The organism is Selenomonas ruminantium subsp. ruminantium ATCC 12561 (assembly GCF_000424065.1).
Classification (GTDB): Bacteria; Bacillota; Negativicutes; order Selenomonadales; family Selenomonadaceae; genus Selenomonas_A; species Selenomonas_A ruminantium.
Map to the genome: position 1 here is coordinate 1 of NZ_AUJE01000004.1, position 115,343 is coordinate 115,343.

Genomic DNA, 115,343 nt, shown 5'->3' on the forward strand with positions numbered 1-115,343 from the left:
AAGTTCTTGTACGCTATGCACAAATCCTTGATAGCCTGCTTGGTGACATTGTTGGATATACCTAGAAGCCACGAGTATTCTTCAGAATTACGAAGAACGGTGAACTCCTTGCGAAGGTCATAATCACTTTGCAGTTTTCTGCCTTCCCTGAAATTATCCATCTGCTTATCTAAAGCCCAGTTATAGGCAAATCTTGAAGCACCTGCGAACTGAAACAACTTAGTCTGCTGTTTGTTGTTCGGCAGGAGTTTTATTCTGACTGCCTTTATCATCGCACTCACCTCCCTTATACGAATAATTATACCATGCCTTGATGAGCATTGTACTATTTCTGTATCGGAAAGTAAGGTTGCTTAGACTTTTTATCGGTTTTATCAACTTTTTATAAGTTATGCTTGACTGTTAAAAGCCTTCATGCGGTCAAGAATCTGCTGTAGCTGCCGCTTTTGGCGTAAATGGGTTTCATAGTCCAAATCATTGGAATCAATGACCATTCTTTTGTTAATGGCATCAATGCGCGCCTGCAAGCGGGCCATGGCCGCCTGTTTATCATCCATTTCTCTTTCTCCACCTCTTTCCTTACAATTATAGCAAAATTAGTGATAACGCTCAATATACTGTATAATGAAGGATAATAACGCATCGATTAGGGAGTGACCATATGAAACAGGATTTTTATGTGAATCTGCAAACGGAAAAACAGCACCAGTTGACAGCTGTGGAAAAACAAGCCACGCATTATACCGTATATCGCACCATTTGTTTTTTCGCCTTTGTCTTTGCCTGTGCAGGTGCCTATGACGGGCTGACTGGCGCAGATATTTTGGCTGTTTTGCTGCTTTTTCTTTTTAGCTGGCTTGTACGGCAGCACAATAAATCAAAAAGGCAGCTCCAGCTTACCCAAAACACACTCGCCGTCATTGGCGAATATCATTCCAGATTCAACGGGAAGTGGCAGGAAGCAGCCGACAAAGGCACGGACTTTCTAGCCAAAAATCGCCCCCAGGATATCGACCTGCACATCTTTGGCCCAGCCTCTCTCTACCAATATCTCTGCTGCTGCCGCACGGCTTTAGGCAGGCATAAGCTGGCCAAGGCACTGACGGTAACACCGCCGCAACCCGCAACAATCATCCAGCGGCAAAAAGCGGCAGCTGAACTGATTGAGCGGCAGCGTCTCTGCGTGGAACTTTTAGCCCTCAGCCATCGCCTGCCTGTAGGGCATGACACCACCACGCTGATTACCGAAATCAACAGTGAACACCACCAGCCTATCAATTACGCCCTGCAGCGGACAACCTGGATTCTTCCCCTCCTCACTTTTTCTGCCTTCCTATTGGCGCTGATGGAGCTGCTTGACTGGCAAATCCCTGGCTTGTTCGTGCTATTGCAGTTTGCCATCGCTATGCTTTTTCATCGGCGCAATCAGACTATACTTGCCCCTCTGATGTCCATCAATCAGGAACTTCACGCCTATCAGGATTTATTTATCCTCATGGGTGAAACAAACTTTACCAATAAATCCCTGCAAAACATTGCCGATTCGTTATCCCAGGATGCGGCCCCGGCATTACAGAAATTAGCCCGGCTGGCCGACCACGTAAATCTTTGCCGCAATCTCTTTTTCTTTGTTTTGGGCAATGCCCTGTTTCTTTGGGACTGTCATTGTGCCGCCCGCTTTGGCCGCTGGCAGGATAACGCCGCCCAGAACCTAAAAAACTGGCTGGACTGCTGGGCCGAAATGGAACTCTATATATCGCTGGCGATGGCAGGACAAACGAGAGAGAACTATACCTTCCCCAAACTCCTTGCCGGCCCCCCTGCCCTGAAGACAGAAGGCCTGACCTCTCTGTTGCTTGACGAAAAAAAAGCTATCCCTAATGACAGCACTATGCAGGCAGAAACCCGCATTATCACCGGTTCCAATATGTCCGGCAAGACCACCTACATGCGCACGTTGGCCAGCTCTCTGGTACTGGCCTATGCCGGCGCCCCGGTCTGCGCCAAGACATTTGCCTGCACCCCCATGCATATATTCACCTCCATTCAGGTGCACGATGACCAAAGTCAGGGTATTTCCACCTTTTACGCCGAACTTTTGCGCATCAAGCAGATGGTGGATTTCAGCCAAAAACAACAGCCGATGTTTATCGCGATTGACGAGATTTTCAAGGGCACCAACTCCGCCGATAGGATCATCGGTGCACAAGAGGCCATAAAACGTCTTACCCGCCCCTATGCCATCACTTTGGTTTCCACCCATGACTTCGAACTATGCGATTTGCAGTCGCCCAATGAAATCCCCGTAACCAACTATCATTTTGCGGAATATTACGAGGACAACAAGATAAAATTCGACTATAAAATAAAGAATGGCCGCTGTCAGACGACAAATGCCCAATATTTATTGAAAATGGCCGGAATTCTGTAGACAAATGTTTTTTTGTATGATATTATAGGGACTATCTTATCTGGGATGTATCTGTGTTTACTCACAGTAGACACAGCCTTGTTTATATCATGCGAGGAGGACACAATCTATGGAATCATTTATCCCTATGCTTAATGCCATCGACTCCTTTATGTGGGGGCCGCCGCTCATCACCTTGTTGGTGGGCACGGGCATTTATCTGACGCTGCGCTTAAAGCTTTTGCAGGTAGTACGTCTGCCCAAGGCGCTGTCCCTGATTTTCAAAGCCAAAAACCACGGCGAAGGCGATGTATCGAGCTTCAAAGCCCTCTGCGTGGCGCTGGCCGCTACAGTGGGTACAGGCAATATTGTCGGCGTGGCTACGGCGGTGAAAATCGGCGGCCCCGGTGCTATCTTCTGGATGTGGATGGCAGCCTTCTTCGGGATGGCCACCAAATATGCCGAAGGCCTGCTGGCGGTAAAATACCGCAGCACCGACGCCAAGGGCAATATCGCCGGCGGCCCGATGTACTATATCCGTCAGGGCATGGGTGAAAAATATAAGCCTTTGGCCACCTTCTTTGCTGCGGCAACCATTCTCGTTGCGTACTTCGGTATCGGCACCTTTCCGCAGGTCAACGCCATTGTGGATAGTGCGGAAATTTCCTTTGGCCTGTCCAAGGTGCTCACAGGTGCAGTGCTCACGATTCTCATTGCTGCCATCACCATCGGCGGGTTGCAGAGCATTGCCAAGGTCGCTTCCAAAGTCATTCCCTTTATGGCCGTTATGTACATCGCCATCAGCCTGGGGCTTATCGCCATGAATCTTGATGGGGTTCCTGCCGCTGTGGCTTTGATTTTTGAATCCGCCTTCACGGGTACAGCAGCCGCTGGCGGTTTTGCTGGTTCCACCATTATGATGGCCATGCAGAATGGTATCGCCCGTGGTGTGTTCTCCAACGAATCCGGCCTTGGCTCTGCGCCGATTGCGGCAGCCGCAGCCAAGACCAAGGAACCTGCCGAGCAGGGTCTTATCTCCATGACGGGTACCTTTATCGACACACTGATTATCTGCACCATGACGGGTCTGGCTCTCGTACTCACGGGTGTTTGGCAGGGTGATGCTGCCGGCGCAGCCATGACCAGTGCGGCGTTTGCTTCCGCTTATGGTACTTTGGGCAGCAGCCTCTTGACCATCGCTTTGGTGCTCTTTGCCTTCACCACCATCTTAGGTTGGAACTACTACGGTGAACGCGCCTGCATCTACCTCTTTGGCACCAAAGGCGTAATGCCCTATCGCATCATCTTCATCGCCCTGATTGCCAGCGGCGGGTTCCTGAAGCTCGAAGCCATCTGGATTCTGGCCGATATCGTCAACGGCTTGATGGCTATTCCAAACCTCATTGCCCTGATTGCACTCTCTGGTGTAGTTGTGGCAGAAACCGAAAGCTATCTCGCCCGCAAGGGAGAATTAGACGAGGACTCGGATTCCACCATAGTCGCTGAATAAACAAGCACAAAAAAATCCGTGCCGCTTGGCACGGATTTTTTTGTATGCGTAAATTAAAGGCTGCCGCCCAGATTACCTAGCGAATCAATAACAACAGCACAATCCGGTTTTACCTGCTGCAAAATGTAGCGCATTTTCGCTTCGGGAATAGCTACGCAGCCACCGGTTTGCGGCTTTTTATTGCCCAGGCAATGGAGGAAAATCGCAGAGCCCTTGCCCGGCGTTCCCTGTTCATTGTAGCTGATATTCAGGCAGTAAATATATTCGGGATTATAATCCATAATGTGTTCGCTGGCCGCCTTGTTGAGTGACGGATTCTGGCGGACATCCACCATTTCATTGTACTTCATTCCCGGACGGTCATCACCAGACCAGTAAATGTTTTCATCCACCTGCTTGTAGGAAATCGCGCAGCCTGGGTCAGGTGCAATGCCAAAAGCATCCGTAAAATGGAACGTTCCCACAGGGGTTTTGCCGTCCCCTTCTTTGGTCTTGCCCAAGCCATTTTTGCCGATATAGCCCGGCGTGCTCATAAGCTGCTGCCATTGGCCCTGCGCGTCTTTTTCATGCAGGGAAACCCAGGCTGTAGTCTCACCTACCGCACCAACGACCACCATCTGCTGAGCGGTCTTGGCTGCTGGCAGGTTTTTCACCCACTGCGGCGAAGCCTGCATCGTCAGATTGGACTGCGGCAGCTTTTCCACCGGGAAGTTAAAATAGGTATTGGCAAAAGGTTCGTTTCTCAGCGTAAAGTGCCACCATTCCGTATCCAGCGGCTTAAAGCCATGGCGCAGCATTGCTTCCCGCAGGATTCTGCGGTTCTTTAGCTGCTGTTCCGTCAGATTGCCCTTGTAGTCAGGATGGGAAAGTTCACCAAAATAGTCGAAGGTGCCGCCCATATCCACTTCCTTGCCTGTGGACATATCGAAAAGCGTCAGGTCAATCGTGCTGCCCCGACTGTGACCGGATTTGGCATCAATATAGCCGTCAGCAAACAGGCTGTTCTTTTCGACCTGCGGGTAGAAGTAGTCCTTCATGCGCTTGTCGCCTAAGTTCTCAGCCCAACGCACAAAATGGTCAACAGCCCTTTGCGGACGATAGGCATCATAGACTTTCAGGCGGTAACCCTTGGCCTTCACCTCATCGGAAACTTCTTTCAGTGCCAACGCCGCTTCCTTCGTCATCAGCGCACACGGCTCCTGATACCCCGTTATGCGTTCCCCCACAAAATTATAGGTGGAGAAATAACGGATTTCCTGAATGATGTCCGGCACCACATCCGAAAGCACCACAAAATCCGAAGAATCCAGCGGATTCACATTCCGTTCTTCAGCCTTGACTGTTCCGGTAAGATTCACCAGCAACAAGCCCAAGAACATAATCGGCAGGATAAGCCTGCTCCAAAAAGATTTCATCCCCATAAAAACCTCCTTGAATATCCTATCAAATTTAGCCTAATTCTATTTCGACAAAAACAACTCAAATCCTTCCTATTGCCAAGATATTTTTGTTTACAATAATTATCGGCTATTTCTTTCCCTTTATTCTTTACCTTTCCCTTAAATATCACTATAATATAAGGGAAAGAAGGAGGTGTTAAGGGAATGCGTTCATTTAATTATGCAAAAGTCAGGGACATGACCTGGGATTCCGAAATACTCGGCTACATTGCCGCAATATATAAAGCAGCAGGCAAACAGGAACTTTACTTGAAACAACGACCTGCAGAACTAGCCAAACTGGTAGAAATCGCCAAAATTCAAAGTACAGAAGCATCCAATGCCATTGAAGGTATTGTAACCACCAGTACACGCATCCGACAGCTGGTCGAAGAAAAGACCACGCCAAAAAACCGGGACGAGCAGGAAATCGCCGGGTATCGCGATGTGCTGAATATCATTCACGAAAATTTCGATGCCATTCCCATCACACAGAATTTTATCCTGCAACTCCATAAAATTCTTTACAGTCATATGAATAATCCTATGGGGGGGCGCACGAAGAATGTGCAAAATTACATCAGTGCCACTTACCCTGACGGACATACAGAAATTCTGTTCACGCCGCTTGCGCCCTTCGAAACACCCGAAGCGCTCGATAAAATCTGTGCCGAGTACAATTATGTGATTGGCAATGCCGAAGCAGAGCCATTGCTTGCTATCCCCATTTTCATTCACGACTTTCTCTGCATACATCCTTTTAATGATGGAAACGGACGCATGAGCAGACTCTTAACCACACTGCTGCTCTATCGCTGCGGCTTCTATGTGGGGAAGTACATATCCTTGGAAGCCAAAATAGCTAACCATAAAGATGCTTATTATGATGCACTCAGGCAGTCCCAACACGGCTGGCATGAAGGCAATGAAGATGTTGTCCCCTTCATCAAATACATTCTAAGCACGATTATTGCCGCCTATCGGGATTTTGAAGACCGCTTCTCCATTGTGGAAATGAAAACATCTGCGCTGGAAATGGTTCGTAAGGCGTCTCTGCAAAAACTGGGGCGTTTTTCCAAACAGGATATCCGCGAACTCTGCCCATCGCTTAGTGTAAGTTCCATAGAAGGAGCTTTGCGGAAGTTAGTGGCTGAAGGCTATCTAAAACGTGAAGGAAGTGGACGTTCAACCTGCTATATTCATTTAAAATAATCCGCTATACAAGAATGCAAAGTGCCGCTAATGGCGTTATAATGATAAGATAAGTTTCAATAACAAGAAAGTTGGTGCCCACCATGCAAATAAATGATATTCCCGTACTTATCGCCAAGGAACTTGGCGTGACACCGAAGCAGACCTCGGCCGCCATCGAGCTGTTGGACGAAGGCAATACCGTGCCGTTTATTGCCCGCTACCGCAAAGAAGCCACGGGTGCGCTGGAAGATGAGCAGCTGCGTACGCTCGAAGAACGCCTGACCTATTTGCGCAATCTCGTCAAACGGCAGGAAGAAATCCTCGGCAAAATCGAGGAACAGGGCAAGCTGACCGATGAACTCAAAGCCGCCATCGAAAAGGCACAAAAATTACAGGAACTCGAAGACCTCTATTTGCCCTATAAGCAGAAAAAGCGCACCCGCGCCCAGATTGCCCGCGAGCGCGGTTTGGAACCTTTGGCTCAGATGATGCTGGAACAGGCAAAAATCAACGGTACGCCTTTGGAAGAAGCAGGCAATTACATCAACGAAGAAAAGGAAGTTGCCACCGCCGAAGATGCCCTGCAGGGCGCTATGGATATTGCCGCCGAAGTTATCATGGAGGACGCCAAACTGCGCGCCAATATGCGTACCCGCCTTTGGAACAACGGCCATATCGAAACGGAACTCGTGGAGGATGCTGAAGAAGCCGACACCTTTGCCATGTACAAGGATTACAGCGAGCTTATTCATACGCTGCCTTCTCACCGCATTCTCGCCATTAACCGCGGCGAAGCCAAGGGCTGTCTCAAAGTCCATGTCACGATTGACGCCGAGGACTGCCAAAGCCGAATTTTCCGCCGTATCAGCAAGGCGCCCTCAAAATGGGATGAAACCTTGAAAGCCGTTATCGAGGACGGCTGGAAACGCCTACTGTTCCCGGCATTGGAGCGCGAAGTCCGCAGCCAGCTCACCGAAGATGCCGAAGCACAGGCCATCAAGATTTTTGGCGTGAACTTAAAACAGCTGCTCCTGCAGGCGCCCCTTGCCGGTCATACCGTACTGGGCCTTGACCCGGGCTATCGCACGGGCTGCAAGATGGCCGTTGTCGATGCCACCGGCCATGTGGTCGACCACGGTGTAATTCAGGTAACGCAGAGCGAAGGGGCGAAAGCCGCCGCTGCCAAAACGGTACTGGGCCTCATAAAAAAACATCATATCACGCTGATTTCCATAGGCAACGGTACGGCGTCCTACGAAACGGAGCAGTTCACGGCCCAGCTGATTGCCGACAACCACTTGACGGATGTGCATTACCTGATTACCAACGAAGCCGGCGCCTCCGTCTACTCCGCTTCGGCACTGGCCAAGGAAGAACTGCCCGAATACGACGTCACCATCCGCGGCGCGGTATCCATTGCCCGCCGCATTCAGGACCCGCTGGCCGAACTGGTCAAAATCGACCCCAAAGCCATCGGCGTAGGGCAGTATCAGCATGACGTCAACCAAAAGGAACTGGGTGCGACCCTCGATGCCACCATCGAAAGCACGGTAAACCATGTGGGCGTTGACCTCAACACCGCCAGCGGCGCACTTCTCAAACATATCGCAGGCATCAACGCCACCATTGCCAAAAACATCGTGGCTTACCGCAATGAAAACGGCATCTTCACGAGCCGCAAGCAGCTGCTGAAAGTGCCCCGTTTGGGTCCGGCCGCCTTTACCCAGTGTGCCGGCTTCCTGCGCATTGCGGGAGGCAAATCGCCCTTGGACAACACCCCGGTTCATCCGGAATCCTACGAACTGGCCGAAAAACTGTTGGCGCGCCTGGGCTTTAGCTTAAATGACCTCAACGATAAAGATGCACTGGCCATGCTGGCGGCCAAGGCCAAACTTGCTGACTGCGCTAAGTTAGCCAAGGAGTTGGACGCAGGCGAACTTACGGTCAAGGATATTCTCGATGCCCTTGTAAAACCGGGCCGCGACCCGCGCGAAGACCTGCCGGCACCGCTTACCCGTCAGGCAGTTGTGAAGCTTTCCGACATCAAGGAAGGCAGCATTATGCGGGGTACAGTGCGCAATATCACAGACTTTGGTGCCTTTGTCGATATCGGCCTCAAAACTGCCGGTCTCATCCATATTTCCGAAATGAGTCAGAAACGCATCAAGCATCCGCTCGATGTGCTGGCTGTCGGAGATATCATCAAAGTCATGGTCATCAGCGTTGACGAGAGCCGCAACCGTATCGGCCTGTCCTTAAAACAAGTACCGAAGGAGAACATCGGATGAGTTTGTTAAATAGAACACTTACCGCCATTGAGCCGGCCAATCACGAATTAGCACAGCAGGCAGCCGCCCAGCTGACCAAGGTTATGGAAGGCGACGAAGATTCACTGGGGCTGCTCAAAGACCTGCTGCTCAAATATCTGGCCATAACCGGCGAAATGCACCCTGCCGCCCCCGATAAATGCACGGTTATCTGCTGTGCCAGCCACGGGGTTGCCTCCGAAGCCGTCAGCGCCTATCCGGAGGAAACCACCCTGCAGATGACCAAGAGCTACCTGATTGGTCAGGGGGCAGCCGCCAATGCCTTTGCCAATTTTGCCGACAGCGAAATCTTTATCGCCGACTTCGGCATCAAGGCAGATAACATCGATATTCCGGGGCTATTGGACTGCCGGATTGGCAACGGCACAGATAATATCGCCCAAGGCCCGGCCATGAGCCGCGAGCAGGCCATCGCCGCCCTTGAAAAGGGCATTGAACTGGCTGAAAAGCTCATTGCCGAAGGTTTTGACTGCCTGCTGCCCGGCGAAATGGGCATTGCCAACACCACCGTCAGCGCTGCCATCTGTGCGGCTATCTGCAAAAAAACGGCGGCCGAAGTCACAGGCCGCGGTACGAATATATCCGATGAACGGCTGGCTAAAAAGACTGCCATTGTCGAAAAAGCATTAAGCCTCAATCAGCCAGATAACACGGATGCTATTGATGTACTGGCCAAAGTCGGCGGCTTTGAATTCGGCGCCATTGCAGGACTCATGCTGGGCTTTGCCGCGCATCATAAAGCGGTAATCCTGGACGGCTCCAACTGTGCCGCCGCCGCCCTGATTGCGCAGAGGCTGGCACCGGATTGCGTAGATTACTTCCTGCCTTCGCATCGCGGCGGCGAACCTGCGCAGGGCTTTGCCCTCGAAAAACTCGGCCTTACGCCGATACTGCACCTCGACCTGCGCCTCGGCGAAGCCTGCGGCAGCTCCATTCTCGCCCGCGAACTCGAAGCCATGCTGAACCTTTGGGATGTCGTTAGCCATCTGCCCCATGACCCGGTGGAAACGCCGTTCCAGCAAGCCTATATGCCCAATCTCGCCCCTAAAGTCACCAACAAAACCTTTGATTTTTACCTCTCCACCATGCAGGATTTGGATACTCAGGCGATGGAAGCCTGCAAGGAGCGCCTGGATAATCTGGTCAAGCCCTTGGAAAGTTTGGGCGCATTGGAACAGATTGTTACGGAAATCGCAGGCATCATGGGCGATGAACTGCCCAACTGCGATTTAGACCGAGCCCTGCTCTGCTTCACCAGCAAGGTGAGCAATCCCCTGCAAATGCAGCTTACTGCCGCCAGCTCGCAAAGCGCGAAAGCCGATGTCACCATCGCCCATGTGCGCGAAGGTCTGCCTCTAACGGCTGCCTTTGACTTTGGCCGGGAGCAAGGCGAATTTTTATCCCTGTCCTACCCGCTTTTAGGCCTCTCCATGACCGAAATAGACGAGCACGCGCCCTTCGGCACAACGGCAGAACTTCTGCGGCAGGAACTCTTAAACGCCGATGGCAGCCTAAAGTATCCTGCCGATGAATTCCTCGCCCATGCACCGGAAGCCGTGCAGCCCTTTATTGGGGCGATGATTGGCGCCATCATCGCTGCCGCCCATAACAGTGCCTTTATCATCTTAGATGACGAAGCCAGCGAAATCATCGCCCGCTATACAGAGCTGCTCTGTCCTGCAGTACGCCCCTATATCCTCCATGTACAGCCCCTGCTTGTGAAAGCAGACTGCGCCCTGTCCGGCGGACTTATCGCGGGCCTTGGCATGGATATTGCCGAAGCTTCCCTCTACATGCTGAACTATATGCGCACCTTCGCCGAAAGCAAGGTCGCTATCGCCAGCGACGGCCCGGGAGCAGAGCGTCAACAGAACTAAACACAAAAGCATGTCAGCGGAAATCATAATCATCCTGATGCGAATCACGCTCCAACGGATAATCCAGCCCCATCGTGTGGATAACCAGCACGATATCGGGCTGGTTTTTCTTTATATAACTGCGGATACTGCCCTTGAACCAGCGCGGGTCAAGAATATCCATCTGCTTCACGCAGAGCGCCAGAAACGGCGCCACGCTGTTGGCAAAGGAATCCTTCACCAGAAGAATTTTGACATCCGCAGCCTCCTTGGCAAAGTTCTCGATATGAATCAGGGAGCAGTCAGCATAATTATAGGCCGCATAGGGATTGGAGCCATAAAAATCCTTCCGTTCCACCTCATGCCTGTCATAGGTGACGGAAAAATCGCCATAGGTGTCAATGCCCAGCCCCGGAATTTCATAATGCAAGCTCGTAGAAAATTTGGGATAAAGAAGCATAAAATCATCAGGCTCTGCCAAAACTCTGGTCCGCCGCTTTCCCTGACTGCCTAGAAAATAGACTGGAAACTGCTCCTGCCAGTAGTTTTCCGGCTGCAAAAGTTCCTCTCGCAAGGGTACACCCGCTGCCTCTTTCAGCCAGTCCGCAACCTGCCCCGCAGCCCACAAACCTGTGGTCGGCAGCCAATGATGGTCCGTGCGGAAGAACAGCTGATGATAGGACCTATCCGAAAAAGCCGCCTGCATGCGCGGATAGAGGTCAAGGGTGTCTATGCCGCGGTTCTGCAAGCCCTGCAGCATCGCATCTTTTTTCTGCAGGCTAAAATCCACCTTCCCGATGAATTCACCATCGCTCGTTTCGTCCAAGGCCGGCGGATTGGGCACGAACAGGAACTTTGCTCCCTGCTCCTTGCAAAAATCCGCCAAACCTGCCGTTTCCTCAATGTATTCCTGAATGTCAAAGGGAAGCGTGGGGAAAAACAGCCAGCCATCCGGCAGCACCTGTACGCTGCCGGTCGTTATGGGCCGGATGTCCCAGCCAATAAGCTGGTCATAGCGCCTGCCTGTTTCGACAATACCCGTATAGCCGGGAAAATACGTTTCGCTCCAACTGGCAAACCGTGCCTGCTCCTCCCGCAGTTTATTTTCCCGATAGCGCATTTCCGCCAACAGATTCCGCTCCGGTTCCGGCTCTAAAAAGGGATAAAGGCCAGCCCAGTCAATATCCTTTTCCCGCGGATGGATGCGCTCCGGCAATCGCCAATTATCCCAAAGGACCAGCTGCGTCAGCGCGTTATCCCACTTGCAGCCTTCAATCAGCACCACCACGGTAAACCAGCGCAGGAATATCATCAATAAAGCCAGCACCAAAACGCCTGCGCAAAAACGCATCATATAGTCACGCATGCTCATAGCTGCACCTCAAAAGTTAAAATAGATAAACGGATTGTAATTTCCGGCTACGGTAGCGATAATGGAAAGCAGAAACAACGCTACCGCCAGACAAGGCTCGACCACAGGCTGCCAAAGCGCCCAATGTTTTGCCACCCACGGATAGATGGGGAGAGAAAAGATAAGCCCCAGCAGCCAAACTATCCCGCCGTCAAAGAGAAAATGCCCCGCCAACTCGTCATAGAGGGGGTTGCCAGCCAGCCCCCACATCATGCCCATATAGGCAAGACTCTGCGCTAAATCAGGGGATTGAAATACCACCCAGGCCATAATGACCGCCAACAGGGTGTAGATATGTCCGAAAACGCCCAGGCGCTCGGCAAAGCCGGTGAACTTCTCCAGAATCAGCAGGCAAAAATAAATCAGGCCCCAAAGCAGGAACGTCCAATTCGCGCCATGCCAAAAACCGGTCAACGACCAGACAACAAAGAGATTCAGTGCCAAACGGCTTCGGCTGCAGCGGCTTCCCCCCAGCGGAATATAGACATAATCCCGGAACCAGGAAGACAGCGAGATATGCCAGCGGCGCCAGAATTCCGTCACACTGCGGGAGATATAGGGGTAGTTGAAATTCTCCCGGAAGTGGAAGCCGAACATCTGCCCCAAGCCAATGGCCATATCCGAGTAACCCGAGAAGTCAAAATAAATCTGGAATGTATACGCCATAGCCCCGAGCCAGGCTGCCGCCACAGAAAGCGGTTCCTGCTCAGCCATAAACCTTGCATCCAGGGCAATGACGGCAAAATAATTGGCGAGCAGTACTTTCTTGGCAAGACCATAGATAAAACGTATCATGCCGTCCGTGAAATCCTGCCGCGTTTCCTGCCGCTGAAGGATTTCCCGCTCAATATCGGCATAGCGCACAATCGGCCCCGCAATAAGCTGCGGAAACAATGCAATATAGAGGCCTACATGCAGAACATTGTTCTGGGCCTGCGCCTTGCCATAGTAAATATCGAACAGATAGGACAGCAGCTGAAAGGTAAAGAAGGAAATGCCAATGGGCAATGCCAGCTGAATGGCGGAAAAATCCGTCTGCAGCAAAAGCCCTAATTGCGCTGCCGCAAAAGTCAGGTACTTAAAGACAAACAGCATGCCCAAATGAAAGGCCGCACCCAAGATAAGCCAGCGCTTGCGCGCTTCTGGCGATTTTGCCCTGCTCATCCTTAGCCCCACCTGCCAGCCAACGACGATGGAAACAATCATCAGCCAGACAAAGAACGGCTCGCCCCAGGCATAGAACACAAGGCTTACCAGCAACAATAAGATATTGCGAAACTTCCTGCTCCGGCAAAAGGGGTTATAGTAGAGCAGGAGAATCAGCGGCAAAAACATAAATAGAAAGATATTTGACGAAAAAACCACGGCGCCCTCTCCTTTACAATATTTTCGCTAGATTTATCCTTCCCTATTCGACATTTCACCTTCGACTTCCTGCCGCAGAAAAGCTTTGCCAGACTGCACCGTGATATACAAACGCCGGCAAAAAACAGCCCCCAAGAGCTTTTTGCTCTCAGGGGCTGTTTTCCGTAAAGTTTTCCTGCTGATTTTAATATTTTCTTTTAGGCTTCCCGTGCCAGCATTGCCTGCTGACAATGCGGACATACGCCATAGAAATAGTATTGCTGGCCGGTAAGCTGATAACCGGTCTCGGCCATTACCTGCTCCGAAAAATCCGCCGTCGGCAGGGTCCTTACATCATCGACCCGCCCGCAGTGCATACAGCGGATATGGGGATGCGGACTGATACGGGCATCATAGCGGAAAGAATCCTCTCCCACATTCAATTCCTGTACAAGCCCGACTGCGCACAAAATATTCAACGACTTGTAAACCGTAGCCAGACTCATGGTGGGATAATCAGGCAGCAGTTCCTGATACAAGGCTTCGGCACTGGGATGTTCCGTAGTATGCGCCAGCGCATTATACACCGCCAGCCGCTGCGGTGTGACCTTGAAACCACGCTCCCGCAAAAGCGCCGTAACTTCCTTCGGTTTCAATCCTACACGCATAGTTTTCCTTCCTCACTAACAAATAATTATTCTTCTTTGCGATTTATTCTAAATAAAAATGCACCTCCTGTCAAGAAGGTGCATCTATTTATTTCCTTTATTCCGCAGTCGTAACTACGCCATACATCGTCGTATCATTCTTGGTCTGAATGTAGAACTCCGTACCTGCCGGCAGGTCGATATTCTTGCCGTTGACAAAGGCACCGCCGATGATGCCGATGGGGCCGAGAAGAACCATCCCCGCTACACTGGCACCAGCCGCCATGGCCAGATTCTTCATTTCCTTTTTGGCTTCCTCTCCGACAAAGGTTGCCACATAAGTACCATCAATGGATTTAGTCTGCTTGTAGTCAATTTGCAGCTGGGCATTGCGGCCGAAGTTCCGCGCCTGTTTAACCTTCAAAACAGTACCATCCCCCGGCTCACCTTTGGCAAAAACCAGCTTGCCATTTACGATAACATCAGCAGCAACCTTATAGCGAAGCGTATCGCCCTTTTTCAAATTCTTGGTATTCACGGGGTCAACGAGAGCTACTTTAATCAGCGTATTCTTCGGTACATTGACCTGTTCCATGGGCAGATCCACAGTGCCAAAGGAAGCAGATGCCAATGCCTGAATCCGTTTTTTGTATGTTCCCTCATTGGTCTGACCGTTAATGGTCATTTCCATATCTGCTACACGCTTTTCGACGGAGTTCATGCTCACTTCATGGTCGATGTTCCATTCAATAGCATTGAGCTGTGCCAGTATGGAAGGCTTGCCTCCATTCGTATACACTTCATCATAAAGGGCATCCACCCGGGCCATCATACTGCCCGTATTATGACTGCCGTTATAATCTTTTTCCAATTTGTTTATCCGGTCTAAAAGTGCACCAGTCTGCTCTGTTCCATAAGTATCCTTCTCCACAGCAGAAAGTTTTGCCTGCACCGTTTCCGGGGTTGCTGCACTAGCCATTCCCACAGATGACACCAAAAGCATCGCGGACAGGAACAGCGCACATACTTTACGGAATTTCATAAATTCGTTCCTCCATTCGTTTCATCTTCTCCCTGATTATTCTACCATATTTTAGCTGTTATTTCTTAAAAATCAGTTAGAAACATCCTGTTTTTCCTGCATTTTTGCATGCTCATATTGCTCAGCCTTAGTTTCCGGTTCATGATTGCCTGCCGGCTCCGGGTGAATGAGAATATCGAAAGCACCAAACTCCGCATGAATTTTTTCCTCCAATTCATCGCAGATAGCATGTACATGGGCCAGATGCATATTGCCATCAAAGAGCACATGTACGTCCAATAACTTATAGGAACCAGATTTGCGGGTGCGCAGGCAGTGACAGCCCTTGACTTCTGGTATGCTGTCAATAATGGCCATAATCCGGTTTTCCTGTTCCTCCGGCAGACTCACATCAGTAAGTTCCATAGTGGAATTCACGACCATTTTCCAGCCTTCCCGAAAAATAATGAGGGCCACCACAATGGCAATCGCTCCGTCCAGCCAGGCCCAGCCGGTAAATTCCATCAGAATCAGGCCCAGCATAACGCCCACGGAAGTCCAGACATCGGCCCGCAAATGCAGACCATCGGCCTCCAACGCCTGCGATTCCGTAAGTTTTCCTACAGAAATCAATTTCTGCGATACAAGCAGGTTGATTACAATGGATACCAGCATGATGGCCACACCAAAATGCAGCATTTCCGGCACGTTATCCTGCCCCAGATGCTCAAAGGCCTCATAGACGATTCCTCCAGCAGCCGCCACAATCAAGAGGGCTTCTACTGCGGCAGACAAGTTCTCAAATTTGCCATGACCATAATCATGTTCCAAATCCGGCGGAGTTACGGATTTTTTCACCGCCCAGAAGGCAATCAGGGAGGCCAATAAATCCACACTGGAATGGAGCGCCTCCGAAATCAAACTCACTGCCCCTACCCAAATTCCCACAACCAGTTTCAACAGCACCAGCACTGTGTTGGAAATAATGGATAGATACGCTGTATCTTTTTTTAGCACATCGATTTCAGTCATAGGAGGCTCCCTTCTATATACGAAAACAAGTCTCCCCCGATTTGGAGGAGACTTTAAACATTTACTTGTTGCGCGGCTGCTCGTAGATAAAATCCACTACGGTCTGCATAGGCGAGGAGGCCACAAAAGGCAATTCCGGCGTCGCTTCTTCCGTTTGCTCGACAAACTGCTTGCTATCGTAGACCTGTACCTTGGACGACAGAATCCGATAGACCATTTTTTCCTTGTTAAACTGCATCTGGTAAATATAACGGCGGTTCGTACGAGCCTTAATCACAGCCACCTGTGCCTGCACCAAGTCATACGTCTTTTTCGCATTATTCGGCTGCATTTCCGTAGTCGTAGAATACGATATGGAATCCACATCTACATAATATCCCGTGGGCCCTACAGCATCTACAAACTGCATATTTTCTGCAAAAACCGTGGTGGCTGCCAATAACCAAACACCTAAAAACAATGGCAAAATCCGCCTTAATCTCATCTATTCCGCTTCTTTCTATAATTCATATTGAACATCATCTAAACAAAATTCATTATAACGCCTTTATGCAAATTTTGCCATAAAAAAATCAACAAATTCGCGGCACAATATTCCCCAATGGCATATCCACAACCCGGATTCCGCCAATACCTGTCCGCAAGCCAACAGTTCCCGGGGCCTCGGCCGTAACCTCACCGATGACTCTGGCCTCCTGGCCATAAGGACTTGTCCGCATCGCCTTGAGCACCTTTTCGGCACTCTCTGCGGGCACAAAGGCCACGCACTTACCCTCATTAGCTAAATAAAGCGGATCAAAACCGAGCATATCGCAGACGCCCTGCACTTCAGGATGGATAGGAATTTCATCCTCGTCAATCAAAATACCGCAATGCGAAGCTGCGGCAATCTCATTGAGCACTGCCGCCACACCACCGCGAGTCGGGTCACGCATAACCGCAATATCCGGTGCGGCTTCGAGCATGGCTTGGGTCATTTTATTGAGCGGCGCACAGTCTGTCTGCACACTGGCGGGCAGATTGATATTGTGGCGCCCTGCCATAATAGCCGCCGCATGGTCGCCGATATAGCCGGAGAGAATCACCTTCATGCCCGGCTTGACGTTTTCCGGACTGATATGCGTACCGGGAATCTTGTCGCCAATCCCGGCCGTGTTGATGAAAATGCCGTCGGCCTTGCCCTTCTCCACCACTTTGGTATCGCCGGTGGCAATGACCACGCCGGCTTCATCGGCCATCTTCTTCATCGTACTCACGATGGTCTGCAAATCCTTGATGGGAAAACCTTCCTCGATAATCATGCCTACCGACAGATAACGCGGAATGGCCCCCGTCATCGACAGGTCATTGACCGTGCCACAGACGGCCAACTTGCCAATATTGCCGCCCGCAAAAAATAAAGGCTGTACCACATAGGAATCCGTGGTGAAGGCCACTTCGCCCTTCATCTCCACCAAAGCCCCGTCATGCAGGGTATTTAAAACCGGATTGCCATAGGCCGGCAGGATAACCTGCTCCATCAGTTCCTGACTCACCTTGCCCCCGGCACCATGGGCCAGGGTCACTTTATCATTTGCCATATTCAAACCTCCCCTGACCATATTTATACCAGGCCGCGCATACACCTTCCACCGACACCATGCAAGGGCCGATAGCGTGCGTAGGCACACAGGCCTTGCCAAACAGCGGACATTCCTTGGGCGTTACAATGCCCCGCAAAACCTCGCCACAGCGGCAAGCGGTCTTTTTCACCACTGTCTCTACTTCCAGCGGCAAAACCTGCTCAATATCAAAGGCCGCATAATCAGCCTTCATCTTGAGCCCGGACAGGGGCACAATCCCCATGCCGCGCCAGCTTGTATCACAGGGCTCATAAACCTTATTGGTAATCGCCATGGATACGGGATTACCCTCGGTCTTTACCACATCGGTGTACTCATTTTCCACCCTGGCTTCGCCGTTTGCCACCTGCTGCACCAAACGGTAAAGGCCGCGCAAAATCTGCAACGGCTCAAAGCCTGTAACCACGCCCGGCACGTGATACTTGCCGATTACCGGCTCATATACACCTGTTCCCGTGACCACCGATACATGCCCCGGCAGGATAAAACCGTCCACATGGACTTCTTCATCGTTTAAGAGTGCTTCCATCACCGGTGGCACCAGTTTTTGCGCCGATAGCATGTATAGGTTCGTTATCCCCTGCTGCTCAGCCGCGAGCACCGTAGCGGCCGCCGTCGGTGCCGTGGTCTCAAAGCCCACCGCCAGAAAGATAACCTTCTTGTCCGGATTGTCCTTGGCAATCTGAATGCTGTCCAGCGGCGAATACACAATGCGGATATCCGCACCATTGGTTTTCGCTTCATTGAGACTGGACTTGGAACCGGGAACTTTAAGCATATCGCCAAAGGTCGCGATAATCACATCATCACGCTGAGCGTAGGCAATGGCCTTATCCATATAATCGTCCGGCGTCACACAGACAGGACAACCGGGGCCGGATACAAGCTCCACCGAATCCGGTAAAATCTGCCGCAGGCCTGCGCGGAAAATCGCCACCGTATGCGTGCCACAGACTTCCATAAACCGCAATTTGCGACCGGTCGATGCAGCCAGTTCACCGATTTTTTGCACAAGTTCTTTGGCAAAAGCCCGTTCTTCCGCTTTCGTCAGTTTCTCCTTAACTTCCGTCACAGCTTATCCACCGTCCTTGGCGCTCCACGCATTTCTGCCATCAGGGCATAGGTTTCCTCTGCGTCCTTCTCCTCCACCTTCTGCATGGCAAAGCCGGCATGCACCAATACATAATCCCCCAGCTTCGTCTCCGGCAGCAGCATCAGGCTCACATCACGAGTCACTCCCGCAATATCCACCGTGCCCATGGCATCCTTTATCGCAACTACTTTGGCAGGAACAGCCAAACACATAGTATTACCTCCTAACACTTCATCCATCCCTCAACGGGAAGGATTTTGCTGACTACTGTCAACGCAAATATATTTCTGCTTGAAACAGGGCGGCGGGCGTATTGTGCCGAAGCGTTTGCCTCTTAGCGTTAAGAAATTATTTTTGCCGCCTGTGAAAATGCCTACTGTTTGAGCGCAGCGAGTTTAGGCATTTTCATAGGCATCAGGCAAAAATAATTTTAGCTAAGCGGCAAAGCGCAGGAACAATACGACCGCCGTCCTGTGCCACCACGCATTATCTTATTGCTGAGAAATCCTCTGCAACTTTATTGTAATCCATATCGTCAACATGCTCACGTTTGCGCGGCTCAATCCCCCAGTTTTTGAGTTCCTTGAGCGCCTGCTCCACCATCTGCGGCAGCAGTTTCATCATACCATCCGACAACTCAACGCCGGCCTCCACATCATAGGGCTGCGCGCCAATGACCACCACATCGGGAATCTTATGCCCCGTAACGGTTAAGAGCCCCAGCACGTCCTGTATGCCGACCTCATGAGCCGATAATTTATCCTGAAAATGCTCCATCACATCATCATTATGAAAACGGAATGTCGTGCCCGGCTCCGCCCCGCCATTGATGGAATCAATGACCAAGAGTTTCTCTGTACCCGTAACATACTGCGTGAGTTCAATGCCCAGCGTACCGCCATCCACAATCTGCACGGAATCAGGAAATTCATAATGCTTGTCGAGGTATTCCGCCACCCGCACGCCAAAACCTTCGTCGCGCAGAATGACATTGCCGATGCCCAAAATCGTCACTTCGTTTTTGTAAAGCACATTATCCAGACTGGACTTCCCGCCAGCCGCAAATACATCAGCCATGCTTACTGTCCTTTCTTGGCGGCAATCTTTTTCAGCAGCCAGTCACACCATTCTTCAATGCCCTGCCCCTTGGTGCAGGAAACTTCCAGCACCTCAATGCCCGGGTGCAGGCTCGTAATATCCTTCTTGGCCGAATCCATATTAAAATTGCAATACGGTGCCAAATCCACCTTGTTCAGCAGGGCGATTTCGCTTTCCTTGAACATCAGCGGATACTTTAAGGGCTTATCATCGCCCTCAGTCACGGAGAGCACCACTGCTCTGGCATCTTCGCCAAGCGGGAATTCTGCAGGGCAGACGAGATTGCCGACATTTTCCACCACCAGCAAATCCAGCTCATCCAGATTCATTTCCTTGACGGTCTTCTGCACCATATTGGCATCGAGGTGGCAGCCGCCCGCCGTATTAATCTGAATCACCGGCACGCCGTATTTATCAATACGTTCCGCATCCTTGCTCGTAAAGAGGTCTCCCTCGATAACCGCCATCTTGATTTTATCTTTAAGGCGCTCCATGGTCTTTTCGAGCACAGAGGTCTTTCCTGCCCCCGGCGAGCCCATGAAATTCAGCACAAAGACCTTTTTATCCTGAAACATCGCCTGATTTTCGGCGGCGATACGGTCATTTTCGCCCAAAATATTTTTGATAACCTTAATTTCCATCAGTCTACCTCCAAATATTCCACCTGCATCTCCCGGCCGGAAATAGTCGTAAGCACGCCATTTTCACATTCCGGGCACCAGAAATCATAATGTTCGATATGAAACTCCTTGCCACATTTGCTGCATCTGCCGATAAGCGGGACATGTTTTATCTTCAGCTGCGCCCCTTCAGCAATCGTGCCCTGCACCAGCATATTAAAGGAGAATTCCAAGGAGTCCACCTCTACGCCGGACATTTCTCCTAGCAGCAAGCCAACTTCGTTGACCTTCTGCGCATTGTTCCGCTTGGCATAATCCAATGCAATATCCAAAATTCCCTCGGCAATGGCCATCTCATGCATAGTTTTCCACCTCGTTTGCATCTTTCGGGAGCGTTCCCCCAGCCGACACATAATGAAAACGCCTTCCCCGCCAACACTAATAAGGGCAGGGAAGGCGTAATCCTAAGCTGTGATTTACAGGATGGCATCCAATCCACGAGCATGCAAAGCCTTCAGAATATCGCCAAGCTTCGTCTTCTCCGGATTGTAATCCACCGTAGTCTCACCATCATGCGCATGGATGTGAACATACAGAACCCCGGGCATTCCCAGAAGTTCCTTTTCCACTTCCTGAGCAATCTCCTCAGTATAACCATGCACGATAAACTGCAGACGGGTGTTTGCGCCACCCTCATGCCCGCAGCCACACTCTTTACACATTGGGCAGATCCTCCTCTATTATAAAAATCATGCGTACCCGTCACCTGGCGCTCATGGATGAGCGCCTGCGGACGTAAATCGCGTGATGCGATTTCAGTCCGCTGTTTCTTTTGGTCCTTTTCTTTGCACCAAAGAAAAGGACAGAAATTACGCATTAACAATAACCACTAGCCCTACTTGCCCATTGTGGTCAAGTAACAACTAAATCACTTCAGCGTCCCATCAAGATGACCTGCATCACGCGGTTCATGCGCCAGGATCTTGCTGCCGGAGAACATGGAGGATACTTCACTTTCACCTTCCATAAATTCTGCACGGATAACCATGTAAACATGGCCGATAGCAAAGAGGATAATACCCCAAGCTACATAATGATGTACGAGATGTGCCATCATTTCACCGCCCAACAGCGGGATAATCCAACCAAAAAGTGTACCGCCGATACCAAACGGGTCCGTCATATAGTAAATGCCGAAACCGGTGATAATCTCGATAAGCACCAACACATACAGGAACGCATAAGAGCAGCGCGCCAGCGGGTTACGCAGATAGGACGCATGCTCTGCCTTCAGGAACATATAGTGCATTGCCACATCTACGGTATTACGGTAGAAATATCCCTTCCATACATGGGGGAACAACCGGTCACCACGATTGATGATGAAACCATAGATTTTAAAGATAAAGGAAGCACTGAACAGATAGGCTGCGAGAAAATGGATATTGCGGATATTATCCACGGTCATGCCGGAGAACGTCGGCTCAGACGAATAGATAATCCACGGGCTGGTAATCATCAAGCCTGTAACAAACAGCACACAGATGGCTACCACCATAATCCAATGAAAGATCCGCAGCCAAGGACTAAACAGGTAATATTCCCTGCGAACTACTTCTTTCATAGCTTTTTCCTTTCTGCAGATTACTTGTCCACCCGGGTACCGGAGTACGGGTCCGTAGTGATGACGTTAATCTTCTCCCCCTTGGCATTGAACATATGCGTTGCACAGGCCATGCAGGGGTCAAAGGAGCGGATAACCTTCACGATTTCGAGCGGCTTGTCAGGCACTTTCACCTGCGTGTCCTTCATGGCCATTTCGTATGCGCCATTGCCAGCATCATCATCACGCGGGCAGGCATTCCAAGTCGTCGGTACAATGCACTGATAGTTGTCCGTCTTGCCGTCCTTGATGGTGATGTAATGGGACAGAGCGCCACGGGGTGCTTCGTAAAGGCCAACACCTTTGCATTCTTTCGGCCAGGTGCTGATATCCCATTTATCGGAGTTAGCCACCTTGGTATCGCCACTCTTGATATTGGCAATGAGCTTGTCAAAGAAGAACTTATTGATTTCAGCAGCCAGCTGGCAGTCGAGTGCACGGGCAGCCGTACGGCCTACCATCGTGGGCAGCCATACTTCCGGAGCCAGGCCCAGAACCTTGGAAACTGCATCGAGCTGGTCAAGCATCATCTTTTCTGCCCAGGTCATATCCGGCAGCAGGCCCTTCTTCGCCTTAGTGTAGATGATGATATAACGGGCCAGCGGGCCAACTTCACAGAGTTTGCCTTTCCATTTCGGCGTCTTCAGCCAGGAATATTTGCCGCTTTCATTGAGCGCCTTCCAATCCGTTTCCGTGCCTTCTTTAGGAGCGGTGAACTTAGGTGCAGTAACACCTTCCCAAGGATGGCGGTCTTTCTTCCCGGCAGGATACTCGTACCAAGCGTGGTCAACGCTTTCCGTAATATTTTCCGTCGTAACATCTTCTGCGGTTACCTCCGTGAACTTCGCAGCTGCGAGGCCCTTGCCGAAGTCTTCAACTACACCATTGCAGCGGATTAAGAGGTTCTTGAAGAAACCGCCATCGCTGGTGCCCGTATAGCCTTCAATCGGATATGCACCATAGCCCAGCACACAGGTCTTGGCCATGCCGCCGCCATCTACGCGGCCAGCTTTCACATAAATTGCGCCAATGGCCAGCAGATCCGGCAGATAGTAGTTGTTCACGAGACTTCTGCCCATATTGATGGCTCTGTCCACGATTTCGAGGCGAGCCGTGTTCACCGGCGCATTGCCATCGTCAAGCGAGATGGAGCAGGGCATGCCGCCAACCACATAATGCGGATGCGGGTTCTTGCCACCGAATATAACGTGCGGCGTAACCAGTTCACGCTGCTTGTCCAGCATTTCGAGATAATGCGCTACAGCCAGGAGATGAACTTCTGGCGGCAGCAGCTTGTAATCGGGATGATCCCACCAGTTGGCGGAGAAAATCCCCAGCTGACCGCTTTCCACGATAGCTTTTACCTTACCCTTGATCTGTTCAAAATACTGGGGCGTAGCTGCCGGGAAATCATGCTCATAAGCTTCCGTTACAGAAGTATCCGGTGCACGGAACGGCAGTTTATAGGTATTGAGGAGCGTGTTCTGCAGATTAGCTGTAGCAATGGCATCTGCAGCCAATGCCTCTACCGGGCTGACCCAGTCCAGGGCATGGAGGTGATAGAAATGCACGATATGATCCTGCACCGTCAGCGTTGCCGCCATGATGTTACGGATATAATTGGCATTCTTCGGAATCGCAATGCCCAAAGCATCCTCTACCGCACGGACAGAACCCAAGGCATGTGCCGTGGTGCAAACACCGCAGATACGCTGGATATACGCCCATGCATCACGGGGGTCACGGTCTTTCATAACCAGTTCCAGACCACGCCAGGCAGTACCGGAGGAAAGAGCGTCAGTGACTTTCCCCGTTGCTTCATCAACCTGTACCTCAACACGAAGATGACCTTCTATGCGAGTTACCGGATCTACTACTACATGTTTCATTTATTCACCTGCTCCCTTATTCCTTCTCTGCCGCTTCACGTTTCTGCTTCTGCACAACGCTCATCGCGCCATGGGCAGCTACACCAGCTGCCGTAGCTACGGCCATAGCAGCACCGATTTTATCCACATTGCCCAACGGGCCATATTCCGGCATGCGCGTGGTCAGCGGATCTTCGTCCCAGAAATGCGCATTGGAACAGCCAATGCAGGGTGCACCGGACTGAATCGGATAGCTCATGCCCTGGAACCAGCGCAGATTGCCGCAGGAATTGTACGTCTCGGGGCCGCGGCAGCCCAGCTTGTAGAGACACCAGCCGGCTTTTGCTCCCGCATCATCAAAGCGTTCTGCAAACATACCGGCATCAAAGAAGGGACGACGATAGCAGGTATCGTGAATACGATTGCCATAGAACTGCTTGGGACGGCCTTCATTATCCAGCGGCGGCACGGTGCCAAAGAGGGCAACATGCATAACCACGCCCGTCATAACTTCCGGAATCGGCGGGCAGCCCGGCACATTTACAACCGGCGTACGGCCAGCAAAAACAGAGATACCCGAAGACCCCGTCGGATTCGGCTTTGCAGCCTGAATACCACCGGATACGGCGCAGGTACCATAAGCGATAACAGCAGCAGCATTCTGAGCAGCGTGCTGCAGGGTATGTACAAAAGGCTTGCCGCCGGACATGCAGTAAATGCCATTGTCCTTCGTGCATACAGCACCTTCTACGCACAAGATGTACTGCCCCTTGTACTTATTGATGGTTTCTTCCAAGTGCGCCTCGAACGGCTCACCGCTGGCAGCACTTAACAGATGATCATACTCCAGCGCAATCTGGCTCAATACCAAATCCGATGCAAGCGGTGCACCGGAACGGATAAATGACTCATCACACCCCGTACATTCATGTCCATGAATCCAGACTACTACCGGCAACGGCTTCTTTTCGGCAGCTTCCACCACCTTGGACACCTGGTCCGTACTGAGTCCCATCAGGGACGTCAGTGCAACACAGCTTTTCACAAAACTGCGGCGGCTCATGCCTTTTCTGAGATATACATCCCACATACTCTCCCGTTTGTCCACGTTTTTACCTCCTCTTGATTATCCTTGCATAATTACCATAGATTTAACCGCTGGCTCGAATACGGCACAATAAAAAAAATCTATTGGCGAATACTCTTATTATACGCTGAAAAAATACAAAATGCTATATATCATTACAATAATTCGCAATAAATCAAATTTATTTTATCATGGCAATGTATCAAGGATATTCTTTGATAAACAGGACTTATAATGCCCATATTCCATAGGTCTACTATATTTTCCATTTCGCCATAACCTCTCCTTTTTCCTGCTGTAAAAAAAGTTTTGTGATAAATATATAAAAATTCGACGGCCTATCTTGCAAAACAATAACAACCGCGGTATACTGAAAAAGGTTTTTGAAAATCACCATACGGGGACGTAGCTCAGCTGGGAGAGCACCAGGTTCGCAATCTGGGGGTCGAGGGTTCAATCCCCTTCGTCTCCACCAAAATTGAAGTTTAAGCCTTCCTTATATTGGGAAGGTTTTTTCTATATTCAGGAGCACTTTCTTATGGCACATCGAATTCTTTTCACCATCATGCTTACCTCCTTCCTCACGCCCTTTACCGGCAGTGCACTGAATCTGGCGCTGCCCTCTTTAGGCGCAGAATACGGTGCCAGTCCGGCGCAGTTAGGTTGGGTGTTGGGTAGTTTCCTGTTGGCCGCCATTGTAGTTCTGCTGCCTTTTGGCAAGCTGGCCGACCGCTATGGCAAGCGGCATTTTTTTATCATGGGCAACGGTATCTTTGCTGCCACTTCCCTTGCCGCCTGTTTTGCCCCGAACCTGCCCCTGCTCATTGCCGCCCGCGCGGCGCAGGGCATTGGTTCTGCCATGACCTTTGCCACCTCCATGTCCATTCTCACATTGGTTATCCCCAAGGAGCGCCGTGGCTGGGCGATGGGCTGGAATGTGGCTGTAGTCTACACCGGCCTTACACTGGGGCCGGCAGTTGGCGGTTTCCTCAACTATTATTACGGTTGGCAAAGTATCTTCATCGTACTGGCCGTTTTAGGCACCATCGCCTTTCTCACCGCCCGTCATACCATGCAGGAGGAATGGGTTGAGGACAGCCGCCCCGAATGGGACAAAAAAGGCGCCGTCCTTTACGGCGGCGCCATTCTCCTCATTATCTATGGTCTTTCCCAATTGCTCGCTGAACCACTTGCCCCCGCACTTTTATTGACCGGACTGCTCGTGTTCGCTATATTTATCCGCTATGAACTGCACACGGAAAATCCCTTGCTGCCGATAAACCTGCTGTTTACCAACCGTCCCTTTTCTCTGTCCTGTCTGGCGGCACTGCTCAACTACTGTGCCACCTTTGCCACCAGTTTATTGCTGTCGCTCTACCTGCAGTCCATTCTGGGCCTGACTTCGCGCAGTGCGGGGCTTATCCTGCTTGCCCAACCCATCATCATGGCCAGCCTTTCCCCGCTGATGGGCAAGCTGTCGGATAAATACGCCCCGACCAAGCTTGCCGCATGGGGCATGGCCGTCATCACCATCGGCTTGGGCGGTTTTGCCCTGACGGTTCACAACCTCTCCCTCTATCTGCTCATTCCCATGCTCATCATCACTGGTACTGGCTTCGCCCTGTTCGCCGCTCCGAACAACAACGCCATCATGAGTTCTGTGGAGAAAAAACACTACAGCCTCGCCGCCAGCCTGCTGAGCACCACCCGACTATTCGGTCAGGTACTCAGCGTAGCCATCATGAATTTAATCCTGTCACTCCAATGGGCAGATTGGGCCTCACGCGAAGCCCTCTTGCAAAACCTGCAAATCGCCCTGCTCTGCTTCGCCATCTTTTCCGCGGCAGGCGTAATACCCGCAAAAGCTCGAAACTAGAGAGCGAAATTGCAGTTTGCCAGTACGTGCTGAATTTTTTTGTTACAGCTCAGTTTAGGCGTAGGTGGTAATACTTTTCGCCGATCGCATACTCCGTAGCGTGGGGCGAACGGGGAGTGCTTTTTCTGTTAGGAGCGACTGCCTGAACGCAGTGAAGGCCGGCCCCTGTAGGAAGCAGCTAAGCAAATACGCTGAAAGAAGCGCCGTTGGCCTGCCCGGCGCAGGTAACTGGACAGCTATTTTTTCCGAAGGGGTCGTTTAGCGGGAAACAGAAAAAGTACTCCCCGTTCACCCCCTAACTACGTATGAACAAGATACCTTTAGCACGAACTCAACTCCCCAACAAACTGCAATTTAAGACGAACTTATTCCATGCACAAAAGCCCGCCGGCTGGCGATAGTTTATAAAAAAACTATTGCCAGCCGGCGGGCGTCTTTTTACTATGATGTAAACCAAAAGTTAAAGCAGCGATTGTCCATCCAGTACCGCTTCCACCAATTCTTCCCCCACATACCGAAGCTTCAGCGAAAAATGGGGCCGATTCTCCTCCATCAGCCGGAAGAAAATTTTATCTCCTTCCCAGAGCGGCAAATCATAGACCTTCTCCTTCGCAATCCACTCCAGCACGCCTTCATTGCACGCACCGATTTTCCCCTCATAGCCCGTAGCGGTGTAGAGGAACATATATTCCGTCTGCCATTTGTCGGACATGAAGGTGATAATGCCCCGCTGTTTGTACTCGGTAAGGGTCAGGCCGGTTTCTTCCTTAGCTTCCCGCAGCAGACATTCCTCCGGGGATTCGTCGGCTTCAAAGTGGCCGCCAATCCCCACCCATTTATCCTTGTTGATATCGTGTTCCTTTTTCACCCGATGCATCATCAGATATTTGCCATCACGCTCAATATAGCACAAGGTGGTCAGATTACTCTTTGGCATATTCCGTTTCCCTCAATACTTCATTCATACTGCCCATACGATACCCTTCTAAATCCATCGTCACATAGGCAAAACCTAATTCCTTTAATTTAGCAACGGCTTTTTGATATGTTCCATCGGCTATAAAGCGTTCAATATCCTCAGGCAACAGTTCCAGACGAGCCATATCCGCATGACTGCGCACCCGTAACTGGGAAAATCCTTTCGCATGAAGGAAATTTTCCGCCTGCTCTATCCGCTGCAGTTTTTCTATGGACAATACCTCGCCATAAGGGAGACGGGAGGCCAGACACGCCGCAGAAGGTTTCTGCGCAACGCTTAGCCCCAATTCCTTGGCATACGCCCGAATATCCGCTTTGGTAAGCCCTGCCTCCAACAACGGACTCAGAACCCCTAGCTCCCGCAGCGCCTGTCTGCCGGGGCGATAATCCTGGCCATCATCAACATTGGAACCGTCCAATAAATGAACAATATTTTTTTGACCGATAATTTCCCGCATCCTGCCAAAAATCAGCCGTTTGCAAAAATAGCAACGCTGTGGCGGATTGGTGCGCACATCGTAGTAAATCAGTGGGTCGATCGGAATCACCTCATGCCGGATTCCCTCCTCACGGCAAAACGTTACCGCTTCTTCTACATCAGCTGCTGACACCAACGAACTTTGTACGGTCAGTGCCATTACCTGTTCGGTTCCCAAAGTTTCCTTAGCCGCTTTCAACAGCACCGTCGAATCCACACCTGCCGAAAAAGCTACGGCCACACAGCCATAGCTTTTTAACAGGAAATGCAATTTTTCTACTTTACTTTGTAATTCTCTGTCCATCACTGCAACTCCCCACTGCCCTGCCAAAATTGGAAATCCCTGGACACCTCTTCCATCTCTTTTGCCATATCGCCGGTTGTCCAAAGCTGTAAGCGGCCATCAATAATAGCTCCCTTTATGCCGTGGTGCATGGTCTGCAAAAAGTGAATCCCCTGTTCCGGCCCCAGTACAAAGACCGCTGTGGTCAGTAAATCCGACAACATTCCGCCATCCGGCACGCTGCTATCCGCCACAATCGTAACGCTAATGGCGCCACTCTGTGCCGGACGTCCGGTGCGCGGGTCAAAGATATGATGATAGCGCACGTCACCGGCCTCAAAAAAGCGCTCATAATCACCAGAGGTGGACAATGCCGCATCTTTTAAAGGCAGCACCGCCATTTTTTCCTGCGCATCTTCCTTGCGCGGGTGGCGGATACCAATGCGCCAGGCGGTCTGTTCCTTGTTCACGCCCAAGGCATACAAAGAGCTGCCGCCGAGATTAATCAGGCCATTTTCAATGCCGTATTTGGCATAGATTTTTCGGACTTCATCTACGGCAAAGCCTTTGGCGATACCGCCTAAATCCACGCCCATGCCCTTGTCCTGCAGGCGGGCCGCCTGCTTTTCCTCATTGAGTTCCAGTTTTTGCCAGCCGACCAGTTTCTGTGCCGCTGCCAATTCCACAGGCGACGGCACTTTGGCATGGTCGGTGCCAATTCCCCAAAGGTCAACCAACGGTTTGGTGGTAACATCAAAGGCTCCATTGGTTTTGACCGCATAATCCTGCGCTGTCGCCAGCATTTTATAAACTTCCGGCTGCAGGCTGACCCACTTGCCTGTGCCAGCCAATTGGGCCAGCTTATTTACATCACTGTCCGGCAGGTTCGGATTGACCATGCTGTCAATCGTTTTCAACCGGGCCATACTTTCATCAATGGCGGCCTGCGCATCTGCGCCCTCTGCGGTAAGCGTTACCGCTGTATCCAAAATGAGTTCACTCTTTTTCACCTGCTGCTCGCCGCAGCCAGCACACAGGCAGACGATAAGGATTAGCAAAAAGGCCGCCATTTTTTGCCTTTTTCCCATATTTCACACCTTAATTCTGTACAGCCGGGCTGGGTTCCAGCTCACCGGCCAAATCGTGATTGGTCATTGCGCAAACGCTGGCATCTGACCAGACATTTTCCGCTGTCTCTATCATATCAATAATGGTGTAAATAGGCAAGATTACCCCCATCAAACCAATGGGTGCGCCCAAAGAACTCATCAACGACAGCGTGAGGAAATAGCAGCCCATCGGCACACCGGCATTGCCGATAGCCGCCAGCACCGCGATAAATACCCAGGCAATCATGGTGCCCAGCGTCAGTTCAAAACCGGCATTCTGCATGACAAACAGTGACGTAACCAAAATAAAGGCAGCACAGCCATTCATATTAATCGTCGTGCAAATCGGCAATACGAAACGGGATACCCGCGGATTGACCTTCAGATTCTGCTCGGCCGTAGCCAACGTGACCGGCAACGTACCAGCAGAACTTTTGGTAAAGAGCGCCACGGCAATGGCCGGAGACATCTTGCGGAACACCTCCACTGGATTAAGGCCACGCACCAACAAAAAGAGCGGCAGAACGACGAACATCTGCAAGAGATTGCCGCCCATGACCACAGCCACATACTGGCTCAGGGCGCCGACAATCACACCGGCTTCAATCTGCGCCGAGAGCTGACCGGCAAACGCCAGAATGCCCAACGGCAGCGCCCACAAAATCGCCCGAATCAACGTGAACAGAAGTTCCTGCAAGCCATGCAGCCCCTTTAACAACACTTCACGGTTTTCCGTCTTGGGCATGAACGCCAGCCCCAAACCAACGGATGCGGCAATCAGCATAACCGAGAGTACATTGCCTGCCAAAAACGGCTGCAACACGTTATTCGGAATGACCGACAGAATATGGTCATAATAAGTCAGCTTGCCCACCTTATCCATCGGTACAGCGCTTACGCCTGCGCCAACGATGTCAGCAGGCAGATTGCCCGGTGCAATCCAAAGATACAGCCCCAACCCCACGAAAGCTGCCGCCAAAGTGGTCAGGAAGGTGTAGCTTACCGCCCGGGCAAAAATCCGTCCCGTTTCCTTCTGACCGCCCAACGCCGCCAAGGTGGTAATCACCGCCAAGGCGATAGTCGGTACCGCGATAAACTGGAACAGACGGGTAAATACCGTCGCGATAAAATTAAGCAGCTCATTTAACGGCGCAATGCCCAAAAAGCCCAAAAAGCCGCCGACAATCAGCGCACCAAACCACAGGACAAGCTGTTTGCGGCTGGCTTTGGGATTATGCGCGCGCAGGGCTTCTTCCCGCGCCGCCTCCACGGTCTTGTTTTTTTCTGCCATAATGATTCCTTCTTTCTGTGTATAGATAATATATAAAACCTAGTAAAATAGTATGTTTACACTTTAGCATATATTATAAATAAGTCAAGCTAAAAATGTATCCTTTTCTACATTATATATCATTCTCGCAACAAAATAAAATTTGCAAATTATCTGCTAATTGCAGGAAAAACTTCTCCTCATCGCGAAGTAGTACCTATAATTACCCTGATTACCTGCTATAACAAGGAAGTGATGATATGAACATGAAATTACACGGAGACAAAATTGCCTACTTTTTCATTGCCTTTGCGGTATATCTTTTAATCCGGGCATTCTCTGCCCATCTGACCCTGCCCATTGTCAACGTGCTTCTTTATGTGTCCATAGCTGCATCGCTATTGGCCAGCAATGTCCCCAGGGTAATGGATATTCCCCTGCACTATGCCTATCCGGTAAAATGCGTGGAATACTTTACCTTCGGTGTGTCCGTGGTCTGCTTTATCGCCATGTGTCTGCGGCATATGTGGATTTGACTTGAATTTCCGCCCAAAATTGTATATAATAACGGTGAAAATCAAACAGGGGAGCTTGTATCAGCAGGCTGAGAGGAAGTAATCGAACTTCGACCCTTTAACCTGATGCGGGTAATGCCGCCGTAGGAAGTCATACTGAGAGTTTGTTGCAGGAGATGCTTACGGCGTCTCCTGCTTTTTGTTGTAGAAAGGTGGAATTCATTTGACAGCTTCGACAAAAGGAACCTCACTATGGGAAAATGGTCTGATTTGGTTTGGGGCGGCGCTCTCCATCGCCGAGATGCAGACCGGCACGTACTTTGCACCGCTGGGATTTCAGCAGGGCCTTATCGCCATCCTGCTGGGCCATGTCATTGGCTGTGCCCTGCTCGTTGGCGCCGGAATCATCGGCGGCAAAACCGGCAAAAGCGCTATGGAAACCGTCAAGATGAGCTTTGGCGAGCAGGGAGGGCGGCTATTCGCCCTGCTGAATATCGTGCAGCTTTTAGGCTGGACGGGCATTATGATTTACGAGGGCGGACTTGCCGCCAGTACCCTGTTCGGTACCGGACAAACGCTTTGGTGTCTGCTTTTAGGCCTTTTCATCATGCTCTGGATTGCCCTGGGCCGCAAAAATTTAGGCAGGCTAAATGTTTTCGCCATGGGTGCTTTGCTGCTGTTGACCATTCTCCTGAGCACGGGATTATATAGTGGCAGCACTGCAGCAATTCTGCCAGGAGAACCGCTCAGCTTTGCACTGGCGCTGGAATTATCCATTGCCATGCCCCTTTCCTGGTTGCCCTTAATCAGCGACTACACCCGCAAAGCCGCCGAGCCCATAAAAGCTACAGCCGTAAGCACCGTCATCTACGGTCTCGTCAGCTGTTGGATGTACATCATCGGCCTGGGCGCTGCCCTGACCTTTGGCGAAAGTGATATTGCGCAGGTAATGGCAAAATCCGGGCTGGGGATAGCCGGACTTGTGATTATCCTGCTGTCCACCGTGACCACGACCTTTTTGGATGCCTATTCAGCAGGCGTCTCCAGCAAATCCGCAGCCAGCCGCTTGAACGAAAAAAGCGTTGCCCTGCTCGTCACCATCCTCGGCACAGCAGGCGCCATCTCCCTGCCCCTGCTGGATTTTACCGAGTTTCTATACTTTATCGGCTCGGTCTTTGCCCCGATGATTGCCATTCAGCTGGCAGACTATTTCATCACAGGCAGACATTACGAGCAGACCTCCTTTTCCCGGCATAATCTCTTTCTGTGGTTAGTTGGCTTCCTGCTCTACCGCCTGCTCATGCAGGCCGACCTGGCCATCGGCAGTACCCTGCCCGCCATGCTGATGACTATGACCCTGTGCGTAGCAGTCAACGCCCTGCGCCCCCAACATAAGCCCATCGAAGCGGAGGTACACTGATATGGATACACATACAAAAAAATTGGTTATGGCCAGTGTCTTTTGTGCTGTAGCGGTAGTCGGCAGTCTGTTCTCCTTCCCTGTGCTAGGCAGTAAATGCGCGCCCATCCAGCACATGGTCAACATTCTCTGCGGCGTCCTACTTGGGCCGTGGTACGCTGTAGGCACAGCCTTTTGCGCTTCTTTGCTGCGCAATATTTTCGGACTTGGCAGTATTTTGGCCTTTCCGGGCAGTATGTGCGGAGCACTGCTCTGCGGACTGGCCTATAAATATTCCCACAGCATCATCGCTGCCCTTTGCGGCGAAGTCCTGGGAACAGGCATTTTCGGTGGTTTATGTGCCTATCCGTTAGCGATTTTGTTCTTGGGACAAAATGCCGGCAATATTGCCTTCTATGCCTATATTGTTCCCTTCCTGATTTCTACCGTTGCCGGCGCCGTTATCTCTGCGGTTCTGCTCTACAATCTGCAGAAGGTAAAAAAATATTATTTGGCACATACTTCATAAATACAATCACAATAAGGCGCACCAACTCATCTTGAGCTGGTGCGCCTTATTTCACCTGACATTTACTGCACGCTGACGATATGTCCATCGCTGGCAAGCGTAACTTTGCCCTGCTGCAGGTCATTGGTCACATAGGCCACCCGGAACTCGCTGCCCTGGTGTTCCACCTCACAGAACTGCGTGTCTGGATGAGCGGCGACCACCGCTTCTTCCGCAATCTCCTCCGTGATTGCAGGTGTTCCCTGCAAGTAGAGCAAACCGCCCCAAGCCATAAGCCCAACAAACATTCCCAAATACTTTTTCATGCAGAATCACTCCTCCTTATTCAATCCACCATAAGTATACAACTTTACACTTATGATGTGGATGCCTTTGACAGAAGTATTCTGTATTCATACTACATTTGCAAAAACTCCAGTGACAAACGGCCACTGGAGTTCATTTTTTCTTCTCTATCAGGTATTTTTTGCAATTACTGCACCAACGATAGCACCAATAGCCGCAGCCGCGATTTTTTGATTGCGTTGCACTTTTTCATCATGCTTGCGCTGTTCTTCTGCAGCTTTCTCACGCTCTCTGGCCTCGCGGTAACGGTCATAGGAAGAACGTTTGCGATGTTCCCGCTCCCATCTTTCCCGGCGTTCTCTATCATACCGTTCGCGCTCATGCTGTTCTTTTTCATGCTTCAACTGACGCACTTTTTCCTGATGGCGGGCATCTTCTCTGCGACGCTCCTCATTGATTTTATCCTGTTTCTCCTGATGGCGGCGCATTTCCTTATGCACGTCCTGACGATGTTCCCGCTCACTCCAGGATGAATCATAGCTTGCTGCATAAGCCGGCACGGCCAACGTGGTGCCCATAATGCTGAAGGTCATCACCCCAGCCATCACGCCGCCCACGAACTTCTGCCACTTCAAACCTTTCATCTCGATCCGCTCCCATCCTAAAAACTTCTTCCCTAAACGAAACAAAGGTTGACTATGCTCATAGTATACATAATCAACCTTTGAATGTCTTTAGAATCGGATTAACTTTCGATTAAAAATTGCCAATCCCGCGGGCGCCTGAGCAAACCGCTATAAAATACAAACTAAGCGCGGTGACTGGTGATGCCTTTCCGCAGCTTTTGACAAGCTTGTCTATGGCGGAGGAAAGACATTACCTGTCGCCGCGCGCCTTTGCAATATGAGACATAATTCCGCCATCCTATTGCGAGATAACTCAGCCCGGCTGTCGGTGATGTTTTTCTGCAGCGTTTGACAAGCCTGTCTAAGCGAAAGAAAAATATTACCGACAGCCGGGCGCCTTTCCGCCACGATGTTAGAACAAACCTAGCGTCTTCAACACAAACACCCAGCAGAATATCGTAAAGCATGAAAGCCCCGTCGTATAAACCACGCAATTCCCGGCCAAATCCGCATCACTGCCCATCTGCTGTGCCATGGCAAAGCTGGCTACCGCACAGGGCGAGGCAAAAATCGCCAGCAGCGTAACCAACTCAATATCCCGGAAGCCCAAATAAATGGCCAGGCTCAATGCCACCGCCGGCACAATAACGAGTCTGGCCGTTACGCAGCTGATTAGCTGTGGCAGGTGGTTATGGAAGCTCCCCGCTTTGAAGGAAGCCCCCAAAATAATCAAAGCCACGGGCGTAGTCGCCGCCGCCACCTGACCAATCCCCTTCAACACCGATTGGGGCATGGGGAAGTCAATCAGCCGCAAAATCACCGCCACAATCGCCCCCATAATCATGGGATTTTTCAACACGCCCCGGAGAATTGGCCATAGAGCAAACCGGCCCCCCCGAAAAGTTTCCAGCACAAATACCGCCAGCACATTATAGATGGGCACAATCACAGCAATCATCATCGTGGGAATCGCCAGCGCCGAATCGCCAAAGATATTGCCGACAATCGGAATGCCGAACAGCACGAAATTACTGCGGAAAATCGCCTGTATCATAGCCCCCCGATGGCGGTTGTCCTTGTCAAAAAAGCAAACCAAACCTGCACTCAGCAAACAGACCAGCAAAACGCCCAAACCGCCAAACAACATCAGATAGGGACGTACCGTATGGGCCAAATCCGTAGTATAGATGTTATAAAACATCATACAGAAAAAGAACAGCGTAAAGACCATCCGATTGGTATGGGCAAGCTCCGAATCGGTCATCAGTTTGAGCCGTTTGATAATCAGCCCCATAACCAGCAGGGTAAACAACGGCACAACTGCCCCCACTGCCACCCAAAAATTATTCATCATATCCATCTGAACTTACCACCGATTTCCTTTCTGCCAAAAATCCGGCGTCAGCATGACGAGCAGGGTAAACATCTCCAAACGGCCGAGCAGCATGGAAATGCACAAAATACTCTTGCTGAACACCGATAAACCTGCATAGGTGCAGGTTGCCCCGGCAATGCCGAAGGCCGGGCCGATATTGCCCATAGTCGAAACACTGAGTCCCAGCGCATCAAAAACCGTTATCCCGTCCAAAGTCAACAGGAATGCCCACAGGGCAATGAAAAAGATGAACAGGAAGAAGAACTGACCAACCCGCAAAAGGGTTTCCTCGCTGACTGGCGAGCCATTCAGCCGCACTTCGACCACCCGCCGTGGCGAAAGTTTCTGATGTACCACTGCCCAGGCATTTTTGAGCAGCAGCAGCACGCGCACGACTTTCAAGCCGCTGGCCGTTGAGCCGGCACATCCGCCACATAACATGAGCAGGAGGATTATCCCCTTGCTGAACGGCGGCCACTGTTCAAAGTCCGCCGACACAAAGCCAGTCGTCGACAGCGAGCCCACCTGAAATGCGGCATAACGCAGGGCGTCGCCTGCCGCAAAGGGCATGCTCGCCATAAGGTTGAGGAAAATCAGCAAAATCGCCAGCCCCAAAATCCACAGATAGGCCTTGAACTCCGAATTGCGCTTGATTACGCCCGGCCCCTTCTGCCAAATGCGGTAATAGAGCCCAAAGTTTCCGCCCGCCAAAATCATAAAAAAGGTCATGCTCCACTCGAATGCCGGACTGTCAAAATGCATGGCACTTTCATCATAGGTGGAGAACCCGCCGGCGCCAATGGTGCTCATAGCATGGGTCAACGCCTCGTAAAACGTCAGCCCGCAAAGCATATAGACAGCCGTGGCAATAAAGGTAAACAACAGATAGATTTTAAACAACACCTTGGTCATATCCCGCAAGCGGGGCAGCACCCGTTCCTCTGTGGGGCCGGTGGTTTCCGCATTGTACATCAGAACGGTACTCTGTCCTGTCTGCGGCAGCAGGGCAATAAAAATCACGATAATGCCCAAGCCACCGAACCAATGCGTCATCATACGCCAAAAGAGAATGCTTGCGGGCAGCCCCGTAAGGCTGTTGAATACCGTAGCGCCAGTACCGGTAAAGCCCGAAATGCTCTCAAACACGGCATCCAGAGCATTCAAATAGCCGCCACAAACATAGGGCAGCATGCCCAAGCTCGTGGCAATAGCCCAGCCAAAGCCGGTAATGGCAATGCCCTCCCGCATGGATAAATCCTTTTCGCGCTTGCGGCCATTGGCTTGCAGAACCAGCCCCACCGATGCACTGAGCCCCAAAGCTACAGCAAAGCCCGGCACGCTGGACTCCCAATTGCCAAGGGCGATGGCAAAGGGAATAAACATGGTGATGGTTTCCGCCATCACCAGCCGCCCCAATACATAATAAACGATGCGTACGTCCATCCCTTTTTACCACCTCTTTTGCATACTGCGCCGTCCCATGTCCAGAAGCACCAGGAAGGAAAAAATCTCCACCCGCCCCAAAATCATCAACATGGTACAAACTACTTTTGCCCAGTCCGGTAAAATATGCAGATTGGACAAGCCGAAAAGGGCGCTGGAGGCTCCGGTACTCGTAAGGCAGCCTGCTGCCAGGCCCAATGCCTGTATAATGCTGATGCCCGACAGGGAAAGGATGAGCGCAAAGACAATAAACACCAGCATATAAAGGAAGAAAAAGGCCATAATCCGCCCAACGATTTTATCGGGTACAGGCAGACCATCAATTTTTACCGCTATCACCATCCGCGGGTGCAAGGTGCGGCGCAGTTCAGCCCAGGAAAGGCGAAACAATACCAGCAGGCGCATGATTTTCAAGCCGCCAGTTGCCGAACCGATACAGCCCCCCACAAAAACCAACAGAAACAGCACATAGCGGTCAAATGATGACCACAGCCAAAACGGTGCCGCGACAAACCCATTGGTCGAGATAAACGACATCGTATGAAAATAGCCATAACGCAGGCTGGCCAGCCAATCATATTCCCCTGTCCAGTAAAGATGCCCGCTGAGCAGTGCCCCCACGCCCAGTATGACCGCCAAAAAAATCTGTATCTCTGTATCACGCAAAAGCATAAGCAGCCGTTGCCTGTTCCAGGCCTTCCAGACCAGCAACAGACTGAAACTCGAAAGCAGCATCACCACAAAGGCCGCCAGTTCCAAAGCAGGATTATCGTAATAAATAAAGGCATAGGATGACGTACCGCCGCTTGAGGATATCGTCACCATCGCCCGCAACATGGCCTCAAACGGATTGAGTCCGGCCAGATAATAGACCACCGCCGCCAATACCGTTATACAACCGTATACCGTTGTCCCCTGCCGGGCAGACTGCGCCATTTTATTCCATACGGGACTGAAGAAAATCGACTGGCGTGCCGACAAGGTTATGCCAAAACAGCCGCTGACCTGCGGCAATACCGTCACCATTGTCACCACAAACGTCAAACCGCCCAGCCAGCTCATGATGCTATGCCACAAAAGAAGGGTACGCGGCAGTTCCAGCCGGTCATACGGCAGACAGGATAGCCCCGTTGTCGTCAGCGAGGACATGGCCTCAAAATAAGCGGCCGCAAAACTGGGAAAAATGCCGGAAATCGCATAAGGCATTAATCCAATAGCCCCCATCAACAGCCACACAAAGGCCATAAAAAACACGCCCTCTTTAATGGTCAGCTGCCGTCCCCGGCCCTCCCGCGAACCAAAATCCACCATCTTGCGTCCCAAACCATAGGCAAAGACCGCAGGCAGAACAAAAAGCCACGCCTCTGCCTCCTGCCAGATAAGCGCGGCCAAAAAGGGCACCATAAGTGCCCCTGCCATCAGTATTGACATCTGCCCCATCAGGAGCCAAAAGAGTTCCAGCCCTTTTTCCTTTTCCATGCTGTTTTACCATTGACTCCCTTCAGCAAATAGATAAACCTTGCCTTTACAATGCTTTGATTTTTGCCGTAATCGCCTGCAAATCCTCTTCCCCTGGCACATTAGCCAGACGGATTTTATCGAGAACAATTTCACAGCCACAGGCTTTTAATTCTTCTTCTACCAGCCCAATGCTCTGACCACCCCAGCCATAGGAACCAAAGGCAAACGCCTTTTTCCCCTTGGGTGCCAGTCCCTTCAAATAACACAGGAAAGCGGCAATCGTCGGCATCATCTGATTATTGATGGTCGGCGAACCCACTGCCAGATATTTTGCCGTCAGAATGTCCGTGACGATATCCGACAGATGATTCTCCTTGATATCGTAGAAGCTTACCGGTATTCCCTTCTGCGCAAAGCCTTCGGCTACGGCCCTGGCCATGCTTTCCGTGGAATGCCACATGCTGTCAAAGACGACTACCGCCCGTTCCTCAGCGCAGCTTGCGGCCCACTTCTCGTAGCGAGCCATAATCTCCTGAATATGCTTGCGCCAGATTACGCCGTGGCCCGTGGCAATCATATCAATGTCCAAGCCGCTTAAGGCCTTGAGCGCTGTCTGTGCCTGCCGCCCGTAGAGCATCAGGATATTGGCATAGTATTTCTGACATTCAAACATCAGCGTGCCAAAATCCACTTCATCATCAAAGCGGCTGCTTGAAGCTAAGTGCTCACCAAAGGCATCATTGGAGAACAGGATTTTTTCTTCCGGGCAATACGTCACCATGCTGTCTGGCCAATGCAGCATAGGCGTAGGCACAAACTGCAGCGTCCGCTGGCCAATGCTCAGACTGCTGCCTGCCTTTACTCCCTGCAATGGCAGGTCACCATAATGGCCTTTAAGACCTTTTTCACCATTGGGCAGACTCGTAATGACCTGCGCCTGCGGAGCATGTTCGAGCATAAAGGGAATGGCACCCGAATGGTCAGGCTCCACATGGCTGGAAATAATATAGTCAATTTTGGCCGGGTCGATGACCGACTTAATCCGCGCCAGCAGTTCCGGCGCAAAAGCAGCCTTGACCGTGTCGATAAGCGTGATTTTCTCATCAATAATCAAGTAAGCATTATAGGTCGTTCCCCGGCCGGTCTGATAACCATGAAAACTGCGCATTGACCAGTCAATCGCACCTACCCAGTAAATTCCTCTTCTGATTTCCACTGCCTGCATAACTCTCGCTCCTTTTCTCACGGATTGTCTCAACTCTTATTTCGGCACAAGCCGGTTTTATTCCTTCCCTTTAAAATACCGGATTACCTGCTGGGAATACTTTGTTTGAATGAACAGGATTGTGCTGTCACCGGGCATAAGCACCGTATGACCATTCGGAATGCCCGCTTCACCATTGCGCACATAGGCACAGACCAGACATTCCCTGGGAGCTTGACATCCATGAGTTTTTTCCCGGCCACAGGCGCCCCTTCCTGTACGATAACCTCCACGGCTTCGGCCTTGGCGCCTTCTAAAAGGGACACCGATACCACACCGCCGCGGCGGGCAAAGGCGAGCACTTCACTAGCGGACAGCAGCCTTGCCGACAGAACGATATCCACGCCCACCTTTTCCATCAGTTCCACATATTCGTTGCGCGACACGCGGACAACGGTCTTGGTCTTATTGCCGGAAAGATGGCGTGCCAACAATGCCAACATGAGGTTTAGCTTATCATCTTCCGTCAGGCATACCACCACATCGGCATGGGCCACATCTTCCTCTACCAGCAGGTCAATATCCGTACCATCACCACATACTGCAATACCGTGATTCAACATACCCGCCATAAGCTGGCAGCGTTCCCGGTCAAGGTCAATGACCTTCACCCGGACATTCTGCGCATCCAGTTGCTGTGCCAAAGCGCGTCCGGCCCGCCCGGCACCGATAATCAGCACGCGATGCAATTTGCGCGCATCACGACGCACGAGTTTTTGGCTGAACTTCTCGATTTCCTCCGGAATACCAATAAAATACGCATTATCCTGCGATTGAAAGCTGTCATCACCATGCGGGATAATCATGCGATGATCCCGGAAAATCATGCCGGCCAGCACCCCCTTAGGCAGTTGGATATCCTTCAACGGAATCCCCACCAGCGGCGATTTGCGGTGAATCTTGGTTTCAAACAGGCGAATCTTTCCATGGGCAAAATCTTCGACATCGAGAGCCGCCGGTGTCATGAGAATACGGTTGATTTCATTGGCCGTAATCAGTTCCGGATTCAGCATCACATCAATATCAAAATTCTGTTTGAGATAATCTTTAGCCTCCGACATAAATTTCATATCTCTTATACGGGCAATGGTATGCTTGATGCCATGCTTTTTGGCGAGAACACAAGCCACCATATTTACTTCATCGCTGGCCGTCACCGCAATGAGGATATCCGCATCCCGCACATCCGGGTCGTCCATGGTAATGGGGCTGGCACCATTAGCCGCAATCGTGAGTACGTCCAGCGTATTCTTGGCCGCCTCCAACTGACTCTCGTCCCGGTCAATAACCACCACATCAAACTGTTCCTTGGACAAAAGCTCGGCAATACTGTAGCCCAGCTTTCCTGCGCCAACCACAATAATACGCAAAATGCACCCTCCCCTGTTGGCAGATAAATGTTCATACTTTTTTCAGTCTATTATAACGCTATTGTAAGCATTTGACCATAGGCTCTATTTTATCGGATAATCATGCATAAAAAACAATCTTTGCTCATAAGTGTGATAAATATTATCGATTATGCACAATTACTATATCTTATATGAACAACTAACAAAAAACCTTCATAAATCGCCAAAAACAGCCCAAAACTGGCGAGATTCTCATGTAAAGGTTTACCACTGGGAATAATTCCATAGATTTTAGGACTTTTGGGCAATAATGGTGTCTTTTGCTACTTCACAAGGTCTTTATCTTAGTGTATACTGTATTACGAGTTGTTAAGGATACTCTATTTCCTTTGCTTCGCTAACAACAAGAGAGCTTCGGCGCCGTCCCTGATAATCCCCATTGGCTGCTGAAGCGGTGTTTTATTTGTTGGAGGTGTTTCCCCATGATAGTCGATGACGTCCGCGTGATCATCGAGAACGGAACATTTTCAGCGGAGGATGCGCAGTATTACATCAATCGCATTAAGAAGACCTCTAAACATTCCCTGAAAAAGGTCATCTTCAATCGCACTGATACGTATCTTGACATTCGTTATTCGTTTGAGTCAATCCCCTTCGACCGAATTAGACGAATTCCTCTGAAAAAAGAAACGTTCGCAGATCGTGCAGTAAACAACTGACGTGCGGCTTCCCCAGCCGTTTTCTGACAGGAATAAGCCCCTGAAACCAATGGTTTCAGGGGCTTATTCCTTTGTATTTCTACATATTAAATTTAAAGCTGTCCAACTGCCAGATTTTGCCGCTCAGGGATTTTATTTCCCCATCTGCAGCCACCATGAGTTCCGGCTGAATATTTTTCTCCGGGAACACCAGAATACTGGCCGCTTCTTCCCCATGCTGGAAGAACACCTCCACAGCCGTCTTATCGACGAATAACTGCATAGACAGACTCTCATCGGAAAAGAGCTTAAAGCGGCGCACACCACGGCCGCCTTTTTTCATTTCATTGCGGTCAATGGACATAACCTGCTCCTTGCGGTCATAAATAAAGCGCAGTTTCTCTGTACCAAAGGCTACGGTTATGACAATCTCCCGGCTCTCACCCAGTTCCATATCCAGGAGGATTTCAGAGCCATCAAAGAGTGGCCGGCTGATTTCTTTAGTATTTTCTACATCTAATTCTACAGCCGTTTCGGCAATGCGCAGATCCTTCATCTCACGTGCAGGCCGGGAATAGATATGCCCCTGACGCAGGCGCAGTTCACGGGGCATAGTCAGACTGTACTGCCAGCCCAGTTCGGCTGTCGGATATTCATTATCCTTATCCGGCATGCCCATCCAGCCAATCATAATCTGACGGCCTTCATGCGTGAGTATCTGCGGTGCATAGAAATCAAAGCCCTTGTCCAGTTCCTGGAATTTCGTATGCTGCATCATATCCATGCTGTTCAGTGACAAGCGGCCTGCAATATAACCCGCCTGATAGATGTTCTGCCGGTCAAATTCACGGGCCTCCAAGCCCTGCGGGCAGAAAATCAATACATCATAGCTGCCGAACTGTACGAGGTTCGGACATTCCCACATATAGCCGAAATCGCCCAGACGCGTTTTTACTTCACCCAAATTCTTCCAGCCCTCAGCAGTTTCCTCATAAATGAGCACTGTGCCCTTTTCGTCTTCTTCCCGCTGAGCACCGATAACAAAATAGCGCTTGCCACGGCGGGTAAAGATGTACGGGTCACGGAAATGGCCGGTAATGCCTTCGGGATGGTCGGGAACAATGATTTCTTCCTTCTTGATTTTACCACCCTTCAGGCTGCCAAAACGCTGGGCAGGAATGCGGACACCGTCTTCCTTGCGATTGCAGGTATAGAGCACCCGCAATTGGCCGTCTTCTACTGTACCGCAGCCAGAATAACAGCCGTCCTTATCATGCTCGTCATCCGGCCACAAAGCTAGTTCCGGTGTGCTGTAATGCACAAAATCACGCGTTTCCGTATGCGCCCAGCACTTGTTTTTATGCTCACAGCCCAACGGATTCCACTGATAAAAGAGATGGAACTTACCATCGCAAAAAGCCAGACCATTGGGGTCATTAATCAGACCGAAGGGCATTTCCAGATGGAATCGGTTATGCCAGCGGTGTTCCATGGGAAAACCGGCCTTTAATTTTTCATCAATTTCCTGTTTGTTAAATTTTTCCATAAGAGTCACCTTCCTTTACAAAAAGGGGAGGCTAAGCCTCCCCTCACAGTTCTTTATTCTTCCGGCTTAAACAGCGTAAAGGTAAGTCCAAAAGCTATACCGAAGCCGATTAAGTTTACAAGCACATATTCGAGCAGATGATCGAGGTAGAGAAGCGTACCCGGCAGAACCGTGATACCCATGCCCGTACCAGCCAAATGCAGGAAGCTGGCCACGCCGCCAGCGCAGGCACCACCAACGAGTGCATAGAGGAACGGTTTCATGAAGCGCAGGTTAATACCGAAGATAGCCGGTTCCGTGATCCCTAAGAATGCAGGCACAGCGGAGGAAATGTAGAGAGCGCGTTTCTTCGGGTCCTGAGTCTTCAGCGCTACAGCCACAGCTGCACCGCCCTGTGCTACGATAGCACCGGTGATGATGGCATTGAAGGGGTCAACGCCCGTAGTAGCCAGAAGCTGTACTTCCAGAGCGTTAAACACATGATGTACACCAAATACTACGATAACCTGCTGCAGACCACCGACGATGAAACCACCGATACCCATAGGCATCTGCAGGAATGCGGAAACCGCACCGAAAATCGTCGTTTCCAGAGAATGCATGATGGGGCCAATGATGAGGATACCCAGAATCATGGAGATGAACAAGGTAACAAACGGCGTAACAATCAGGTCAATGATATCGGGAACTACCGTCTTGAGGGCTTTCTGCAGTTTAGCAGCAAAGATACCGAGAACGAGTGCCGGCAAAACAGAACCCTGATAACCGACGATACCAATGGTCATACCAAAGATTTCCATTGGAATGGGCTTCACATCGCCACCAGCAACAGCCCAGGCATTCGGCAGCTGCGGGCCAACGAGCATCAGACCGAGAACCAAACCGATAACCGGCGTGCCGCCGAAGCGTTTCATCGTCGACCAGCAAACGAGTGCCGGCAGGAAGATGAAGGCCGTATCCGTGAGAATCTGGCTCAGCAGCAGCACATTATCGCTGAACTGCACGCCCAGGCTCTGAGCCGCACCGCGCAGGCCCATGAACAAACCTGTTGCCACCAGTACGGGGATAATGGGTACGAATACGTCACCCAGCGTACGGGAAATCTTCTGCAGCGGCGTCATCTGTGCATAAGCTTCTTCCTTATTGCTGACACCGGAGAAATTCGTGCCCTTGACGAATTCATCAAAGACCTTATCTACAAAGCCCGTGCCCAGGATAATCTGATACTGGGCAGCCGCAAAGAACTGGCCTTTTACGCCGTCAATGTTTTCAATGGCTTTTTCGTCGATTTTGGACTTATCGTTAATGATGAGGCGCAGGCGCGTAGCGCAGTGTTCTGCATTGCGCACATTGTCCATGCCGCCAACATATTTTTCAATGAGCTTGGCTACGCGAACTTCCTTCGGAAGGTCAGCGTATTCGTCATCAGCCGTTGCCTTTTCTGCTTTTGCTTCAGCAGCAGCGGAAACAACTTCCTTATCGCCCAGAGCGATAGTGATTTTGTCAAACTCTGTGGAATTGGTTACAACCATAGGCGTAGTAATGTCATAACCAGCAGCCTTGATTGCCTCGCCATCGAATTCCAAAAGCAGCTGACCTTTCTTTACCTTAGCGCCCTGTTCCACATGAGCCTTGAAATGCTCACCGTTCAGTTTCACAGTATCCAGGCCAACATGAATCAGCAGGTCTTCACCATTCTCGCCATGAATGCCGATCGCGTGTTTCGTTTCAAAAAACACCGTCACTTCACCGTCAACGGGGGAATAAACCTTACCGTCCGGATTCTTCACTGCTGCACCAAAGCCCATTGCCCCGCTGGCAAAAGCCTGGTCATTCACCTGGGACAGTTCCACCAGTTCGCCGTTAAGCGGGCTGTCCAAACGAATTTCCTTCATCGGAAATGCCTCCTTTTAATATTCGCGTCTTCAAAATATAATTCCTGCATGAGTAAAATATGAAACCAATTTCATATTTACAGTTTACAAGTTCCATATCGCTTTGTCAAGATTAAGATTGAAAAAAATCGTCAAAATTGGTCAAAAGTCCCCTCACCTTACTGAAAAAGGTAATGCGTACAGCCGGAACGGGGGCAAAAGGCACGACTGCGCTAAGCCGCCGGGCTAAAACGGATTTTTATCTCTTATGTCACTGGAAAAGTCAAAACTCGCTGCGCTCAAACAGTAGACTTTTCCAACGACATTCAGCGGTAGATAAAAATCCGTTTCCTAACGCCCGGCGGCATACGCTTCGCTGTGCCTTTTGCCCCCGTTCCGGCTATGTTATGTTCTTTCTATGCCTCGATGTAAGCCAACACCAAAAACAGACAGCTTGCATATCCGCAACTTCTGGCGAGGCGGCTGGGGTGGTATTCAGGCGACGCGTTTGACTGCTGGCGTTAAGAAAAGCATTTTTGCCCACATACGAAAAAACTCAAAGCATCTTTGTCTGAACGCAGTGAGTTTAGATGCTTTGAGTTTTATAAAAGGCAAAAATGATTTTTAGCCAGCAGTCTAAGCAGAGCATGAATACCGCCCCAGCCGCCCCGCCAGTTTCGAACAATCCTCGAACCAGCAGCAATAATCACTGCATAAGCAAATCGCGGAATTTGGTGTATTCTTTCTGGAAGAACAGCTGCACGCTGTCCACAGGGCCATTACGGTGCTTGGCCACGATGATTTCGGTGATATTCTTGTTCTCCGTGTCCTTATCGTAATAATCCTCACGATAAAGGAACATAACGATATCTGCATCCTGCTCCAGTGACCCGGATTCGCGCAGGTCGGAGAGCATCGGCTTTTTGATCTGACGGCTTTCCACGGAGCGGGAGAGCTGTGAGAGCGCAATAACCGGCACATCAAGTTCACGCGCCAAGGCTTTGAGTGAGCGGGAAATCTCGGAGATTTCCTGCTGACGGTTGTCGCTGTTCTTGCTGGCCCGTCCCTGCATGAGCTGCAGATAGTCGATGATAATGAGGTCAAGACCATGTTCGGCCTTCAAGCGCCGCGCTTTAGAGCGCAGTTCCATAACCGTGATACCGGCCGTATCGTCAATGTAGATGGGAGCCCGGCTCATGCGGTCCGCCACGCCCACCAGCTTGTTCCATTCCATTTCGTCCAGCTGGCCTGTACGCAGCCGTGAGGCATCAATACCGCCTTCGGAGCAGAGCATACGCTGCATCAGCTGTTCCTTGCTCATTTCCAGCGAGAAGAATGCCACATTACCGCCATGCAGGCCGACATAACTGGCGATATTCAGCGTGAACGCCGTTTTACCCATGGACGGACGCGCCGCCACGAGGATAAGGTCAGATTTCTGCAAGCCTGCCGTGAGTTTGTCCAAATCCTTGAACCCCGAACTGATGCCCGTAAGGCCGCCCTTGGACTCATAGAGCACATTGATGCGTTCAAAGGTACGCATGACGATATTCTTCATGGGTTCAAAGGCACCGCCGCCCTGACGGCTGGCCACGGCCAGAATCTTCTTCTCTGCCTCGTCCATGATGTCTTCTACTTCGTCGCTATCCTCATAAGCCTTGCCTGCAATTTCCGTGGCTACATTGATAAGATTGCGCAGTTCTGCCTTTTCCTTGACGATTTTCGCATGATAGCTGACATTGGCAGCCGTGCCCACGATATTAGCCAGCTGGGTGATAAAGCCTAGCCCGCCCACCTTGTCGAGCATATCGGTTTTCCGCAATTCCTCAGTCAAGGTTACGAGGTCCACGGCTTCATCATTATTCTGCAGGCGCACCATAGCCTCATAGATAATACGGTGCGTTTCCCGATAGAAATCCTCCGGCTGCAGGATTTCCTGCACCTCTATGATGGCCTCTTTTTTGATGAGCATAGCCCCTAAAACAGCCTGTTCAGCTTCAATATTCTGCGGGGGCACCCGTTCTGGTAATGCCATTTTCCTTACTCCTCTTTACTTTCCGGCTCGAAGATATAGGCAAACGCCTCCTCTGCCGTAGATACGGGGTGAATATCCAACCCCAAATGCTCCTTAGGGATATCCTTGCTGTTTTCCTTGGGAATGACCAGCGTTTTTATGCCCGTCTGTTTGGCGCCATAAGCTTTTTCAAAGACGCCGCCCACAGGGCGAACCCGGCCTGCCAGCGAAATTTCACCGGTTACGGCCACATCCTGCCGGATTTTCCGGCCGGTTACGGCACTGGTAATAACCGCCAATATCGCTGTCCCCGCACTGGGACCGTCAATATTGCCGCCGCCAATGACATTGATATGCACATCATAGTCGTGCAAATCCTTGCCCGTCAGCTGCCGCATAACGGAAGCAGCATTGAACACGGAGTCCTTGGCCATAGAACCGGCCGTTTCGTTGAAACGCACTGTTCCCTTGCCTTTTTCCTTAGCGGGGAACGCCACAGCCTCAATCTCAATTGCCGAGCCTAAGAAACCGGCCACGCCCAGTCCAAAGATATGCCCCTGCAGGGCTGTATCCGAAGCCTTTTTCGTCACATAGGGCGTCAGACGGCTGACCTGCGTGACTTCGTAGATATCTGCCTTGCTGATTTCCACCTGTGGGCCATTTTCGGTGCCCAAATCTTCAAGTTTGAACTGTTCACCGACACCACAACGCTCCAAAGCAAGGCTGTAGGCATCGGCCAAAATATTGATGGCCTTGCGCCCTTCAATAGTGTATTCACTGATAAGGCCAGCCACCTCATCGCTGACTTCCACATGTAGTTTTTCCGCCGCATTGCGCACAATCTGCTGAATGTGCTTCGGGGTCAAGGGTTCAAAGTAAATTTCTGCACAGCGGGAGCGCAGGGCAGGATTGATATGCCCTGCATCACGCGTTGTCGCGCCAATCAATACGAAATCTGCCGGTGCACCTTCCTCAAAGAGCTTTTTGATATAAGGCGGCACCTTGGGATCCGTGGGGTCATAATAAGCCGACTCAAAGTAGGCCCGCTTGTCCTCCAGCACCTTTAACAGCTTATTCTGCAACATTTCGTCCATTTCGCCGATTTCGTCAATGAACAGAATACCACCATGGGCATCGGTGACCAGGCCCGGCTTTGGTTCCGGGATGCCGCTGTCCGCGAGCGTTTTCTGTGCGCCCTGATAGATGGGGTCATGAACAGAGCCCAACAAAGGATTGGTAATATCCCGCGGGTCCCAGCGCAGCGTCGTACCGTCGGTTTCCACAAAAGGTGCTTCATCGCCAAAAGGCGATACCGCTTTTTTCTTCGCCGCCTCGAGCACAAGGCGCGCTGCCGTGGTCTTGCCAACTCCCGGCGGCCCATAGAGCAATAAATGCTGCGGATAAGGTGAGCTTAATTTCGCCATAAGGGACTTAACCGCCCGTTCCTGCCCCACGATTTCACTGAAATCCTGCGGGCGCAAAAGTTCCATAATGGACTGGGTCAGCTTGATGCCTTCGAGCTTTTCGAGTTTCTCCCGCTTTTCCTTATCCTGCGGACTTTCATTGCCGCCCTTTTCGTCCTTGATGACCTGCTGACGAATATCGTTGACATAATCCGCATGGTCTTTTTCGAGCTTTTCGTTGACTTTTTTCTCGATACTGTCCTCGACATTGCGGCGGGCCACCAGATCGGCCACGCGCTCAGAGAGTGCCTCCATAATCGGCGGCACCTGTTCCGGCTTAGGAGCAGGCGCAATCAGGGGGTCTTCGCCCAAGATGCGCTGCAGGGCCAGCACCCTGTCGCAGGGGTCAGCAGAGCGCATTAAGTCCAGCGCCTTCATTTTCCCGGCCTGAATCACCAATTTCTCCGTGCCCATAACATCTACCAAAATGGCATAGAGCGCTTCAATCTGCCGGTCCAAAGGCGTTGCACTGCGTGAAGCAGGAGCAGGCAAAGCCTGCTCCTGTTTTTTCGTAAATAAATTGCGAATAAAATCCAGTAATTTCATATTAGCCTGCCACTACATTGACCTTGATGGTGCTGGTAACCGAAGGATGCACCTTGATTACAGCTTCATATTCACCCGTGCCGGTCACATCGCCCTTAATGGTGATTTTCCGGCGGTCGATATCAATATTTTCCTTTTTCAGAGCTTCTGCCACATCCTTGCCCGTAACAGAACCAAAGAGTTTGCCGTTTTCGCCGATTTTTACAGGAATCGTTACGGACACTTTTTCGAGCTGCGCTGCCATCAGTTTGGCTTCATCTGTAGCCATAGCCTCTTTGCGGGCCTTGGAACCAGCCTGAGCCTTGGCCACATTCATATTCTCGGCATTGGCCAGCACAGCTGCCTTGCGGGGCAGAAGGAAGTTACGGCCGTAACCTTCCGAAACCTCTACAATATCACCTTTTTTACCTAATTTTTTAACGTCCTGCTGCAGAATCACTTTCATCTTTATCATTCTCCTCTATATATTTTTCACTAAGTTCTATAACCTTGGCTTTAATATCCGCCAAGGACGCACCCTTTACCTGTGCACCGGCCACATTCTGATGGCCGCCGCCGCCCAGAGCCTCCATGATAACCTGCACATTGAGGTCTCCCGTAGAACGGGCACTCAGCCCGATGGTATCCTCAGTAAGCTGGAAAATCAGGATACTCATGCGCACATTCTCAATGCGCAGCAGCCCATCTGCGGCCTGCGCCGCGATAACCTGAATGTTGGGCATCTTTTCCGGAATGGTGGAAATGATAAGCCCACCGGGGAAAAGTTCCGCCCGAGCCTTGGTTTTCGCCAGCGCTACAGTCGTTTCGTAGTCGGAACGGAACAGATGGCGTACCATCACGGGGTCAGCCCCGCTGCGCCGCAGGAATGCCGCGGCATCAAAGGTGCGCACCCCGGTCTGTATCGCAAAATTCTTCGTATCGACCACAATGCCGGAATAGAGCGCCGTCGCATCCAACCGTCCCAAGCGGATATCCTCACCAAAATACATCAACAGTTCCGTGATCAGCTCACTCGTGGAGCTGGCCCCCGGTTCAATGTACACCAGCAGCGGATTCTTGATGAAATTCTCGCTGCGGCGGTGATGGTCAATAACGACCACCTGATGTACACGCTCTAAGAGCGTGGGGTCTGCGACCAAATGCGGAATATGGGTATCGACTATAATGAGCACCGGGCTTAAGGCCGTAGAATTTTTGATATCCATTGCATGGACAAATACACCTTCATATTCTTCTTTATCCTTAAGCAAATCATGGAATTTGTCAATACCATCATTCATATCGGACAGGACAATATGAAAACTCTTTTCCAGCTGGCGGGCCATCTTGGCTACGCCCATAGCCGCACCAAAGCAGTCAAAGTCTTCATTATGGTGCCCCATGATGTAAATTTCATCGGCACCTTCCATGATTTCCCGCAGGGCATGGGCTACTACTCTGGCCTTTACACGCGTGTGTTTTTCCACCGCCTTGGCCTTGCCGCCAAAGAACTGCGTCTTGCCATTCATCTGCACAGCCACCTGATCGCCGCCGCGGCCCAAGGCCAAATCCAAACCGGCCTGCGCCTGAGCGCCAAGCTCGGCCATCGTCTGATTTTCCGCTACCGCAATCCCCATCGAAAGGGTTACCGGCAGACGGTTGGTACTCTGCAGCTGCCGTGCCTTATCCAGCACATCGAATTTGTCGTTCAAAGCCTGATCCAGTCCGGCCCGGGTCAAAATGACCACATAGAGGTCCTCGTTGACCCTGCGCATAAAACCGCCCAGATTTTTCATCCACTTGTCTATGGTCTGATTAACCGCCAAGAGCAATGAAGTACGCTCTGCTTCCGTCTGCCCCTGCATGACTTCGTCATAGTTGTCAATCTGAATATACACCAGCACGGTACGGCTCTGTTGAAAGGTATTCTTGAGCTGTTCATGGCTGGTCACATCTTGTATATAAAGTGTCATCAAAGGTTCCTGACGGGGAGCCATCTGCACAGGGTGATAGTATACATGATAATACTTATCCGCATTGGCAAAGACGTACTCGCCCTCCTGTCCCCAAATCGGTGCAACGATTATTCCAGGCAGCAAATCCTTTACATCGGTATCCTGCTCCGGCTTCTGGCCAAAATAGACCGCCATGCGGTCATTGCACCACTGAATGCGCCCATCTTCATTGACAATCATAATGGCCTGCGGCAGTTCGTCCACAGCGTAATTGAGCATTTCATTGATATTGCGCACCACATTGCGGCAATAGCGTTCAAACCGACGCGAGCGGTCTGCACAGCGTTCCCGGGCAAAGGAGGCCAGCGCCAGCCATACCAGACCGGCAATGGCGGCAATGTAAAGATTATAATAAGACAGCACACCGATAAGGATCAGCATGATCAGCAAATGTATAGTTAAATCTATCCACGCCGAAAGATTTCGTGGCATTTAGCGCACCTCATTTCTGCTTACGGGCTGCAAACCGCTGCCGATAATCAAAGATCATATCGATAAGTCCCGTCATGGCCACCACCTGTGCCAAAAAAGGATTCATCAGAAAGAACACATAAAATACGATCCGCAGGAACAGCTTTACCTTAAAGTGCCGGAACAGACAATGAACCAAAACCAGCCCCTGCACCAGTCCTGCAATAATCGCCAGAGCATTGGCATTTAAAGAAATCTGATAGAGCCACATGATTTGCCGGGTTCCGCCCCAGTAAAGTCCCACCAGGGCAAAGCCGAAAAGATACAAAAAACCTTGCGGCAAACGCCATTCGTGAACAGCAGGAAACTGCGGCACACGATGTCCCAGCCGTCGCAGCACCTTGCTGCCGGAAATATATGCGGCAGCAGCATATAGAAGTCCCATCAGGATAAAAACCAGCGGGAACAGATAGTTGAGCATCTTCATGCCCTCTTCAATGTCCGTGCGGGCCTGCGTCAAATCTGCCTCGTTCATGCCCAAACCTTCATAAGCCTGCAGCGTTGAGTCAAAGGACGATTGCAGCAGATCCACCTGCATCGTAAGCGGATTCACATCCGTCACCAACAGCAAAAGTCCAACCGCCGCCAACTGTCCGGCAATAGCGGCCAGCAGCGTCAGCATAAACGACCGTACGCCCGGCCAGCCCCGAGCAAAGGCCCAGCCTAACAGAAGCCCTGCCGGTGCAAAGGCAATGACCAGCCGCAGTGACAGCAGCGGTTCCACCAAAAGGCCCACCAGTACACCGGCGGCTGCCGTTGCCATAGCGCCCCAGCGCAAGCCGTGGCGTACCACCAAAACAATCAGCGGCAAAGGCCAGAACAAGACCAGTAAAAAACCGATAAAGGGCAGGTAAACCGCCATCAATGCCAGCACCACACTCAGCGCCGTCAAGAGTCCGCTCTCCGTCAAGGGAGTGATTCTATGTTGATTCATATTGTCATCCTTTCATAAAAACCACATTCCATTATAGCAGATACACATTATTATGTCTTGAAAGCAGGTACTAATTGTTTGACAGCGGTTTGCCGCGGCCATTATACTTAAAGAAAGAATCATTACTGCAGAAAGGGTAACGTATATGAAAATCGTAGTTGGAATAACCGGAGCCAGCGGCAGCATCTACGCCCTGCGGCTGATTGATGTTTTGCAAAAACTCGGCCACGAAGTACACGGCGTCGTGACGGACAGCGGCTGGCAGGTACTGGCCTATGAATGCAATATCTCCCGTGAAGAACTTGAAAGGCGGGTCGATGTACTCTACGACAACGCCAACATTGGCGCCGCCATCGCCAGCGGCTCCTTCAAGGCCGATGCCATGGTCGTGCTGCCCTGTTCCATGAAGACAACTGCCTGCATCGCCCACAGTCTTTCCGATAACCTGCTGACCAGGGCCGCCGACGTCATGTTGAAGGAAGGACGCCCGCTTGTCCTCGTTCCCCGCGAAGCGCCCATGCACGCCATTCATTTGGAAAATCTGCTGACACTCGCCAAACTGGGCGTAAAAATCGTCCCGGCCTCCCCGGGCTTTTATCACCGCCCCCAGACCATCGACGACCTCGTCAATATGCTGGTGGGCAAAATCTGCGACCAACTTGGCCTGGAGGCCAATCTATTCCCACGCTGGGAAGGTTAAAACAAACTCCACACCAATTTGCCGATAAGCACGGTAGTCATAATGATAAACAAAGGGCGTACATAACCGACGCCCTTTTTGAGTGCCATATTGGCGCCGCAGTAAGCACCGGCAATCATAGCAAGCCCCATGGGAATCGCATGGGCAAAATCAATCTGCCCTAAATAACCGAAAAAAATCACCGCCGAAATATTGCTGGCAAAATTGAGCGTACGGGCATTGGCCGCAGCACCTAAAAAATCAAAACCAGCCATCAAAAGGCCAAAGAGCATAAACGAGCCCGCACCGGGTCCGAAAAAGCCATCATAAAAGCCCAGCAAAAAAGCCACCAATCCTGCCAATAGCAGCATTTTCGTGGACAGGCCTGCGTATTTATTTTCCCTGCCCCAATCCTTTTTGAAAATGCTGTAGAGCAGTACAGCAATCAGCATGATGACTACCAACGGCCGCAAGATTTCCGGCGGCAGAAGCTGTACGGTAAGCACGCCCAAAGCCGAGCCGATAAAGGACAACGGGAACAAGCGCCGCATCAGATAGCCGTCCACTTTCCCCGAGCGCACAAAGGTGATGAAACTGGTAAAGCTGCCCATGACCGCCGCGCACTTATTGGTCCCCAAAGCCAGGACCGGCGGCAAGCCGGTCCAAAGCAAAGCCGGCACGGAAATAAGGCCGCCGCCGCCCACCACAGAATCAATAAAGGACGCCATAAAACCAAAAAAGAGCAAAAAGGCCAGCGTCCCCGCATCCAAAAATTCCATAAACGTCTCCTTCAGATTAATATTTCAACCATAATCGTATTCATTTTATCACAATTTTTCCCGCCTCAAAACCTTTACATCTATCCAGCACTGTCCTACAATAGTTTACATACATTTACAATCGTGTTTACATTTTTGAGAGGGAAGGGATACTTTGAGTGACGACAAGGATGAGATACTAAACAAGCCCTTTGCAGAAATCGGCGAAAAACTGCACCTGCTCCTGCAGACGGGCGCACTGTTAATGGAAAACGGTGCGGACAGCGACCGCACTGTACGGGATATGCGGCGGGCTGCCGCCTTCATGGGCATTGACAGCGAGCATATGCATCAGCATGTACTCTACACGACCTTGATGTTAAATGTCAGTGACAGCCGTCACTCCTATACGGAATTTTGCAAGTATCAAAAACACGGGATTAATATGACCACCCTGTCGGCTGTCAGCAAGCTGACCTGGCGGGCACTGGCTCAAAATTACAGTCTGGAAGCCTTTCGGCGGCAGCTGAACAATATCCGCAATCTGCCGCGGGCTTATCCGGTATGGCTGACCGCCTTGGGGGCCGGCGCTGCCTGCGGTGGCTTTTGCAAACTTTTTGGCGGCAGCTGGCTGGATTTTCTCCTGACCACCATATGTTCCCTGCTGGGCTTTTATGTACGGCGGCTCTGCACGGCTTATGCCTTCAACACCTACGCCACTATCGCCATCACCTCCTTTGTGACGACCATACTGGCCTGGAGCACCCAGTTTTTGACCGGCGGACTCAATTGGTATCCCCTGATTGCCTGTACTTTATTCCTCGTACCGGGAATCCCACTGATCAACGCTGTGGATGACCTGCTCAACAACTTCATCGTAGCGGGTATGACCAGAGCCATGCATACCGTACTGGTGGTCAGCAGTATGACCTTTGGCATCGTCATCGCCATCCGACTCTGTGGCGTAACCGATTTTACCAGTGTACAGCTGACGCCTGACACCGTTTATTTTTCACAGGCAATAGCCGCGGCTATCGGCGCTGTGGGCTTTTCCATCATCTTTAATGTCCCGCCCCGGATTCTCCCCGTAGTGGCTGTAGGCGGAATCATCACCGTACTGATTCGCAATATCGTGGTACTGGAATTTGGTTTTTCACAAACGGCTGGTTCATTTTTGGGCGCTGCCGTGGTTGGGATTATCGCCTTAAAGGCCATTCACTGGTTCCATACCCCCAATATCGTCATCACCATTCCCTCGGCCATTCCCATGATTCCTGGGGTACTGCTCTACCGCCTGCTCTTCGCCCTGCTGAACCTTGATTTTATCACGACCGAGGAATTTTTCATCAGCCTGCGAAGCGGCATCAATGCCGTCACCATCATCATCGGCATTGCCGTAGGTGTGGCGATTCCCAATATCTTTATCCATCGCCAGATTGAACGGCGCAAACAGGATAATGTAACCAGACTGCTGGCCAAAAGATATGCCGAAAGCGAAGATTAGACGCATTAGGAACTAGAGGAAAGAAGGTTATCTATGACTCTGACAACAACCTCCGCCCCCAAAAGAGCCCCCTTTATGGAAGGCATACGCGACGGTACTCCCATCGCCCTGGGCTATCTGGTAGTAGCCTTTACGCTGGGCATTGCCGCCCGCAACGCCGGACTCACGGCTTTTGAAGGATTTTTAGCCAGCTTTTTCAATAACGCTTCAGCCGGAGAATACGCCGCCTTTACCATCATTGCCGCCGATGCTCCCTATCTGGAACTGGCGATTATGACGCTGGTGGCCAACGCCCGCTACCTGCTCATGAGCTGCGTGGTCAGCCAAAAATTCGCCCCGGATACTAACATTCTCCACCGCGTGCTGGTCGGCTTTGATATCACCGATGAAATCTTCGGTATCACCATCGCGAGAAAAGGCCCCTTGAATCCCTATTACAATTACGGCGCCATGAGCCTGGCACTGCCGGGCTGGTCTGTCGGCACCGCCTTGGGCGTAATGGCCGGGAACCTCCTGCCCGAAGCTGCGGTGAGCGCCCTGAGCGTGGCACTGTTCGGCATGTTTATCTGGGTCATCATCCCCCCCGCCCGTGACAACCGCATTATCGGCGCCCTCGTCGCCATCAGCTTTATCGCCAGCTTCGCCTGCGCTCATCTGCCTGTAATCAGCGACCTTTCCGGCGGCACACGGACGATTATCCTGACCGTAGCCATCGCCGCCATAGGAGCTATCCTGCATCCCATAAAAGACCACGCTTAATCCTAAGCAACTATAGCGAAATAAGCCCGCGTGAACTGGCCGTGTTTTTTCGCAGCGTTTGACAAGCCTGTCTCAGCGAAGAAAAAATACTGCCAGTTCACGCGGACGCCTTATCACCTCTAAAGCCTCCAATAGAAAGGAAGTTATCCATGAACCACGACATCTATATCTATTTGCTCGTTATGAGTGCCGTAACGCTGGCCATCCGCATACTGCCCGTCACCCTTATCCGCCGTCCCATCAAGAATCGATTTTTGCGGTCATTTCTGTTCTACGTCCCCTATGTGACGCTGGCGGTCATGACTTTTCCCGCCATTATGGATGCCACGCGCAGCCCCTATGCAGGACTTTTGGCCCTCATTGTCGGCATTGGCCTTGCCTGGAAGGGCCTCAGCCTGTTCAAAGTAGCAGCCGCCTGCTGTATGGTGGTCTTTGGCGTAGAACTGCTTATCTTATAATCAAAAAACAGCCCATGAAGCATCACCCTTGCTTCATGGGCTGTTCGTCTATTTATTTAGGCAATCTGATACACACGGGCATCAAAACTCTTCCAATAGCTCACGGCATCATCATAGGACAGAAGGTAGCGGTCCTCGACTTCACTTCTCCCCAGCTCGATACCATAGCAGCACTTGGCAAACACAGATGCCTCTTTGTTGGCCGCTTCACGGATAATCTCCCGCAGGGTATCTTCCACAAATGCCGTACGGGACTTCCAAGCCGCCTGCTCCTTCAAATTATACTTGCCTGTCTTGAACTTAAACAATTTGTTGGTGGCACTATTCACCGCAACAATCATGGTTAATTTTACTCCTCTCCAAACATCTATTCCACAACATTATCCCATTAGATTTCTATAATAATATACATTTTTATAAAAATTACGTTGTAATTTTACCCCAAAAGTCCCAATTACGCAAGGTATTTTCAGCAATTTAGTTTGCAATTGAAAAATTTTTTCCTATATGCTTATTCATTTTTCCTATGAGGGAAAAACTCGTTCAACACCCGCTCGTCCTGCGGCTTGCCCAAATAAGTGCCCAGCAGGAAGAACAGCAAGGAAGCCGTAATGCCAATGGTAATCTGATGCAGGCCCATGACCTTGAAGCCCATCCCCTGCGTCAGGCAGTAGACCACTGTACCGCCGCCCATGGAGAGGATTGCCCCGAGCTTATTGGCCCGCCGCCAGAAAAGACCGAGCAGCAACATCCAGAAGAACGCCGTTTCCAAACCGCCAAAGGCGAACATATTGATAATCCAGATAAGGCTTGGCGGGGTCAGCGCAATGATGAAGACCACCACACCGATAACGGCAGTTGCCAGCATGGAAAGCAGGCGCAGCTGTTTCGTGCCCGGTTCCCTGCCTTTTTTATGCTGCTGATGTAAATATACGTCCTTGATAATGGCCGAAGACGCCACAATGAGCAGGCCCGAAATCGTAGAGATAGATGCCGCCAAAGGGCCGATAATGGCCAAACCAACCAAAGCCGGCGGCATAACTGTAACGATGGTCTTCGGAATGATATTGTCCACGCCGCCATAGGAGGCCAAATCCCCCGTAAGCACGCCATGGGCCAAAATGCCGGTAAAATTGATGCCGATATTCATAAAGCCTACGACCACCGTACCGATAAGCATGGCCTTATGCAGGCTGGCCGTATCCTTGTAGCTGATACCGCGTACCACCGACTGCGGCAAAGCAATTGTACAGATACCCACCAGAATCCACTGGGTCAGGTAAAGACCGGCCGGCATATGACCGCCAGAGAATGGCTCAAACATTTCTGGATGATTCAGGTGAAGATTGGCCATCAAATTGCTGTAGCCACCGCCAGCCAGCAGCACATGATAAAGAAGCAGGACAATGCCCACCATCATAATCAGCGCACAGCAGGTATCGGTGAGTGCTACAGCCCGGAAGCCGCCCACAGTGGTATAGACCACAACGGCCAGCCCAAAAAGCAGCAACCCCATTTCATAGCTGTAGCCGGTCACAGCCGCAAACAGCTTGGCGCCGCCCACGAACTGCGCCGTCATCGTCGCACAGAAGAACAAGACAATAATAAACGCCGCCATACTTGCCAGCCCATCGGACTGGAAGCGCTCACGAATGATATCCACCACCGTCACGGCATCGAACTTGCGGGACAGCAGCGCCACGCGCTTGCCGAAAATGCCGAGCACGAGGAAGATGGCCGTAACCTGCACCACGGCCATATAAATCCAGCCGAAACCAATCTGCCAGGCCATCCCCGGCCCGCCGACAAAGGAGCTCACCGAGCTATAAGTTGCTACCGTGGTCATGGCCAGCACAAAGCCGCCCAAATCATGGTTGCCGATAAAATACTGCTGCACAAAATTCTTGCCAAAGCCCCGCGCCTGTACCTGCCGCACATAAAAACCAATGCCAATCATCACGGCCATAAAGATAAGCAGGGGCAACAGTGCTGCCAGATTACCGCCATTACTCATGTTCCTCTGCCCCCTTTTCTTCGTCCAGGGGCATATCCCGGAACACGAATTTCAACAAAAGTTTCACCAGCACAATGGCAAACAGCCATACCCCAATACTGGACGTAACCGCCCATAATGGCAGACCAAAAATCTCCATCTCCACATCGGCCAGGCCAAAACCTGCCCAACACCAAAACAAAATAAGTACCAGCAGTGCCAGCCCCGTATACGCGGCTTCGCGGCGAATCTGCTGATACTTTTCCCAATCGGTCATAAATGAATTCTCCTTTCGTACAGTTGCGCCCTGAATTTTTTGCAGCGCATACCGTCGCTCTCTAGTGTACCGCAAAATGACCTTACTGGCAAATCTGGCAGGATTTTTTCCTTTAGAAGCGAAAATAATAAACAGGTATAAACAAATCGAGAAAGGTTGATGACTATGAAACGTATGATAAGCATGTTGGCTCTTTGCCTGCTGCTGTCCTGCAGCACCATTGCCGCCGCTGCCGGCTCCATTAGTGGGATTGTAAATCAGCCCAACAGTGCCCGCGGAATGCAGATGGCCAAAGGGGAAGCAGGCGGCGGCATGATGTGGGATATGTCCGCGCCCAAGAAGAAAAAAGCTTCCAATAATGTAGATGTCTGGCTGATTGAGCGGGGAATCAATTTCACGGCACTTCCCTACGATACGGTACAAAAATGGTATGTAGACGGCACCATTCCCCAAGGACAGCCCATTTACCACACCAGCACCAATGAAGAGGGGCAGTTTGAATTCAAGGACATCCCTGCCGCCGACTACTATCTGATGATTCTTGACTCTAACGGTCAGGAACAGAACCAGAATCTGACGGAAAAAATGAGCCGTGACGAACTCATGAAAAAACTTCCCCATGTGGATGAATTTGAACTGTTTATGGTCGGTATGCGTACCTGCCTGGTACAGAAAATCAACCTGAAAAACGGCCAGCACATCAAAATTCGTCCCGGTTTTCTCTAAGCCTTAAAGGAGGGGTATTATGTCCATTCTTGATAATATGTTAGCCGCCAACGCTGAATTTTGCGCACATCCTCCGACAGATTACACGCAGGAGGACCAGAAAAAAAGCAAGCTGCCGCAAAAACAGGTAGCCATCATTACCTGCATGGATACCCGTTTGGTTAATTTTCTAGAACCCGCTTTGGGCATTGGCCGCGGCGAAGCCAAGGTAATAAAAACCGCCGGTAACGGCGTTACCGGCGTATTCGATGGCACCATCAGGAGCCTTTTGGTCTGTATTTATGAACTTGGGGTCAAGGAAATCATCGTTATCGGCCACCATGAATGCGGCATGGCGCATACCACCTCCGAAGGACTGATAAAATCCATGCTGGAACGGGGCATCTCCAAAGAAGCCATTCATATGGTCAAAAAAGAATTACAGGAATGGGCCGATGAATTCCATCACCCGGAACAGAATGTCCGCGATACCGTGGAATACATCCGCCTGAATCCCCTTATTCCCGCAGATGTCCCCATCCACGGCTTGATTTTCCACCCCCGCACAGGCAAGATTGATGTGGTGGAAAACGGCTACGACAAATAAAGTCAATCCTGCGGCTTAATCAGCCCGTTCTGATAAGCCAGCAGCAGATTATACAAATCGGTGATTTCGTCCTGTATGATCTTTCCCTCGTCCGTATCCCCCAGTGTCGTCCTGCAGGCTTGCAGTTCGACGGTTTCCGATACGGACTCAATATCCTGATTCTCGCGCAAAGCCTCGCGGACATCGGCAATCTTCTGATGCTGCAGCAGACGCAGGCCGCGAGAATTGGAAATCAGCGTATAACCGGATATGCCGGTCTTGCTATGATAGGCTTTACAGAAACCTCCGTCAATGATAATGGCTTTGCCGCCAGCTTTGACGGGGGTTTCGCCTTTTTTTACCTTCACGGGCACATGGCCGTTGATGATATGCCCGCGCTCCGGGTCAAGGCCAAATTCCTGCAGCACCATTGCACAGGTTTCTTCCTGATTAATGTACTTGAAATACGGGTCAGAAGGCTCTTTCCAGGTAGATTCATCGGCGATAAAGGCGCGCTCAAAGGTCTTGAACTCCCGCCCCGAAACCGGCGAGATCCGACCACACCACAAAAAGTACATAAAGTCCACCGTCTCTGGCTTGCGATAGAGATACGCCTCCCGGGCAATTCTATCGCAATGGTCAAACCACGACCGTCCTTTGAGCTCCTGTCCGTCATAGGACACGGAACGCATACTGCCATCTTCATTTAAGAGCACACAGCCGTGGAACAGCAAATTGCCATTATAGCGTGTATAGAGACTGCCCTTTTGATAAAGATAATCCACATGACACTGCAGCACAGCACTTTCCACAAAATACGATTTGAGGTCGGCAATAATCGCCGCTTCCTTCTCCGTAAGCTGGTAGATATCTTCGCTCTCTTCGTCAATTGTGGGGAAATAAGCACTCTCCAATTCATAGCGTTTTCCATCGCCCAGCACTGCATGAGAGGAACGGAAGTCAATCTTATCGAGCAGCAGACGGCTCGCCATCTGATATTCCGGGTGACGGCGGATAAGCTGGCCTTCCAGTTTGAACATCATCATGGTAATGGCCTTTTCCGCGGCCTTGACCGGATTGGCGTCCGGATAACTGCGGGAGGCAAAGGTGGTCAACGGGCGCAGGTTGATGCCGTAACCGCGCTCCAATACGTCCGTATTGTTATAGCGCAGACAGTTGCGCACCACGGCCGCAATGCAGGTTTCATTCCCCAAGGCCGCCCCCATCCAGAGTACATCATGATTGCCCCATTGGATATCCACCGAAGGGTGTTTCATCAGGAGATTCAAAATCGCGTCCGGGCGATTGCCCCGGTCAAAAAAATCTCCTACAATATGCAGCCTGTCCACTGCCAGCCGCTTAATCAGCACCGTAAACGCCTCGATAAAATCCGCGCCGCTGTCAATCTGCACGATGGTATTGAGTAATCTCTGGTGATAAACGAACTGGGCATTATCGGCCTCCGGCCGGGTATTCATAAGCTCCACAATCACGGCTTCATAACGCCTGGGAACAAACCCGCGCACCTTGGACGCCGGATATTTGTAGCTCATAAGCTTGGATAGTTCCAAAAGCTGGGAAAGATTTTTCCGATACCAGGCCGGCGTGTTCTTGTGGTCTTTTGTCACCTGCTCGATTTTTTCCTTGGGATAGTAAATCAGGGTACAGAATTCTGCCTTCTCTTCCGCAGACAACCGCTCCCCAAAGACATAATCGACCTTCTCCCGGATAACCCCGGAACAATTGTTAAGGATATGGAAAAACGATGCATACTCTCCATGCAAATCACTCATGAAGTGCTCAATCCCCTTGGGCAGTGACAGCCTCGATTGCAAATAAATCAGCTGTTCATAAACTGCTTCCTTGGTGGGATATTTTTCTGCCAGCAGACGTATAATCTTATTGGGTCTGCCCTTTACCGCTATACCGCGTGCCACTCTGACCACCCCCGCACTATTATTTTTATTGATTTGTTATCATTTTATCATAACCTGTGCGTGAATGATATAGGTAAGGATTACAACAGCCATAGAAAACAAATATTCCATAACCGAACCTACAGTAAACAGCTTAATCCCCACTTTCTGCCAGGGAAGCAGCAGGGGAACCTTGCCGCAGAACGCATCTTCGGCAATATGCAGCAGTGCACCGATACAGATGAAGCTTGCGCCACGTTCCACATCAGCCCCCTGCGGCAAAATCCCCTGCTGCATAATCGCCAAAATAGCAATATAAATAACCGGCCAATGCGACCAGCCGCGATGCCGCGCCCGCCAGCTCCAATAATTTGCCCCAGGCCTGCCCTCTACCTTGTCAGGAAGAATCGCTCCCGCCATGGAAAATGCCGTCGAGAGCAAATCTCCCGTAGCGCCGTATACGATAACGCCGGTGACTATTTCGTGATTAACCCATTTCATTGCGTTGCTTTAACTCCTTAAACTCACTTTGTTTCCTAGACTTATTTTAGCATATCGAGTATAATTAGGGTACTTAGATGAACGGAGCGATATAATGGACGATTATACCTGGCAACGGCGGCTTCGGGCCCGTCGCACGCAGGAACGGCGGCGGCTGTCATTGGTCTTTTTGCTTTTGGCAGCATTTATCGGTGCGGTGGTATGGTATTTCTTTTTCTTTATCCGCACCCCTGAATATGCCCTAGATCAGCTTCAGACCGCCATTACAGAACGGAATAGCGAAAAGTTCAACCGCTATGTGAACACAGAACTTCTTACCTCACGCGCGTATGACGATTTAACCGTGGATTTGTTCGCCTATGACTCGGAACTGACCCCCAAAACCCGTGCCATGTTTGAAAAATTCTATATCATGATCAAACCTCAGCTGACCGAAGGCCTGGAAACAGCTGCGCTCACCCGGATAACGGCTGGCAGCTGGAATCTGCCGGAAGGCACGGACATTTTAAAAGGACGCCAGCTGGGTATTGACTTTGAGCGCTTTTTGGAGCGCAGTCAGGTGCGCAATACGATACTGATCAAAGCCGGTAAAGTCGAACACGCCGGTCATAGCGCCACCGCTGAAATCGAAATACTAGAAGAATATACCCAGACCCCCTTCACTCTCCAGCTGGCCATGGAACAGGCAGAAGACGGCCATTGGCAAGTAGCCTATATCAAGAATTACAAGGAATATCTCGATAAGGTTTCCCCCCTGCAAAACAAGGATATTGCCGATTATATCGCAGCGACCAAAAGCATCGTCACCGAAAGCAATGAACATTTCGAGGTATTTCAGGCCCGTTTCAAACGCCTGAACAGCTCAAAAACCGGTCATTTGAGCAAACAACAAAAAACCACGATTGCCGCCTTGATTGAGGAAGATATTATTCCCAGCTTACAGGAACGGCAGACAAAACTCGATGCCATCGAAGTCCCTGCGGGTGCACAATACCTGGCCCGTCAGCGCCAGCAATCCACCGAAACATCCATCAAGGCCTGGCAGCATTACATCAAGGGTCTGCGGGAAGACAGTCCCAACGAATTCGCTACGGCTGAAACTCTCCACAAACAGGAACTTGCTATTGATTTGCGCGTTCAGGACATTATCCGCCACACGGCCATCAGCAAGAATATCCCCAATTTGCCCTGATTCTGAGGGGATAGTTTTCCTTGACTTATTCCCGTTTCGTAGTAAAATAAAAATATAAAACTTATTAGAAAATTCACAATACCAATCAATTATCTTATGGATTGTACATACATTATTTATGGAAAGGCGGCATGATAATATGACTGCAACGAAATCACCCTGCCAAGTTATTTTGGCCCCCTTCTCCGGAAAAACCGTAGAACTGACCTCTGTTCCCGATCCTGTATTTGCAGAGAAACTAACAGGTGACGGTCTCGCCATTGAACTGAACAGCGACACGGTGGTTGCGCCCTGTGACGGCGTGATTTCCCTGTTCTTTGACACCAAACATGCCTTTGCCATTACCACCGATGATGGGATTCAGATTCTCGTGCATGTAGGACTCGACAGCATAATCCTGAACGGTGAAGGAATTACGGCCCTGAAGGACTCTGGTGACCGGGTAACCGCAGGCACACCGATTCTCAAAATCGATTTATCGGTCTTTGAGAAGAATTCCATCAATTTGATTTCTCCCGTATTGGTTGTCAATTATGATAAAGTAACCGAACTTACGCCCTGCCAGCCCGGCTGTGAAGTCGCTGCGGGCAGTGATGAGGTCATGCAATACGCCATAGCGATATAAAAAGAGCCGCCTTTCGGCGGCCTTTTGTTTTACCCGTTATTGCTGCAAATAAGCATTGATTTCCTTTTGTACCTGACTTAAAGCACTGCTCACCGACAGCCTTTCCTGCACAATATGCTGCATCTTATGATCAGCCAGATTCATCGCCTCCCGATAACGGGAAAATTTCGGCTCGGTGATGGAATCATCTAAAACCTGACTGATGATTTGCAGATTCATCTCCTCACTGCCCGGGGTCGATGCCGTAAACAGTTCCTGTGCCCGTGGGGATTCCACCACATCACGGCGGGCAGGTACCCCCTGCGTCATGGTGAGCAGGGATTCCTGAATCACCGGGTCATAGCAAATGGTCTTTAAAAGCTCCCAGGACAGGCGTGGCTCACTTGTCCGGGCACTGATTCCCATAATCATAACCTGCATAATAGACGAATTATGCCCTGACGGCCCCGCCGGCAGTTTGATACAGTCCCATTCAAAGGAGCTGTATTTTTTTATGCGCCAGGGATAGGGCTTATAGGTACGGTATTCGGCAAACGTAAACGGGCGAAAGGCCACCTTCCCCATATCAAAATCCTTGGCCGTGACCTCCTGTCCCTGATTGACGGCATGCAAATCAACCATAAACCGCATTACTTCCTCCATATTTTGCGTGGTAAAATTTGCACTCTTGCCATCGTCTGCAAAGAGTTTCACCCCATTAGTCAGCGCTGCCTTGCGCCAGTTATAGTCATAAACGCCAAACTGATCCAGGCGGCCATCACCATCCGTATCGCGGGTTACAGCCTTGCAAATGCGCAAAAAATCCTGCCAGGTCCAGTCATTACGGGGAATGGCAATGCCCTCTTTAGCCAACAGGGTTTTATTCACAAACATCAGAGTGGGCACAGCGCCCACAGGCAGGGCATAGCTTTCCCCCTGCCAGCAGCCATAATCCAGCGCCATCGGATAAAAAACGTCCGGGTTGAAATTGGTATCCATGTCCATAAACCGCGCCAACGGTGCCAATGCGCCCATCGAGGCATATAAGGCAAAGTCCGTTCCCGGCACGACAAAAATATCCGGCTCGTCACCATTCAGCAGGCGTTCGGCCAGCCATTCCGAATAATCCTCCTTGCGAATACCGCTGACGTATTTGACCTTCACACCGGGATGCTCTGCTTCAAACCGCTTGATGGCCGCCTCCATCAAGGCATAGGGTTCCCCCTCCGGCACGTTCCAGTTGCTGCCGGCAAACATTCCTACCGTAAGCACTTTCGGACGCGTCAGATACCAACCCAAAAAACAGGTCAGGAACACCAGGAAAGCCAGATAAAGAGCAAAACCACGCTTCACGATACATCCACCTCAGCGGCCGCCAGCCCCGTCTGCACGGCCCAAATCGCCAGCTGCGTACGGTCACGCAGCCCCAGCTTGGAAAGGGTACTGGACATGCTGTTGCGCACGGTCCCCTCCGACAGCCGCAATCGCTCGGCAATTTCCTTATTGGAAAGGCCATGGCCTACCAAATGCGCAATATTGCGTTCTGTACGGCTGAGCCCCTCAGCAATCGGCCCTGTCTCTACAGCACTGTTTCCTTGCGCCATCTGATTGAAGAACTTCACCACTTTGGCGACAATGCCGGGGTTAATCATAGCACCGCCGGATACTACCGTCCGAATAGCGCCCGTGAGTTCCGGAACCGATACACCTTTTAACAGATAGCCGCTGGCACCATATTTCAACGCATTAAACACATATTCATCATCATCAAAGGTGGTCAGGATGATGATTTTCACGGCAGGATAGAGCTGTTTGACTTCCCGCGTAGCCTCCACACCATCCAATTCCGGCATACGCACATCCATCAAAATGACATCCGGCTGGCCATCTTTGAGCATATCCATCAAAATCTGCCCATTTTCCGCTACACCAGTCACTTCAATATCCTCATTCTGATCCAGTACAATCTTCAAGCTTTCCCGAATGAGTTCCTGATCATCGGCAATAACAACTTTTATCATGTTTATCCTCCCCATGATTATCCATTACATCTTGCCCATTGGGATAGTTGCCTCCAATGTAAAGCCCTTATCGCTCCAATAACGGAGCCGTCCGTGCAGCAGTTCCAGCCGTTCTTCCATATGCCGCAAACCAAAGCCCTGCTTGAGTTCTGCACAGCCTTCGCCATTATCGGCAATGATGATGTAGAATCTGCCCGGTTCCAATCCGCAGGTGACCGTCACTTTCGTGGCCCTGCCATGACGGCGGGCATTGGTGATGCCCTCCTGCACAATGCGGTAAATGACTTCTTCCTCATCTTCCCGCAATTTTTCTGGCCAGCCCAGTTCCACCAGCTGAATTTCGACACCGGATGAGGCAGAAAACTCCGCAATGACCTTTTTGATTGCCTGCTGCAGCGGCATTTTCTCCAAATCGTCCGGACGCAGTTTCTTAACCGAACGGCGGACATCCACCAGCCCATGACGGGCGGTTTCCCGGATTTTTTCCAGCTGCTTTTTCACCACGGCAGGCGCTGCATCCACCAGCACAATGCAGGCATCCACCCCGGCGGCAATCCCCGTTAAGGTATGTCCCAGCGTATCGTGAATCTCCCGCGCCAGACGATTGCGCTCACGCGTCTCAGCCGTGCGTTCGGCCTCCAGTGCAAAGGCACGCAGACGCACATTAGCTTCCTCCAGCTGCTGATTCAGAATGGCAATACGTTCCTTTTCGTGGTGCTTGCTCTGCACCAACAGCACCAGATACAGGACAAACAATACGATATTCAAGGATTGAAAGGCATTTTTTATCGCCAGCAAAACCGACTGTACCTCTGGCCGGTAATACGCCGCATACACATCAAAAGGAGCTACATGTCGCTGAAAAATGGCCATATTGTAATTCGCCATAAAGTAGAGCCCCAGCATGGCCACCAGCAGCAGCCAGCTTTGATTTTCCCCCTGATAGCGATGCATAAGGTCTGCCACCGCCAAGAGGACTATGCCATCATAAGCCAGATTAAGGCTTTTCATCAAGAGCATGCAGATACCGATTTCCGCAGCAAATATCAGCTGCCGCTGTCCCGATTCCAAACCGCCGTGCCGGTAGAGTTTCCCTAGAAAAAGCAACAGGGCATAGGCCCCCATGGACAGCCAAAAACCTTTCATCGCGGGCAAGGGCACAATGGGCAAAGTGGACAAAAATTCATGAGCACTCATGGTGCTGACAATCTTTTGCTGGGTAAGACACATAAACCCTGCCATCAGGAGCACAACCAGCCCATTATACAGCCCCAAAAGCCCATAGAGCCATTCCAGCCGCCGCTGCTCCGGTGTATAGCTCCCCATCATCAATCCCATCCTCTCAAACTTGCCCCCAAATTCTCCTTGGTTATCAGCTGGGTTGGCAGACGCATCAACTTGGGTACCTGCTCACCCGCCAGTATCTTATAGGCCATTTCTGCCGCATTGCGGCCCAAAGCTCTGGGCGACTGCCCTGCTGTGGCCATCATATGCCCACCCGCTATCATTTCCTTGGTTTCCGGCACACCATCTACGCCATAGACCAGCACCTTATCCAGCCGGCCAACGGTCTGCAGTGCCGCCATAGCCCCCATAGCCGTTGGGTCGTTCAAGGCCATGACCACATCGATATCCGGATGCCGGGCGAGCATTTCCTGCATCGCTGGCATGGCCAATTCCAGCTGTCCCCGGCACTCAGCTCGATCAACCACTTCAAAGTTTGGATTAATCGCCAAGCCATCTAAAAATCCCTGAATTCTGTCCACAGAAGAACGGGCCTCGGAATGCTGGAGCAGGGCGATTTTGCCGCCGGCTGCATGCGCCAGCAAATGCTCAGCACATTGCTTTCCAGCCAAATAATTGTCCGACACCACTGTAGCAGCCACAGAATTTTCATCTTCCACATTGGTATCTACCGCAATGACCGGCACATTGGCCTCCTGTGCTAATTTCAAGGCCGGCGCTATGCGCTGCCAGTCCACCGGATTGATAAAGATAAGCTCTACGCCGCTTTCAATAAGTTCTTTTACCGCTTCTTCCTGTCGTTCCACCGACAAGGCCGGGTCGCGGGATATCAGAACATCGCCCCGCCGGGTCACTTCCATGCGGATTTCTTCGTCCACAATTTCGTAAAAGGGGTTATTCAGCGTCATATACACAGCACCAAATTTATGCCGATGCTCCGCCTGACGCAGGGAATAGTCTGTCTGCATGACCTGCCACATGACCAGAGCCACCAAAAAGAGCAGCAAAATCCCCATCACGCTCCAAAATAACCGTTCCCCCCGCTCCATACCTGCAAACTCCGCCTTTCTCCGTCAATATCAATCAAATTATACCGCGTACCAAAGTATTTTGCTATAGGCAGGACTATCCCGACAAAAAAATTCTCAATATAGCACAAATGTCCTCGTATTTTCACGACAAAATGTGATATAATAAGAGATAAGACTCATAATGTTTTAGGAATGTATGTGTAGTAGAAGACTTTTATTTTAGGAGGAATGAAAAGCATGGACATTAAGTACGATGTAGCAATCACTTCCATCGGCAATCTGGCTAGAACCTTTCTGACCAACAACAACAGCGCCATTCTTTTGGACGAAGGCATCCGCCCCAACCTTTCGGATATGGTACTGGAACACACGCCCGGCAAATTGGAAGAAGACATCAAGAAGGGTGACAAGCTTCTGATGGGCGGTATCAAATACACCATCGAAAAAGTCGGTGACGATGTCAATCAAAACTTGCGCGAAGAAGGTCACTGCACGCTGGTATTCAACGCTGAAGGCTCCATGCCCGGCCAGATTATCCTCAAAGGTCCAGCCCTGCCCGTACTGACGGTCGGCGCACATATTACCTTCACGAAGAAATAATTACAAAAAATCTCAGGACTGCGGAATCGCAGTTCTTTTTTCATGTCACTTAGCAGGATTATGACCTTGTCAGCACGAAGTTATTCCTAGTTTGTAATGTCAATCGGGTTCCTGAATATTATTTGATGCTTTCGACATACATGAATCTACGGAGGAGAGGACATGGGGATTTTTTCACGGAAGATATCACTTTGTGCCCTGTTATTCCTTTTGCTGAACATTTTTCTGCCAGCCCGCATGCTGGCGATGGAAGAATTAAAAGTCGGCTACGTGCCGGGCACAGGATTTTTAGATGAGGACAAGCCGGGTCATATGCGCGGAAACGGCTATGAGTATATGGAATTTCTCTCCGGTTTTTTGGGCGCCAACTTTTCCTATATTCCCTGCGTGAACTGGTGGGAAGCTGGTGCAAAACTGGAAAACCACGAAATCGATCTGCTGCCCGCAATGCCCGGGAATTACCGGACACTCCCCTTTGCCGTGCGCACGGACCACGTCATTGCCCGCTTTCCGATGGAATTGGTGGTACAGGATGATTTTAGCGGCGGCCATGTACACCTGGGCACACTGGACTACAACTATCCCACCCCCAATCTAAGCAAAGCCGCCCAAGAGCACGGCTTCACCTATGAACTCGTCACCTTCAGCGATCCTACAGATATGAAACGTGCCTTTGATGCCCACCAGCTCGACGGCTATGTTCACCCCCTGCTCCATCCGGAAAAAAATGGCCGTGTACTGGCCCTCTTTGACCGGGTCAGCTATCGTCTGCTCGTCCATCGTGACCGTCCGGAACTTTTGGCGAAACTGAACGCGGCTCAAGACAACCTGCTCCTGACCCAGCCCAATATTCGAACCCGCCTCAACGATAAATACGAACGGGCCAAGGGTTTTCCGCTGGTGCTCTCACCAGCCGAGAAAGCTTACCTGCAGGAAAAGGGCACGTTTCATGTAGCGGTGCTGATGCGGACAAAACCTTACTTCTACCAGGATGAACAGGGAAACTGGAGCGGTGCCACCCAGGCTTTACTAAACCAACTGGAACAAGATTTAGGCGTCGCGATTGAACTGGTGGAAGTCAACTCGGCAGATGAGCTGCGCCACCTGATTACCCGTGGGACAGTGGATTTCGTGGCCGATGTCCCCTGTGATTTCAGCTGGCTGGACAACTTCGGTCTCATGCCTACCCAGTCTTATTTGGAAATTGGCTATGTCCCCATAACCCGTCATGGTGCACCAAGGTCTCGCGCCCCCAAAGCAGCCGCGGTCGAGGGAAATTTTGAGACAGCCGCCTTCATCATGACGCAATATCCCGGCGAGCAGATTATCAGCCGCAACAGTTGGGAAGAATGTTTTACGGCTGTCGGCAGCGGTACTGCCGACATTACCTATGCGCCCCGCGCCACAGTGCCCTATCTGATGGAAGCTGTATCGGCTTACAATCTTTCTGCCGACACCGAAAGCGTTTTTTTGGAAGCCATCAGCCTTGGTGTAGCCAAAGAAGCCAATCCCCTGTTGTGGCAGATACTCGATAAGGAAATCAATCACCTGCCACCGCATCTGGTGTCGGAGTCCCTGAGCCAGACCGCCCACGAAAATGTCCATCAGTTGAATCCTGTCTATCTGCTTTACCACTATCCCCTGCAGGCAGTCCTCATGATTTTCCTGATTATGGGACTCATTGCGGGCACGATTTACTACCGCGCCCGCAGGCATGACCGGCAGCTATCCGAATTGGAGCAGCTGGCCTGTACAGACAGCCGCTATCAACTCCCCAATCTGCGCTATTTAGAACGGCACCGGGAGCAAATTCTCCGCCGAATCCGGCGCGAACAAAAATCCGTTCACGTTTTTCTGGTTCTCTTTGCCGCCAGTCCAACCAAGGAAACGGCCTTCCACGACCGTCATGCTTTGGACGGACCATTAAAAGAAGCCGCCCGCCTGCTTGCCGGTAAAGACTGGACAGCCGAAATCGCCGCCGGCACCATGACCGGTGAATTGCTCTGCCTCTGCATAGCAGACAATCCCCAAATGATGCTGAATCTGGCAGCAGAATCCATTACCGATTTAACGCCTGAAGCCCCAAACATCATCTGGCACGCGGGATTCTGCCCACTGGCCGGCTTTTCCCTGGCACAGGTGGAAGAAAATGCAGCGCTTGCCTGTCAGGAAGCCAAAGAAAAAAATATCCGGGCAAAACTTTGGCAAAACGCCCATTCTTGATGTGATTTAGGAGGAATTGACATGAGTAAATTACCCGTTATTTTAATCGTGGATGATGATGAAATGAATATCGTCATGGCCAAGAGCATTCTGGAAATGAAAGTCCGTGCCGAAATCCTGACGACAAGCAGCGGCAGTTCCTGTCTGGGCATACTCCGCCAACGGAAAGATCCTGTCGACCTCATTCTGCTGGACATCGCCATGCCCGGCATGGACGGCCTGCAGACCCTCGCGGCGATTCGCAATGACCCCAGTCTTCGGGACAGCAAGGTCATCTTCCTGACTGCCTCGGCCGACAAGGAAACCATTGTCAAGGCCAGCCAGCTGAAAATTGCCGATTATGTCAAAAAACCATTTATCCCAGAGGATTTAATTACCCGGGTTGAAAAACACCTCAATTCGCCCATTGAGCCCCCAAAAGTCAATGACATGTTCAAGGATTCGGATAATATCGGCTTGTAAGCCGACCTATCCGGCAGAAAGGAGCAGGCATTATGGGTGTTCATCACTTTATCCTCCAACTGGTCAACCGCCTCCTCAAAATTTCCTATCTGCGGGCAATCCGGGAAACCTTCTGCGCCCTGATGCCGGTCATCGTCCTGCTGACCCTCATTGATATGGCAGGCTGCCTATTCTGTGACCCAACAGGGCCTGTACTTGGCGATGAAGGACTGGGAATCGGCACCTTCCTGACCGACGGACTCCATGATGAAGCCTATCGAGAATCCGCTTTCTATGCCACGATGACCCAACTGCGCAACTGCCTGAAAGTCACCGTGCTGATAAACTCCCTGCTCTTTTCCCTTGTACTGACGAATAAGCTGGCCCGCCTTTGGCATGGAGATGTTACCGCCTCCGTTGTCTGCACCGTTTCTTCCTATCTATTCCTATTGGCCGGATTTAACGGAAATTTGGCCAGTCTGTCCACCTACTTTGGCGGACGCGCCTTTTTTCTGGCTCTGCTTATCGCCACAGTCAGTGTCCTCGTATTCAGCCGCCTTGCCCGCCTCCGCTGTCTGCACCTGCCCGTTCCCCAGGGGATGCCGCAGGCAATGCAGCAATCCATGATTCTGTTTATCCCGCTGGGACTGACGCTGTTTTCCTCGTTAATCACCTCCTTTGCCTGGCTTTCCGTGGAGCAGTCCATACATTCCCTGCCCTCCCTCTTGCAGGGATATTTTGGTGCAGATATCGCCCAAATCCCGGCAGCTGCCATTCTATATGAATGTCTGCGCCGGCTCCTTTGGTGGTTTGGACTCAATGGCAGCAGCCTCACCTTTTTCTGGAACGAAGCCTTCTATATCCCCGCCCAGCTGGCCAACGAATTAGAAAACAGCAAATACATCTTCACGATTGAATTTTTCGATGCCAATTCCATTTCCCTTTTGGGACTGGCCATTTCCGTATGGGTATTTTCCTATCGGGAAAAACTGCGCCAGCTCTCGGCTTACAGCCTTCCTTGCCTGCTGTTCTCCATCAACGAGCCTTTCCTCTTTGCCCTGCCCATCGTCCTCAATCCGCTCTTTCTCATCCCCTATCTGCTGGCTCCTATGCTGAATGTCTACATCGGCTATCTGGCCATCGATTTTGGTATTGTCCCCCTGTTCCACTACAGCGTAGATGCCACCGTCCCTGTACTCTTACAGGGCTGGCTCTCCACCGGAGATATCATGGGCGCTGTCCTACAGTTGGTATGGCTCAGTCTGGATATTGTCATCTACACCCCCTTTGTCATCATGTTCAATATGCTGACCAGGGAAGAAGATGCCATCGAGGAGGCGAATGCGTATGAAGCCTGACAGCCATGAGCTATTGCGACGGCGATTTATCGCCTTTGCGCTTTTGCAGGCCTTTCTCCTCTGTCTGGCCATCTTTCTTTCCATCAATTATTTTGGTTCCGATATCTGGTCACGGCGGGATTCCGTTGGCCTGATTCTCGCCAGCGCCAAAGACGCTCCGGGATGGCCACGGGATATGCGCCTGGGCCTGCAAAAAGCCTGTCAGAACCGGGGATACACCCTCTACATCGAAGATCACGTAAACAGCGATGACAATAGTCTCGCGCAGGTCACGGAAAAACTGGTCAAAAAAGGCGTCAAAAAAATCTTTTTAGCCAATCCCGGCTATCAGCGCAATCTGGAAAATATCGCGCGCCAATATCCGCAGGTGGAATTTTATGCCAACTCAGTCGGCGAAACCATTTCCGCCAAAATCTTCAACTACTCTGTCCGCTACTACGAGGTACGCTATCTGGCTGGTATTTTAGCCGGGCTCCATACCCGGACAGGCATTGTCGGGTATCTGGCCCCCTTTCCCGCCTTGGAAACCCGCCGGGACCTCAATGCTTTCGCCCTGGGGGTGCAAAAAGTCCGCCCCGATGCCCGCATTCTCGTGCATTGGACAGGACAATGGATTTCTGCCGAAAAGGAACGCCAGGCCCTCTATCTGCTCAAACATGAAAATACCGATGTCATCACCTATTTTGCTGCCTCCCAACAGCTTTCACGCGAAGCTGCTGACTTAGATCTGGATTACATTGATTTCCATACGGCAGGGCTGACCATGCCCCCGCACTGTATCGCCGCACTGGAAACCAACTGGACAAAAGTCTATGATGAGCTTCTCCGTACGCATACCGCAAAATCTACAGCTCATGTCTATTGGCAGGGAATGCTGGATAACGTAATCACCCTGCGCCTGTCGCCGGAACTTACGCCGCGGGAAGAAGCACTGGTTCTCCGGGCACGGCAGGAACTCTTGCAGGGATATCCCGTCTTTTCTGGAAATATTGTTGACCGGGATGGCCATAGCCGCTGTCAGGAAGGCGCAGTCATCGCCAACAGCAGCCTGCGGGAAAAAATGGACTGGCTGGTGAAGGGAGTGGAAATCATTGAAGCAAAATAATATGCCGGAAGAGGCCCCGAAAAAAAGAATGCTCACCTTCACCCTGCACCTTATGGGCCGCTTTTTGCTCTTTTTCGCCATTCTGCTGTTCATCGGCTTTGCCCTGCATAGCAAAATGACGGAATCCCTCAACCATGAAGCGGAAAAATTCAGCACCCGTCAGGGAGAACTGCTGTCCTTCGTCTATCACAATCTGTTCCGGGCAGAAATGGCGGAATTAAATAAAGCCGCCAACCTGATTGCTGCGGGAAAAATCACGCCCACGGACGGCGTGCAGGCCATCAGCAGCCAGGGGCAACAGGGCGGACTTTTGGACATCAACGGCAACAGCCTCATTGGCATTGCCCTGCCTGAAAAAGCACGTCTGCAATGTGCCCGCACCCTGCAGGGTGAACCCAGCTGGCGCTATTACAAAGATATGGGGCTGGTCGCCATGGTTCCGGTCTACGAAGGGCCTGCCGTCCGTTATGTCCTCTGCAAGCTCTACACCGATACCGGTCTGCAGGATGGCACGTCCCCCTTCCACTTTTCCGCCCAAAAGGAGGACGAAAAAGTCCTGCTTTACGATACGGCCACCCAACAGGTAATCGTCCCCTTCCAGGATTATCGGGAAAGCCCCTTCTATGATGCAGCCAAAAATGCACCATTAGGGCTGGACAAACTGCTGGAAAAACTAAGCAGCGGCCAGGAAGCCGATGTATCTATTTTTGACCCGGATTTGAACGCCGACTACATGCTCTCTGCGGCCCCCATCCCCGACACCCCATTTCTTGCCATCGGCTATCGGGAATGGCGTTCTCTGATGACCGGCATCACCAACATTCACCTGATTGTTCTCTGGGTCTTCGGTCTGTTGGTCGTATTGTTCTGCGTATTCATCCTCTACAGCTTTGCCAATCAGGTCGCCGCCGAGGAAAGCACTGCCCTGCGGGAAGCACGTGACGAAGCCCTGCGGGCCAATCAGGCAAAAAGCGAATTTCTCGCCAATATGAGCCACGAAATCCGTACGCCCCTCAACGCCATTCTGGGCATGAACGAAATGATCATGCGCAATGCCCGCGGCACCATGAAAAAATATGCCTTCAACATCAAGAGCGCCGGTGATACCCTGCTGTCCATCATCAACGATATCTTGGACTTTTCCAAAATCGAATCCGGCAAAATGGAAATCGTGCCCGTCAGCTACAGCCTGAGTTCTGTGCTCAACGATGTGTACAACATGGTCAGCTACAAGGCTGGGCAAAAAGGGCTCGCCTTCCACATGGAAGTTGACCCCCATATCCCCGATGCCCTATGCGGCGATGAAGTCCGCCTGCGGCAAGTGGTCGTAAATATTCTCAACAATGCAGTCAAATATACCCCCAAAGGTTCCGTGACCTTCAAGGTGCAAGCTGCAGATAATCTGCCAGATGGACAGCTTGTTCTGGAATTTATCACTCAGGACACCGGTATCGGCATCCGTGAAGAAGATAAAGCCAAACTCTTTGCCAAATTCCAACGGCTGGATTTGGAAAAGAACCGCAATATCGAAGGCACAGGCTTAGGCCTGGCCATCACCGTACGGCTGACGGAAATGATGCAGGGCAGCATAGCCGTAGACAGTGTTTATGGCGAAGGCAGCACCTTCACCATCCGCCTGCCCCAAACAGTAGAAAAAGATGACCCTATCGGCGATTTTAATGCCCGCATCGAAGCGGCTCTGCGGGAAGAAAAAAGTTACCGGGAAAGCTTCACCGCCCCCGCAGGCAAAATTTTGGTCGTGGACGATAACGACATGAATCTGACCGTAGTGCAAAGCCTGTTGGAAAAAACACAGCTGCAAATCCATACCGCCAGCAGCGGCAGGGAATGCCTGTCCAAAATCGCCCAGGAACATTACGACATCGTCTTTCTTGACCACATGATGCCGGAAATGGACGGCATCGAAACCCTGCAACGGGCCAAAGCCCTGCCGGACAGCCAATGCCTGCATACACCATACATCGCCCTGACCGCCAATGCCGTAGCCGGCGTCAAGGAAATGTTCCTCGAAAAAGGCTTCGACGATTATCTCTCCAAGCCCGTAGACGGCAAAACCTTGGAACGCATGGTACAAAAATACCTTCCCCCGGAAAAGATAAAACCTGCAGGAGAAAGCACCGATTCTCCTGCAGAAGAACAAATCGACCTGCCCACCGCCCTCAAATACTGCGGCGGCAATGAGGAAATGCAAAAAAAATTCCTCACGATGTTCGTTTCCCGCCGGGGAGCCGTAGCCAAACAGCTAAACGACGATTGGGAAACGCAAAACATCGCAGATTACACCACCCATGTCCACGCGCTGAAATCCACCTCCCTCTCCATCGGCGGCATAAAACTCTCCGAAGCCGCCAAAGCTTTAGAAATGGCAGGCCGAGCCTGCTGTAACGGCCCCGAGGAAGAAAAGGATCGTCACCTGCAGTACATCAGGGAGCATCATGGCGAAGCCCTTAAACTCTACGCAAAACTGGCCGCTGAAGCGCAGGAACGCTTTGGCATAAGCTGACATTTTTTTATGTATACACGCAAAAACATAAAAAATCCGGAAGTTTTACGATTATATCCGCAAAACTTCCGGATTTTTACTTTTCATATGCCCGCAAACTATCTTTTAATACTTTGGCTATCTCCTGTCTCACCCCTGCCGGTGCTAAAATTTCAACATGCTCCATATACTGTAATGCCCAATATTTTATCGCACATTCATTGCATTTGACTGTCACCAGTATATCCCCATTCTTCAAAGGCTTTACCGAAAAATCCTTGCCGAACCAGTCAACCAGCTGGTCCATAAGGTATTTTCCCGTCTGAAATTTTACCTCGATGGTGTCACCGCCAAACATATAGATATGCTCCGCCATATGTCTGGGCAGGTTATAGCCACGAGCAAACTCAGCCACCAATGACTTATTCTTAACCGGCTTGTCTACTATAGCCACCTTTTTCATCTTATCAATGCGGTAATGGGATACATTGTCGTGAGGCTCCGTATTGCCAATCAGATAATACCAGCCATTGCATACCACCATTTGATAAGGATTGACAACATACGGCTCATCCCGCTTGGGCACCAGCTTAAACGAAGTGTTGTAACTGTTATAGATAAATTTCACCTGCCGCTTTTTTTCAATAGCATCATTTAACACCTCGACATTCTTCATCACCACGGTATTATCTGAATGCCGCATTTCCGGCAGATTCGCAATGTGTTTGACTTTTGCTTGAAAATAACGGTTTCCCTGATTAACCAGTTTTGTGATTAACCGCTTCGCCTGACTCTGCGATACTCCCTTCGCAGATAATACACCGTCAATCAGCAAACGTAATTCTGCATCGTCAAAATCCCGTTCCTGCAAATAATAGCCCTTATCCGCAGCGATTTCGTAGCCCAGTTCCTTTAACGAGTCAATATTCGCCCGTACCGAGCGTCTGTCACAGGTCATGCCATATTTTTTTTCCAATAACTGAATCATCTCCATTTGCGTCAAACGATGATTCTCATCCGTATATTCTTTCAGAATCTCCAATATCAGCATATTGAGCATTTTCTTATTGCCTGTCGCGTACATCATATCACTTCCTCTTTGCCTTTGTTCTAGGCAAAATCCTCCAATTCTTCATGTTTTCTGATTTTATTTTAGCAGATGAGATGTACAAAAAAATGTACCTTGTGCCTGCTAAAATAAGCATAAGATGAATCACCACAACAGAAAAGGAGGCGTTTGCCATGTTATTTTATCAGGTAAAGGTTGCTTGTTCACTCGTTGATAATGGCAAAATGCAAAAAAACTATGAAGAATCACAGAACGCTTGGCACAGGCTAATAGAAGATATAAATGATACGCTCGAAACGGACGCCAACGAATCAAAAATATTTATGACCATTTACAAGGCTTCCCCGGAGGAACTATTCTTTATTGCCGTTATTGATTCTCTTGAATCCCCCTCATCTAAAACTCTACTTAAATTTTTGGCTGACTGTGTCAGCGAAAAATATGGACTCTCCCTGCAAAGAAAAGCACAGATGAAGGAAATCTCCCCTAAAGAAGCAAGAAAGTTTTTAGAAAACAGTTCTCATTTTATTAGCCGCAATCGCTATTGGGACAACGACAATTATAGTCTTGATTATTATAACAACAGAGATTTTCAAATCACAGAACAAATTTTTGATAATTTCCCCACCAACTTAAACGCTGCCCTTGAAGATGCCCATACATTTATACCGGATAAAACCTTGTTGGAGGAAATCAAGCGTATCTATACCCCCACTCATCCACACAAGTATCAAGGTCATCCTGTACACTATAAACTCTCTGCTGATAATAAAAATTCCGCCTTGCAGCTTGCCACCTGCTTATGCCGCAACCTTTACGCCAATCAACGTCTTGTAAGCCGTTGCATCAGTTATATTTCCGATATTACTGAAGGCTGTTTTAACGATTCGAATATCGAGTCTATTTTCCGACAAAGTGCAGGCGGTACTATTGTCATAGAACTTACGGGAAGCAAAGAAGAACATCAAAACTACACAACTTGTTATGAGGAAGTCGTAAATTTTTTCACCGAAAAAATCCGTAAGTATCAACGGAATACCCTCTTTATTCTTGTGGAAAACACACATAATCCCGGCTTTACACACAATTTAATCAGCTCACTACAAGAGGAAATGTTCTTTATTGAAATAAAAGAAGGAACGGGTAATCGGCAAACAGCAGCAAAATATCTGCAAAAATTATTAACTGATGGCAAGATCTCCTATAACACCGAGCAGATAGAATACGTTTTAGGTGATAAGACTGTATTTCGCCCCTCCGATATTTATCAGATGTATGACCGGCTCTATCGAAATAACTTACGTAACAACGCATACACAGCATATAAAGAAGTCAGCCGGGTTACACTTTCCGTCAAAAAGCATGCTGAAAAAGACGCATACAGCCGCCTGCAATCCATGATTGGCCTGCAGGAAGTCAAAAAAGTTATCGAAAATATACTGGACACCTTCCGCGCGCAAAAAATACGTTCTACTATGGGATTAAACCAGTTCCGCCCCAATATGCACATGGTCTTTACCGGCAATCCAGGGAGTGCTAAAACCACGGTAGCCAGATTACTGTCAGAAATTCTTAACAGTGAAGGTATCCTATCATCCGGTGAATTTGTGGAATGTGGCCGTGCCGATTTGGTTGGCAAATATGTAGGCTGGACAGCCCCAACGATAAAGAAAAAATTTCGACACGCCGAAGGCGGGATTTTGTTTATTGACGAAGCCTATTCGCTTGTTGATGACTGTGATGGCTCTTACGGAGACGAAGCCATCAATACCATCGTGCAGGAAATGGAAAATAACCGCGATGATACCATTGTTATATTCGCCGGCTATCCCGATAAAATGGAAAGATTTCTCGAAAAGAATGAAGGTCTGCGCAGCCGTATCGCCTTCCATATTGATTTTCCCGATTACACACCCCAGGAACTATTGGATATCCTGCATTTGATGGCCAGCGAACAGGAATTGACGCTCGGTGCAGGTATAAATGAAAAATGCCGCGAAATATTCAACAAAGCCAGCCAAACAGACAACTTCGGCAACGGCCGCTTTGTACGCAACATGCTGGAACAAGCACAAATAAAACAGGCCAGCAGAGTTATGCAGGAATACAATGGAAAGGAAATTGACCGCCATATACTGTTGGAACTGAAAAAAGAGGATTTTGATGTAAATGTGGCGAAACAGTATAAATCCAACAACAGAACACTTGGTTTTGTACCAAATTCATAAGCAAGAAGAGGATAATTTCATGAGAGAAAGATCTATACAAATCCGCAAAGCCATGACCTGGCTCCGCCAATGCGATGATGCCGCCTCCCCTCACTTCAATATAAAAACGGGAAGATGGTCTTTAGGCAAAGGAAAAAAACAAACAGAATCCTATTATTTAGAAAAGATTATACAAGATTATATCGGTATGAAATTAAAATTCCGCTATCAATGGCATGGAGAAATCATCACACGCCATGTCTTTGCCGAGGTACTGGAAGACATAATCTACCGTTATGATGATTTCAACATTACCGGTTTTGAAGAAGACTACAATATACAGCAACGCAAATGGCTGATGTTGATACAGAATAAGATTAAGCTGCTAAAGTCCGGAAAGGTGATTTCTCATGCGTAAAGAACTAAAATACACCTATAGCAAATGGCCGCCAAAGAAAGGCGTATCCAGTGAAAAAATCCCTCATTTCTGCAAAAAATCAAATGAATGGCGATGCATGGTAAAGGGATTCGATGATAAAAATTATGAAGAACGCGGTCCTATCGAATGGGTAATGGCTGAATTTGTACAATATAACGAAACATATGATTACTACATAGAAGAAGATATCTGCCAATGCGATTGGCCAAATCATTCGCATACATTTAGCGATGTGCTCCAAGATGTACTATATTGTCCACAACATTTCACGGTGGGAGAATTTACAGAGCAGTATAGCCAACAACAGCTGAACCTAATCCATGCTTTGAAAGAAAAATTATTATCCAGTAAAAAAGCGAGATAAAAAATTTACTGATGAATCGCAAAATGACCTCCTGACAGTTCATTTTTGTCAGGAGGTCATTGCTACAAAACGTACACATATCACAAAATTTTCTCATCAACTGTCACAAGTGAAAAATATATCGATTATCTTAAATAAACCAATATGATCTATCACGTCCAATATCCGGGAAATTTTTTAATATATCTTCCATCCTATACCCTGGATTTTGAAGCATCCATTGCTTTATGGTTTTAATCAGCGTGGTAACATTTTCTACTGACCGTAATTTGCCTGCATCAACATCCACTTCCACCACAGCATCATATTTGGTCAAAATGTTATTTTTCCGTCCATGCCCCAGCAATAATTTCCCCTTAAAATTTATCATGCAATTAAACATAATATTAGGATAGTGCATTATCACTGGACTATCATGTACCTTTTTGGGTTTTACCCCCATGTAATTCGGGTAAAGCCATTCATTATCGCCTGTATGAATAAATACATCTTTCAAGCAACAGCCAATTTCATTTAATAAAAAGACTTCTGTAAGACCTTGCCAATTCCATTGGCTGATTCTATTTGGCTGCAATGGCGCGTTATCTATTGGGAACCAAGTGGTCAAATAGCCTTCCAGTGAATCATTCCGTGGAGTATTTCTCCAAACACTCCACGGAACAGTCGCTCTTTTTCCTGTACAGCTATTCTGGTAAAAAATTAAATCGTACGGCTCTCCCTTTAGCAATATCACGGTACTAAGCGGAAAATCTGGCAATTTCATTTTTCCGTCAATACGTACATATTCGCCACTATCGATAAAATTCATGATTTCAACCTCCTTATCATGTATATCTTCAATATACCATTAACAATGTACAAAAAAATGCACATTGTATTCCCTATAAAAAAAACTTAATAAGAATTAAGGAGGCAATTCCATGTTCTTATTTAACACTTACCATTCCGCACACCAAAAAAATATGATAAATGGGAAAAGGAAAATGAATGAACGATAAAAATATGCACGCTGAGAGTGTGAGAGTGTAAACTCCAGCGTGCATATTTTTATGCTCTATGTTATTTTTAGATTACGCAATCGCTAACCCCAACATCAATCAACATTTTTGCAAATTCACCGCCATTTATCAATCGAATAGGTAAAGAGATATTTTGAATACTCTGCTGAAGAGCTGCTTGCTTTACTTCTGGCGAATATTCATCACAAGATGATATTATCCATGCAGCGCAGGTATAATTATTTTTATCAACGCCATCAATATAATTTTTAATTTGAGTTATCGCCCAGTTGTCGTTCTGAATACCCTCGTAATGCTTAGCCTGAATATAAACCACTAGATTAAGCCTTGAAAAAGTTGCTATAACGTCAGCATCGCCATCATCAGGCTTGTTGGAAGCATTTTTTGGTGGGATATATACATCGTCTGCTCCCAGTTTCTTCATGTACCATTCAACGAGTAGTTCAAATTTATCTGGAGTAATTTCTTTTTGGATTAACTCCTTCAATGATTTGCTCAAGTTATCCGATACTGTTGTGTAAAAATTTAGTGGCTTATTATTTTTTATATCAGCAACAACATTTTTTACATCATCAGCCAAATCATTCAAATTTCCGTTGGTTGCGCGTGATTTCAAGCGTTTTGTCAGGGCACTTTTAAGGAACTGAGCTCTAGGAGCAAATTCAGTTCCATTACTGTAATGAGTAATGGGCGATACTTTTATAAAGAAGCCTAAGTCGTATTCTTTACCGTCACTATCAGAAATTCCTGCACCATCAAAAACAACACCTTTACCATTCCAATCCTTGATGCTGTCAATGATGTCACGCGGCAAATTGTTAATTGATTTTGCCGTTTCCAATACTTCGTATACAGCAAATGTTCCCCACGAAGGAATAACTACCCAATCGCCCACTGCAAATCTAGAAAAATTCCACAAAAACCAACGATTACGGCTAACTTTGTTATAGATCTCTTGAAAAATTTCATTGTATTTTTCCTCATCAATAGTACCTGCCTTAATCTCCGCAACGACTGTACCATACTTCGGCAAGAGATCACCAAATCCTATGGTCATATATCCTTTTTCCAAAAGAGGATAAGACACACGCGCCTCATAGCTGATACGATGAAACCAATAATTCATATCACATCTCTCCTTTCAAAATCATTCTTCCACCACAAAGCAACTCCAACTATCAGCATACTGAAGTAGCAATGTCAATTTTTCCTCACGAGTTGCCACGCTTCTGTTATCTTCCACATACTGCCCATCATGGTAGGCAATCGCCTGCACTTCTTCCTCTGTGAGCGGGAAACGTGGCGTAATGAGATAGAGGCTTCTAATCGGCACGCTAAGATAGGTCAGTTCATTATTAAAACGATAAGGCGGATTGGCTGCATAACCATAAGCTTTTTGCTTCGGTGTCGGTTCATTTTTGATGTACTGCGGATTCCCCGGCATCCCTGCTTTGCCCAAATCATGCAGGAGTGCCACGATAACGCAGCTCTCGTCACTTATTTCCGGAGTCAGCGTGCTTTTCAGTTTCAGCATGGTTTCGGCGACATTTACACTATGTTCTAAAAGTCCCTGTTCATGGCACAGATGAAACCTTGTCGAAGCTGACGCTGTCAAATATTCTGTCTCATTTTCGATATACGACATCAGCTCCTGAAACTCCTCCTTCCTGTCCATAACTTTATCCTTCAATTTCTGATAGCGCTTCATCAAGTCCATAAGTAATGCTCCTCCATTTTATCAATCATGGTTTTATTACTGTTGGTACAAGCATAGCAAAACATATGTACAAAAAAATGCACATTGTCCATGATATGCTTATTGCAGAATTTTAACGGACAAAATTTTTTTCCTATTGCAGAGAAAAAACGCCATCATTGCAGAAAAATAACATCCACAGGTGCAGTATGCTTGATTTTATTGCTGTCACGCACCTTTTCCCCAGCAAATCAACAAGTTATCCACAGCTTTATCCACATATCTCCATCATTAACGGTTATTTTTCTGCAATCGCCGTCAAAAATCTGCAATCCCACCGTTATTATTCCGCAATATCTCCGTTAAAAATCTGCAAAGGCGTTATTTTCCTGCAAATAAAGGCCCTATTTTCGCCGTGCGGCGTGGTCTGCCATCAGCCGCCTATATATTGACTTAACTTTTATGAAATCCAATAAGGCAAATAAACGCCCCCTAAGAATAAATCATACGCGCAAGGATTAGGCCTGTTTTATCCTTTGACCGCGCTTAATTGCAGATATTTAACGTGCTTGCTTACGCCGCCAAATTTTGCTAATGTGTTTAACACGAGGTGAAAACATGACCACTCCCCAACAGTTAGAACTGCCCTTTTTCTCGTCCATACAATACGCTGCGGCCTATCCGCTCAGAGCTACCTCCAAGCTGGAGAACAATGTCTACTCCGCAGTCCGCTATACCATTCAGCAGATGGTCTACTCCGGCGCAGAGTTTGAGGTGGACAAGAACATCCATATTCCCATTGATGTCCGCAGTGAAGCCAAGCTGCGCAATATTGACGATTGGTTCACGCTCTACCGCAATATCGAACGGGCGATGAACAAGGTTTCCAAAAATGCTTACAAGGAGCGCATTATCCTTGATAATGCGGAAGACAAGGAAAAATACATTGAAGCCGCCATTGTCACCACTACGCATTACAATGCGGAAAGCGGCGTTATCACCGTGACCGTCAATGCCGATTTCGTCAAATACTATGTCGCCATGCTGCTTTCCCGCCCGGAAATTCAGGTGCCGCGGGAATTTGATGCCTTTGCCCGTTCCAGCTACACCTATCCGTTTTCCCGCTGGCTTTTTGGTCAGATTGCCATATTGCAGAAAAATAACGAAAATCCTCCCTATAAAATCTCGATTTCCCTTGAAGATTTGATGGCCTTTGTGCCACCGTCCTCTGCCTCTATCCGGCCATCTTCCTACAGCCGGGATATCATCTCCTCCGTCATTGAAGATATGAATGAAAACGAGTTCTGTCCTGTGACGATAGTAAATCCCCATGATATCGTGTCGCGCCGCACAGGACGCCGTATTGCCGAATTTACTTTTGAAGTGGAAATGCGCCCGTTGGGCGCCAATAAATATCCCTTGCTTACAGCTATATCAGGCAGCGGCCTGCTTAACGAAAGCAGTGTGCCGTCCCGCGATTATCTGCACAAACGCCTGCAGAAGCTCGGCTTTGCCGAATCCTCATGGAGCAAGCTGGACAACCAGCCTGCCGTTTGCTGGAAAGTCATTCTCTACACGCTGGTCAAAGTCAAGGAACACGCCCATGATGCCACGCCATTCAATCCCGGTGCCTACATTCAGGGCATGTTGAAACGCCGCTCGGAACAGGCATTGTTGAAGGACAAAAACATAAAGAGCCTTGCACTGGATGTCCTGCGCAAAGCTCCTGAATACGTTGATGAAGTTATCATTGCGACAGCCGGTGTACGCACTGCCGCTGACCAATTTCTCGCTATGGCTATTCAAAACCGTCCTGTACCGAAACAAACTGCCAATAACAATCCATTTTTGCGGGAATATCTGGCTAAACACAAGGATGTAACAAATTGACCATAACCAACCAACAGGAAAAGCCCTGCGAACAAACTTCGCAGGGCTTTTCGGGAATGAATATATAATGGAATGTGTATGTAGACTACTACTGGACTTATCTTAGGCGAAAAGACCAACAGCGTAGCCAGCAATGCCAAGGGCGAAGAGGCCCAGGATGATAACCAGCGGGTTAACGCCTTTCTTTAGCAGGTACATGCAGGCAAAGGTCATCAGCAGAGGAACAATGCCAGGCATAAGGCTGTCGAGGAGGCTCTGAACCGTGGTAACAACCTGCTCACCCTGGCTGTTCGTATAAGAGGACAGTACCAGAGGCATGTTGACCGTGGTCCATTTTGCTACGAGAGCACCCATAACCAGAAGACCGAGTACGGAGGAACCTTCCGTGAGGTAACGCATGCGGTTGCCGCCTACTTCGTTTACGAGTTCCGTACCTTTATCATAGCCGTACATTACGCCGTACCAGTTCGTGAGCAGGCGAATAACGTTGAACGCGATGAAGAAAATCAGCGGACCAACCAGGCTGCCCGTCAGAGCAACACCAGCACCGAGAGCGGCGAGTACCGGACGGAGCGTGCCCCAGAAAATCGGGTCACCGACACCAGCCAGAGGACCAATCAGACCTACTTTAACGCCGGACAGAGTGTCCTCACCGATATCAGCGCCATTGGCCTTCTTTTCTTCCATTGCGGCAATGATACCCATAATCGGGGTTGCCAGGAACGGCTGCGTGTTGAAGAATTCGAGGTGACGTTTCAAGGAACGCTTGTATTCTTCCGGGTCATCTTTATAGAGTTTCTTGAGTGCCGGAATCAGGGACACGCAGAAACCGATAGCCTGCATACGCTCGAAGTTGAAGGAGCCGAGCAGGAAGTTGGAACGGATAAAAATCGATACGAGATCGCCTTTAGTGAGCTGTTTTTCCATGAGTCGAACCTCCCCTTACATCAAATCAGAATCGTCAATCGCATCCAGCGGGTCACTGGAGCCGCCAGCAGCTGCGCCGTTCAGTTCGCGCTGCAGACCACGGATATGGAAGAAAGCAGCGATAAGACCGATAGCACCGAAACCGATGAGGTTGACGTTGGTGAATACAGCGATGAGGAAGCCGAGGAAGAAGTACGGCATGAGGGACTTAGCGTTCATCATGTTGATAACCATTGCATAACCAACAACGACGATGAAACCACCGGAAACCTGCAGACCGCGAGTGATTACTTCCGGAATAGAAGCCAGCATGGAGTTAACCGTGTCCGTACCGGCAACAGCAGCAACGATAGCAGCCGGAACAGCTACGCGGATACCCTGCAGCAGCAGACCGCCGATATGGCACATTTCAATACCGAAAGCATTGCCTTCCAGAGCAAATTTATCAGCTAAATGCTGGAAGAATACGGTGATGGTACGAACGAAGATGGTGAGAACCTGACCAGCAGCGGCAAGAGGTACGGCCAGTGCGATACCAGCGCCGATGGACTGATGGCCAACGATTACGAGGATTGCGGAAACTACGGAAGCCAGAGCCGCATCCGGTGCCATTGCTGCACCGACGTTCATCCAGCCCAAAGCCAGCATTTCCAGCGTACCGCCAAGGATAATACCCGTCGTCATATCACCTAAAACAAGACCAACCAGCGTGCAGGCAACCAGTGGACGATGGAACTGTGCTTCGTCGAGCACACTTCCCATACCAGCGATGGCGGCCACCACGATGAGCAGAATAAATTGTACACTCGTCATAATGAATTAATCCCCCTTCGAGATTCCTGATGATAATTCCCTGAATGAATTTACGCGATTAAGCCAAACCTTTAGCTTTCAGCGCCGACATCAAATCGCCTTTTGGTTCGCTGGCGAGCTTGCGGATTTCCACTTCGATGCCCATTTCCTGCAGTTCGAGCAGAGCCTTGACATCGTCCGGATTTACCGCAACAGCGCTGGAAATCAGCGTATCGCCATCTTTGTAAGTCATACCGCCCAGGTTGACGGACTTGAAGGGAATACCGCCCTTAACTGCACGAACCACATCAGCGGGCTTCGTGAACAGGAACAGCGTCTTGAATGCATCATACTTCGGGTTCTTGTAAGCTTCGCAAGCCTTTTCCACAGGCACAACGTAAGCTTTGATTCCCGGAGGAGCAACCTGCAGCAGGAGCTTCTTTCTCATTTCGTCCTGAGCAACTTCATCACTGCAGCACATGATACGGTTGCAGCCCGTTACCTTCGTCCAAACAGTTGCGACCTGACCATGAATCAGACGATCATCAATACGGCAAAATGCGATTTCCATAATTCATTCCCCTTTCGGAATTCCTCTTGCACGATTTTCCCCAATCGATGCAAGATAGTTAAGCTTTGTTTTTTTCTGACAATAAGAATTATAATAGCAAACTCGGTCAAAGTCAGCTGAACTATGTCACAACTTTATAAATAATTGCATGACATTTGTCATAGATAGCGTTTACTTCAATAAAAAATAAATAAAAATATTGCTATCATCCATTTTTCTTATATAATGAAGACAGAATAATAACGAAGGAGTGGTTGCTGTGCGCCTGTTAAAAGCCATGCAGGAAGGAGAGCGTTTTTCCTCCACAGAGGAAAACATCGTCGAATATATCTTAGCCAACCCCGCCCAGATTTCGGAAATGACGACCCGCGAACTCGCCGAAAAAACTTATACCAGTCCCGCCGCCATCTTCCGTCTGTGTCAGAAACTGGGGCTGAAAGGCTATAATGAATTCAAGATAAAATTCACCAGTGAGGTAAACCGGACGCTGCCCTGCGGTGCTCATATCATGCGCCGCCCCATCACGGACAAGGACTCCACCTCCGATATCATCCGTATGCTGGCACAGCTCGAAATCGAGGCCATCGAAGAAACGAAGAATGAAATGGACACCGACCAAATGGAACGGATAGCAGGCATCCTGGATAAAGCGTCCATCATCGACATCTATGCCTACGACCAGAATTATTCACTCGCCCAAATGGCGGTATATAACTTCCTGCAGGTGAAAAAAACCGCCGTAGCCCATAACTCCCTGAACAGCCAGCTTTGTGCCGCACTGGTCGCAGACCCCAGTCATGCCGCTATTATCATCAGCCGCTCCGGTATCAATCAGCGTCTGATTCGCACAGCGAAAATCCTGAAAAAATGCAAGGTCAAAACGATTCTGCTCTCCGTAAACCGTGAAACAGAACTGGCCGGACTCTGCGATGAATTTCTCTATGTAGCCAATACGCTGGAGTATTTGGATATGGGCGGCAATATCTTCAGTGTCGGCGCCCGCTATTACTTTGATGTAATGGTCAGTATGCTTCTCTCCCGCCATTTCAAGGATGTAGAAAACTTCTATACAGAATTTGAGAATTACCTTGGCCATCCCGATGACAAAAATCGTTTATGGTAATCCTAACAAAAGAATAAAAAACCGAAACGCTGTTTCACGCGTTTCGGTTTTTTTATTCTTTTTTTGAAACACCCGACCGCAATCGTCTGAATCTATTGAAACAACATAAAAGTGATGATATAGTGAACTTGTCTTAAGGCAAACGCATTTATTCAGACGTTTTACAAAGGAGTTATCAAAATGAACAAACAAGAGATGTTCGATAAGTTCATCGAGTTCATGGGGCGCTTCGCGGAAATCCGTGCTGTAGCTGCTCTGCGCGATGGCTTTATCATGACTACCCCCTTTACCATCTGCGGTTCGGTGTTCCTGCTGCTGGCCAACCTGCCGATTCCGGGTTATGCCGAATTCATGGCCGGAATGTTCGGCCCGAACTGGACTGACCCGTTAAATGCTGTTTCCGGTGCTACATTCAGTGTTTTAGCCCTGATTGCCGTTCTAGCCATCACTTACAAATATGTAGAAGGCGAAGGCTGCGATGCCATGATGGCTTCGATTCTGGCCCTTTCCACTTTCCTGATTCTCCTGCCACCCTCTGTGGCAGCCGAAGGCGGTGCTGTTGTGGACAACATCATCCCTAAAGCCTGGGCAGGCAGTAACGGTGTTATCACCGCAATTCTCGTAAGTTTCGTTGTTTCCTGGGTGTTCTGCTACTGTGAGAAGAATCACATCGGCATCAAGATGCCGCCCGCAGTTCCCGGTGGTGTAGCCAAGGCTTTTGAAGCCCTGACTCCGGGCATGATTCTCTTTACCCTCGGCGCTATCATCTATGGTCTCTGCCACTTCATGGGCGCTACGACTTTCCCGGAACTCATCTTTGCACTTGTACAGACTCCGCTGCAGGGTCTTTCCGATACGCTGATTGGCGGTTCCATTATCGCCGCTCTCCAGAGCATCCTGTTCTGGGCTGGTATTCATGGCCCCAACGTGGTTGGCGGTGTGGTAAACCCCATTCTGATTGCCAACTCGCTTGACAATCAGGCTATCCTTAACGCAGGTATGAGCCTTGCAGGCAATCCCGATGCAAAAATCATCACGATTCAGGTTACCGATGTATTCATCAAATCCGGCGGCTGCGGCATCACGATGGGTCTTTTGATTGCCAGCTGGCTCTCCGCTAAGTCCTCTCAGATGAAATCCATTACGAAACTGGCTACAGTTCCTGGTCTCTTCAACATCAACGAACCGGTTATCTTCGGTCTGCCGATTGTATTCAACCCGTTCATGCTCGTTCCGTTCGTACTCGTTCCGCTGCTCGCAATTGTCATCACTTATGCGTCCATCGCCATCGGCTTTATGAGCCCGTTCAGCGCTGTACAGATTCCCTGGACGACCCCGCCCATCATCGCTGGTCTTTTGTTAAACGGCTGGCAGGGCGCAGTTGTACAGATTATCGTCATCGCCATGAGCACCGCTGTGTACTTCCCCTTCGTCCGCGCTCAGGACAAAGCGATGCTGGCTGAAGAAATGGGTGATGGCAGCAATAACCAGGAAGAAGACGGCTCCCCCGTTCTGCATAACTAAAAACAATTCATTTATATATTTGAAAGGATGATTCATTATGAAAAAGATTACGTTACTTTGCGCCGCAGGTATGAGCACCAGCATGCTGGTTAAAGCTATGCAGAAAGCTGCTGCCGATGAAAACTTTGAATGTGAAATCGCCGCTTACCCCACTTCCGAAGCCAAAGAAAAGGCCGCCGGTTCTGACGTAGTTCTCCTTGGTCCTCAGGTTCGTTTCCAGAAAGCCAAGATTCAGGAGCTTCTGCCCGGCATTCCCGTGGATGCTATCGACATGCGCATGTATGGCCGTATGGATGGCGCAGGTGTATTGAAATTCGCCAAGGAAAAAATGAACGCATAATCGAACGAAAGGTTGTCTTTGACTATGGAAGAATTAGAACTTATTGCCTTTAAAATAATTTCCAGTGTAGGCACAGCCCGCAGCTGCTATATCGAAGCCATTCAAGCGGCTAAAACCGGCGACTACGAGCAATCCGCAAAGCTGATTGCCGAAGGTGACGAAAGCTTTGCGCTTGGTCACGATGCCCATGCCGGCCTGCTGACCAAGGAAGCCAACGAAGGTCAGGGCAGCGCAGTATCCCTGCTCATCCTGCACGCAGAAGACCAGTTGATGAGCGCTGAGGCATTCAAGACCATTGCACAGGAGTTTATCGACACGCATAAACGCATTGATGCACTGGAAGCAAAGTTAAACTAATAATATCGACGATTATCTTTTCACGGAGGTTTTTCATTATGGGTTTTCCAAAAGGTTTCTTATGGGGTGGCGCCGTAGCTGCCCATCAGCTGGAAGGCGGCTGGCAGGAAGGCGGTAAAGGCGTCAGCGTTGCCGATGTCATGACCGCAGGCCGTCATGGTGTTCCGCGCGAAATCACGGATGGCGTACTGCCGGGCAAAAACTACCCCAATCACGAAGCCATTGATTTTTATCATCATTATAAAGAAGATTTGGCTCTGCTGTCGGAAATGGGCTTTAAGTGCTTCCGCACCAGCATCGCCTGGACGAGAATTTTCCCCAATGGCGATGAGTTAGAACCAAATGAAGAAGGCCTGAAATTCTATGATGACCTCTTTGACGAGATGCTCAAACATGGCATTGAACCTGTGGTTACGCTGTCCCACTTTGAAATGCCTTACCATCTGGTAACGGAATACGGCGGCTGGCGCAGCCGCAAGCTGGTGGATTTCTTCGTCCGCTTCGCCGTAACCTGCTTCAAGCGTTACAAAGACAAGGTTAAATTCTGGATGACCTTCAACGAAATCAACAATCAGCGCGAGGTCAACGTCCCCTTTACCGCCTTCACCAACAGCGGCATTCTCTATGGCGAAAACGAGGACAAATACGCTACCCTGTTCCAGGTTGCACACCACGAGTTCCTCGCTTCGGCTAAAACCGTTATCGAAGGCCACAAGATTAATCCGGATTTCAAGATTGGCTGCATGCTGGCCATGAGTCCGGTATATCCGGAAACCTGCCGTCCCGGCGACCAGCTGGCTTCCCTCAAAGAGATGGATAAGAGCTTCTTCTTCGGCGATGTTCAGGCACGCGGTCACTATCCGTCCTATATCCTGAAACTTTGGGAGAACAAGGGCTATCATGTGGAAATGGAAGATGGTGACTTAGACATTCTCCAGCAGGGCAAGGTTGATTATTTCGCCTTCAGCTACTACATGAGTCATGTAACCACCTCCGTGGAAGAACGCAAGGAAAACCTGCAGGGTGGCTTTGCCGTAGGTGTCAAGAACCCCTACATTCAGGAATCCGACTGGGGTTGGCCGATTGACCCGCAGGGACTGCGCTATATGCTCAATGTCCTGCAGGAGCGCTATGAACTGCCGCTGATGATTGTCGAAAACGGCATCGGCCTCCACGAAACGGCCCCGCAGTCCGGCGAAATCCAGGATGATGAGCGTATCAACTACTTCCGCGCCCACATCGAGGAAATGAAAAAAGCCATTGATGAAGACGGCGTAGACCTTTGGGGTTACTGCCCCTGGGGCCCAATTGACCTGGTATCCGCTGGAACCGGCGAAATGGAAAAACGCTATGGCTTCATCTATGTAGACAAAGACAACGAAGGTAAAGGCACCCTGAAACGTGCCCGTAAAAAATCCTTCTACTGGTACAAGAAAGTCATTGCCACGAACGGCGAAGATATCGCCTAAGGCAGAATAAAAAATCCCGTGAACGACAAACCGCCGTTCACGGGATTTTTGCATATTAACGATTATTGATATTTCATTGCTTCTGCTTTGGCCAATTCATCACAGCGTTCATTCTGGGCAACGCCTACGTGCCCCTTAACCCAGTGAAACCGCACCTGATGGGCGCTAAAAGCCGCATCGAGCTGCTGCCATAAATCCTGATTCTTCACCGGCGTTCCGGCCGCCGTCATCCAGCCCTTGCGCTTCCACCCGGCCAGCCAGTTTTTCGTAAAGGCATTCTTGAGGTACTGACTGTCGGTGTAAAGGTCAATCAGCGAACCGTTCCGCGCAAAGGATAACGCCTGTAAGGCCGCGGTCAGTTCCATGCGGTTGTTGGTCGTTGACGGTTCCCCACCGTGCAGTTCGGTGAGCTTTCCTTCCACCTGGTCGGCGATTACCGCGGCCCAGCCACCGGGGCCATCGGGATTGCGCAGACAGGAACCATCCGTATAGATGATGTAATCTGCCGCATCGTCCATATTTACTGCAGGCTGCTCTGCGGGCGGCGCTGCTGCTGCCTTGCCTCTGCCATAAGGCGGCACATAATCCAGATTCAGCCATTTTGTCGCCTCATTCGGGTCAGTGAACCCCTTAAACCGTGCGCCCGGAAAGCCATCGACCTGTGCCTTGCACTCTGCCCATGTCGTAAAAATTCCCGTTTTGCGCCCATTTCTCACCGCATAAACTTTTTTTCCTGCCATTGTTACTCCTATCTTTCCCGCCAAATCCAAATGCGGTCATGAAGCTTTGCTTTATGCAGAGCTTCATTCATCACATCGTAAGCCAACTGGCTCACATCGCCCTGCGTAGAATATTCATCGTTGAAATGCCGGGAAGCGCCCTTGCTGAACACTTCGTCCTTGGATTTATCAAAACCGACAATCTCCACTGCGGCATAGCTGTGAACAATATACCTGCCCCAACGATGCCAGCTCATAGTCTGATACTGTTCATAGCCGGTCAGCACAGGGATAACCACCAAATCCGCATTTAATTTTTCCGCAACCGGACGCATGATATCCTTTAGCTTTACCTTAGAGGCAGCGCTGGCCCTTGCCTCCTCCAAGGCCGCCTGACAATCCTTCTCCGGAATGTAATAGACGGCATTCAACGTGCCATTCAACGGTACATGCAGACTGCGGTCAACAAGCGTTTCCAATCTATCCTGTACCTCCTGCGCCGGCGTCATATAACTCTGCACGAGCAAGGGAAACTGTGCCACCCGCAAAGGAATACGCTCCGCAGCCCAAGCCTGTACAGACAATATACACAAAAATAACGTCACCAGCAAGGTAATTTTTCGTTTCACGCTGCCACCTCCAAGCCTCCAACATTTTAGTGGATGGACTTCTTCTTGAACCTGCCGCCGACAATATCATGGACGGCATTAATCGTAACAAAGGCGTTCTCGTCCTTGTCGAGCACGATTTCCTTGAGCTTATCGACTTCCAGACGCGTGACCACGCAGTACAAAACTTCCTTGCTCTCGCCAGTGTAGCCGCCAGCACCATGCAGCAGCGTAACGCCGCGCCCGAGCCGGTCATTGAGGGCCGAGGTTATCTCATCATGCGCGTTGGTGACAATCATCACCGCATAGGATTCATCGAGCCCCTTGATGACCACATCGATCATCTTGGAAATAACGAAGTACGCGACCAAAGAGTACATGGCCTTGTCCCAACCATATAAGAGACCTGCACTGGACAAAATAAAGAGGTTGATAAACATAACTACTTCGCCGACCGAGAACACGGATTTCTTATCCATGATGATGGCGACAATCTCCGTGCCGTCCAAACTGCCGCCCGCGCGGATAATCAGCCCCACGCCCAAACCGTCAATAATACCGCCAAAGATGGCTGCCAAAAACGGGTCATCCGTCACCTTTTGCAGCGGCTCAAAAACCTCTGACCAAACGGCCAGAAAGCAAATGGCCACCAAGGTCGCAATCGCAAAATTCTTGCCAATTTGCTTATACCCCATAAACAAGAAAGGAATATTGAGTATTACCAAGAAAACACCTAAGCTGATGCCCGTTATGGTTTCCATCATAATGGACACACCCACAATCCCGCCATCAATGACGTTGTTGGGAATCAAAAACTCCTCCAGCCCAAAAGCGGCGATAATGGCTCCCACAAAAATCATGGCATACTTTTTCACATAAAAAGAAGTCTTACGATGTTGACCGATTATCTGTTTCGTATTGCCATTTTCATAGCCTGCCTGTTCTTCCATACGCCTCACGCTCCTGTTTTTATTCTATATTCATTATATATTATTAGGTAAATGCAGACAATAATCCTCTTTTTCATGTTTTTTCTGTATCACGCTAAAGTACATTCGTATTTTGTCGGTGGTTTTTGGCGGGATTTAGCAACTTTTTGCTTGTTTTTTCGTGTCTTTGATTGACTTTGACGGACTTTAGTTGTATGATATAGAAAACGTCAAATTTAGGAGAGTGATAGCCATGCTGACAGAAGAACGCTACGCTACAATTTTGCGCATCCTTGAAGAAAAAAAGGCTGTTACCGTCCTTGACCTCACTCAGGCTTTAGGAGCCTCAGAATCCACGGTACGCCGGGATCTGGCTGCCCTGCACAAGAGCGGGCGCCTATACAAAGTATACGGCGGGGCCACTTCCCTCGACAACAATTACAGCAGTGCCGAGGAAGACATGAAAACCAAAAACGATTTATTCCCTGAGGAAAAAATCGTTATTGCCCGCAAAGCAGCGGGACTCATTAAACCCAAAGATTTTGTTTACCTCGATGCTGGAACCACCACCCTGCACCTGATTGACTTTCTGACGGAAACCAGTGCAGTATTCGTCACCAACGGCATGCAGCATGCCGCCCGCCTGTCCGCCAAAGGCTTTAAGGTCTTTATCATCGGCGGAGCGGTGAAAGCCATCACCGAAGCAGTTGTTGGCACCGAAGCAATGGAAAGCCTCAAGAACTATAATTTCACCAAAGGCTTTTTCGGTACCAACGGCATCAGCCCCAAATCCGGCTTTTCTACCCCGGATGCAGATGAAGGCACAATCAAGAGTGCCGCCCTGCTCCGCTGCAAAGAAGCCTTTGTGCTGGCTGACCGGTCGAAATTCAACAAAATTTCCCCAATTACCTTTGCCCACCTTTCCAGTGCCACCATCATTACGGGACACTTGGAAGATAAAAAATATCGTGATTACACCACTATAATTGAAGGAGAATGAAAGATGATTTACACTGTAACCTTCAATCCATCTTTGGATTACATCGTCCGCCTCGACAACTTCACTGCCGGCGAAATCAACCGCGTGAACTACGAACAGGTCTTAGCTGGCGGCAAGGGCATCAACGTGTCCATCGTGCTCAAGAATCTCGGCCACGACAATGCTGCTCTGGGTTTTGTCGCTGGTTTCACCGGCGAAGAAATCAAGCGCCAGCTCAAAGATTTTGGCGTGACGAGCGATTTTGTGCAGCTCGATGAGGGATTTTCCCGTATCAATGTCAAAGCAAAAGCTAAGACGGAAACGGAAATCAACGGTCAGGGCCCGGACATCAGCGAAGCCAAGCAGGCTGAACTCTTTGCCCAGCTCGATAAACTCGTCGAAGGCGACACGCTGGTACTGGCAGGCTCCATTCCGAAGACGCTGCCGGATGACATCTATCAGCGCATCATGGCCCGCCTTGACGGCAAGGGTATCCGCATCGTCGTTGATGCCGAAAAGAAACTGCTCTTAAACGTGCTGCAGTATCATCCGTTCCTCATTAAACCCAACAATCACGAACTGGGCGATATGTTCGGCGTGAAACTCACCACGGACGAAGAAATCATCACCTATGCCAAGAAGCTGCAGGAAAAAGGCGCACAGAACGTGCTGATTTCCATGGCTGGTGACGGCGCTATCCTCTTGACGGCTGAAGGCAAGTCCTTCAAGTGCCCGGCACCAAAAGGCAAGCTCATCAACTCCGTAGGCGCTGGCGACTCCATGGTAGCCGGTTTCATCACGGGTTACATGGAATCGGATGGCGACTTTGAAACGGCCTTCCATTGGGGCGTAGCCACGGGCTCTGCTTCGGCCTTCAGCGAAAACCTCGCTACCCGTCCGGAAGTTGAAGCGCTCTTAAAGACCATCGCCTAAGCTTAAATTTATTATAATTCCTTTATCGTTATCCAAACATTGGGTTTTCGCCTTTAAGGCATTATTCATAATTACTTTATAAAAGGAGAGAACATTATGCGTATCACTGACCTGCTCAAGAGCGATAGCATCGTTCTAGGCGCCTCCCCTGCGGACAAAGCGGCCGCAATCAATCAGCTGGCTGACCTTATGGAAGCCGGCGGCAACCTGTCCGACAAAGAACAGTACAAAAAAGATGTATTCGCCCGCGAAGCATCCGGCACCACTGGCCTCGGCGACGGTATCGCCACTCCCCATGCCAAGAGTGCTGGTGTAAAGGCTGCCGGCCTTGCCGCTATGACGGTTCCTGCCGGTATGGATTTTGAATCCATGGACGGCCTGCCGAGCCGCCTGTTCTTCATGATTGCTGCTCCGGACTCTGCCAATGACGACCATCTGGCTATCCTGTCCAAGCTGGCTACCATGATTATGGACCCGGACTTCAAGGAAGCCCTGATTGCCGCTAAGAGCAAAGATGAATTCCTGAAGCTCATCGATGCCAAAGAAGATGGCAAATTCGTAGCTCCGGCAGCAGCAGAAGCAGAAGAAGCTGCTCCGAAAGCCGACCACATTCAGGTACTGGCTGTTACGGCCTGCCCCACGGGTATTGCCCACACCTTCATGGCTGCCGAAAGCCTCGAACAGCATGCCAAGAAGCGCGGCATCACCATCAAGGTTGAAACCAACGGCTCCGGCGGTGCCAAGAACGTACTGACCGCTGAAGAAATCGCCAAAGCTGACGCCATCATCGTCGCTGCTGATAAGAACGTCGCTATGGCCCGTTTCGATGGCAAGCCGACCATCATCACCAAAGTTGCTGACGGCATCAACAAGGCAGACGAACTTTTAGACCGTGCCCTGTCCGGCAACGCGCCGATTTACCATGCTTCCGGTTCTAATGCCGAAGAATCCGCTGCTGATGTATCCGGCGAAAGCCTCGGCCGTCAGATTTACAAGCACCTCATGAACGGTGTCAGCCACATGCTGCCCTTCGTTGTTGGCGGTGGTATCCTGATTGCCATGGCCTTCCTGTTCGATGATTACTCCATCGACCCGAGCAAATTCGGTTCCAATACGCCGCTGGCTAAGTTCTTCATGGATATCGGCGGTGCATCCTTCGGCTTCATGCTGCCGATTCTCGCCGGCTTTATCGCCATGTCCATCGCTGACCGTCCGGGCCTTGCTGTAGGTTTCGTCGGCGGTGCGCTGGCTGGCACTACGGGTTCCGGCTTCCTCGGCGCTCTCGTAGCTGGTTTCGTTGCTGGTTACACGGTAAACTTCCTGAAGAAAGCCTTCTCCTGCCTGCCGGAATCTCTGGACGGCATCAAGCCCGTTCTGCTCTATCCGTTCTTCGGTATTCTGATCATCGGCTTCATCAGCATGTTCATCATTGCTCCGCCGGTTGGTGCAATCAACACCTGGCTCGTTGACACGCTGAAGAACATGGACCCCAACGCCCGCATTATGCTGGGTATCGTCATGGGCGGCATGATGGCTATCGACATGGGCGGCCCCATCAACAAGGCAGCTTATGTAACGGGTACTGGCCTGCTCGCTTCCGGCGAATACCATGTAATGGCCGCTGTTATGGCTGGCGGTATGGTTCCGCCTCTGGCTATCGCCCTTTGCACGACCTTCTTCAAGAACCGCTTCACGGAAAGCGAACGCAAAGCTGGTATCACCAACTATGTCATGGGTATGTCCTTCATCACGGAAGGTGCTATTCCGTTCGCCGCTGGTGACCCCCTGCGCGTGATTCCGTCCGTATTCATCGGTTCCGCTACGGCAGGTGCCCTCTCCATGGCCTTTGACTGCACCCTGCGTGCTCCTCATGGCGGTATCTTCGTCGTACCGACCATCGGCAATGCCGGTATGTACATCGCCGCTATCGTTATCGGTGCTGTAGTCGGCTGCGCTGTACTGTCCGTACTGAAAAAGCCCATCAAGGACTAATACTAACGAGTAAAACATAGATAAAGCCTTCCCCTCTGGGGAAGGCTTTATTCTAAATTTAAGGAGGCTTTTAACAGATAAAATAAAGTTATAAATAGTTATAAAATATTCTTGATTATATTACAACGTATTGATACAATAGTATTGAGGTGATGAACTTGGAATACTATACTATCAACAAGTTTGCTAAAATCGTCGGAGTCACCCCGCAAACCCTGAGAAATTGGGACAGGAGCGGAAAACTCCATCCTCATCACACTTCGTCAAACGGCTACAGATATTACTCAGAAGACCAATTAAATGCTGTGACGGGCATTCAAACGGCTCCTAAAAAAGTTATCGGCTATTGCAGAGTATCAAGTCCCAAGCAAAAAGACGACCTTGAGCGACAGATAGAAAATCTGAGAACATATCTATACGCACAGGGGCAGCCCTTTGAAATAATCATTGACGTTGGTTCTGGAATCAATTACAAGAAGAAAGGTTTACAAGACCTTATTCGCAGGATTGAGTCTAATCAGGCCGAGAAGGTAGTTATCCTTTATAAGGACAGGCTTTTACGCTTTGGTTTTGAGCTTATCGAAACTATTGCCGCTATACATGGCTGCAAGATAGAAATAGTCGATACTACACAAAAAAGCGAGCAACAAGAACTTGTCGAGGACTTGGTGCAAATAATTACAGTGTTTAGCTGTAAACTCCAAGGAAAGTGGGCACATAAGGCGAAGAAGATGATTCAGGAATTAGTTGGTGGTGATTCAGATGATAAAGTCGGTCAGAATACGGCTGTTGCCGAACAACAAACAGAAAGCTAAACTGTTTCAGTTTGCGGGAGCTTCGAGGTTTGCCTATAACTGGGCTTTAGATAAGCAGATGAATAATTTTTGGGAAGGCAGAAAACTTCAGAGTGATTATGACCTCCGCAAAGAATTCACTGTTCTGCGAAATTCAGGAGAAAAACCTTGGTTGCTGGACATATCCAACAATGTCACTAAGCAGGCTATTAAGGACTTGTGTATAGCATATAAGAACTTCTTTCGTAAACAGAAACAGCCTGGATATATCAAGTATAGCCCTAAAAAATTGGCTTATCTTGCTCGTATTGACAAGAAACCAACAGCCTATGATATGAACGGGCACCCAAAATTCAGAAGCAAAAAGAATGGCGACTTTCGTTTCTATCAGGACAATGTAAAGATTCAGTTCACCAATACACATGTCAAACTGGAGAGTATTGCGGGCAGCAAGAAAAAGAACCGTCAACGGCTCAACTGGATAAGGCTTGCCGAAAAGGGCAGAATTCCTGTTGGTATGAAATACACCCAACCGCGAATAACTTTTGACGGTGAAAACTGGTGGCTGGGAATTGGCTTTGTAGTCAAGCATAAGTTAAAGCCAATGCGAGGGCTAAAATTTGTCCGCAAACAGCCGAAACGTCCCTACACCGAGGGAGTTGGTATTGATTTAGGTATCAAGGACTTAGCGATAATCTCGGACTCCACAGTAGTCAAAAATATCAATAAGTCCCATACAATAAAAAAACTCAAAAAGAAACGGCGCAGGTTGCAGCGTCAGGTATCTCGTAAATACCAGATGAATAAGAAAGGAGATAGTTACTGCAAAACAAGCAACCTTATAAAAAGTGAAAAACAACTTTTACGAATAAATCACAGGCTGGCAAACGTCAGAGTCAATCATGTACATCAGGCGACGAGAACGATTATAAACCGAAAGCCAAGGTTTATATGCCTTGAAGACCTGAATGTGCAGGGGATGATGAAGAATAAGCACCTGTCTGAGAAGTTGCAGGAACAGAATCTTTATGAATTCCGCAGACAGATTGAATACAAGGCGCATTGGGCAAAAATTCCCGTGGTTATTGCTGACCGCTGGTACCCTAGTTCTAAGACTTGTATTGAATGCGGATATGTAAATAAAGACCTGAAGCTGTCAGACAGAACTTATGTCTGCCCGCATTGTGGTAATGTGATAGACCGTGATTTCCAGGCGGCGTTGAATCTTGAACGCTATGGAGAAGTGGAACTATCTAAATCTGCATAAAGACACCAACAAGTCAATGCAGATATGTACCGATTCGTTAGTCGGGAATTTAAGCCTCTGGAGCATTACATCAAACGTGATTAGCCTGTTCTTCGGGACGGCAAAAGCGGATGCGAAATACCTCTTTCGAGGAAAGAATGAGGAATGAAACGTAAAAGTTAGCTTTTCTTATGAAAATTTATAACTTTTTGTAAGTTTTCAGTAACGGAGTTATGCTAGACCGCCTGTTTAAGCTGCGTGACCGGAATACTTCGGTACGCACAGAAATTTTTGCCGGGCTGACCACGTTCATTGCCATGGCTTATATTGTTTTTGTCATTCCCCACATGCTCACGGATGCTGGAGTTCCCCAGGAAGCATCCATCGCCGCTACCATTCTGATTACCGCCGTTTCCACCCTCTTTATGGGTGTACTGGTCAATTACCCAGTGGCTCTTGCCCCCGGACTTGGTCTTGCGGCCTTCTTTTCCTATTACGTCTGCGGCAGCCTGCACCTGCACTGGACAGTAGCCCTCGGCGCCGTCTTCTTTTCGGGTATCGTATTTTTGCTTTTAACCTGTGGCGGCATCATGAAAGCCATCATTCATGCCGTACCAGATACGCTCAAAGCGGCCATCACAGTCGGTATCGGCCTGTTTATCGCCTTTATCGGACTCAAAAATGCCGGTGTCCTGCAATCTGACCCGTCAACCTTTGTCGCGCTCGGTGATGTTACCCAACCGGCGCCTGTCTTTGCGATGTTTACGCTAGCGCTCACGATTATTCTCATGGTGCGTGGCGTGCAGGGAGCTATCCTCATCAGTATTGGCGTGACCACGCTGCTCTCCATGGCCCTGGGGTATTCTCCCATTCCCCACGGCATCAACGATATTATCAGCTTCGATATTCCCTCGGTGAGCGGTTCCTTCGTCCAGTTCGATATTGCAGGTGCTTGGAATTATGGGATAATCTCCATCATCTTCACCTTCACCATGGTGGAACTGTTCGATAATATCGGCACGCTTATCAGTCTTACCCGCCGGGCCAATATGGTGCAGGAGGACGGAGAAATTCCCGGCCTCAACAAGGCGCTGACCATGAACGCCTTCGCTACAATTGGCAGTGCGTTTGTAGGAACCTCCACCGTAACCACCTATCTGGAAAGTGCTACGGGTATTGAAGCCGGCGGCCGCACGGGTCTTACCGCTGTTGTCACGGCACTGGGCTTCCTCTCCCTGCTGCTCTTTGCTCCACTGATTGCCTTGGTGCCCAGCTATGCGACAGCCTCTGCGCTGATTCTCATCGGTGCTTTGATGATTTCTTCCGTCAAAGACATTGATTTTTCCGACCTCACCGATGGTGTCCCGGCCTTTCTGACCATCATTATGATGCCACTTACCTACAGCATCGCCAGCGGCTTTGCCTTTGGCTTTATCAGCTATGTTGTGCTGAAGGTATGTACAGGAAGGTATAAAGAAGTCAGCTGGGTTATGGGCGTAATCAGCCTGGCATTCTTAATTAACCTGATTATGCGAGCCTAAATACAACTTCAAATGCCTAAAAACGAATTGACCTGAAAGTTCCTTATGCTGGTCAGCACTGCAGCCTGCAAGGCTGCAGTCAGGGCCTTACCCGTTGCCTGCGCCGTTTCCGTATCGATACTGCCATTTAACAGCCCGCTGTTATTGAGCTGGTTCAACCAGGCGATATTCTGGGCCACTTCATTAATCGCCTGCTGATTCAGGCTTCTCTGCTGGCGTTTATAATAGCTGTACAGATAATCCTGTGTCTTGCGGCGGCTGTCGGCCCAAAAACTGTCCACCAGCCCCAGCTTATACTTCGTCAAATCGTATTCATTAAGCGTCTTGTCCCATTCTTCCTGTTCTTTTTTGACCTTATCCCATACATCCTTATAACTTTCCTCAGCCTTCGTTTCCTTCTCCTTGCTGGTATTTGTACGTTTATAAGACTTATCGGCCAGCTTCTGCAAGGCCAAAAGTGTTTCCAATCCCATCTGCGACATAAAAATGCCCCCTTTCTTTCTTAATATATCGAAAGAAAGGGGGCATAACTTTAATTTTACTCCTCGTCTACGGGACGCAGAGCATTATCCATCGGCGCCCTGGCATAAGGCATAAGCTCTGTGAGCTTGGCCGTCTTTACCACGCCATCCATATTGGTCATAATGATTTCGGGAACATTGAATTCTGCGAGCAGCTGGCAGACAGCGCCATTGGGAACAAAGGGCTCTTCCGTATCCGCGATAATGGCAATCGCATCAAATTCCCGCTTGCCATCAGCCACCGCTCGGTACATCGCCACTTCCTCCGCAAAAACCGACAAGCGGGGAATGGCATTTTCGATGTTGCAGCCCGTATAGAATGTGCCGTCACTAGCCAGTACGCAAGCACCGATAGCAGCCTTCCCATAGGGCACATAGGCGTTATCCATCACCTGCATGGCCGCCCGCACCATCGTATCAATAATCTCTGGATTCATTATCGTTCACTCCTTCTTAGACTCCATCATCTACCGTTACTATTCCCCATTCAAGAGAAAAAATCCTTGTGCACAAGCAAAAAAATTATCAAACCACATCTACCCGGATAACCCCGTCAATCTGTCGCACAGCATCGACGATGATGATGCTCTTGATACTTTGCTTGTTGAAAATCTCCAAATCAATATACATGCTTTTTTCGCCGTTATCGTCCACTTCATCCTCATCAGCCTTGACCTTAACGCCTCGCACCCGCAGCTGCAAATCTTCCAGACAACGGCTTATTCGCATAAGCTGCCCTGGCCTGTCCACCGTATGTATATTGAGCGAGAGATTTTTTTCATGGTCAACCCAGTCATCCAAACGGGAAAGACTTCCCAAGGTTACAAAAACCAACGCCGTACTGATCAGTGCCCCTGCATAAAAACCGGCACCGACCGCCAAACCAACACCAGCTACCACCCAAAGACAGGCTGCAGTAGTAAGACCGGTAACCGACAGCCCTTCCTTCATAATCGCACCAGCTCCCAAGAAACCGATGCCGCTGACCACCTGAGCCGCCAGCCTTGCCGGGTCGGCATTCGTCTTACCTTCTACTTCCTGATACATTTCCACAGACATGACCATAATCAGACAGGAACCCAGACACACCAACACATTTGTACGTAATCCCGCCGATTTTCTGCGGGATTGACGTTCATAGCCAATTATCCCGCCTAAGACACAGGAGAGAACCAGCCTTAGGAATAGTTCCCACTCCGACAGCATGATTCCTCACCTCTTTTCCAGATATAACCATGCTTTATTCTTGTATAAATTCGCGCCGCAAAGCAAAAATCCTGCATGTCTATGGGAAACTCTGTATACAAAGTAACAATTTATCCACATATTAATCCACAACTGTGGATAAGTATGCACATAACATTTATGATTTTCTGTTTCCTACTATAATATATAAGCGTCATGTGTATATTGTTTATTTTATTCTAACCACAATCTGTGGATAATGTGGATAAATCCGTGGATAACCCCATATATTCAGCTTGACAAAGACTGTTCAGCTATATTTTGTGCATTTATCCCCATAATTTCTCCAAAATCCTGTGGATAAATCTTAAACTGTGTATAACGTTACAAAATATCACTTTTTCCACAGGGAAAATGGATTTTTTATTAAGTTTGCATTGTAGTAGCGGACATCACCAGAAACTTCCTGTCCCAGCCAAACCGGACGGGAAAAGTCCGCGCCTTCGTCCGGAAGTTCCACTTCTGCCACCACCAGCCCTTGATTTTCACCAGCAAACACATCAATTTCCCAGAGACGATTTCCATGCTGTTCCAAATAACGCACCTTAGACAGAATCGGCTGTTCAGCCAGTTTCAATAGTTCTTCTGCATCAGCAAGAGGGATTTCGTATTCAAACTCCGCCCGGCTGATGCCTTGATTCTTCCCCTTGATGGTCAGATAGCCTTTATCGCCCTTTATCCGCACTCTGACCGTCCGCTCGGGCACAGTGGACAAATACCCTTGGGCTATTGTTATCCCTGCTGCCTGCGGCTGCCAATTATCCTTCACCAAAAATTTACGTTCAATTTCTTTCGCCATATCCATCAACTCCTTTATATCTTATATTGTAACATTTTTTTCTTATTTCCTCGCTTTTTTCAGATTTGTTTGTTATACTTAATTAGTTTATAATAAATATATGCTACAATAGTTGATATTACATAAAATTTTTGAAGAAATGAGGGTATGATTTTGCAAGATTCCAATATTCCGCCCCGCAAGACCAATAAAAAACGCCGTATTTGGCTTTGGGTACTGATGCTGTTCATCTTTTTGGGTGCAGCTCTAGGCGGCGCTTATTTTGCCAGCAATAGTCTTACGGAAAAGCCTGTGGAAAAAAAGCAAAGTGAGGAACTGATTACCGCTAAAGATAAAGCCACGATTATGATTATGGGGGTAGATGAGCGCGAAGATGATGTAGGCCGCAGTGACACCCTGATGATTGCCTCCATCGACCCCAAGACCAATCAGGCCTCCCTACTGTCTGTGCCCCGCGATACCCGCGTAAAAATCAAGGGACACGGTTTTGACAAGGTAAATGCCGCCTATGCCTATGGCAAGGAAAGACTTTCTCAGGAAACGGTAGAAAATCTTTTGGGTGTCAACGTAGACCACTACATTATCATCAATACCAAATCCTTCAAGAAAATTATCGATGCCGTTGGCGGCATTGATATCGATGTTCCCAAACGCATGCACTATGAAGACCCCTGGGACGACGATGGCGGCCTTATTATTGATTTCCATCCCGGAATGCAGCATATGGACGGCGCAAAAGCCGTAACCTATGTACGCTACCGCGATGAAGAAGGAGACCTGGGCCGTATCCGCCGCCAGCAGGATTTTGTGCGGGCTTTCATGGAAAAACTCGTATCTCCGACAATCATTCCCAAGCTGCCTGCTGTAATCAAGGAAGTTATGGACTCCATTGAAACCGACCTTTCTGTCCGTCAGCTTTTAGAATTCGCCGGAACATTGAAAGAGTCCAAGCACAATGGCCTGAAAACCGATATGGTTCCCGGCAAGCCGCTCTATATCGAGGGTATAAGTTATTGGATTCCCGATTTGAATAAGCTGCGTCTGACCGTAGCCGATACGCTGGGCGTATCCCTGAGCGGCAAGTACAAGACCAAGATGGAAGCGGATATCCGCGAATATGAAAACAGTATTCCTGCCGGTGCCAGTGAAGTTCCAGCCAGCGATACCTCCATCGGCCGTGCCAAAGCTTCCGACAGCAGCAGAAACCGCCGCAGAGAAGAAACTGTGGACAAAGAGAAACGCAGCAGCGAAGACAAAAAGGTTGAACGCACAGAACGTTCCCGCAGTGAAGACCGTGAGGAACGTTCCGAACGAAGCAGCCGTGAGGAAATTGACCGTCCCGCTCGTTCCCAGACTACTCCCACTACGGACAACAGCAGCCCCCGCAGCGACGATTCTACGGCCCCGCCAACCCCTAGTGCAGGGATAAGCAAGTCCCGCTGACACAAAATAAACCAAAAGACCGCTATTTTATTCTGCTCTTGCACAGAATAGGCAGCGGTCTTTGCTATATTTACTATACCTTTTAGTTATTGTATCTATCAATATTTTATATTTGTCTTTTCCCGTAAGTAGTTTATAATGTATATATTACACTTTATATATCTGTACGCCGGAAATTGATAAAAAACGTAAACCACAACATGATAAGTATACAAGGAAGGACGTTTTATTATGAGCAACGTAAATGAAAAAGCTTTAGAGCTGCATAAAAATAATCAAGGAAAACTTGCTGTCCATAGCAAAGTTCCTCTGAAATCCGCTGAAGATTTAACCCTCGCTTATACCCCGGGTGTAGCCGCACCGTGTCTGGCCATCAAAGATGACCCGCGCAAGGCTTATGCGTATACCAGCAAGGGCAATATGGTAGCCGTCGTGACCAATGGTACTGCGGTACTGGGCCTGGGTAATATCGGCGCAATGGCAGGTCTGCCCGTAATGGAAGGAAAGGCCGTACTCTTCAAGGCATTTGCCGGCGTGGATGCCGTGCCCATCTGTCTGGACGCACAGGACCCCATTCAGGTTATCAAAGCAGTACAGTTTATGGCACCTACCTTCGGTGGAATTAACCTTGAGGACATCAAAGCTCCGCAGTGCTTTGATATTGAAAAAGAACTAAAAAAGACGCTGGATATTCCCGTATTCCATGATGACCAGCATGGCACGGCCATTGTGGTGGTTTCTGCCTTGATCAACGCCTTCAAAATCGTAGGCAAGGATTTTGCCACAGCAAAATTCGTCATCAATGGTGCAGGTGCTGCCGGGCAAGCTATCACCCGCCTGATTCACCGTGCCGGCGGGCGCAATATCATTCTTTGTGACTCCCGTGGTGCCATCTATGATGGCCGCCCCAATGGCATGAATCCCTATAAGGAAGACATTGCGAAAATCACCAATCCCGGTCATGAAGCAGGCCCGTTGAATGCCGTTATCCGCAAGGCTGATGTCTTTATCGGCGTTTCCGTGGCAGGCTGTGTAACTCCGGATATGGTGCGCACCATGAAGAAAGATGCCATCGTCATGGGCATGGCCAATCCCGAACCGGAAATCCTGCCCCATCTGGCCAAAGAAGCCGGCGCACGAATCGTCTGCACTGGACGTTCCGACTTCCCCAATCAGGTCAACAACCTGCTGGCCTTCCCCGGTATCTTCCGTGGGGCGCTGGATGTTCAGGCCAGCACCATCAACGAGGAAATGAAGATGGCTGCAGCACAGGCCATCGCTTCTCTCATAAGCCCTGCTGAACTCGATGAAGAACACATCATCGCCAGCCCCTTCAACCCGGAAGTTGCACCAACCGTTGCCGCCGCCGTGGCCAAAGCCGCCCGCAAAACCGGCGTAGCCCGCAACCGCGATATGACACCGGAAATGGTTGCCGCACATACACGGGAACTCTTACAAAATCAAAACGCATAAATAAAAATACCGATTGAATCAGCATTGCGATGTTGATTCAATCGGTATTTTTTATCAAATTCTATGACAGCATACGAAAATATTAGTCTTCCTTCTGCACCAAGGTTGCCATAGATGCTACCTTGTCATTTTCCGCCGTAGTCATGAGCTTGACGCCCTGCGTGTTACGGCTGATGACGGAGATATCGGATACGTTGGTGCGGATGACGATGCCATCGGTGGTAATGAGCATGAGTTCATGTTCCGGACGAACAACCTTGATGCCTACTACCTGGCCGGTTTTTTCCGTGACCTTCATGTTGATAAGGCCCTTACCGCCACGAGTCTGCGCACGATATTCATCGGTGCTGGTGCGCTTGCCATAGCCGCATTCCGTAACGGTCAGGACTTCGGCATTGCGCACGAGGATATCCATGCCAACGACTTCATCACCATCAGACAGGGTAATGCCCTTGACCCCACGCGCCATGCGGCCCATAGAGCGGACATCATCTTCAGAGAAGGCAATCGCCTTACCGAGCTTCGTACCCAGCATCAGATAGCTTTCGCCATCGGTGAATTTAACGCCCATGAGGTCGTCATCATCATCGAGGTTGATGGCGTTAAGGCCGTTCTTGCGCAGGTTGCTGAACTCAGACAGGGACGTCTTCTTCACGATACCCTTGCGAGTTGCCATAAAGAGGTATCTATCCGGGTCAAAGCCCTTGACCTGAATAACCGCCGTAATCTTCTCGTCCTGGTCAAGCTGCAGGAGATTGATGATGGCCGTTCCCTTGGCCGTGCGGCTGGATTCGGCAATCTCGTAAGCTTTCAGGCTGTATACGCGGCCGCGGGTCGTGAAGAACAGGATGGTATGATGGGTTGTGGTAATCAGGAGATTTTCCACAAAATCCGTTTCCTTCGTGCCCATGCCCTTGATGCCCTTGCCACCGCGGTTCTGACGACGGTAGGTATCGAGCGGCATACGCTTGATGTAGTTGTTATGGGTGAGGGTAATCACCACATCTTCCTCGGCGATGAGGTCTTCCACATCGATTTCCGAAGTGTCAATGGTAAGTTTCGTGCGGCGGTCATCACCGTACTTCTCCTTCACAGCCGTGAGTTCTTCCTTGATGATATTCAGGATTTTCTGATTGTCGGCAAGGATGGCCTTGAATTCTTCGATAGCCTTCAAGGTTTCCTGATATTCTTCCTCAATCTTTTCCCGTTCCAGACCGGTCAGGCGCTGGAGACGGAGGTCGAGGATGGCCTGTGCCTGTTTATCGGAAAGCTTGAAGCCTGTCATCAAGGCTTCCTTGGCGATATCCGCCGTGCGGCTCTCGCGGATGGTCGTAATAACGGCATCCAGATGGTCGAGGGCAATCGTCAAACCTTCCAGGATATGGGCGCGGGCTTCGGCCTTCTTCAGTTCGTACTGCGTACGGCGGGTGATGACCTCTTCCTGATGCTTGATGTAGTAATGGAGCACCTGCTTGAGGTTCAATACCTGCGGTTTTCCATCAACCAAAGCCAACATAATCACGCCAAAGCTGTCCTGCAGCTGCGTGTGCTTAAAGAGCTGGTTCAGGATAACATTGGCGTTGGCATCGCGGCGCAGGTCGATAACGATGTGCATACCATTACGGTCCGATTCATCCCGCAAGTCCGTAATGCCCTCAATCTGCTTATCACGCACCAGCTGGGCAATCTTTTCGATAAGACGCGCCTTGTTGACCTGATACGGCAGTTCCGTAACGACGATACGCGGCTTGCCGTTGCTCATGGTTTCAATATGGGCATTGGCCCGCATCTTGATGATGCCGCGCCCCGTCATATAGGCCTGCTTGATACCCTCTTTGCCCAGGATAAGACCTGCCGTCGGGAAATCCGGCCCCTTGATGGCCGTCATGAGTTCCTCAATGGTCGTATCCGGATTATCAATGAGCATCAGCGTGCCATCAATGACTTCCCGCATATTGTGCGGCGGGATATTGGTCGCCATACCTACGGCGATACCAGAAGTACCATTGACCAAGAGCTGCGGGAACTTGGACGGCAATACTGCCGGTTCCTTCAAGGACTCATCATAGTTGGGAACGAAATCTACCGTTTCCTTGTCAATGTCCTGCAGCATAAGCTCGGAAATCTTGGACATACGGACTTCCGTATAACGCATAGCAGCGGCCGGGTCACCATCTACGGAACCGAAGTTGCCGTGACCGTCAGCCAGCATATAGCGCATGGAGAAATCCTGCGCCATGCGGACGATGGCATCATAAACGGACGTATCACCATGCGGATGATATTTACCCAAAACTTCGCCGACGATACGCGCCGACTTCTTGTAGGGCTTGCCGGACCCCATACCTGCTTCCTGCATAGCATAGAGTATACGGCGGTGTACCGGCTTCAAACCATCCCGGACATCCGGCAGGGCACGAGCCACGATAACGCTCATCGCATAGTCGATGTAGCAGTTCTTCATCTCGTGTTCCAGATTAACGGGGACGATTTTTCCCTGTTCAAACTCCACAATCTCACCTCAAAATCTTATTTATCACTAATATCAACTGAAATCTAAGCAAAATTACTAGCTTCTTATTATACCATTTTTACACAAAAAAGTCCATCAACGCCCATAAAATAAGCGTTGACAGACATTTTTGTTTTATATGGTTACTCCGGAGCGATCTGTCGTATAAGCCACATCCATATTCGGATTGTTATAGACATTCAACCTTACAGCTCTAAAGTCATCGTATTTTGCTTCACTAAATCCCAGCTCTGCATAAAAGGACTGGAACCTTGCCGCCACTGCCGGATTCAATGAGGAATAGTCTAACCCTGAAGAACTGGGGGTTTCAATCGTATTGCCATTGGCATCCACAAACTTCTCCGCTATGATTATCCCCTGGAACTTATGCCCGTTGCCTTCCACATGAACCGGACTGTTGGGAGCAAATAAAATCCCACGGAAGTCTTCTTCCAAAGTCAACATTACTGTTCTGGACTTACGCCCTTTACCGCGCTCCCCTATTCCATCGTTATCTTCATCTTCTCCCACCGGGCCGTCATAGAAGAATATCATGGGGCGATATTTATAATCTCCATACATATCTTTTTCGGTATTATCGGCCTTGATATTGATGCTGATATCACGCACGGTATTGGTTACCCATCCGAGACCTCCACTGGTATTATATTCTTCACTTTCCAAACGAACAAACAGCGGGTCAATAACGTTTGGCTCATCTGTGTACACATCATAGGATATTTCGGATGCCGGCAACTGGTTCAAATTACGCACAGCATAAGGTTCTACGACATTGACAATGGACGCTATCCGAGAATAAACTAACTTTTTTGCCGTTGGTTCACCAAATATGCTTACCAATCTATCATAAAATTTCCCCCATAAACTGTATCCCCCCTCTTTATCTTCACTGTGCCCTCCTACCTCATCGATAATTCGCCAATTGGTAAGTTGCATCCCCAGTTTATAAATATAATCTCTAGCCACCGCAGGATCATTATCGAGCATATCGAGATCCCAATTATTAGTAAACTGCTGTTTAGATGAAAAATCAGGCTTATAATTGATCAGCAGACTTCTCAAATTGTTATTTATACTTGCCGTGCCATCCATATCAAAGATTTCTGACCGGGTACCATCTGCCTTATAAGCAGGCCCCTTATTGGTAAAACTAATTTCCTTAACATATTGATTTCGATTTCCATTATACCCCGCTGGTACTTTAGTGTTTTGTTCCCATTCCTGAAATGTGGAAAAGGTATGCGAATCCTCCACTTCTTTCATCTGTGTCAACAGGTCAATTCCCGCCAAGGGAGAACCATTATCTCCACCATCGTTTTTACTCTTTGCCCAGGCTTCAACCTTCACCTTCCAATCTGTAGGCATCAAGACTTCCGGCAGAAACATTTTCGCGAAGGGAAAATCCATATCGTCCGTAAGTTCTACTTTATAGTAATAATTCGAACCATTGTTATTATAATAATCCGGTGCCCATTTTTTCAATAAGGGATTATTGGGCGTTTTATTTTGCGAAGCATTACTTTCCTTACGTAGTTCCGTAGTAACATTGCTTCTGCCTGTTTTCCATTTTCCATCATTATCCAGCGTCAAAAACTTATCGGCTTCAGCATCTGCATTCCTACTGGACGCAGCTGTAGTCAATTGACCAAGAGCCGGTACATCCGTTACTGCTATCAGGCTGGCTTTCTTGCCGCTGACTTTTTCCACCCCAGCTAAAGCTGCCATATCGGCTGCATTCTGCATATAGGATTTATGCAGGTAACTACGCCCAATATCAATCGCCATGCCTGCAAAAAGAATCAAGAAAGGCAGCATGAGAGCAAAAAAGACAATCACCGTGCCTTTCTCTGCCTGCTTTCCTCTCATGATAATCCCCCCCTTATTCTACCCTGATACTCATGTCTCCGTTTATGCCCTGTGTCATATCGCGAATCCAGCTTCCATCTTTAGCCTGCGCATTACGCGTAGCCCATATTTGGATAGCCTTAGCTTTACCAGTAGTTTTATCAAATTCAAAAGCACAACGAACACTAACAGCATAGCTATCCTTTTTATTAGTTTCTATTATCGCATGATTATAGACTCCCTGCGTGTAAATGAGGTCATCCGAGAAAAAATACCGGTTGTCTGACTCCATCTGCTTTTGTGTTGATGGATATTGCGTATAGTTTCCCTGCATCCAATTGACCAGATTATCCTTAGCCACTACACCATTATCAAACCTTGTCTTAACACTCCCGTTTTCCCCGTCACCTGTACTGTTGATATAGTAGTCAAAGAGTAAAGTTCCCTGATTTAATGCATTACGATCATATTTTGCATTCCAATTAGGTTGACTCATCAACATCGCTCTAATCTCAGTCTGTGTCTTACCCAAAAAAGCCCCCGCTATATTCCGCAAAGTAGCATCGTCCATCGCGATGCGCTCTTGATTCGACACGGCCTCCCGCAGCTCCGAATTGGACAAAGCCCCATACTTATTAATAGCCTGCTCTGAGGTGGGCGTACTGCTTAGATAACTGCCCACACCGTTATAGGCATTGCTTACCTGCGGAAGGATTTGGGCATTGCGGAACATATAGACAATTCCTACCACAAAAAGTGCCACGAGTGCCCATTCAACAAAGGAATGCCCTTTTTCGCCCCGCAAAATTTTCTGCAATTTTCTCAGCATTTGGCTCACCTCCGTTCATCAGTCAATCCTATCGATTCAACGATTTAAGCAAAATCAGTGCCGACGGGAAAACCACGATTACAAAAATCGCCGGAAAGATAAACAAGACCATTGGAAAAATAATCTTTACCGGTGCCTTGAGCGCCATTGCCCGTACTGCCTGCCGATGCCGGTCACGCATATTATCCGCCTGAATCTTCAAGGTTCTGGACATGCTCGTGCCCAAATGCTCAGCCTGAATCACCGATGCGGTAAACAGATATAGTTCTTCCAAGTCGCAACGCTTGGCCAGCTGGGTAAGGGTTCGCTGTCTGTCCATGCCCAGCCCCATATCGCGCAGCATTCGCCGGAATTCATCGGGCAGCGGGCCTTTCATCCGATTGACGATTTTCGCTACCGCACCATCAAAGGACAACCCTGCCTGCACACTGACACAAAGAAAATCCAAAAACTCCGGCAACTGTCGTCTTAGCGTCTCTTTGCGCCGCTGGATAGCCGACTGTAACAGCAGAAACGGAATTACCGCCCCTAGCACTACCCCCAAAATCATTATGGCAAGTTGCTGAGGAACCTGCAAGGGGGACAATGCAGATATACTAAACAAGGCCAGTATCGCGCCCAGCGCTACACACAGCACCCAACCAGCCGCCAGACGATTGATTCCCCATTTTTCCTGCACGCCAAGGTGCATCAGCATGCCTTCCAGCATATTGCGCATTTCTCTTGGGGCAAACTTCATCAGCCAATTTTCCACCGAACTCACCAGCGGGCGGATAATGCGTTCCTTGAAGGATTGCTCACGCAAATAATGATAGTCAGCAGCCTTGCCTGCCGCCAGCACACCTTTGGTCTTTTGCTGTTTAGCCGCCATGCGCTGGGCTTCGGCCTCTGCAATCATGCGCTCCAAATGCTGACGGGTCTGCATCTGCGGACGGCGGGCGGCATAAAATAACAGAAACAGCACGGCCATAACCAGTACCGTTACCAATGCCGATAATAGCAAAATCATAAATACGCCCCCTTACCCTTTTTGAAAAAGATCTTGCGGCAACTCTATACCATGGGTGCGGAATTTATCCATAAAGGTGGGGCGAAAGCCCGAAGCCTCAAAATGCCCTACAGATTTGCCCTTATCGTCCAAATAATCCTGCACATAACGGAACAAATCCTGCAAAATAATCGTATCCCCATCCATCCCCTGCACTTCCGTGATATGGGTGAGTTTACGGCTGCCGTCCTGCAGGCGGGACTGCTGGATAATGAGGTTGATTGCCGAAGAAATCTGCGTACGCACCGCCCGCACCGGCAGTTCCATACCAGCCATCAACGTCATGGTTTCCAAACGAGACAGCACATCTCGCGGACTATTGGCATGAGCCGTGGTGATAGAACCATCGTGACCGGTATTCATGGCCTGCAGCATATCCAAGGCCTCACCGGAACGCACCTCGCCGACAATAATGCGGTCAGGTCGCATACGCAGGGCATTACGCACCAAATCGCGAATGGTCACCGCACCTGTACCTTCAATATTGGCTGGCCGGGATTCCAAGGTGACCACATGACGCTGCTGCAGCCTTAACTCTGCCGCATCTTCAATGGTAACAATGCGTTCATTGGCGGGAATAAAGGAGGACAGGACA

General features: G+C 49.7%; 107 protein-coding genes, 1 tRNA gene, 1 pseudogene and 1 riboswitch (1 of these 110 running past the window's edge). Of the genes and pseudogenes, 43 read left to right on the forward strand and 66 right to left on the reverse strand.

From position 1 onward, the window contains the following. Both G598_RS16860 and G598_RS0102770 read right to left on the reverse strand, forming a co-directional pair. Positions 1-272: helix-turn-helix domain-containing protein (locus G598_RS16860; protein WP_037363057.1), on the reverse strand; the 272-nt coding region annotated here is incomplete at its 3' end. Positions 273-389: 117 nt separating this feature from the next. Next, positions 390-557 (reverse strand): hypothetical protein, encoded by a 168-nt coding sequence (locus G598_RS0102770; RefSeq protein WP_026765644.1) that lies wholly within the window; start codon positions 555-557, stop codon positions 390-392. Positions 558-661: 104 nt separating this feature from the next. Between G598_RS0102770 and G598_RS0102775 the strand changes: the two genes are divergently transcribed. Together G598_RS0102775 and G598_RS0102780 are read left to right on the forward strand one after the other, a co-directional pair. Beyond that, on the forward strand, positions 662-2,431 hold the full coding sequence (locus G598_RS0102775) for a MutS-related protein (protein WP_026765645.1): 1,770 nt from the start codon (positions 662-664) through the stop codon (positions 2,429-2,431). A 109-nt stretch (positions 2,432-2,540) separates the two neighbouring features. Next, complete coding sequence (locus G598_RS0102780) at positions 2,541-3,920, forward strand: alanine/glycine:cation symporter family protein (RefSeq protein ID WP_026765646.1); 1,380 nt, start codon at positions 2,541-2,543, stop codon at positions 3,918-3,920. Between the two features lie 53 nt (positions 3,921-3,973). On the opposite strand, the gene G598_RS20225 is transcribed toward G598_RS0102780, so the two are convergent. Further along, positions 3,974-5,341 carry a M15 family metallopeptidase gene (locus tag G598_RS20225; RefSeq protein ID WP_245582738.1) on the reverse strand — a complete coding sequence of 456 codons (1,368 nt, stop codon included), beginning with the start codon at positions 5,339-5,341 and terminating at the stop codon, positions 3,974-3,976. A 183-nt stretch (positions 5,342-5,524) separates the two neighbouring features. On the opposite strand from G598_RS20225, the gene G598_RS0102795 reads away from it, so the two are divergent. From G598_RS0102795 to cobT, 3 genes are all read left to right on the forward strand, one after another. After that, positions 5,525-6,571, forward strand: coding sequence for a Fic family protein (locus G598_RS0102795; protein WP_026765647.1), 1,047 nt, complete (start codon positions 5,525-5,527; stop codon positions 6,569-6,571). Positions 6,572-6,654: 83 nt separating this feature from the next. Further along, entirely contained in the window at positions 6,655-8,841 is a 2,187-nt protein-coding gene (locus G598_RS0102800; RefSeq protein WP_026765648.1) for a Tex family protein, read from the forward strand. Further along, positions 8,838-10,757, forward strand: a complete 1,920-nt coding sequence (gene cobT, locus G598_RS0102805) for a nicotinate-nucleotide--dimethylbenzimidazole phosphoribosyltransferase (protein ID WP_026765649.1) — start codon at positions 8,838-8,840, stop codon at positions 10,755-10,757. The genes G598_RS0102800 and cobT overlap by 4 nt, the downstream gene beginning before the upstream one ends. A 13-nt stretch (positions 10,758-10,770) precedes the next feature. On the opposite strand, the gene G598_RS0102810 is transcribed toward cobT, so the two are convergent. The 16 genes from G598_RS0102810 to G598_RS0102885 all read right to left on the reverse strand — a co-directional run bounded on the left by G598_RS0102810 (position 10,771) and on the right by G598_RS0102885 (position 25,263). After that, positions 10,771-12,108 carry an alginate O-acetyltransferase AlgX-related protein gene (locus G598_RS0102810; protein WP_026765650.1) on the reverse strand — a complete coding sequence of 446 codons (1,338 nt, stop codon included), beginning with the start codon at positions 12,106-12,108 and terminating at the stop codon, positions 10,771-10,773. Between the two features lie 9 nt (positions 12,109-12,117). After that, complete coding sequence (locus tag G598_RS0102815; protein ID WP_026765651.1) at positions 12,118-13,512, reverse strand: MBOAT family O-acyltransferase; 1,395 nt, start codon at positions 13,510-13,512, stop codon at positions 12,118-12,120. A gap of 197 nt (positions 13,513-13,709) precedes the next feature. Then, the gene (perR, locus tag G598_RS0102820; protein ID WP_026765652.1) at positions 13,710-14,159 is read right to left on the reverse strand and encodes a transcriptional regulator PerR; all 450 of its coding nucleotides are present in this window, start codon (positions 14,157-14,159) and stop codon (positions 13,710-13,712) included. A gap of 97 nt (positions 14,160-14,256) precedes the next feature. Next, positions 14,257-15,180 (reverse strand): hypothetical protein, encoded by a 924-nt coding sequence (locus G598_RS0102825; protein WP_026765653.1) that lies wholly within the window; start codon positions 15,178-15,180, stop codon positions 14,257-14,259. Between the two features lie 72 nt (positions 15,181-15,252). Next, on the reverse strand, positions 15,253-16,191 hold the full coding sequence (locus tag G598_RS0102830; RefSeq protein WP_026765654.1) for a cation diffusion facilitator family transporter: 939 nt from the start codon (positions 16,189-16,191) through the stop codon (positions 15,253-15,255). A gap of 61 nt (positions 16,192-16,252) precedes the next feature. After that, entirely contained in the window at positions 16,253-16,675 is a 423-nt protein-coding gene (locus G598_RS0102835) for a hypothetical protein (protein ID WP_026765655.1), read from the reverse strand. An 88-nt stretch (positions 16,676-16,763) separates the two neighbouring features. Then, positions 16,764-17,771, reverse strand: coding sequence for a hydrogenase expression/formation protein HypE (gene hypE / locus G598_RS0102840; protein WP_026765656.1), 1,008 nt, complete (start codon positions 17,769-17,771; stop codon positions 16,764-16,766). Then, positions 17,761-18,885: a hydrogenase formation protein HypD gene (gene hypD, locus G598_RS0102845; protein ID WP_245582739.1), complete on the reverse strand. Its 1,125-nt coding sequence runs from the start codon at positions 18,883-18,885 to the stop codon at positions 17,761-17,763. The genes hypE and hypD overlap by 11 nt, the downstream gene beginning before the upstream one ends. Next, a complete protein-coding gene (locus G598_RS0102850) occupies positions 18,882-19,118 on the reverse strand; it encodes a HypC/HybG/HupF family hydrogenase formation chaperone (protein ID WP_026759518.1) in 237 nt (78 codons plus the stop codon). Before G598_RS0102850 ends, hypD begins: the two co-directional genes overlap by 4 nt. A gap of 274 nt (positions 19,119-19,392) precedes the next feature. Continuing rightward, the gene (locus G598_RS0102855; RefSeq protein WP_026765658.1) at positions 19,393-19,983 is read right to left on the reverse strand and encodes a HyaD/HybD family hydrogenase maturation endopeptidase; all 591 of its coding nucleotides are present in this window, start codon (positions 19,981-19,983) and stop codon (positions 19,393-19,395) included. Positions 19,984-19,985: 2 nt separating this feature from the next. Continuing rightward, entirely contained in the window at positions 19,986-20,645 is a 660-nt protein-coding gene (gene hypB, locus G598_RS0102860) for a hydrogenase nickel incorporation protein HypB (protein WP_026765659.1), read from the reverse strand. Next, positions 20,645-20,986, reverse strand: a complete 342-nt coding sequence (hypA, locus tag G598_RS0102865) for a hydrogenase maturation nickel metallochaperone HypA (protein ID WP_026765660.1) — start codon at positions 20,984-20,986, stop codon at positions 20,645-20,647. Before hypA ends, hypB begins: the two co-directional genes overlap by 1 nt. A gap of 114 nt (positions 20,987-21,100) precedes the next feature. Further along, a complete protein-coding gene (locus G598_RS0102870; protein ID WP_026765661.1) occupies positions 21,101-21,346 on the reverse strand; it encodes a cation transporter in 246 nt (81 codons plus the stop codon). Between the two features lie 206 nt (positions 21,347-21,552). Further along, positions 21,553-22,248, reverse strand: a complete 696-nt coding sequence (cybH, locus tag G598_RS0102875; RefSeq protein ID WP_026765662.1) for a Ni/Fe-hydrogenase, b-type cytochrome subunit — start codon at positions 22,246-22,248, stop codon at positions 21,553-21,555. Between the two features lie 20 nt (positions 22,249-22,268). Beyond that, positions 22,269-24,176: a nickel-dependent hydrogenase large subunit gene (locus G598_RS0102880; protein ID WP_026765663.1), complete on the reverse strand. Its 1,908-nt coding sequence runs from the start codon at positions 24,174-24,176 to the stop codon at positions 22,269-22,271. A gap of 16 nt (positions 24,177-24,192) precedes the next feature. Next, a complete protein-coding gene (locus G598_RS0102885) occupies positions 24,193-25,263 on the reverse strand; it encodes a hydrogenase small subunit (protein ID WP_026765664.1) in 1,071 nt (356 codons plus the stop codon). 378 nt (positions 25,264-25,641) lie between these two features. Here G598_RS0102885 and G598_RS0102895 point away from each other — a divergent pair. Beyond that, positions 25,642-25,717: transfer RNA gene (locus tag G598_RS0102895), tRNA-Ala, on the forward strand. A gap of 63 nt (positions 25,718-25,780) precedes the next feature. Next, complete coding sequence (locus G598_RS0102900) at positions 25,781-27,118, forward strand: MFS transporter (RefSeq protein ID WP_037363096.1); 1,338 nt, start codon at positions 25,781-25,783, stop codon at positions 27,116-27,118. A gap of 460 nt (positions 27,119-27,578) precedes the next feature. Here the strand turns inward: G598_RS0102900 and G598_RS0102905 are convergent, their stop codons facing one another. Genes G598_RS0102905 through G598_RS0102920 form a run of 4 tightly spaced genes read right to left on the reverse strand, consistent with a single transcriptional unit; the run spans position 27,579 to position 31,257 of the window. Further along, positions 27,579-28,055, reverse strand: coding sequence for an NUDIX hydrolase (locus G598_RS0102905; RefSeq protein ID WP_026765666.1), 477 nt, complete (start codon positions 28,053-28,055; stop codon positions 27,579-27,581). Further along, positions 28,042-28,878 carry an ATP-dependent sacrificial sulfur transferase LarE gene (larE, locus tag G598_RS0102910; protein ID WP_037363062.1) on the reverse strand — a complete coding sequence of 279 codons (837 nt, stop codon included), beginning with the start codon at positions 28,876-28,878 and terminating at the stop codon, positions 28,042-28,044. The genes G598_RS0102905 and larE overlap by 14 nt, the downstream gene beginning before the upstream one ends. Next, positions 28,878-29,945, reverse strand: a complete 1,068-nt coding sequence (locus tag G598_RS0102915) for an FAD:protein FMN transferase (RefSeq protein ID WP_026765668.1) — start codon at positions 29,943-29,945, stop codon at positions 28,878-28,880. Before G598_RS0102915 ends, larE begins: the two co-directional genes overlap by 1 nt. Before the next feature lie 10 nt (positions 29,946-29,955). Further along, positions 29,956-31,257: a dicarboxylate/amino acid:cation symporter gene (locus G598_RS0102920; RefSeq protein WP_026765669.1), complete on the reverse strand. Its 1,302-nt coding sequence runs from the start codon at positions 31,255-31,257 to the stop codon at positions 29,956-29,958. Positions 31,258-31,496: 239 nt separating this feature from the next. Here G598_RS0102920 and G598_RS0102925 point away from each other — a divergent pair, with 239 nt between their 5' ends. From G598_RS0102925 to thiW, 3 genes are all read left to right on the forward strand, one after another. Further along, positions 31,497-31,772 (forward strand): hypothetical protein, encoded by a 276-nt coding sequence (locus tag G598_RS0102925; protein WP_245582740.1) that lies wholly within the window; start codon positions 31,497-31,499, stop codon positions 31,770-31,772. Between the two features lie 37 nt (positions 31,773-31,809). Next, positions 31,810-31,918: riboswitch (TPP riboswitch) on the forward strand. Positions 31,919-31,974: 56 nt separating this feature from the next. Beyond that, positions 31,975-33,171 carry a putative hydroxymethylpyrimidine transporter CytX gene (gene cytX / locus G598_RS0102930; protein ID WP_037363065.1) on the forward strand — a complete coding sequence of 399 codons (1,197 nt, stop codon included), beginning with the start codon at positions 31,975-31,977 and terminating at the stop codon, positions 33,169-33,171. Position 33,172: 1 nt separating this feature from the next. Then, positions 33,173-33,679, forward strand: coding sequence for an energy coupling factor transporter S component ThiW (gene thiW / locus G598_RS0102935; protein ID WP_026765672.1), 507 nt, complete (start codon positions 33,173-33,175; stop codon positions 33,677-33,679). Positions 33,680-33,741: 62 nt separating this feature from the next. On the opposite strand, the gene G598_RS0102940 is transcribed toward thiW, so the two are convergent. The 7 genes and pseudogenes from G598_RS0102940 to trkA all read right to left on the reverse strand — a co-directional run bounded on the left by G598_RS0102940 (position 33,742) and on the right by trkA (position 41,503). Then, positions 33,742-33,984, reverse strand: coding sequence for a hypothetical protein (locus G598_RS0102940; protein ID WP_026765673.1), 243 nt, complete (start codon positions 33,982-33,984; stop codon positions 33,742-33,744). A gap of 150 nt (positions 33,985-34,134) precedes the next feature. After that, complete coding sequence (locus G598_RS0102945) at positions 34,135-34,608, reverse strand: hypothetical protein (RefSeq protein WP_026765674.1); 474 nt, start codon at positions 34,606-34,608, stop codon at positions 34,135-34,137. 394 nt (positions 34,609-35,002) lie between these two features. Next, positions 35,003-35,944, reverse strand: coding sequence for an AEC family transporter (locus G598_RS0102950; protein WP_026765675.1), 942 nt, complete (start codon positions 35,942-35,944; stop codon positions 35,003-35,005). Between the two features lie 12 nt (positions 35,945-35,956). Beyond that, positions 35,957-37,408: a TrkH family potassium uptake protein gene (locus G598_RS0102955; RefSeq protein ID WP_026765676.1), complete on the reverse strand. Its 1,452-nt coding sequence runs from the start codon at positions 37,406-37,408 to the stop codon at positions 35,957-35,959. A 6-nt stretch (positions 37,409-37,414) separates the two neighbouring features. Then, entirely contained in the window at positions 37,415-38,887 is a 1,473-nt protein-coding gene (locus G598_RS0102960) for a TrkH family potassium uptake protein (RefSeq protein ID WP_026765677.1), read from the reverse strand. Between the two features lie 46 nt (positions 38,888-38,933). After that, entirely contained in the window at positions 38,934-40,094 is a 1,161-nt protein-coding gene (locus tag G598_RS0102965) for an FprA family A-type flavoprotein (protein WP_026765678.1), read from the reverse strand. Positions 40,095-40,151: 57 nt separating this feature from the next. Next, positions 40,152-41,503: pseudogene (gene trkA / locus G598_RS16875) on the reverse strand (Trk system potassium transporter TrkA). Positions 41,504-41,967: 464 nt separating this feature from the next. Here trkA and G598_RS0102975 point away from each other — a divergent pair. Beyond that, positions 41,968-42,204 carry a hypothetical protein gene (locus tag G598_RS0102975; protein WP_026765679.1) on the forward strand — a complete coding sequence of 79 codons (237 nt, stop codon included), beginning with the start codon at positions 41,968-41,970 and terminating at the stop codon, positions 42,202-42,204. Positions 42,205-42,283: 79 nt separating this feature from the next. On the opposite strand, the gene G598_RS0102980 is transcribed toward G598_RS0102975, so the two are convergent. From G598_RS0102980 to G598_RS0103010, 7 genes are all read right to left on the reverse strand, one after another. Beyond that, positions 42,284-43,729: a glycoside hydrolase family 32 protein gene (locus tag G598_RS0102980; protein ID WP_026765680.1), complete on the reverse strand. Its 1,446-nt coding sequence runs from the start codon at positions 43,727-43,729 to the stop codon at positions 42,284-42,286. A gap of 53 nt (positions 43,730-43,782) precedes the next feature. Beyond that, positions 43,783-45,624 carry a glucose PTS transporter subunit IIA gene (locus G598_RS0102985; RefSeq protein WP_026765681.1) on the reverse strand — a complete coding sequence of 614 codons (1,842 nt, stop codon included), beginning with the start codon at positions 45,622-45,624 and terminating at the stop codon, positions 43,783-43,785. 685 nt (positions 45,625-46,309) lie between these two features. Further along, the gene (gene dnaB / locus G598_RS0102990; RefSeq protein WP_026765682.1) at positions 46,310-47,638 is read right to left on the reverse strand and encodes a replicative DNA helicase; all 1,329 of its coding nucleotides are present in this window, start codon (positions 47,636-47,638) and stop codon (positions 46,310-46,312) included. A gap of 5 nt (positions 47,639-47,643) precedes the next feature. Next, entirely contained in the window at positions 47,644-49,626 is a 1,983-nt protein-coding gene (lonC, locus tag G598_RS16880) for a Lon family ATP-dependent protease (protein WP_037363069.1), read from the reverse strand. A 1-nt stretch (position 49,627) separates the two neighbouring features. Next, positions 49,628-50,071: a 50S ribosomal protein L9 gene (gene rplI / locus G598_RS0103000; RefSeq protein ID WP_026765683.1), complete on the reverse strand. Its 444-nt coding sequence runs from the start codon at positions 50,069-50,071 to the stop codon at positions 49,628-49,630. Further along, on the reverse strand, positions 50,043-52,052 hold the full coding sequence (locus G598_RS0103005; protein WP_026765684.1) for a DHH family phosphoesterase: 2,010 nt from the start codon (positions 52,050-52,052) through the stop codon (positions 50,043-50,045). The genes rplI and G598_RS0103005 overlap by 29 nt, the downstream gene beginning before the upstream one ends. A 10-nt stretch (positions 52,053-52,062) precedes the next feature. Then, positions 52,063-53,025: a YybS family protein gene (locus G598_RS0103010; protein WP_026765685.1), complete on the reverse strand. Its 963-nt coding sequence runs from the start codon at positions 53,023-53,025 to the stop codon at positions 52,063-52,065. 145 nt (positions 53,026-53,170) lie between these two features. Here G598_RS0103010 and G598_RS0103015 point away from each other — a divergent pair, with 145 nt between their 5' ends. Then, positions 53,171-53,725 carry a UbiX family flavin prenyltransferase gene (locus G598_RS0103015; RefSeq protein ID WP_026765686.1) on the forward strand — a complete coding sequence of 185 codons (555 nt, stop codon included), beginning with the start codon at positions 53,171-53,173 and terminating at the stop codon, positions 53,723-53,725. Here the strand turns inward: G598_RS0103015 and G598_RS0103020 are convergent. Further along, positions 53,722-54,483 carry a TSUP family transporter gene (locus G598_RS0103020; protein WP_026765687.1) on the reverse strand — a complete coding sequence of 254 codons (762 nt, stop codon included), beginning with the start codon at positions 54,481-54,483 and terminating at the stop codon, positions 53,722-53,724. The two genes, G598_RS0103015 and G598_RS0103020, sit on opposite strands and share 4 nt — an antisense overlap. Before the next feature lie 154 nt (positions 54,484-54,637). Here G598_RS0103020 and G598_RS0103025 point away from each other — a divergent pair, with 154 nt between their 5' ends. From G598_RS0103025 to G598_RS0103035, 3 genes are all read left to right on the forward strand, one after another. Next, positions 54,638-55,966, forward strand: coding sequence for a threonine/serine exporter family protein (locus tag G598_RS0103025; protein WP_026765688.1), 1,329 nt, complete (start codon positions 54,638-54,640; stop codon positions 55,964-55,966). Between the two features lie 75 nt (positions 55,967-56,041). Continuing rightward, positions 56,042-56,725 carry an AzlC family ABC transporter permease gene (locus G598_RS0103030; protein ID WP_245582741.1) on the forward strand — a complete coding sequence of 228 codons (684 nt, stop codon included), beginning with the start codon at positions 56,042-56,044 and terminating at the stop codon, positions 56,723-56,725. 149 nt (positions 56,726-56,874) lie between these two features. Continuing rightward, the gene (locus G598_RS0103035; RefSeq protein WP_026765690.1) at positions 56,875-57,183 is read left to right on the forward strand and encodes an AzlD domain-containing protein; all 309 of its coding nucleotides are present in this window, start codon (positions 56,875-56,877) and stop codon (positions 57,181-57,183) included. Between the two features lie 56 nt (positions 57,184-57,239). On the opposite strand, the gene G598_RS0103040 is transcribed toward G598_RS0103035, so the two are convergent. The 3 genes from G598_RS0103040 to G598_RS0103050 all read right to left on the reverse strand — a co-directional run bounded on the left by G598_RS0103040 (position 57,240) and on the right by G598_RS0103050 (position 59,453). Beyond that, positions 57,240-57,524: a hypothetical protein gene (locus G598_RS0103040; RefSeq protein ID WP_026765691.1), complete on the reverse strand. Its 285-nt coding sequence runs from the start codon at positions 57,522-57,524 to the stop codon at positions 57,240-57,242. 170 nt (positions 57,525-57,694) lie between these two features. Then, the gene (gene panF, locus G598_RS0103045; RefSeq protein ID WP_026765692.1) at positions 57,695-59,197 is read right to left on the reverse strand and encodes a sodium/pantothenate symporter; all 1,503 of its coding nucleotides are present in this window, start codon (positions 59,195-59,197) and stop codon (positions 57,695-57,697) included. Next, complete coding sequence (locus G598_RS0103050; RefSeq protein WP_026765693.1) at positions 59,190-59,453, reverse strand: YhdT family protein; 264 nt, start codon at positions 59,451-59,453, stop codon at positions 59,190-59,192. The genes panF and G598_RS0103050 overlap by 8 nt, the downstream gene beginning before the upstream one ends. Positions 59,454-59,612: 159 nt before the next feature. On the opposite strand from G598_RS0103050, the gene G598_RS0103055 reads away from it, so the two are divergent. Together G598_RS0103055 and G598_RS0103060 are read left to right on the forward strand one after the other, a co-directional pair. Next, entirely contained in the window at positions 59,613-60,179 is a 567-nt protein-coding gene (locus G598_RS0103055; protein ID WP_211221481.1) for a hypothetical protein, read from the forward strand. Between the two features lie 19 nt (positions 60,180-60,198). After that, positions 60,199-60,765, forward strand: a complete 567-nt coding sequence (locus G598_RS0103060) for a beta-class carbonic anhydrase (protein WP_026765695.1) — start codon at positions 60,199-60,201, stop codon at positions 60,763-60,765. A 2-nt stretch (positions 60,766-60,767) separates the two neighbouring features. On the opposite strand, the gene G598_RS0103065 is transcribed toward G598_RS0103060, so the two are convergent. Together G598_RS0103065 and G598_RS0103070 are read right to left on the reverse strand one after the other, a co-directional pair. Then, entirely contained in the window at positions 60,768-62,681 is a 1,914-nt protein-coding gene (locus G598_RS0103065; protein ID WP_051179856.1) for a fructose-1,6-bisphosphatase, read from the reverse strand. 39 nt (positions 62,682-62,720) lie between these two features. Further along, positions 62,721-63,161 (reverse strand): metal-dependent hydrolase, encoded by a 441-nt coding sequence (locus tag G598_RS0103070; RefSeq protein WP_026765697.1) that lies wholly within the window; start codon positions 63,159-63,161, stop codon positions 62,721-62,723. A gap of 94 nt (positions 63,162-63,255) precedes the next feature. Between G598_RS0103070 and G598_RS0103075 the strand changes: the two genes are divergently transcribed. Continuing rightward, positions 63,256-64,353: a hypothetical protein gene (locus G598_RS0103075; RefSeq protein WP_026765698.1), complete on the forward strand. Its 1,098-nt coding sequence runs from the start codon at positions 63,256-63,258 to the stop codon at positions 64,351-64,353. Between the two features lie 139 nt (positions 64,354-64,492). Continuing rightward, positions 64,493-64,978: a PTS sugar transporter subunit IIA gene (locus G598_RS0103080; protein WP_026765699.1), complete on the forward strand. Its 486-nt coding sequence runs from the start codon at positions 64,493-64,495 to the stop codon at positions 64,976-64,978. A 36-nt stretch (positions 64,979-65,014) separates the two neighbouring features. Here G598_RS0103080 and G598_RS0103085 read toward each other — a convergent pair whose 3' ends face one another. From G598_RS0103085 to G598_RS0103100, 4 genes are read right to left on the reverse strand one after another with little or no spacing between them, the layout of a single operon-like run. Beyond that, on the reverse strand, positions 65,015-66,310 hold the full coding sequence (locus G598_RS0103085) for an ABC transporter substrate-binding protein (protein WP_026765700.1): 1,296 nt from the start codon (positions 66,308-66,310) through the stop codon (positions 65,015-65,017). Then, the gene (locus G598_RS0103090; protein ID WP_026765701.1) at positions 66,307-66,978 is read right to left on the reverse strand and encodes a response regulator transcription factor; all 672 of its coding nucleotides are present in this window, start codon (positions 66,976-66,978) and stop codon (positions 66,307-66,309) included. The genes G598_RS0103085 and G598_RS0103090 overlap by 4 nt, the downstream gene beginning before the upstream one ends. A 24-nt stretch (positions 66,979-67,002) precedes the next feature. Then, positions 67,003-68,316 carry a sensor histidine kinase gene (locus G598_RS0103095; protein WP_245582742.1) on the reverse strand — a complete coding sequence of 438 codons (1,314 nt, stop codon included), beginning with the start codon at positions 68,314-68,316 and terminating at the stop codon, positions 67,003-67,005. Beyond that, entirely contained in the window at positions 68,307-69,272 is a 966-nt protein-coding gene (locus G598_RS0103100; RefSeq protein ID WP_026765703.1) for a sugar ABC transporter substrate-binding protein, read from the reverse strand. The genes G598_RS0103095 and G598_RS0103100 overlap by 10 nt, the downstream gene beginning before the upstream one ends. A 219-nt stretch (positions 69,273-69,491) precedes the next feature. On the opposite strand from G598_RS0103100, the gene G598_RS0103105 reads away from it, so the two are divergent. The 6 genes from G598_RS0103105 to G598_RS18440 all read left to right on the forward strand — a co-directional run bounded on the left by G598_RS0103105 (position 69,492) and on the right by G598_RS18440 (position 77,505). Further along, positions 69,492-69,854: a PTS glucitol/sorbitol transporter subunit IIA gene (locus G598_RS0103105; protein ID WP_026765704.1), complete on the forward strand. Its 363-nt coding sequence runs from the start codon at positions 69,492-69,494 to the stop codon at positions 69,852-69,854. Positions 69,855-70,064: 210 nt separating this feature from the next. Next, the gene (locus tag G598_RS0103110; RefSeq protein ID WP_211221483.1) at positions 70,065-72,077 is read left to right on the forward strand and encodes a type 2 periplasmic-binding domain-containing protein; all 2,013 of its coding nucleotides are present in this window, start codon (positions 70,065-70,067) and stop codon (positions 72,075-72,077) included. Positions 72,078-72,098: 21 nt separating this feature from the next. Next, the gene (locus G598_RS16885) at positions 72,099-72,539 is read left to right on the forward strand and encodes a response regulator (protein ID WP_051179858.1); all 441 of its coding nucleotides are present in this window, start codon (positions 72,099-72,101) and stop codon (positions 72,537-72,539) included. A 32-nt stretch (positions 72,540-72,571) separates the two neighbouring features. Next, a complete protein-coding gene (locus G598_RS0103120) occupies positions 72,572-73,876 on the forward strand; it encodes a PTS transporter subunit EIIC (protein WP_026765706.1) in 1,305 nt (434 codons plus the stop codon). Further along, the gene (locus tag G598_RS0103125) at positions 73,866-74,981 is read left to right on the forward strand and encodes a BMP family ABC transporter substrate-binding protein (RefSeq protein WP_026765707.1); all 1,116 of its coding nucleotides are present in this window, start codon (positions 73,866-73,868) and stop codon (positions 74,979-74,981) included. Before G598_RS0103120 ends, G598_RS0103125 begins: the two co-directional genes overlap by 11 nt. Next, on the forward strand, positions 74,968-77,505 hold the full coding sequence (locus G598_RS18440; RefSeq protein WP_051179862.1) for an ATP-binding protein: 2,538 nt from the start codon (positions 74,968-74,970) through the stop codon (positions 77,503-77,505). The genes G598_RS0103125 and G598_RS18440 overlap by 14 nt, the downstream gene beginning before the upstream one ends. Before the next feature lie 76 nt (positions 77,506-77,581). On the opposite strand, the gene G598_RS0103135 is transcribed toward G598_RS18440, so the two are convergent. Continuing rightward, entirely contained in the window at positions 77,582-78,571 is a 990-nt protein-coding gene (locus G598_RS0103135) for a helix-turn-helix transcriptional regulator (RefSeq protein WP_336433142.1), read from the reverse strand. Positions 78,572-78,726: 155 nt separating this feature from the next. Between G598_RS0103135 and G598_RS18445 the strand changes: the two genes are divergently transcribed. From G598_RS18445 to G598_RS0103150, 3 genes are read left to right on the forward strand one after another with little or no spacing between them, the layout of a single operon-like run. After that, the gene (locus G598_RS18445) at positions 78,727-80,781 is read left to right on the forward strand and encodes an AAA family ATPase (RefSeq protein WP_051179864.1); all 2,055 of its coding nucleotides are present in this window, start codon (positions 78,727-78,729) and stop codon (positions 80,779-80,781) included. Positions 80,782-80,800: 19 nt separating this feature from the next. Beyond that, positions 80,801-81,178, forward strand: a complete 378-nt coding sequence (locus G598_RS0103145; protein ID WP_026765709.1) for a hypothetical protein — start codon at positions 80,801-80,803, stop codon at positions 81,176-81,178. Next, a complete protein-coding gene (locus G598_RS0103150; RefSeq protein WP_026765710.1) occupies positions 81,171-81,563 on the forward strand; it encodes a hypothetical protein in 393 nt (130 codons plus the stop codon). Before G598_RS0103145 ends, G598_RS0103150 begins: the two co-directional genes overlap by 8 nt. Positions 81,564-81,693: 130 nt before the next feature. On the opposite strand, the gene G598_RS0103155 is transcribed toward G598_RS0103150, so the two are convergent. From G598_RS0103155 to G598_RS0103165, 3 genes are all read right to left on the reverse strand, one after another. Next, on the reverse strand, positions 81,694-82,371 hold the full coding sequence (locus G598_RS0103155) for a hypothetical protein (RefSeq protein WP_026765711.1): 678 nt from the start codon (positions 82,369-82,371) through the stop codon (positions 81,694-81,696). Between the two features lie 257 nt (positions 82,372-82,628). Continuing rightward, the gene (locus G598_RS0103160) at positions 82,629-83,708 is read right to left on the reverse strand and encodes a restriction endonuclease (RefSeq protein ID WP_026765712.1); all 1,080 of its coding nucleotides are present in this window, start codon (positions 83,706-83,708) and stop codon (positions 82,629-82,631) included. Between the two features lie 21 nt (positions 83,709-83,729). Next, positions 83,730-84,299 carry an HD domain-containing protein gene (locus G598_RS0103165; RefSeq protein WP_026765713.1) on the reverse strand — a complete coding sequence of 190 codons (570 nt, stop codon included), beginning with the start codon at positions 84,297-84,299 and terminating at the stop codon, positions 83,730-83,732. A gap of 188 nt (positions 84,300-84,487) precedes the next feature. On the opposite strand from G598_RS0103165, the gene G598_RS20015 reads away from it, so the two are divergent. Next, complete coding sequence (locus G598_RS20015; protein WP_157833259.1) at positions 84,488-84,730, forward strand: hypothetical protein; 243 nt, start codon at positions 84,488-84,490, stop codon at positions 84,728-84,730. Positions 84,731-84,896: 166 nt separating this feature from the next. Next, positions 84,897-86,168, forward strand: coding sequence for a hypothetical protein (locus G598_RS0103170; RefSeq protein WP_026765714.1), 1,272 nt, complete (start codon positions 84,897-84,899; stop codon positions 86,166-86,168). Between the two features lie 102 nt (positions 86,169-86,270). Here the strand turns inward: G598_RS0103170 and manZ are convergent, their stop codons facing one another. From manZ to G598_RS0103185, 3 genes are read right to left on the reverse strand one after another with little or no spacing between them, the layout of a single operon-like run. Next, a complete protein-coding gene (manZ, locus tag G598_RS0103175) occupies positions 86,271-87,095 on the reverse strand; it encodes a PTS mannose transporter subunit IID (RefSeq protein ID WP_026765715.1) in 825 nt (274 codons plus the stop codon). 15 nt (positions 87,096-87,110) lie between these two features. Continuing rightward, on the reverse strand, positions 87,111-87,908 hold the full coding sequence (locus tag G598_RS0103180) for a PTS mannose/fructose/sorbose transporter subunit IIC (protein ID WP_026765716.1): 798 nt from the start codon (positions 87,906-87,908) through the stop codon (positions 87,111-87,113). Positions 87,909-87,966: 58 nt separating this feature from the next. Then, a complete protein-coding gene (locus G598_RS0103185) occupies positions 87,967-88,458 on the reverse strand; it encodes a PTS sugar transporter subunit IIB (protein WP_026765717.1) in 492 nt (163 codons plus the stop codon). A 259-nt stretch (positions 88,459-88,717) separates the two neighbouring features. On the opposite strand from G598_RS0103185, the gene G598_RS0103190 reads away from it, so the two are divergent. From G598_RS0103190 to G598_RS0103210, 5 genes are all read left to right on the forward strand, one after another. Further along, complete coding sequence (locus G598_RS0103190) at positions 88,718-89,581, forward strand: MurR/RpiR family transcriptional regulator (protein WP_026765718.1); 864 nt, start codon at positions 88,718-88,720, stop codon at positions 89,579-89,581. 180 nt (positions 89,582-89,761) lie between these two features. After that, positions 89,762-91,105, forward strand: coding sequence for a PTS sugar transporter subunit IIC (locus G598_RS0103195; RefSeq protein WP_026765719.1), 1,344 nt, complete (start codon positions 89,762-89,764; stop codon positions 91,103-91,105). Between the two features lie 37 nt (positions 91,106-91,142). Further along, complete coding sequence (locus tag G598_RS0103200) at positions 91,143-91,445, forward strand: PTS sugar transporter subunit IIB (RefSeq protein ID WP_026765720.1); 303 nt, start codon at positions 91,143-91,145, stop codon at positions 91,443-91,445. A 24-nt stretch (positions 91,446-91,469) separates the two neighbouring features. Then, on the forward strand, positions 91,470-91,802 hold the full coding sequence (locus G598_RS0103205) for a PTS lactose/cellobiose transporter subunit IIA (RefSeq protein ID WP_026765721.1): 333 nt from the start codon (positions 91,470-91,472) through the stop codon (positions 91,800-91,802). 38 nt (positions 91,803-91,840) lie between these two features. Further along, a complete protein-coding gene (locus tag G598_RS0103210) occupies positions 91,841-93,271 on the forward strand; it encodes a 6-phospho-beta-glucosidase (protein WP_026765722.1) in 1,431 nt (476 codons plus the stop codon). A 62-nt stretch (positions 93,272-93,333) separates the two neighbouring features. Here G598_RS0103210 and rnhA read toward each other — a convergent pair whose 3' ends face one another. Genes rnhA through G598_RS0103225 form a run of 3 tightly spaced genes read right to left on the reverse strand, consistent with a single transcriptional unit; the run spans position 93,334 to position 95,548 of the window. Next, positions 93,334-94,011, reverse strand: a complete 678-nt coding sequence (rnhA, locus tag G598_RS0103215; protein ID WP_026765723.1) for a ribonuclease HI — start codon at positions 94,009-94,011, stop codon at positions 93,334-93,336. An 8-nt stretch (positions 94,012-94,019) separates the two neighbouring features. Further along, the gene (locus tag G598_RS0103220) at positions 94,020-94,619 is read right to left on the reverse strand and encodes a hypothetical protein (RefSeq protein WP_026765724.1); all 600 of its coding nucleotides are present in this window, start codon (positions 94,617-94,619) and stop codon (positions 94,020-94,022) included. 26 nt (positions 94,620-94,645) lie between these two features. After that, positions 94,646-95,548, reverse strand: a complete 903-nt coding sequence (locus G598_RS0103225) for a YitT family protein (protein WP_026765725.1) — start codon at positions 95,546-95,548, stop codon at positions 94,646-94,648. A gap of 232 nt (positions 95,549-95,780) precedes the next feature. On the opposite strand from G598_RS0103225, the gene G598_RS0103230 reads away from it, so the two are divergent. The 6 genes from G598_RS0103230 (at position 95,781) to G598_RS0103255 (ending at position 103,012) form a co-directional block, all read left to right on the forward strand. Continuing rightward, positions 95,781-96,527, forward strand: coding sequence for a DeoR/GlpR family DNA-binding transcription regulator (locus G598_RS0103230; protein WP_026765726.1), 747 nt, complete (start codon positions 95,781-95,783; stop codon positions 96,525-96,527). A gap of 3 nt (positions 96,528-96,530) precedes the next feature. Then, positions 96,531-97,439 carry a 1-phosphofructokinase gene (gene pfkB, locus G598_RS0103235; RefSeq protein WP_026765727.1) on the forward strand — a complete coding sequence of 303 codons (909 nt, stop codon included), beginning with the start codon at positions 96,531-96,533 and terminating at the stop codon, positions 97,437-97,439. Between the two features lie 96 nt (positions 97,440-97,535). Further along, positions 97,536-99,431: a PTS fructose transporter subunit IIABC gene (locus tag G598_RS0103240; RefSeq protein WP_026765728.1), complete on the forward strand. Its 1,896-nt coding sequence runs from the start codon at positions 97,536-97,538 to the stop codon at positions 99,429-99,431. A gap of 158 nt (positions 99,432-99,589) precedes the next feature. Beyond that, on the forward strand, positions 99,590-100,246 hold the full coding sequence (locus tag G598_RS0103245; protein ID WP_026765729.1) for an IS607 family transposase: 657 nt from the start codon (positions 99,590-99,592) through the stop codon (positions 100,244-100,246). Next, positions 100,194-101,492, forward strand: coding sequence for an RNA-guided endonuclease InsQ/TnpB family protein (locus G598_RS0103250; protein ID WP_026765730.1), 1,299 nt, complete (start codon positions 100,194-100,196; stop codon positions 101,490-101,492). The genes G598_RS0103245 and G598_RS0103250 overlap by 53 nt, the downstream gene beginning before the upstream one ends. 212 nt (positions 101,493-101,704) lie before the next feature. Next, complete coding sequence (locus tag G598_RS0103255) at positions 101,705-103,012, forward strand: NCS2 family permease (RefSeq protein WP_026765731.1); 1,308 nt, start codon at positions 101,705-101,707, stop codon at positions 103,010-103,012. Between the two features lie 8 nt (positions 103,013-103,020). On the opposite strand, the gene G598_RS16900 is transcribed toward G598_RS0103255, so the two are convergent. From G598_RS16900 to G598_RS0103275, 4 genes are all read right to left on the reverse strand, one after another. Beyond that, positions 103,021-103,494 (reverse strand): hypothetical protein, encoded by a 474-nt coding sequence (locus G598_RS16900; protein ID WP_037363078.1) that lies wholly within the window; start codon positions 103,492-103,494, stop codon positions 103,021-103,023. 56 nt (positions 103,495-103,550) lie between these two features. Further along, positions 103,551-103,970 (reverse strand): cytidine deaminase, encoded by a 420-nt coding sequence (locus tag G598_RS0103265; protein ID WP_026765732.1) that lies wholly within the window; start codon positions 103,968-103,970, stop codon positions 103,551-103,553. 88 nt (positions 103,971-104,058) lie between these two features. Further along, positions 104,059-104,739: an MgtC/SapB family protein gene (locus G598_RS0103270; RefSeq protein ID WP_211221485.1), complete on the reverse strand. Its 681-nt coding sequence runs from the start codon at positions 104,737-104,739 to the stop codon at positions 104,059-104,061. A gap of 373 nt (positions 104,740-105,112) precedes the next feature. Further along, complete coding sequence (locus G598_RS0103275; RefSeq protein WP_026765734.1) at positions 105,113-105,577, reverse strand: CYTH domain-containing protein; 465 nt, start codon at positions 105,575-105,577, stop codon at positions 105,113-105,115. Positions 105,578-105,724: 147 nt separating this feature from the next. Here G598_RS0103275 and G598_RS0103280 point away from each other — a divergent pair, with 147 nt between their 5' ends. Both G598_RS0103280 and G598_RS0103285 read left to right on the forward strand, forming a co-directional pair. Further along, a complete protein-coding gene (locus G598_RS0103280; protein WP_026765735.1) occupies positions 105,725-107,020 on the forward strand; it encodes an LCP family protein in 1,296 nt (431 codons plus the stop codon). Between the two features lie 231 nt (positions 107,021-107,251). Continuing rightward, positions 107,252-108,493 carry an NAD(P)-dependent malic enzyme gene (locus tag G598_RS0103285; protein WP_211221487.1) on the forward strand — a complete coding sequence of 414 codons (1,242 nt, stop codon included), beginning with the start codon at positions 107,252-107,254 and terminating at the stop codon, positions 108,491-108,493. A gap of 82 nt (positions 108,494-108,575) precedes the next feature. On the opposite strand, the gene gyrA is transcribed toward G598_RS0103285, so the two are convergent. From gyrA to G598_RS0103310, 5 genes are all read right to left on the reverse strand, one after another. Next, on the reverse strand, positions 108,576-111,005 hold the full coding sequence (gene gyrA, locus G598_RS0103290) for a DNA gyrase subunit A (RefSeq protein ID WP_026765737.1): 2,430 nt from the start codon (positions 111,003-111,005) through the stop codon (positions 108,576-108,578). A gap of 135 nt (positions 111,006-111,140) precedes the next feature. Next, the gene (locus G598_RS0103295; protein ID WP_026765738.1) at positions 111,141-112,892 is read right to left on the reverse strand and encodes a TadE/TadG family type IV pilus assembly protein; all 1,752 of its coding nucleotides are present in this window, start codon (positions 112,890-112,892) and stop codon (positions 111,141-111,143) included. A gap of 13 nt (positions 112,893-112,905) precedes the next feature. Further along, positions 112,906-113,700, reverse strand: a complete 795-nt coding sequence (locus G598_RS0103300) for a hypothetical protein (RefSeq protein ID WP_026765739.1) — start codon at positions 113,698-113,700, stop codon at positions 112,906-112,908. A 28-nt stretch (positions 113,701-113,728) separates the two neighbouring features. Next, on the reverse strand, positions 113,729-114,709 hold the full coding sequence (locus G598_RS16905) for a type II secretion system F family protein (RefSeq protein WP_051179866.1): 981 nt from the start codon (positions 114,707-114,709) through the stop codon (positions 113,729-113,731). A gap of 12 nt (positions 114,710-114,721) precedes the next feature. Continuing rightward, positions 114,722-115,343: the end of a TadA family conjugal transfer-associated ATPase gene (locus G598_RS0103310; protein ID WP_037363123.1), read on the reverse strand. Its footprint extends 728 nt past the window's final position; the window shows 622 of its 1,350 coding nt (coding positions 729-1,350); its start codon lies off the right edge, out of view — the gene reads right to left on this strand; the stop codon is at positions 114,722-114,724.

Coding starts and splice junctions, on each gene's coding strand:
- G598_RS0103180 (WP_026765716.1), bottom strand. CDS start 87,908: ATGACGAGTGTACAATTTATTCTGCTCATCGTGGTGGCCGCCATCGCT.
- dnaB (WP_026765682.1), bottom strand. CDS start 47,638: ATGGCATTACCAGAACGGGTGCCCCCGCAGAATATTGAAGCTGAACAG.
- G598_RS0102850 (WP_026759518.1), bottom strand. CDS start 19,118: ATGTGTTTGGCTGTTCCTGCCAAAGTAGTTGCGATAAAGGATGCCATG.
- G598_RS0103210 (WP_026765722.1), top strand. CDS start 91,841: ATGGGTTTTCCAAAAGGTTTCTTATGGGGTGGCGCCGTAGCTGCCCAT.
- G598_RS0102855 (WP_026765658.1), bottom strand. CDS start 19,983: ATGGCTGATGTATTTGCGGCTGGCGGGAAGTCCAGTCTGGATAATGTG.
- hypE (WP_026765656.1), bottom strand. CDS start 17,771: ATGGCAAATGATAAAGTGACCCTGGCCCATGGTGCCGGGGGCAAGGTG.
- perR (WP_026765652.1), bottom strand. CDS start 14,159: ATGCGTGTAGGATTGAAACCGAAGGAAGTTACGGCGCTTTTGCGGGAG.
- G598_RS0102810 (WP_026765650.1), bottom strand. CDS start 12,108: ATGAGCATGCGTGACTATATGATGCGTTTTTGCGCAGGCGTTTTGGTG.
- G598_RS0103155 (WP_026765711.1), bottom strand. CDS start 82,371: ATGAATTTTATCGATAGTGGCGAATATGTACGTATTGACGGAAAAATG.
- G598_RS0102985 (WP_026765681.1), bottom strand. CDS start 45,624: ATGAAGGAAATTCGTTTGGACAGCCCGCTTAACGGCGAACTGGTGGAA.
- larE (WP_037363062.1), bottom strand. CDS start 28,878: ATGGACAGAGAATTACAAAGTAAAGTAGAAAAATTGCATTTCCTGTTA.
- thiW (WP_026765672.1), top strand. CDS start 33,173: ATGGATACACATACAAAAAAATTGGTTATGGCCAGTGTCTTTTGTGCT.
- G598_RS0102940 (WP_026765673.1), bottom strand. CDS start 33,984: ATGAAAAAGTATTTGGGAATGTTTGTTGGGCTTATGGCTTGGGGCGGT.
- G598_RS0102960 (WP_026765677.1), bottom strand. CDS start 38,887: ATGGAAAAGGAAAAAGGGCTGGAACTCTTTTGGCTCCTGATGGGGCAG.
- G598_RS0102870 (WP_026765661.1), bottom strand. CDS start 21,346: ATGTGTAAAGAGTGTGGCTGCGGGCATGAGGGTGGCGCAAACACCCGT.
- G598_RS0103105 (WP_026765704.1), top strand. CDS start 69,492: ATGGACATTAAGTACGATGTAGCAATCACTTCCATCGGCAATCTGGCT.
- G598_RS0103020 (WP_026765687.1), bottom strand. CDS start 54,483: ATGGAATTTTTGGATGCGGGGACGCTGGCCTTTTTGCTCTTTTTTGGT.
- G598_RS0102880 (WP_026765663.1), bottom strand. CDS start 24,176: ATGAAACATGTAGTAGTAGATCCGGTAACTCGCATAGAAGGTCATCTT.
- G598_RS0103300 (WP_026765739.1), bottom strand. CDS start 113,700: ATGCTGAGAAAATTGCAGAAAATTTTGCGGGGCGAAAAAGGGCATTCC.
- G598_RS0103165 (WP_026765713.1), bottom strand. CDS start 84,299: ATGGACTTGATGAAGCGCTATCAGAAATTGAAGGATAAAGTTATGGAC.
- G598_RS0103250 (WP_026765730.1), top strand. CDS start 100,194: ATGATAAAGTCGGTCAGAATACGGCTGTTGCCGAACAACAAACAGAAA.
- G598_RS0103185 (WP_026765717.1), bottom strand. CDS start 88,458: ATGGAAATCGCATTTTGCCGTATTGATGATCGTCTGATTCATGGTCAG.
- G598_RS0102965 (WP_026765678.1), bottom strand. CDS start 40,094: ATGCAGGCAGTGGAAATCAGAAGAGGAATTTACTGGGTAGGTGCGATT.
- G598_RS0103135 (WP_336433142.1), bottom strand. CDS start 78,571: ATGATGTACGCGACAGGCAATAAGAAAATGCTCAATATGCTGATATTG.
- G598_RS0102955 (WP_026765676.1), bottom strand. CDS start 37,408: ATGGACGTACGCATCGTTTATTATGTATTGGGGCGGCTGGTGATGGCG.
- G598_RS0102975 (WP_026765679.1), top strand. CDS start 41,968: ATGATAGTCGATGACGTCCGCGTGATCATCGAGAACGGAACATTTTCA.
- G598_RS0103150 (WP_026765710.1), top strand. CDS start 81,171: ATGCGTAAAGAACTAAAATACACCTATAGCAAATGGCCGCCAAAGAAA.
- G598_RS0103120 (WP_026765706.1), top strand. CDS start 72,572: ATGGGTGTTCATCACTTTATCCTCCAACTGGTCAACCGCCTCCTCAAA.
- G598_RS0103240 (WP_026765728.1), top strand. CDS start 97,536: ATGCGTATCACTGACCTGCTCAAGAGCGATAGCATCGTTCTAGGCGCC.
- G598_RS0102950 (WP_026765675.1), bottom strand. CDS start 35,944: ATGATGAATAATTTTTGGGTGGCAGTGGGGGCAGTTGTGCCGTTGTTT.
- cybH (WP_026765662.1), bottom strand. CDS start 22,248: ATGAAAGAAGTAGTTCGCAGGGAATATTACCTGTTTAGTCCTTGGCTG.
- G598_RS0103195 (WP_026765719.1), top strand. CDS start 89,762: ATGAACAAACAAGAGATGTTCGATAAGTTCATCGAGTTCATGGGGCGC.
- G598_RS0103295 (WP_026765738.1), bottom strand. CDS start 112,892: ATGAGAGGAAAGCAGGCAGAGAAAGGCACGGTGATTGTCTTTTTTGCT.
- G598_RS0103225 (WP_026765725.1), bottom strand. CDS start 95,548: ATGGAAGAACAGGCAGGCTATGAAAATGGCAATACGAAACAGATAATC.
- hypB (WP_026765659.1), bottom strand. CDS start 20,645: ATGGAAATTAAGGTTATCAAAAATATTTTGGGCGAAAATGACCGTATC.
- G598_RS0103010 (WP_026765685.1), bottom strand. CDS start 53,025: ATGAATCAACATAGAATCACTCCCTTGACGGAGAGCGGACTCTTGACG.
- G598_RS0103100 (WP_026765703.1), bottom strand. CDS start 69,272: ATGGAGCGGGGGGAACGGTTATTTTGGAGCGTGATGGGGATTTTGCTG.
- G598_RS0102920 (WP_026765669.1), bottom strand. CDS start 31,257: ATGGCAGAAAAAAACAAGACCGTGGAGGCGGCGCGGGAAGAAGCCCTG.
- pfkB (WP_026765727.1), top strand. CDS start 96,531: ATGATTTACACTGTAACCTTCAATCCATCTTTGGATTACATCGTCCGC.
- G598_RS0103030 (WP_245582741.1), top strand. CDS start 56,042: ATGGAAGGCATACGCGACGGTACTCCCATCGCCCTGGGCTATCTGGTA.
- G598_RS0102905 (WP_026765666.1), bottom strand. CDS start 28,055: ATGCCAAAGAGTAATCTGACCACCTTGTGCTATATTGAGCGTGATGGC.
- G598_RS0103200 (WP_026765720.1), top strand. CDS start 91,143: ATGAAAAAGATTACGTTACTTTGCGCCGCAGGTATGAGCACCAGCATG.
- G598_RS0103125 (WP_026765707.1), top strand. CDS start 73,866: ATGAAGCCTGACAGCCATGAGCTATTGCGACGGCGATTTATCGCCTTT.
- G598_RS0102915 (WP_026765668.1), bottom strand. CDS start 29,945: ATGGGAAAAAGGCAAAAAATGGCGGCCTTTTTGCTAATCCTTATCGTC.
- G598_RS0103035 (WP_026765690.1), top strand. CDS start 56,875: ATGAACCACGACATCTATATCTATTTGCTCGTTATGAGTGCCGTAACG.
- G598_RS0103095 (WP_245582742.1), bottom strand. CDS start 68,316: ATGGGATTGATGATGGGGAGCTATACACCGGAGCAGCGGCGGCTGGAA.
- G598_RS0103275 (WP_026765734.1), bottom strand. CDS start 105,577: ATGGCGAAAGAAATTGAACGTAAATTTTTGGTGAAGGATAATTGGCAG.
- G598_RS0102830 (WP_026765654.1), bottom strand. CDS start 16,191: ATGACTGAAATCGATGTGCTAAAAAAAGATACAGCGTATCTATCCATT.
- G598_RS16900 (WP_037363078.1), bottom strand. CDS start 103,494: ATGTCGCAGATGGGATTGGAAACACTTTTGGCCTTGCAGAAGCTGGCC.
- G598_RS0103205 (WP_026765721.1), top strand. CDS start 91,470: ATGGAAGAATTAGAACTTATTGCCTTTAAAATAATTTCCAGTGTAGGC.
- rplI (WP_026765683.1), bottom strand. CDS start 50,071: ATGAAAGTGATTCTGCAGCAGGACGTTAAAAAATTAGGTAAAAAAGGT.
- G598_RS0102925 (WP_245582740.1), top strand. CDS start 31,497: ATGAACATGAAATTACACGGAGACAAAATTGCCTACTTTTTCATTGCC.
- G598_RS0102825 (WP_026765653.1), bottom strand. CDS start 15,180: ATGAAATTCCGTAAAGTATGTGCGCTGTTCCTGTCCGCGATGCTTTTG.
- G598_RS0102795 (WP_026765647.1), top strand. CDS start 5,525: ATGCGTTCATTTAATTATGCAAAAGTCAGGGACATGACCTGGGATTCC.
- G598_RS0102835 (WP_026765655.1), bottom strand. CDS start 16,675: ATGAGATTAAGGCGGATTTTGCCATTGTTTTTAGGTGTTTGGTTATTG.
- G598_RS0103270 (WP_211221485.1), bottom strand. CDS start 104,739: ATGCTGTCGGAGTGGGAACTATTCCTAAGGCTGGTTCTCTCCTGTGTC.
- G598_RS20015 (WP_157833259.1), top strand. CDS start 84,488: ATGCTTGATTTTATTGCTGTCACGCACCTTTTCCCCAGCAAATCAACA.
- G598_RS0103060 (WP_026765695.1), top strand. CDS start 60,199: ATGTCCATTCTTGATAATATGTTAGCCGCCAACGCTGAATTTTGCGCA.
- panF (WP_026765692.1), bottom strand. CDS start 59,197: ATGAGTAATGGCGGTAATCTGGCAGCACTGTTGCCCCTGCTTATCTTT.
- G598_RS0103285 (WP_211221487.1), top strand. CDS start 107,252: ATGAGCAACGTAAATGAAAAAGCTTTAGAGCTGCATAAAAATAATCAA.
- G598_RS0103040 (WP_026765691.1), bottom strand. CDS start 57,524: ATGATTGTTGCGGTGAATAGTGCCACCAACAAATTGTTTAAGTTCAAG.
- G598_RS0102775 (WP_026765645.1), top strand. CDS start 662: ATGAAACAGGATTTTTATGTGAATCTGCAAACGGAAAAACAGCACCAG.
- G598_RS0103280 (WP_026765735.1), top strand. CDS start 105,725: ATGATTTTGCAAGATTCCAATATTCCGCCCCGCAAGACCAATAAAAAA.
- G598_RS20225 (WP_245582738.1), bottom strand. CDS start 5,341: ATGGGGATGAAATCTTTTTGGAGCAGGCTTATCCTGCCGATTATGTTC.
- lonC (WP_037363069.1), bottom strand. CDS start 49,626: ATGAAATTACTGGATTTTATTCGCAATTTATTTACGAAAAAACAGGAG.
- rnhA (WP_026765723.1), bottom strand. CDS start 94,011: ATGGCAGGAAAAAAAGTTTATGCGGTGAGAAATGGGCGCAAAACGGGA.
- G598_RS0102900 (WP_037363096.1), top strand. CDS start 25,781: ATGGCACATCGAATTCTTTTCACCATCATGCTTACCTCCTTCCTCACG.
- manZ (WP_026765715.1), bottom strand. CDS start 87,095: ATGGAAAAACAGCTCACTAAAGGCGATCTCGTATCGATTTTTATCCGT.
- G598_RS0103160 (WP_026765712.1), bottom strand. CDS start 83,708: ATGAATTATTGGTTTCATCGTATCAGCTATGAGGCGCGTGTGTCTTAT.
- G598_RS0103145 (WP_026765709.1), top strand. CDS start 80,801: ATGAGAGAAAGATCTATACAAATCCGCAAAGCCATGACCTGGCTCCGC.
- cobT (WP_026765649.1), top strand. CDS start 8,838: ATGAGTTTGTTAAATAGAACACTTACCGCCATTGAGCCGGCCAATCAC.
- G598_RS0102780 (WP_026765646.1), top strand. CDS start 2,541: ATGGAATCATTTATCCCTATGCTTAATGCCATCGACTCCTTTATGTGG.
- G598_RS0102980 (WP_026765680.1), bottom strand. CDS start 43,729: ATGGAAAAATTTAACAAACAGGAAATTGATGAAAAATTAAAGGCCGGT.
- G598_RS0103055 (WP_211221481.1), top strand. CDS start 59,613: ATGACTATGAAACGTATGATAAGCATGTTGGCTCTTTGCCTGCTGCTG.
- G598_RS0103080 (WP_026765699.1), top strand. CDS start 64,493: ATGACTGCAACGAAATCACCCTGCCAAGTTATTTTGGCCCCCTTCTCC.
- G598_RS0103265 (WP_026765732.1), bottom strand. CDS start 103,970: ATGAATCCAGAGATTATTGATACGATGGTGCGGGCGGCCATGCAGGTG.
- G598_RS0103070 (WP_026765697.1), bottom strand. CDS start 63,161: ATGAAATGGGTTAATCACGAAATAGTCACCGGCGTTATCGTATACGGC.
- G598_RS0102945 (WP_026765674.1), bottom strand. CDS start 34,608: ATGAAAGGTTTGAAGTGGCAGAAGTTCGTGGGCGGCGTGATGGCTGGG.
- G598_RS0103005 (WP_026765684.1), bottom strand. CDS start 52,052: ATGCCACGAAATCTTTCGGCGTGGATAGATTTAACTATACATTTGCTG.
- G598_RS0102800 (WP_026765648.1), top strand. CDS start 6,655: ATGCAAATAAATGATATTCCCGTACTTATCGCCAAGGAACTTGGCGTG.
- G598_RS0103050 (WP_026765693.1), bottom strand. CDS start 59,453: ATGACCGATTGGGAAAAGTATCAGCAGATTCGCCGCGAAGCCGCGTAT.
- G598_RS0103090 (WP_026765701.1), bottom strand. CDS start 66,978: ATGATAAAAGTTGTTATTGCCGATGATCAGGAACTCATTCGGGAAAGC.
- G598_RS0103170 (WP_026765714.1), top strand. CDS start 84,897: ATGACCACTCCCCAACAGTTAGAACTGCCCTTTTTCTCGTCCATACAA.
- G598_RS0103015 (WP_026765686.1), top strand. CDS start 53,171: ATGAAAATCGTAGTTGGAATAACCGGAGCCAGCGGCAGCATCTACGCC.
- G598_RS0103075 (WP_026765698.1), top strand. CDS start 63,256: ATGGACGATTATACCTGGCAACGGCGGCTTCGGGCCCGTCGCACGCAG.
- G598_RS18445 (WP_051179864.1), top strand. CDS start 78,727: ATGTTATTTTATCAGGTAAAGGTTGCTTGTTCACTCGTTGATAATGGC.
- G598_RS0102770 (WP_026765644.1), bottom strand. CDS start 557: ATGGATGATAAACAGGCGGCCATGGCCCGCTTGCAGGCGCGCATTGAT.
- G598_RS0103255 (WP_026765731.1), top strand. CDS start 101,705: ATGCTAGACCGCCTGTTTAAGCTGCGTGACCGGAATACTTCGGTACGC.
- G598_RS0103230 (WP_026765726.1), top strand. CDS start 95,781: ATGCTGACAGAAGAACGCTACGCTACAATTTTGCGCATCCTTGAAGAA.
- hypA (WP_026765660.1), bottom strand. CDS start 20,986: ATGCATGAGATGGCCATTGCCGAGGGAATTTTGGATATTGCATTGGAT.
- G598_RS16905 (WP_051179866.1), bottom strand. CDS start 114,709: ATGATTTTGCTATTATCGGCATTGGTAACGGTACTGGTTATGGCCGTG.
- G598_RS16885 (WP_051179858.1), top strand. CDS start 72,099: ATGAGTAAATTACCCGTTATTTTAATCGTGGATGATGATGAAATGAAT.